Here is a 115,343-nt window from a genome sequence, read left to right as displayed (position 1 = left end):
CCATGGCTTTGACGTCCTCGCGGAGCCACTGGAGTCGTCCTTCGCGGAGGACACCGCCATCATCCTGCGCTCCCTTGCCGATGACGGCCGCGGCGCCGCCGGCGGGCATGTGGTGGCGCACTCCCAGGGGGCGATCGCGGCCATGATGGCCGCCGTCGAACGTCCGGACCTGGTCTTCTCATTGACGCTGGTGGAACCGGCCTGCCTCTCCCTGACAGCGGAACTCCCGGCCACTGCCGCCCACATCAGCCTCATGCAGCCCCTCTTCGACGTGCGCCACCAGCTCAGCGACGAAGACTTCCAGCGCGAATTCGTCCGGCGGGTCTTCGCCACCGACCTCCAGCAGCCCGCCACCACGGAAGAAAAAGGTCCGCCCGCAGGCTGCGGCTCCAGGCCCCGTCATGGGAGGCGCCGCTGCACATTGTTCCCGGGGTGCCCACGCTGGTGCTGACCGGTGGGTGGGAACCGCTCTACGAGGAAATCGCCGGGTACCTCCGGGAGACCGGTGCCCTGCACCGCGTTGCCGCGGGAGGACACCGGCCCCATGACTCCCCGGACGGGGACCGGGCCATCCGGCAGTTCATCAGCCAGGTCAGCCGGAGCCAGCCGGCCCGCGCGTCCTAGCTGTCAGCAGGCACCCGCAGTTCCGGCAGGTAGACCTTGCCGCCGGCGGCAAGGAATTCCTCGCTCTTCCCGCGCATCCCGGCCGCAGCATCGGCCAGTGCCGCCTGCGCCTCCGCGGAACCAAATTCGTCGCGGATGTCCTGGCTGATCCGCATGGAGCAAAACTTGGGCCCGCACATCGAACAGAAGTGCGCCGTCTTGGCAGGCTCAGCCGGCAGCGTCTCGTCGTGGAACGCCTCAGCCGTCACCGGGTCCAGGGACAGTGCGAACTGGTCCCGCCAGCGGAATTCGAACCGCGCCTTGGACAAGGCGTCGTCCCGTTCATGCGCCCCCGGGTGCCCCTTGGCCAGGTCCGCCGCGTGCGCGGCGATCTTGTAGGTGATCACGCCGGTCTTCACGTCGTCCTTGTTGGGCAGGCCCAGGTGTTCCTTCGGGGTGACGTAGCACAGCATCGCGGTGCCGTAACGGGCAATCTCGGTGGCACCAATCGCTGAGGTGATGTGGTCATAGCCCGGAGCAACATCTGTCACCAGCGGGCCCAGGGTGTAAAACGGGGCCCCCTTGCAGAGTTCCTGCTGCCGCTCGACGTTTTCCCGGACCAGGTGGAAGGGAACGTGGCCGGGCCCCTCCACCATGACCTGAACGTCGTACTCCCACGCGCGCTGGGTGAGCTCGGCGAGCGTGTCCAGTTCCGCGAACTGGGCGGCGTCGTTGGCGTCCGCCGTCGAACCGGGGCGCAAACCGTCGCCCAGGGAGAAGGCAACGTCGTACTTCGCGAAGATCCCGCACAGCTCATCGAAGTGCGTGTAGAGGAAGTTCTCCTGGTGGTGGGCCAGGCACCAGCCGGCCATGATGGAGCCGCCGCGGGACACAATGCCCGTCACCCGGTTGGCGGTCAGCGGGACATAGCGAAGCAGCACGCCGGCGTGGATGGTCATGTAGTCCACGCCCTGCTCGCATTGTTCAATGACGGTGTCCCGGAAGATTTCCCAGGTCAGCGCGTTGGCCTCGCCGTTGACTTTCTCCAGGGCCTGGTAGATCGGCACGGTGCCGATAGGGACGGGGGAGTTGCGGATGATCCACTCCCGCGTGGTGTGGATGTCGTCGCCGGTGGACAGGTCCATAACGGTGTCGGCGCCCCATTGCGTGGCCCACTGGAGCTTGTCCACCTCCTCCGCGATGGAACTCGTCACGGCCGAGTTTCCGATGTTGGCGTTGATCTTCACCAGGAAGGCCTTGCCGATGATCATCGGCTCGGACTCCGGATGGTTGATGTTGTTCGGAATGATGGCGCGGCCGGCGGCCAGTTCGCTCCGGACCAGTTCCACATCGCAGTTCTCGCGCAGCGCCACGAAGCGCATCTCCTGCGTGATGACGCCCTGCCGGGCATAGTGCATCTGGGTCACCGTCCGGCCGTCGACGGCGCGGCGGGGCACCGGCTGCGCGCCCTTCCACTCCGCGGAGGCGGCGCCGCGGCGGACGGCCGAGCGGCCGTCGTCGAGCAGGTTGCGTTCCCTGCCGCTGTAGGCCTCGGTGTCTCCGCGCGCCACGATCCACTCCGCGCGGAAGGGCTCCAGGCCGCGGACGGGGTCGCTTCCCGGCCCCGCCGTCCGGTAGGTCCGGAACGGTGCGTTCGGCTGGCCGTTGGGCGATGGCTCCAGGGCAATTTCCGTGACGGGTACCCGGATGCCGGACCCGGCGTCGTCGATATAGGCCAGCGAATGCGACGCCAGGGACCGGGTCACCTGGGACTGGTTCACCTGGGGCGTGGAGCCGGCTCCGGAATCCCCGGTGGACGGCAGGTGGGCAGGGTTCAACTGGGTGTTTTGCGTACTCAAGGGAATACTCACTTCCTTCGCCGGCATTACCCGGACAGGTTCAACGGTCGCAGGCTGCGTCAGCCCGATCTCAGCCCCTGCAAGGGCTCCCGTGTGGTCAGAGAAGAAGCTACCACAGGCCCCCGGAAGGGCGGTGTCACATTTGCGGGTGCTAGCCTGACCGGGCATCGAAAGGAAGCCCGATGGCAGACATCATCTACTTTCGCGGACCCGTCCTGGCCGCACCGGACCGGGTACGCCATGGACTCTGGTCGGTGGACGGCAAGCTCACGTTCAGCCGGCCCGCTGCCCCTCCGGCGCGGGAACTCGACGGCTGGGTGCTGCCGGGGTTCGTCGACGCCCACTGCCACATCGGCCTGGGTCCCGACGGCCCGGTGGAACCCGCCATTGCCCGGGAGCAGGCGCTGGCTGACCTCAACGCCGGAACCCTGCTGGTCCGCGACGCCGGCTCACCTGCCGATACCCGCTGGATGCAGGGCGGCCGGGACTTCCCGGTACTGATCCGTGCAGGACGGCATGTGGCCCGCACACGCCGCTACCTGCGCGGCTTCGCGGCGGAGGTCGAACCCGACGGGCTCGTGGAGGCCGTGCGGAAGCAAGCGCGCGACGGCGACGGCTGGGTCAAACTGGTGGGCGACTGGATCGACCGGAGCGCCGGCGACCTTGCGCCCTCCTTTCCTGCCGCCGTCGTGCGTGACGCTGTGCAGGCTGCCCATGATGAAGGTGCCCGGGTCACGGCACATTGCTTCGCCGAAGACACCCTGGACCAAATGCTGGACGCCGGCATTGACTGCATTGAGCACGCCACGGGGCTGCTGCCGCGCCACCTGCCCCGGTTCGTGGAGCAGGGCGTACCGATCGTGCCCACCCTCATCAACATCGCCACCTTTCCTGATATCGCGGAGCAGGCGGACGCAAAGTTTCCGCGCTACGCCGCCCACATGCGTGCCCTGTGGGAACGCAGGCTGGAACGGGTGGCGGAGGCCCATGCCGCCGGCGTCCGGATCTTTGCCGGCACGGACGCAGGCAGCGTGATCCGGCACGGCAGGATCGCAGATGAGATCCTCGCCCTGCACGGGGCCGGCCTGCCCATGCATGCGGCCCTGGATGCCGCCTGCTGGGCAGCGCGTGCGTGGCTGGGCGCTGACAACCTGGAGGAAGGCGCGCGGGCCGACGTCGTGGTGTGCCGGGACGACCCCCGGACCACCCCGGACACGATCACGGCGCTGGAGCACGTGGTGCTGGGCGGCCGCATCATCCGTTGAGTTATTTGGTTCCGCTACTTGGAATAAATTGAAGCTTCAAGTAATTTTAATATGTGACAGGCCGCCGAAGTGACGGCCTCCAACACAAGGAGCCTTCAAATGACCGACGCAGCCAGCAGCCAGGATCTTCTTCCTGCCGACCTCGCCATGGGCACGGTAATGCTCAAGGTGGGCGACATGAAGGTCATGACCGACTACTACCAGCGCGCACTGGGCCTGGAGGCGGTGGCGGAGCAGGACGGCGGGCTCTACCTGGGCAGGCTCGGCAGGCCGCTGGTCCACCTGGCGCCGGCCCCCGGGCTGCACCTTCCCGGCAGGGGAGAGGCCGGCCTGTTCCACACCGCCCTATTGTTCGAGGACCAGGCTTCCCTGGCGGCCACCATCGCCACGGCAGCCCAGTACGAACCCCGGTCCTTCACCGGCAGCGCCGACCACCTGGTGAGTGAGGCCTTCTACTTCACCGACCCCGAGGGCAACGGCATCGAGCTGTACTGGGACCGGCCGCGCAGCAACTGGTCCTGGAACGGGACGGACGTGGTGATGGACAGCCTGGCGCTTCCGCCGCAGCGCTACCTGGAGCAGCACCTCACTGAGGAATCCCTCGAAGGCCAGCGGCGGACGTCCGCAGGCGTGGGGCACGTCCACCTCCAGGTTGGCGACGTCCAGACCGCCAGGGACTTCTACGTGGGTACCCTGGGCTTCGAGAAGACGGCGGGCTGGCATGGGCAGGCCCTGTTCGTTTCCGCGGGCCGCTACCACCACCACATGGCCATGAACGTCTGGAACAGTCGCGGCGCCGGCCCCCGCAAGGACACCCTTGGGTTGGGCGAGGTGCTCATCGAGGTTTCCTCGGGTGACGACGTCGGGGCGCTGGCTGACCGCCTGAGGGTCGCCGGGGTGCCCGCCCACCACACCGGCGCGGAGCTCCGGTTCGAGGACCCGTGGCGCAACCGGCTCCGGGTGGCAGTCCGCTGACCGGTGCTCCTGCACGGGCCGTGCGCCAGTGCTGACGGGCCAGTGTTGGGGCTCGCGGGCTCCGGCCCGGCGCGTTTGCCGGCGGGCGCGCAGCAACTAGGCTGATTCCGTACGGCCGGGCTGCAACTCCCGGCACGCAGCTCCGCCAACGGAAGAAGGGCACCCGCCATGGGCTTCACCGAGATCTTCGTCGCCACCCATGACGCCGCGCTGAAACGCGCCGGCATCCTTGACCAGGGAAGCGGCTCCGCGGCGGACAGCGGGCCCGGGGGCCAGGCGGTGCGGATCCAGGGCATCAGCGACTTCGAAGTCGAACAGCTGGGCGATCTTGCCGGGACTGCCGTGCACGCCGGCGGGGCCGACTATGAGCTGACCATGGTGGACGTCGCCAGCGATTCGCTCCTTGCCGTGCCGCCGGCCATGGTCCGTGCGCTGGCCGACCTGCTCTCCTATGAAACCGAAGGCGAAGGCAATGTCCTTGACGACGTCGCCGAACAGTGGGCCGGCCAGGAGGATATGCCGTTCGACGCCGGCCAGGCCCGGAGCTACGTTCAGCAGGTGGCGGAGTTGGCCGCCTCGATCGACGATTCCGAGCGGACGGGACTGTACGTCTGGTCGGCCTGACCCCGTGATGCCGGTTTCGGCCGTCCTCCGCCTCCACAAGGGCCGGCCGCGGCGCCGGCGCGGTGGCCCAAGTCGAAATAACGCCGTTCATCTGGCACAATAAACAGGTACTCGATCTGCGTGGCCCCTCTCTCCGCGTCCGGATCCTGTCCTTCGAACCCGCAAGTACGGCCCGCCCCACGGGTGCAGAAAGCCGGGTTCACCCCTTTTCTGAAACAGGAGTGACCACAAAAGTGGCCGTAAAGATTCGCCTTAAGCGCTTCGGCAAGATGCGCGCCCCGTACTACCGCATCGTCGTTGCGGACTCACGCACCAAGCGTGACGGCCGCGCCATCGAGGAGATCGGCAAGTACCACCCCACCGAAGAGCCCTCGTTCATCGAGGTCAACTCCGAGCGTGCGCAGTACTGGCTCTCCGTCGGCGCCCAGCCGTCCGAGCAGGTCGCCGCGATCCTGAAGATCACCGGTGACTGGCAGAAGTTCAAGGGCCTGCCGGGCCAGGAAGGCACCCTCAAGACCAAGGTCGCGAAGGAAGCCTTTGTTGCCCCGGAGAAGGGCTCGGTCATCATCCCGGAAGCCATCACCAAGAAGGCATCCAAGTCTGACGCTGCCGAGGCCCCGGCCGACGCCGAAGCTGAGACCACCGAGGCTGAGTAGATTGCTGGCAGAAGCGCTGGAACACCTGGTCCGCGGAATCGTCGATTCCCCGGATGACGTCAAGGTCAGTTCGAAGAGCAACCGCCGCGGGGACACCCTCGAGGTGCGCGTTCACCAGGACGACCTTGGACGGGTGATTGGCCGCCAGGGCCGCACCGCCCGCGCATTGCGCACCGTGGTGGCAGCACTGGCCGGTGGCGAACCGGTGAGGGTCGACGTCGTCGATACCGACCGCCGCCGCTGAGCGCTCGGCAACATTCAGTTTTGCTCCGGCCCCTTCACCGCCAGGTGGAGGGGCCGGAGTGCTTTGACCAACATGGTGCTTCCACCGGAACCACCACAACCCGGAACAGAGGAACAGATGCAGCTTCAGGTGGCACGGATCGGCAAGCCGCACGGCATTCGCGGGGAAGTCACCGTCCAGGTGCTGACGGACGCTCCGGAGGACCGCTTTGTCCCGGGAACGGAATTCGTCGTTGAGGACGCCGCGGCAGGACGGCTGACCGTGCGGAGTGCGCGCTGGAACAAGGACATCCTGCTGCTCGGTTTTGAGGAGGTGGCGGACCGCAACCAGGCTGAAACCCTCCGCGGCGCCAAGCTGTTCATCGAAACCGAAGAACTGGACGGGGATGATGACGAGGGCTGGTACGAGCACGAGCTTGTCGGCCTGGAGGCCCGGGTAGGGGCGCAGGTTGTGGGCAAGGTGACCGCGCTGAACACCATGCCCGTGCAGGACCTTCTCATGGTCACCACCCCGGACGGCAAGGAAATCCTCATCCCGTTCGTGGAACAGATCGTGCCTGAGGTGAATATCGAGGAAGGCTTCATCCTCCTCACCCCGCCGGACGGACTCTTCGAACTCAACACCGACGAAGCCGCTGCCCCGGAACCGGAAAGCAGGGACTAGATGCGCATCGACGTCGTCAGCATCTTCCCTGAATACCTCGCCCCGCTTGAACTCTCGCTGATTGGCAAGGCCCGCCACGACGGCATCCTGGACCTGCACGTCCATGACCTGCGCAGCTTCACCACGGACAAGCACCGCACTGTCGACGACACCCCGTACGGCGGCGGCGCCGGAATGGTCATGAAGCCCGAACCCTGGGCCCAGGCACTCGCCGCCGTGGCGGAGGAGCGGCCGGATCCGCAGCGCAAGCCGGTCCTCATCGTCCCATCCCCGGCCGGCGAGCGGTTCACCCAGGCCCTCGCCTATGAACTGGCCGAGGAACAGCACCTGGCGTTTGCGTGCGGGCGGTATGAGGGCATCGATGAACGGGTCATCGAATGGGCGCAGGAACACTTCACGGTCCGGCCTGTCAGCCTGGGCGACTATGTGCTGAACGGCGGGGAAGTGGCCGTCCTGGCCATGGTGGAAGCCATTGGCCGCCTGCTGCCCGGTGTAGTGGGCAATCCCGAATCCCTGGTGGAGGAATCCCACTCGGACGGACTCCTGGAATATCCGGTCTACACCAAGCCTTCCATGTGGCGTGACCGCGAGGTGCCGCCGGTGCTCCTGAGCGGCAACCACGGCAGGATCGCCCAATGGCGGCGCCACGAGCAGTACCGCCGCACAGCGGCGCGGCGTCCGGACCTCCTGGAAGGGTTCGACGCCGGCAGCCTCCCGCGTGCCGACCGCACCGAATTGCACAACCTGGGGTATGACATCGTGGATGGCAGGCTGGTCCGCCGGCCGGAAGCGGCAGCCGCGCCGCAGGATTAGTGCCGGGCGAATTGGCGTAACCCTGCCGCTGTGGCAAAATTAACCCTTGTGTCTGCTGGGTCCGCACCTGCCACAGGGGGTAGCGCGGCCAACAGCCGGACAACCGGCCCCATCAACCCTTGAAGCGGCCGGACTATTTTACTTCGGCGGTGAGACCCGGCCTGCCTTCCGGCAGCCGGACTTGCCCGCCGTGACCCAAAGTGAATGACCTGTGGCGTTCACCAGGAGTGCAATCATGCATATTCTCGATTCCGTCGATGCAGCCTCGCTGCGCAACGATGTTCCCGAGTTCCGCGCCGGCGACACGCTCAAGGTGCACGTGAACATCATCGAAGGCAAGAACACCCGTGTCCAGGTCTTCCAGGGCTTCGTCCTGGGCCGCCAGGGCGACGGCGTGCGCGAAACCTTCACCGTTCGCAAGGTCTCCTTCGGTGTCGGCGTGGAGCGTACCTTCCCGGTGCACTCCCCGATCATCGAAAAGATCGAGGTTGTCACCAAGGGTGACGTCCGCCGCGCCAAGCTGTACTACATGCGTGCACTGCGTGGCAAGGCCGCGAAGATCAAGGAAAAGCGCGACTTCAGCTCCGCCAAGTAAGTAAGTTCTGCCCGGACTTACGGCCAGGCTGGAGCGCGGCCGTACCCGGCATGCGCCGGAGCAATGCACCAGCGCCAGGATACGGACCATGCACCAGACAAAACGCCAGCCCCGCAAAATGGGCTGGCGTTTTGTTTTACTGGCCCTGCTCCTCGCCGTGGCAATCAGCGGAGTGGTCCGGTCCCTGTGGCTTGACGTCTACTTCATCCCCTCGGATTCCATGGAGCCGCTCCTGCAGGGCGGGGACCGGATCCTGGTGTCACGCACGGACTTCCAGTCCGAACCCATCCGGCACGGGGACGTTGTCGTCTTCGATGGCCGTGGCAGCTTTGCACCGTTGAACAGCGGCAAGGGTCCGCTGCCGGACGCAGCCGCTGCCGCCATGCAGTGGCTCGGCCTGACCGGCAGCGACACAACCTACGTCAAACGGGTCATCGGCCTTCCCGGCGACACGGTGGCCTGCTGTGACGCCGGCGGCAAGGTCACCGTCAACGGCACACCCATGGATGAGCCCTACATTTTTTCCGGCGACGCGCCGAGCACGCAGAAGTTCAGCACCGCGGTTCCGGAGGGCAGGCTTTGGCTGATGGGGGACCACCGCTCGGTGTCCGCTGACTCCCGCAGCCTGCTCGGTGCTCCCGGCGGCGGACTGGTTCCGCTGGACAGGGTGATTGGCCGGCCGGTCCAGATCCTTTGGCCGCTTGATAGATTTGCTCCAGTAGCACGGCCGCCCGCAGCGGGGCCGACAACACAGAACGGACGGTAAATGCCCGAGAATCACGCGCGGAAACCTGAACCGCGCCATGACGGCGCATCAGAAACGCCCACCGTTCCAGTTCCCTCCGTACCCGGCGACACCCCGGAAACCGCCGCCCCCGTCCATCGGCGGCACAGGACGGCGTCGAAGGCAGCGGCCGCCAAGTCCGGCGGCAATCCCGTGCTCGGCTGGCTCAGGGAAATCGCCACGGTGGTGGTCATCGCCGTGGTGCTGTCCTTCCTTATCAAGACCTTCCTGTTCCGGGCATTCTTCATTCCCTCGGAATCCATGGTGAACACCCTCGACGTGGATGACCGGATCTTCGTGAACCTCCTGGTGCCGGAGCCCTTCGCGCTCAGCCGTGGCGACGTGGTGGTATTCCGTGACACCAAGGGCTGGCTGCCGCCGGCCCCGGCCAAGGCACAGGGACCGTTCACCTGGGTCCAGGACGGCCTGACGTTCGTCGGCCTCCTGCCCGACAACTCCGAACAGCACCTGGTCAAGCGTGTCATCGGGCTCCCGGGCGACCACGTTGTCTGCTGTGACGCCGGCGGTAAACTGACCATTAACGGGACCGCGATTGACGAGACCTACATCAATCCCGCGGAAGTCCCGCAGATCCGCAACTTTGACGTCACCGTACCGGAAGGCAAGGTGTGGGTGATGGGTGACAACCGGAACCACTCTGCCGATTCCCGTGCGCACATGGAGACTGACGGCGGATTCATCAATCTCAAGGACCTCGAAGGCAAGGCCGCGGTCATCGCCTGGCCGCTGAACAGGATCAAGACCCTGGACAACTACCCGGACGTGTTCCGCAGCGTCCCGGCGGCCCACTGACCGTGCCTTCAGCAGTGCAGGCGTCCCCAGCAGTGCAGACTACCCCGGCAGTGAAGGCGCGCTCCGGCTCAAAACCGGCAGCACGCGGAGCCAAGGCGCCCACGCTGCGGCACGAGCGTACCTTCAAGGCCCAGGGGGTGCGCCTGCTTGCCGGGGTGGATGAGGTTGGCCGGGGTGCCCTCGCCGGTCCTGTCAGCGTGGGAATCGCCGTCGTTGACCTGGAACGCCAGAAGCCGCTTGCAGGCGTGCGGGACAGCAAACTCCTGAGCCCTGCGGAACGGGAACGGCTGGATCCCCTGGTGCGCCGGTGGAGTATCGCATCGGCGGTGGGACACGCTTCCGCCGGCGAGATAGATTCACTCGGCATCATCGCTGCCCTTCGGCTGGCGGGAACCCGCGCGTGGAACAGCATCATCAGCGCCGGCATCATCCCGGAGGCTGTGCTGCTTGATGGAAGCCACAACTGGCTTTCCCCGGCAGGCCAGCTGTCCCTGTTCGACCAGCCCGTGCTGGAGGCCGCGTGTGAAGCCCCGGTCCATACCAAGGTCAAGGCGGACATGCAGTGCCTCAGCGTCGCGGCCGCAAGTGTTATTGCCAAGGTGGAACGGGACCGGATGATGCGGGAACTGCACACCGAATATCCCGATTACGGCTGGGACATCAACAAGGGATATGCCACGGCAGCCCATCGGAACGTCCTACGCGCCGCCGGGCCCACACCGTACCACAGGGTAAGCTGGCGGCTGCTTGGCGGGGAACTGCAGGACGCCGAGGTGCCCGACGGGGACGAGCCGTACGAAGACTGACCCCCGCCACCCGCGGCACCCGTGCCGGACATGGTGCAAGATGGAAGCATGAGTGCTGAGGATCTTGAGAACTATGAAACCGACATGGAGCTTCAGCTCTATCGTGAATACCGCGACGTGGTCGGCCTCTTCAGCTACGTTGTCGAGACCGAACGGCGCTTTTACCTGGCCAACCATGTGGACCTCCAGGCCCGCAGCGCCGATGGTGAGGTCTATTTCGACCTGACCCTCCAGGACGCCTGGGTATGGGATGTCTACCGCTCGGCACGGTTCGTCAAAAGCGTCAGGGTCCTGACCTTCAAGGACGTGAACGTGGAGGAACTGCCCCGCAACGAGGAACTGGCCCTGCCCAAGGATGTAGACCTGGGCAACTAGGGTCCCGCGGGACCCTGACTTCCCCTCCACACCGGCCCCTGTCCACATACGGCAGGGGCCTTCTGTCTTCCGCGGCCCTTCGCCTCCAGGCTGGTTGCGGAGGTACACATGAAATCCAAAGACCTGTTGGGCCGGCGGGGCGAAGACCTTGCCGTGGGCTATCTTGAAGCGCTGGGCATGCTGGTGGTGGAGCGCAACTGGCGGTGCGCCGGGGGCGAGATTGATATCGTCGCCCTCGACGGCGATGCGCTGGTGATCGCCGAAGTCAAAACCCGCCGTTCGCTCGACTACGGCCATCCGTTTGAAGCCGTCGGTCCGGAAAAGCTGGCCCGGCTGCACCGCCTCGCTGCTGCCTGGTGCCGTGACCGCGAACTGCGGATGCCGCTGCGCCGCGTGGACGTCATAGCCGTCGTGGACGACGGCGGCGGGGAACCCGTGGTCGAACACCTCAAGGGGGTGGGGTAATGTCCCTCGGGCGCACCTACTCCATCGCCCTCGTCGGGCTCAACGGCTACATGGTGGAAGTCGAGGCTGACATCGGCCAGACGCTCCCGGCCTTCGTCATTCTTGGGCTGCCGGACGCTTCCCTCAACGAAGCCAAGGAGCGCATCCGCTCAGCCGCGAAGAACGCCGGGATCCCGCTCAGCCGAAGGAAGATCACCGCAAACCTCATTCCTGCCTCACTGCCGAAACGAGGCTCCGGCTTCGATCTCGCCGTCACCATGGCCGTCCTCCGGGCAGCGAACGACATCAAGCCCACGGGGCGCACAGTCTTTATCGCCGAGCTGGGGCTCGACGGGAGGCTGCGGCCGGTGCGGGGAATCCTGCCGGCGGTCATGGCGTCGGTGCAGGCCGGGTATCCGGAGATCGTGGTGGCCCAGGCCAACCTCGCCGAGGCCTCCCTGGTCCCCGGAGCCAAGGTGCGCGGGTACCGCACGCTTGCCCGGCTTGCCCTCGACTTTGGGGCGGACCCCCAGGAACTTGCCCTGGACTTCGAACCGGACGAGGCCGATGACGCCGGTGACGGCCAGGCGCTTCCCGGCCCGTGTCCCGACATGGCAGACGTCTCCGGGCAGGGCGAAGCCCGCAGGGCTCTGGAAGTGGCGGCGGCGGGCGCCCATCATCTGCTCCTCACCGGGCCGCCAGGAGCCGGCAAGACCATGCTGGCGGAGCGGCTGCCGGGCCTCCTGCCGGACCTTGGCGACCACGAGTCCATGGAAGTCACGGCCATCCACTCGCTGTGCGGCCTGCCCGCATCCTCGGTACAGCTCCTGCGCCGGCCGCCGTTCGAGAACCCGCACCACTCAGCCACCGCTGCCGCCATCATCGGCGGCGGGACCGGCCTGCCCCGGCCGGGGGCAGCATCACGTGCCCACCGGGGCGTGCTTTTCCTGGATGAGGCACCGGAGTACGAGCGGCGTGTCCTGGACGCGCTGCGGCAGCCGCTGGAGAGCGGGGAGCTGGTTATCCACCGGTCAGCCGGAACAGCCGCCTATCCGGCCCGTTTCCAGCTGGTGCTCGCCGCCAACCCCTGCCCCTGCGGCAAGGCATCGGGCAAGGGGCTGGACTGCACCTGCACACCCGTGATGCGCCGCCGCTATCTGGCCAGGATGTCCGGGCCCCTGCTGGACCGGGTGGACATCCAACTGCAGGTGGAGCGCGTATCCCTGGCCGAGTTTGGCCAAGCGGGCGCGGAAGAGGGCACTGCATCAGTGGCAGGCCGGGTCCTGGACGCGCGTGCCCGGCAGGCGGAACGGTTACGGTGCTTCGGCCTGGAGACCAATTCCCAGGTGCCGGGGCGCATCCTCCGCGGTGAACTGCGTCTCCCCGCGGCCGCGACCCGGATCCTTGACCAGTCCCTGGAGCGGGGGTACTTACCGCCCGCGGGTATGACCGTGTCCTTCGGCTCGCGTGGACGCTGGCGGACCTGGGGCACCGCGATACGCCGGACCCGAACGACATCGGACAGGCCCTGGGCCTGCGGCAGGCTTCGGCGGCCGCGGCATGACACCCAGGGATGCCGAACGGCTGGCCCGGGCCGCCCTGTCACGGCTCATGGAGCCCCAGGACACCGCGGGCCTGGCCCTTGTCCAGATGGCAGGGGCAACGGACGCGCTGCGCATCGCTGCCGGTGAGGTGGCACCCGGGCCCGACCTGGAGCGCGGGATGACATCGCTGCTGGCTGACAGCGGGGCTGCCGGCAGTTGGGCCGGACTGGCAGCCGCGTTGAAGCGTTGGCGGCCACGGCTGCCCGACCTTGCGCCCGAACGCGACCTGGCCACTATGGCCCGGCTCGGCGGACGCCTCATCATTCCCGGTGATGAGCTGTGGCCGGCCCAACTTGCCGACTTGGGAATCCAGGAGCCCATCTGCCTTTGGTGGCGCGGGCAGGAACAACCGTTGCCGGGTGCGGACAAATCCATCGCCCTCGTGGGATCGCGGGACAGCACCAGCTATGGTGCGTCCGTGACAGGGGACATCGCTTACTCGCTGGCGCAGCGGGGTTTCACGGTGGTCTCCGGCGGAGCTTACGGTATCGACGCTCATGCCCACAGAGCCGCCCTCGCCGGCAGTTCCTCCGCCGTCCCCACCATCGCCGTCATGGCCGGGGGAGTGGACCGCTTCTATCCATCCGGTAATGACGACCTGCTGCGGGCCGTGGCAAACCAGGGTGCGGTGCTGGCCGAGGTACCACCGGGGTCGGCCCCTACCCGCTACCGCTTCCTCCAGAGGAACCGCCTCATTGCTGCCCTCTCCGCGGTGACAGTGGTGGTGGAGGCGCGCTGGCGGTCTGGGGCGCTTAATACCGCCCATCACGCAGAGACCCTGGGCCGAGCCGTCGGGGCCGTACCCGGATCCGTCCACAGTGCCAACTCCGCCGGTTGCCACCGACTCCTCCGGGACGGGGGAGCCGTCTGCGTCACCGACGCGGCTGAAGTGGCCGAACTCGCCTCACCGAGTGGAGCTGCCCTTCCCGATCAGCCCACCGCAGACGCTGCAGTGCAGGACGGGCTGACCCTGGAGGACCTGATCCTGCTGGACGCGCTTCCGCTCCGCTCCACTGCGTCCGTGGAAAAGCTCTCAGCCGTGGCCGGGCTTGGCCAGGACTCCGTCAGGGCAGGACTTGGGAGGCTGGGGCTGCTGGGACTCGCCGTATCGGAGCGGGGAGGCTGGAAACGCGGCAAGGCATGACCGTGTCCACCGGCGGTACCGGCCGGGCAACTGGGAAAGTAGAGGAGTGGACAATGAAGAACTGCCCGGGGAACTGGCCAAGGCACTGGACGCGTTCGCCGGGTACCTGTCAGGGGAGCGCGGGATGTCCGCCCATACCATGCGTGCGTACCTGGGCGACCTGCGCAGCCTCCTGGCCCATGCTGCATCGGAAGGCGTGGCAGGGCTGAAGGAGCTTGAACTGGGGACATTCCGCCGCTGGCTTGGCAGCCAAAGTTCGGCGGGCGCCTCGCGGGCGACGCTGGCACGCCGGTCTGCCACGGCACGGGCCTTCACCGCCTGGGCCGTACGGGAGGAACTCATCACCGCAGACCCGGCCCTGCGGCTGAAGGCACCCAAACGCGAGGGGTCCCTGCCGGGGGTCCTGCAGGCCTCCCAGCTCGCGCGCATACTGGAGGGCCTGGAAAGGGCGGCCGCGGAGGGCGAACCGCTGGCTGTACGCAACCGTGCGATCGTGGAGCTGCTTTACGCCACAGGTATCCGGGTAGGCGAACTCGCCGGACTGGACGTCGACGACCTTGACCCGGACCGCCGGACGCTGCGGGTTATCGGCAAGGGCAACAAGGAACGCACGGTTCCGTTTGGAGTCCCGGCCGCGGTGGCCGTGGACGACTGGCTCCGGCGCGGGCGCCCGGGACTGGTGAAGGACACCAGCGGGCCCGCCCTCTTCCTCGGTGCCCGCGGTGGACGGGTCGACCAGCGGCAGGTGCGCGCCCTGGTCAACGCCCTGTTTGAGGCGCTCGGTGATACCTCCGCGTCCGGGCCCCACGCCCTGCGCCACTCGGCGGCCACTCATCTGCTCGACGGCGGCGCGGACCTCCGGGCAGTGCAGGAGATTCTTGGCCACAGCAGCCTGGCCACCACCCAGATCTACACACACGTCTCGGTTGACCGGCTCCGGAAGAGTTACCAGCAGGCGCATCCCAGGGCCTGATCGCCGAGGTAATCGCACTGGCGTAATTCCATGGCGTACGGCACAATAAGAGTCACGTCCGGCAACTTTCAAGTGCGGCTTGAAGCTCAAACGGCTTCGGACCGCGCGGCAAGCCCGGACACAGCTTAATCTGATACATCTGAATACAGGCAGGGAACCATCGCCGCAGTGCAGGGCGCAGCAGTTCCATCCAGGCCGAGGTCGTTGGGGAAGACGTACCTAGAGCTATGGAGGATGGAATGTCTGTTGCAATGACCCGCGGTGTGCTGTTCGTTCACTCGGCCCCTACGGCGCTGTGCCCCCACGTTGAGTGGGCGGTCGGCGCCGTGGTGGACAAGCGGACGGACCTTGAGTGGACCCCGCAGCCTGCTGCGCCCGGAATGTTCCGGGCCGAACTGTCCTGGACCGGAACCCCCGGAACGGGATCGAAACTGGCGTCCTGCCTGCGCGGTTGGGCGCATCTCCGCTATGAGGTGACGGAGGAGCCCAGCCAGGGCGTGGATGGTGGCCGGTGGTCGCACACCCCCGAACTGGGGATCTTCCATGCCGTCACAGACGTCCACGGCAACATCATGGTGTCCGAGGACCGCATCCGGTACGCCTATGAGTCCGGAGCCGGCGACCCCGCCGCCGTCTACCACGAGCTGTCCCTCGCCCTCGGCGAGGCGTGGGACGAAGAACTTGAACCGTTCCGCCACGCTGCCGAAGGCGCTCCCGTCCGCTGGCTGCACCAGGTGGGCTGACCGCCGTCGTCCACTCTTACCGCGACGACACCACAACACCTCCATAGCGCAAAGGAGGCCCCGCCAAGCGGCGGGGCCTCCTTTGCCATCCGGGGCGACTTCCCCGGGCAGCGCCTAGATGCTGCGGATAGCCACGACGGCGTTGTGGCCGCCGAAGCCAAAGGAGTTGCTCAGTGCCACGATGTTCCCTGCAGGGAGGTCGCGGGCGGAGGTGACCACGTCGAGCGGGATCTCCGGATCCTGGTTTTCCAGGTTGATGGTCACCGGCGCCTTGCGGTCATGGACGGCCAGTACGGTGAGGACAGCCTCAACCGCCCCCGAAGCGCCCAGGAGGTGGCCCATCTGCGACTTGGTGGCAGAGACCGCCACGTCGTCCACGTGGCTGCCAAGGGCCGCACGCAGGGCCGTGTACTCGGGCTTGTCGCCGACAGGGGTGGAGGTGGCGTGGGCGTTGACGTGAACCACGTCCTCAGCCTGGATCCGGCCGTCGAACATGGCCGCCTTCAGAGCGCGGGTGGCGCCAAGCCCCTGGGGATCCGGGGCAGTGATGTGGTAGGCGTCAGCGGTGACGGACGTACCGGCGAGCTCGGCATAGATGCGGGCTCCGCGGGCCAGGGCGTGTTCCTCGGCCTCGAGGACCAGGGCGCCGGCACCTTCGCCCATGACGAAGCCGTCACGGCCGGTGTCGTACGGGCGTGAGGCGCCCTGGGGATCATCGTTCCGGCGGGACAGCGCCTGCATCGAGGCAAATGCTGCCAGGGGCATGGGGTGGATGGCTGCCTCGGCGCCGCCGCACATGACGACGTCGGCCTTGCCCGAGCGGATGAGCTCCAGGCCAAGGTGCATGGCCTCCGTGCCGGAGGCGCAGGCGGAGACGGGGGTGTGGGCGCCGGCGCGGGCACCGAGGTCCAGGCTCACGGCCGCGGCAACACCATTGGGCATGAGCATGGGCACCGTCATGGGCAGGACGCGGCGCGGGCCCTTTTCCTTCAGGGTGTCCCAGGCGTCCAGCAGCGTCCAGACGCCACCGATGCCGGTGGCAAAGGCAACAGCCAGCCGGTCCTGGTCGAATTCCGTGATGCCCGAATCGGCCCAGGCTTCCCGGGCAGCGATGACGCCGAACTGGGTGGACGGGTCCATCCGCTTGGCCTCGACGCGGCTGAGGACATCAAGGGCCGGCGTGCTGCACCGTGCGGCGAAGTGGACAGGGAGTTCGTACTTGGCTACCCAGTCGTCCTCCAGGGTGCGGGCACCGGAGACCCCCTTGAGGGCGTTGCTCCACATTGTGGGCACATCGCCGCCGATGGGCGTAGTGGCGCCCAGACCGGTAATGACTACTTTGCGTGTCATGGGATCACTCTTTCGTCGGTGGGGGTATCCGCCTGCGGCTGCCGCAGGGTCCCGCACAGTTTTGATGATCGGCCAGTCCCGGTCGGGGGTACTGTGCCGGATAAATGCGGCGGGCTGCCGGTCCGGTCAGTCCGGACCGGCAGCCCCGCCAAGCCGTAGGACGGCGAAAGCCCTTGGCTAGGCCTGTGCTCCGGCGATGAAGCTGACGGCGTCGCCAACAGTCTTGAGGTTCTTGACCTCTTCGTCCGGGATGCGGACGCCGAACTTTTCCTCGGCGTTGACCACGATGGTCATCATGGAAATGGAGTCGATGTCCAGGTCCTCGGTGAAGGACTTGTCCAACTCGACGGCCTCCGGGGCCAGGCCGGTTTCCTCGTTGACGATTTCAGCCAAGCCGGCCAGGATCTCTTCGTTGCTAGCCATTGGTGGCTCCTTTTCTTGTATTGCCGGCAGGGACTGCCGGAAACGGTCCGGGCCGCGGTTGCGACCCTTGGGCGTATCTAGGGAAGGACAACTACCTGTGCGCCGAAGACCAGCCCGGCACCGAAACCGATCTGCAGGGCCAGCCCGCCGCTCAGTCCGGGGTTCTCCTGCAGGAGCCGGTGCGTTGCCAGCGGGATCGAGGCAGCGGACGTGTTGCCGGCCTCGGCAATGTCCCGTGCCACTGTAACCGTCTCGGGCAGCTTCAGCTTCTTCACCATCTCGTCGATGATGCGCATGTTGGCCTGGTGGGGGATGAAGGCAACCAGGTCTTCAGCCTGGATGCCGGCAGCATCGAGTGCCTGCTGGGCCACCTTGGCCATTTCCCACACTGCCCAGCGGAACACCGTCTGGCCGTCCTGGCGGAGGGTGGGATAGAGCTCCTGGGCTTCCTCCAGGAGGGCGAGGTCGCCCGTGGAGTCGGACTGCCGGGCGGCGAGGCCGAGGTCGCGGACGTCAAGCAGGGAGCGGGTCATGCCAATGGCGTCCCACTTGCTGCCGTCTGAGCCCCATACCGAGGGGGCGATGCCCGGGGTGTCGGAGGGGCCGATCACGACGGCGCCGGCACCATCACCGAGCAGGAAGGAGATGGTGCGTTCCCGGTTGTCGATGACGTCGGAAAGCTTTTCGGCCCCCACCACCAGGACATACTTTGCGGTACCGGAGCGGACCAGGGCGTCGGCCTGGGCAATCCCGTAGCAGTAGCCGGCGCAAGCGGCGGAAATATCAAAGGCAGGTGCGGGCGTGGCGCCGATCCTGTCGGCCAGGCTGGCTGCGGCGGAAGGCGTCGCGTAGGGGTGTGTCACGGTGGAAACAATGACGGCCCCGAGCTCCGAGGCGTCAATACCGGCCTTCTCCATGGCTTCGCGGGCAGCGCCCTCTGCCATGTCGATCACGCTGACGTCGGCAGCCGCGCGGTGGCGGGTGACGATGCCGGTGCGCTGGCGGATCCACTCGTCCGAGGAATCAATCCACTGGCACACGTCCTCGTTGGTGACGATGACGTCCGGCCGGTAGGCCCCCAGGCCAAGGATGCGGCTGTGCTCGTGGATGGGAACCTGTTTCAGTGTGGGAACGCTCATGCGTTGCCCTCCAGTTCTGCAAAGAGCGCCAGGGCCGCGGAGAGGTCATCAGGAGTCTTCACCGCAACGGTCTTGACGCCGGGCATGCCGCGCTTGGCCAGTCCGGCCAGCGTGCCGGCAGGGGCGAGTTCGATCACGCCGGTCACACCGCGCTTGACCATGCTCTCCATGCAGAGGTCCCACCGGACCGGGCGGGACACCTGGGCAATCAGGCTTTCGACGGCGGCATCACCGTCCGTGACTTCACCGCCGTCGAAATTCGACAGCAGCGGCACCTTGGGCGCCACCGGGTTCAGCTGCGGCTTCAGTTTCTCAAGCGCGCTGACAGCGGGCGACATATGGCTGGTGTGGAAGGCGCCGGCCACCTTGAGCGGGATGACGCGGGCCTTGGCGGGCGGGTTCTCGGCCAGGGCCTTCAGCTGTTCAAAGGTTCCGGCCGCCACTGTCTGGCCTGCCCCGTTGACGTTGGCGGGGGCGGCGCCGGCCGCCTCGATGGCTGCCAGCACCTCGGCCGGGTCACCGCCTACGACGGCGCTCATGCCTGCGGGGGTGACGGCTGCCGCGGCGGCCATGCTGTTGGCACGTTCGCGGACGAAGGTCATGGCTTCCTGCTCCGTCAGCACTCCAGCCAGGGCGGAGGCGGTGATTTCACCCACGGAGTGGCCCGCGAGGATCACCGGAAGGGAGTTGAGTTCGACATCGAAGAGGGAGGCGGCGGTGACCAGCCCCGCGGCAACGATCAGGGGCTGCGCAACCGCAGTGTCCTTGATGGTTTCCTCGTCGGAGGTGGTCCCGTGGGCTATCAGGTCAATGCCTGCGATGTCACTCAGGGAGGCCAGCTGGCCTGCCACCGAGGGAAGTTCCAGCCAGGGGGCCAGAAAACCCGGGGTCTGTGAGCCCTGTCCAGGGCAGACTATTGCAAGCACGTAACCAGCTTTCCAAATTACTGTGTGATCCAGCGGTGTTTCACCGCACCAAGCTCACGGGGTCAGGTTGTAGGAAGTCTACAATGCCTCACGACTGGTTACGGGACGGTTGCCGCTCCGTGGCGGCCTTGGGCGGGGCCGACAGCCGGCCCACCACCAGCGCGGCCTGCAGGACGAACGCCTCCCGCGGCAGCAACGGATCCCAGCCTGTGACGTCGCAGACGCGCTTCAGCCGGTACCGAACAGTATTGGCGTGGACGAAGAGTTCCCGGGCTGTCGCCTCCAGCGAGTGGCCCAGTTCCAGGTACGTTCCCAGCGTTTCCACCAGGCCGTTGGACGCCGCCAGGAGGGGCCGGTAAATGTTCTTCACCAGCGAGCGGCGCGCCGCATCATCGCCGGAAATAACGCGTTCGGGCAGAAGGTCGTCCGCGGCTACCGGCCGCGGAGCGGAGGGCCAGGCGCGCGCGGCGGTCAGCCCCGCAAAGGCCGACTGCGCGGAACCGCTGGCTTCCAGCAGCGAGCTGGCCTCGGGCCCGTAAACCACGGGTCCGGGGGCGAACATGTCGCTGAGCTTCACATAGGCTGTTTCGCGGTCCTGCACGCCGCCAAGGATGAGGATCAGCCGGTCGCCCTGGATGCCCACCAGCGCGTCCTCGGCATAGCGCCCGGCCATCCGCCGCAATTCGCTGACGTAGCTGGCGCTGGGTTCGGAGGGCGAATTGCCCACCATCACGGTGAACCTCTCCTGCGCCTTCCAGCCAAGCGCTGCGATGCGTGAGCGCAGGGCGTCCGTGTTTTCGCCGCGGAGGATCGCATCCACGATCAGGGCTTCCAACCGGGTGTCCCAGGAGCCGCGGGATTCGGCAGCGCGGGCGTACACGTCGGCGGCGGCGAAGGCCACCTCCCGCGAATAGCGCAGGACTGCTTCGCGCAGGGACGGCTGGTCGGCTTCCGGCGCGATGACCGGAACCTGGTCCTCCACCACCTCCACCACGATCCTGATCAGCTGCAACGCCTTCTGCAGGCTGATCGACCGCGTGAGTTCCGTGGGGGCTGTCCCAAAGACATCCGTGAGGATCCACGACGGCGAGCTCGGCCGCTCGTACCAGGTCACGAAAGCGGCGATGCCGTTCTGTGCCACCATTCCCAGTGCCGACCGCTCATCCGCACTGAGCCGGCTGTACCAGGGGAGCGACTGCTCCAGCTTGCGCATGGTGCTGGTGGAGAGCTGGCCGACGTTGGCGCGGAGCTGCTTGAGGGTTTCGGACTTCTCCGGCGTGACCTTCGGCGGGGTCGGTTTCCGCATGGAGGACGGGCTGGCTGGTGCTGGCATTCTTTGAGCATACGGCCACCGTCGCGCAAGCTCCATTTGTGCGAAGGCTACAATCCGCCTTGTCACGGATCACAAGACGTCCGCCCTCGTCCGGTGCCGCACACTACAGACACGACGACGGCGGCCCCCACCTTGGTGAGTGGGGGCCGCCGTCGTCGTGATGCTGCTGGATACGCTGTCCAGCCGGAAGGCTAGGCTTCGCCTCCGGCATTGCCGGTGGTGCCGGCATTGACGTTGAGCAGCTTGTACTTCTCGATGGCCTTGACCGGGGCGTCAACATCCACCTCGCCACGGCGCGCCAGCATTTCAAGGGCACGCACCACGATGGAGTGGGTGTCGTTCTTGAAGTAGCGGCGGGCTGCTGCGCGGGTGTCGGAGAAGCCGAAGCCGTCGGCGCCGAGGGTGGCGAATTCGTTGGGGACGAACTGCCGGATCTGGTCGGGGACGGCTTTCATGTAGTCGGAGACGGCGACGATGGGGCCGGTGGCGCCTTCGAGTTGCTGGGTGACGAACGGGGTGCGGGCGGGTTGGCCGGGGTTGAGGAAGGCTTCTTCTTCGGCGGCGAGGCCGTCGCGGCGCAGTTCGTTCCAGGAGGTGACGGACCAGACGTCGGCGGAGACGTTCCAGTCGTCGGCCAGGACGCGCTGGGCTTCGATGGCCCAGGGCACGGAGACGCCGGAGGCGAGGATCTGGGTGCGGGGACCGTCGATCTTTGCCGGGGCGAGCAGGTAGATGCCCTTGATGACGCCTTCGATGTCGAGGTTTTCGGGTTCGGCGGGCTGGACGATGGGTTCGTTGTACACGGTGAGGTAGTACATGACGTTCTTGTCCGTTGAGTCCGGCCCGTACATGCGTTCGAGGCCGGAGCGGATGATGTGGCCGATTTCGTAGCCGTAGGCGGGGTCGTAGGTGAGCACGGCGGGGTTGGTGGAGGCGAGCAGGGGGAGTGGCCGTCGGCGTGCTGGAGGCCTTCGCCGGTGAGGGTGGTCCGGCCTGCGGTGGCGCCGATGATGAAGCCGCGGGTCATTTGGTCTGCTGCGGCCCAGAAGGCGTCGCCGGTGCGCTGGAAGCCGAACATGGAGTAGAACACGTAGACCGGGACCAGGGGCACGCCGTGGGTGGCGTAGGAGGTCCCGGCTGCGGTGAAGGCTGCCACGGCGCCGGCTTCGTTGATGCCGGGGTGGATCAGTTGCCCGGCGGGGGATTCCTTGTAGGCCAGGACCAGGTCGCGGTCCACGGAGAGGTAGTTCTGGCCCTTGGGGTTGTAGATCTTCGCGGTGGGGAAGAACGCATCCATGCCGAACGTGCGTGCTTCGTCGGGGATGATCGGGGCGATGTGCTTGCCGAAGTTCTTATCCCGCATCAGGTCCTTGAGGAGCCGGACGAAGGCCATGGTGGTGGCGGCCTGCTGCTTGCCCGAACCGCGCTTTGCCACCTCGTAGGACTTCGCGTCGGGCAGCACAATCTCGGCGTGGGTATTCCGGCGTTCCGGGACGGCTCCGCCCAGGGCAGCGCGGCGCTCCATCATGTACTTGATTTCCGGGGCGTCGTTACCGGGGTGGTAGTACGGCGGCCGGTACGAGTCCTTCTCGAGCTGTTCGTCACTGACGGGGATCCGCAGGTGGTCGCGGAACTTCTTTAGGTCATCCAGGGTCAGCTTCTTCATCTGGTGGGTCGCGTTGCGGCCCTCGAAGTGCGGTCCCAGGCCGTAGCCCTTGACGGTGTGGGCGAGGATGACGGTGGGTTTGCCCTTGAATTCGGTGGCGGCTTTGTAGGCTGCGTAGACCTTGCGGTAGTCGTGGCCGCCGCGTTTGAGGTTCCAGATCTGGTCGTCGGTGAGGTCCGCGACGAGGTCTTTGGTCTGCGGGGTTTTGCCGAAGAAGTGTTCGCGGACGAACCCGCCGGATTCGGCTTTGTAGGTCTGGTAGTCCCCGTCGACGGTTTCGTTCATGATTTTCACGAGCGAGCCGTCGGTGTCGCGGGTGAGCAGGTCATCCCATTCCCGGCCCCAGACGACCTTGATCACGTTCCAGCCCGCGCCGCGGAAGAACGCTTCGAGTTCCTGCATGATCTTGCCGTTGCCGCGCACCGGCCCGTCCAGGCGCTGGAGGTTGCAGTTGATCACGAAGTTCAGGTTGTCCAGGTTTTCGTTCGCCGCCAGCTGCAGCAGGCCGCGGGATTCGGGTTCGTCCATTTCGCCGTCGCCCAGGAACGCCCAGACCTGCTGGTCCGAGGTGTCTTTCAGGCCCCGGTTGTGCAGGTACCGGTTGTTCTGCGCCTGGTAGATCGCGTTCATCGGGCCGATGCCCATGGACACGGTGGGGAATTCCCAGAAGTGCGGCATCAGGCGCGGGTGCGGGTAGGAGGACAGGGCATGGCCCTCGCGGGACTTTTCCTGCCGGAACCCGTCCAGGTCCTCCTCGGAGAGGCGTCCTTCCATGAACGCCCGGGCGTACATGCCGGGGAGGCGTGGCCCTGGAAGAAGACCTGGTCCCCGCCGCCGGGGTGGTCCTTGCCGCGGAAGAAGTGGTTGAACCCGACCTCGTACAGGGTCGCGGCACCGGCGTAGGTGGAGATGTGCCCGCCGACGCCGATGTCGGGCCGCTGCGCCCGGTGGACCATGACCGCGGCGTTCCACCGCATGTAGGCCCGGTACCGGCGCTCGTACTCCTCGTTGCCCGGGAACTGGGCTTCCTGGTCCACCGGGATCGTGTTCACGTAATCGGTGGTGGTCACCATCGGCACCCCGACGCTCTGCGCGCCGGCGCGCTGCAGCAGGCTCCGCATGATGTATTGGGCACGCTCGGTGCCCTGTTCCCTGATCAACGCATCCAGGGACTCAACCCACTCGGCAGTCTCTTCCGGATCACGATCAGGCAGCTGGTTAGTCAACCCGCTGAGGATATGGGAGGTATCTTCTCCTGCAGCCACGTCCAACCTCTCTTTGCGCGCATGAATCGGCGCACTCAGGCCAGGCAGGGTGACTGCCCGGCGTACATACGCCGTGTGCGACGTATCGGTTACAACAGCCCGGGCATGTGTGCCGGGCAGCTTCCTAGCGCTCCTATGTCTGCACGGAGTCACAAGGTTGTCGTCCCGCAGCCATAGTTGTCACCAGCCACTCTAGCCCTGACCGCAACGCGATGCGTAGCCGCGGGTCAGGTGCTGCGGTTGTATTTCGTTCGTCATACTGGTTGTGTGACAAAAAGCCCTTGTGACGGGGATGCTGCAGCCGGATGTGACGCAGAATATGCGCAGTCCCGGGGGCGGCAGCTTGAAGCGCAGGCACAAAGGGTGTTGGCTTGGGGAGTAATGGAAATCACTATGCACACTGCATATATGAGGTATTGGAGGAACACGTGAGCGAGGCCGACGCCGCCACTTCGGTAAATGTGGCGGAAAAATTGGGTTTCAAGAACGGGGATCTGATTCAGGAGTTCGGTTACGACGACGATGTCGATTTCGACTTGCGTGACGATATTGAGGACCTCACCGGTTCCGAGTTGCTGGACGAGGACGACCACGAGGTGGCGGACGCCGTCATCCTGTGGTGGCGCGACGGCGACGGGGACCTGGTGGACAGCCTTATGGATTCCCTCACTACCCTGAGCGAAAACGGTGTTGTCTGGGTCCTCACCCCCAAGTCAGGCAGGGGCGGCTACGTCTCGCCAGCAGACATCCAGGAAGCCGCACCCACCGCCGGCCTGCACGTCACCACCTCAGCGGGAGTCTCGAAGGACTGGAGTGCAACCCGCCTTGTCAGCAGGAAGAACAAATGACGGCAGCGGTTGAGGCCGCTTCCGCAGCTGTTCCTGCACTGGGCGCGGAAGCGCCCGACTTCGAGCTTGCCAACCAGTACGGCGAGCCCGTGACGCTGTCATCCTTCCGGGGGCAGAACGTGGCCCTGGTCTTCTACCCGTTTGCATTCTCGGGGATCTGCACGGGTGAACTGTGCGAGATACGGGACAACCTGGCCACATTCGAGGATTCGAACGCGGTGGTCCTTGCAGTGTCCGTGGACAGCAAGTTCAGCCTCCGGGCCTATGCGGCGCAGGAAGGCTACAGCTTCGACCTCCTTGCCGACTTCTGGCCGCATGGGGCCGTGGCCAGTGCTTACGGTGTGTTCGACGACGTCAGTGGCATGGCCAAGCGCGCCACCTTCATCATCGACGCCGACGGCAGGATCCGTTACAGCGTTGTGAATCCCCGCGGACAGGCCCGGGACTTCGCCGAATACCGCGCGGCCCTGGCGGATCTGAATCAGGCCTGATCGACCATGGCGGAACATCGGCGGGGGACGGGCCTTACCGGCTTTGCCAGCATGCCGCCGGTAGCCCCTGCTCCGCTGTCAGGCGATGACCTCGAGGTGCTGGCCAGGATCCGCGACCTGCTTGCCGGTGCCCCGTTCGCCCTGCTGACGGGCGCGGGCCTGAGCACCGACTCCGGCATTCCGGACTACCGTGGCCCGGACTCGCCGCCGCGGCAGCCCATGACCTACCAGGAGTTTGTCCGGGACGCGGCCAACCGGCGCCGCTACTGGGCCCGGAACCACATCGGGTGGTCCCATATGCGGCACGCGGACCCGAACGTGGGCCACTATTCAGCAGCGGAGCTGGAACGCCGCGGTTACCTCACGGGCCTCATTACCCAGAACGTTGACCGCCTGCACCAGGACGCCGGCAGCTCCAACGTCGTCGATCTGCACGGCCGGTATGACCAGGTGATATGCCTCGACTGCGGGCGGACCTACACCCGGCGCCTCCTGGCCGGTGTTTTCGAGGAACTCAACCCCGGATTCCTGGAACGGGCAGCGGCGTCCGGGTTGGTGGAGATGGCGCCGGATGCTGACGCCACCGTGGAGGACCAGGCCCTCATCAGCAGCTTCGTGGTGCCGGTCTGTCCTGCCTGTGGCGGTACCCTGAAGCCGGACTTCGTCTACTTTGGGGAAAATGTGCCCAAGGACCGGGTGGAACGTTCGTACGCCATGGTGGACGGGGCAGCCGCGCTGGTGGTTGCCGGTTCTTCCCTGACGGTCATGAGCGGTCTTCGGTTTGTGCGGCATGCGGCCAAGGAATCCAAGCCGGTGGTGATCATCAACCGGGGCGCCACCCGTGGTGATGACAAGGCGACCATCAAGCTTGAAGCCGGCGTCAGCCAGGCGCTGGGCTACCTCGCGGCCGAACTCCCCGCCCTGTAGGGACACCTCAGGCGGTTCGGTGCGCGGATTCGCGTTTCCGGTCCCCTGTCGGGTAGAGTTTATGTTCGTTGGTTGCGGCAGTCCGGCCGGAAACCGCGTGATTTGGGTCTTTAGCTCAGCTGGTAGAGCGCCACGTTTACACCGTGGATGTCATCGGTTCGATCCCGGTAGGACCCACCAAACTACAAACCCGCTGTCCCCGCCTTACCGGCGGGCGGCGGGTTTTTGCTGCCCGCCCTCCTGCCGTCATTGTCGGACCCTTGCCATACGTTGCAGGAATGGAACATGTCATGGTGCACACAGACAGCAACGGAATACCGACGACGGTGCTGAGCCGGGGCAGGGAATGGGCGGTTGGTGCCGAGCCGGTCAGGTGGTTCGAGCGCATCAACTGGTGGGAAACCAGCCGGCGGATGCCGAAGGGCAACAGTGGTGTGGACGTCGAAGTCCTGCAGCTGCAGGTGCGGCTGGGCAACAACAGCAAGTCAGCGCTGACCACCATGTACCTCCAGCGCGATGGGATCGGCGGAGGCTGGAGGCTACGGGACACGGCAGCGGACGCAGCTTGACGATCAATGCCTGAATACGCAGGCATCACGCCGGCGTTGACTTTCCGGCATTGGAAAACCCTCCACCGCGGCTATTGGGGGATGCCGCGGTGGAGGGCTTGGGATGAATATACCGTGAACTGCTGGAAACAAAAAGTCATGCGCCGTTCGGCTGCTTCACGTTGGATCAGGGCCACGAAAACCGCCGTTCACAGGCCGTCATGGTGGTTGTTGTTCACATGAATGGACACTATGGCAGCGCCGGGCGGCGGGTTGGACGTGGAGGATTTGTGGGATCCCTAGGTTCACGGGAAGGTCCTTGAGGATCAGTCGCCCACCAGTGAGGTCCATAAAACCTGCCTCAACCCGGACAGCAGCGGAAACGTAATTCCAAGCACTATGGAGTTCATTATGCTGAATTGTGACTAGGATATTGAACAACTCTTTCCAGCACGACGATGTGAGGCAGATCATGGAGGACAAGCGGGCAGGCTTCGTGGGCCTGGGGCATATGGGTAATTTGATGGCTTCCAATGCCATCGCAGGGGGCTGGCAGGTCAGCGGCTGGAACCGGTCGCCTGAAGCGCTCACCCGGCTGCAGGACCTCGGCGGGTGTGCCGTTGAGCGGGTCGTGGAGATGCGGAACCTCCCCGCCATCGTGTTCATGCTGCCTGACCTGCCACACATAGAGGAAACAGCACATGACCTGCTGGAGAGCTGGAAGCAGAACCCGCCGGCACCGAATACCGTCCTGCTGGTCATGAGCAGCGTTTCGCCCACCGGCGTACAGGAATTCGGGCGGCGCGTCCGGGAGTTCAGTTCCGGCAACGCACGGGTCGTGGATGCACCCGTGAGCGGAGGCACCAAGGGTGCGGCGGACGGCACCCTCGCCATCATGGCAGGCGCGGACGACGAACAGTCCTTCCGCCGCGTTGAGCCCCTGCTGCGGACCATGGGTACCACAGTGCGCCACCTTGGCCCACTGGGCGCGGGCTCACTTGCCAAGGCCTGCAACCAGTTGGTGGTGGGGACCACGACGGCGGCGCTTGCCGAGGCTGCCGAACTTGCCGAACGCTCCGGGCTGGATCCGGCGGCACTGTTCGAGGTCCTGTCCGGCGGCTTGGCCGCGAGCAGGGTCCTGGAGATCGTGGGCCCGCGCCTGGTCAGCAAGGATTACACCCCCACCGGCCCGGCCAAATTCATGCACAAGGACCTTGGGTTTGTGCTGGATGCCGCCGAGGCGGCGGGCGTGGCAACCCCAATGGCAGCGGCCGGCATCGAGCTCTACGCGGAGCTAAGGCGCCAGGGCCACGGCGACCAGGACCTTGCCGTCGTGCGGCAGGTGGTCTCCAACCTCAGTCAAGGAGCCGCGGGAGCGGCGGAAGGAACAGTTGCACCATGAGTTCTTTGTTTGATTTGACCGGCCGGGTTGCCTTGGTGACGGGGTCCAGCCGGGGGATTGGCAACGCGTTGGCGCGGGCACTGGCCGACGCCGGGGCAACGGTGGTGTTGAACGGTATCAACGGGGAGCGGCTCAAGGATGCCGCGGCGGCGATGGCCGCCGACTACGCTCCGGGCCGGGTTCACAGTGTCGCTTTTGACGTGACGAGCGACGCCGGGGCGGCGCGCGGGGTGGCATGGGTGGAGGAGCATGTGGGGCCGTTGGAGATCCTGGTGAACAATGCAGGGATCCAGCACCGTGTGCCGATGCTGGATTTGGACGTGAAGGATTGGGAACGGGTGATTTCCACGGACCTGACCAGCGCGTTCCTGGTGGGCCGGGAAGCAGCGCGGTACATGATCCCGCGGGGGCGGGGAAGATCATCAACATCTGCTCGGTACAGACGGACCTGGCCCGCCCCACGATCGCGCCGTACATTGCGGCGAAGGGCGGGCTGCGGAACCTGACCCGGGCGATGACGGCGGAGTGGGCCGGGTCCGGGTTGCAGATCAACGGGATCGCGCCGGGCTATATCCATACGGAGATGACGCAGAACCTGGTGGATGATGAGCAGTTCAACTCCTGGATCCTGGGCCGGACCCCGGCCAACCGGTGGGGGACCGTGCAGGACCTGGCCGGGCCGGCCGTGTGGCTGGCCTCGGACGGGTCTGATTTCGTGAACGGGCAGACTATTTTTATCGATGGCGGAATGACGGTGGTGGTCTGATGGCACTGGAAACAGCACTCCCCGTGTCCGGCCCGGCCGTGGTGGCGCACGCCGCCAACGATCTGCGGATCGACGAGCTGGCCCTTACCGCTCCGGCCGCGGATGAGGCGGTGGTCGAGGTGGCGTTCGGCGGGATTTGCGGGTCGGACCTGCACTACTGGCTGCACGGCGCGGCCGGGGAGTCGATCCTGAGGGCGCCGCTGGTGCTGGGCCATGAGATTTCCGGGACGGTGGTCCGGGCCGCGGCTGACGGGACCGGCCCGGCCGCGGGCACTGCGGTGGCGGTCCATCCGGCCACCCCGGGCCCGGGTGCCGCACGTTACCCGGCGGACCGGCCCAACCTGTCCCCGGGCTGCACCTACCTGGGCAGTGCCGCGCGGTTCCCGCACACGGACGGGGCGTTCAGCCGGTACGTGAACCTCCCCACCCGGATGCTCCGGCCCCTGCCCAACGGTGTTGGCCTGCGGACCGCCGCGTTGATCGAGCCGGCCGCCGTGGCCTGGCACGCCGTCTCCCGGGCCGGGGACGTGGCCGGCAAATCGGCGCTCGTGATCGGGTCCGGGCCCATTGGGGCCCTCGCCGTCGCCGTCCTGAAACGCGCCGGCGCGGCCCGGATCACCGCCGTCGACGTGCACCCCACACCACTGGAAATCGCCCAAGCCGTGGGAGCGGACCAGGTGATCACCGCCGGCGATGCGGAGGCGATCGCCGCCGTGGAGGCCGACGTCGTGATTGAATCCTCCGGCAACCACCACGGCCTGGCCTCCGCCATCCAGGGCGCGGCCCGCGGCGGCACCGTGGTGATGGTGGGCCTGCTGCCCACCGGGCCGCAGCCGGTACTGATCTCCCTGGCCATCACCCGCGAACTCGACCTCAAAGGCTCCTTCCGGTTCAACGACGAGATCGATAACGTCATCGCCGCCCTCACCGACAGGACCCTGCACATCGAGCCCGTCATCACCCACGAATACCCCGTGGACAACGCACTGGAAGCCTTCACCATGGCCCGCAACTCCGCCGAATCCGGAAAAGTCCTCCTCAGCTTCGGCCCCCGGAGCGAAGCTACTGTCGAACGGGGATAAACACCCGTGGCTGTTCCGTCCAGGTGTCGGCCATTTGGGACATGGTGCGCCGCATGATCCGGTCAGAGGCTTCGCGCGCGGACGCGGCATCGCCCCTGGCAATCGCTTGCGCCACATCCTCGTGCCACTGGAGGGCGGCCTGGTGCGGGTGGTCGGGCATCAGGCCATGAACGGTGCGGCCTGTCAGGGTCTCGGCCACCTGGCCCATGAGGTTGGCGAACATCTCGTTGCCCGAGCCGGAGAGCAGCAGGGAGTGGAACCGGATGTCCAGTTCCAGGAAGCGTGCAACTTCGCCGTTGTTGCCGGCCTCCCGCATTGCACGGGCAACGTCCACGAGCTCCATCCGCAGCGGTGCAGGGGCATTCTGTGCCGCCAGTTCGGCGGCCGCGGGTTCCACCGCGGCGCGCAGTTCGGCGAGGGAGCGGAGCTGCGCGCCGCGTGCGTCGCTTGCCAGCCGCCACCGGATCACCTGGGGATCGAAAGGATTCCAACGGCTTGCCGGCAGCACACGGATGCCCACCCGCTTGGTGGTTTCCACCAGCCCCAGCGACTGCAGGACCCGCACCGCTTCCCGGATCACCGAGCGGGACACTTTCAGTTCATCCTCCAACTGCTCCGCCAGCATGACGTGGCCCGCCGGGAGATCCCCCGAGATAATCCGGGTGCCCAGGTTGTCGATGGCACGGTGGTGGAGGCTGCTGGTCATGCTGCTAAGCCTAGTTGCTGGCCGACGCCCGGTTGTGCGTGCGCCCGCTGCCGCGGTGGTTCGCAGGGTGGCCAACCTGAACCGGCACCGAAACAATGGTTCCATTACGCAGCTGTTACTTTCGCGTCACAGCGAGAATATATATGCTTTATTCCGACCCCCTGATCTGCCCCGGTGTCTTCCCGCCTGCGGAAGCCGGCAACCGGGGCAAACAATGAATTGGAGTTATTGATGTCTGCAGCACACATCGGTGTCACCGGCCTCGCCGTCATGGGCGCCAACCTGGCCCGCAACCTGGCCCGCAACGGGTTCACGGTTGCCCTGCACAACAGGTCGGTGGAGAAGACCGACGCGCTGCTGGAGAAGCACGGCTCCGAAGGCGACTTCGTCCGGACCGAGACCCTCCAGGAACTTGTTGATTCCCTGGAAAAGCCCCGCCGGGTGCTCATCATGGTCAAGGCCGGCAAGCCGGTCGATTCCGTCATTGAGCAGCTGGAGCCGCTCCTGGAGCCGGGCGACATCATCATCGACGCCGGCAACTCCCACTACGAGGACACCCGCCGCCGGGAAGCCGCACTGGCCAAGAAGGACCTGCACTTCGTGGGCGTCGGTGTGTCCGGCGGCGAAGAGGGTGCACTGAACGGCCCGTCCATCATGCCCGGCGGTTCCAAGGAGTCCTACAAGGCCCTCGGCCCGCTGCTGGAGAAGATTTCCGCGAAGGTCGACGGCGAGCCCTGCTGCGCCTGGATCGGCACCGACGGCGCCGGCCACTTCGTCAAGATGGTCCACAACGGCATCGAATACGCCGACATGCAGGTTATCGGCGAGGCCTTCGACCTGCTCCGCTCCGGTGCCGGCATCGAGCCCGCCGAACAGGCCAAGATCTTCACCGAATGGAACAAGGGGGAGCTTTCATCCTTCCTGATCGAGATTTCCGCCGAGGTCCTGGGCCACGTGGACGCCAAGACCGGCAAGCCGTTCGTTGACGTCGTCGTCGACGCCGCCGGCCAGAAGGGTACGGGCCGCTGGACCGTCATTTCCGCCCTGGAACTCGGCTCGCCGGTGTCCGGCATCGCCGAATCCGTCTTCGCCCGCGCCCTCTCCTCCCAGGCCGGGCAGCGCAGGCTGGGCCAGGAACTGCTGGCAGGCAACGAGGCCGACGTCGAGATCCCGGAAAGCTTCGTTGAGGACGTCCGCCAGGCGCTCTACGCCTCCAAGCTGGTCTCCTACGCCCAGGGCCTGGACATGCTGACCTCGGCCGCCAAGGAATACGGCTGGGAACTGAAGCTGGACGAGATCGCCTCCCTGTGGCGCGCCGGCTGCATCATCCGCGCCGAGCTCCTCAAGGACATCACCAAGGCCTACGCCGCGGACCAGAAGCCGGCCAACCTGCTGTTCGCCCCGGCATTCACCAAGGCCATTGCAGACGCCCTGCCGGCGTGGCGCCGCGTTGTTGCCACCGCCGTCCAGCTCGGCATCCCGGTGCCGGTGTTCTCCTCATCGCTGGCGTACTACGACGGCCTGCGCCGCAAGCGCGTAGCCGCCGCCCTGATCCAGGGCCAGCGCGACCTCTTCGGTGCACACACCTACGGCCGCATCGACACCGAGGGAACCTTCCACACCCTCTGGGGCGAGGACAAGTCCGAAGTTGAAGCGGTGGACACCCACTAGCAGCTGCCGCCGCATGACAAAGGCGGGCAGTTTCCCGGTTCTCCGGGAAACTGCCCGCCTTTTGCTGTGCCTGGTACTTCTAGATCCGGTACTCGATGTCGTATTCGGCCGGATCGACGGCGGGCTTGGTTTCCCGCTGCGCGTCCCGGTGCCTCCATTTGGCCGGAACACCGGTAACGATCGATTCCGGCGGCGCATCCTTCACCACCACGGCGTTGGCGCCGACGGCACTGTCCCGGCCGATGGTGATGGGCCCCAGGATTTTGGCTCCGGCACCGATGGTGACCCGGTCACCGATGGTGGGGTGGCGTTTGATCCGGGCAAGTGAGCGCCCACCGAGCGTGACGCCGTGATAGATCATCACGTCCTCGCCGATCTCGGCTGTCTCGCCAATGACCACACCCATGCCATGGTCAATGAAGAAACGACGTCCGATCGTGGCACCCGGATGGATCTCAATACCGGTCCAGGACCGGCCCAGCTGGGACAGCAGGCGCGCCGGGAAGCGAAGCGACGGGTTCTGCCACATGCGGTGCGTCAGCCGGTGGATCCAGATGGCGTGCAGGCCGGAATAGGCGAAAAAGTTCTCAAAGAACCTCGAGCCGCCGGGTCGTGGGACCGGGCGGCGTCGAGGTCTTCCTTCAGTCTTGCGAAAAAGCCCACAAAGTTCTTTCTACAGGAAACGGGCGGACGGCGGGCTGATCAGCCGCGGATGTCGTCATAGAGCACGGTGGAGATGTAACGCTCACCGAAGTCGCAAACGACCGCCACGATCAGCTTGCCGGCATTTTCCGGACGCTTGGCCAGTTCCAGCGCGGCCCAGACGATGGCGCCGGAGGAGATGCCGCCCAGGATGCCTTCCTTGATGCCCAGTTCGCGCGCAACGCGGACCGAGTCCTCCAGGTTCGCGTCAATAACCTCGTCGTAGACGTTGGTGTCCAGCAGCTCCGGGATGAAGTTGGCGCCCAGTCCCTGGATCTTGTGCGGGCCGGGGGCGCCGCCGTTCAGGATGGGGGAGTCCTTGGGTTCCACCGCCACGATCTGTACGCCGGGCTTGCGTTCCTTCAGGACCTGCCCGACGCCGGTGATGGTTCCACCGGTGCCAACGCCGGCCACGAAGATGTCCACGCCTCCGTCGGTGTCTTCCCAGACTTCCTCGGCGGTGGTCCTGCGGTGGATCTCCGGGTTGGCTTCGTTGGCGAACTGCTGGGCCCAAATGGAGTTCTCGGTGTTGGCCACGATTTCCTGGGCCTTTTCCACGGCTCCGCGCATGCCCTCGGATCCCGGGGTCAGGACGATCTCGGCACCGAAGGCGCGCAGCATGACCCGGCGCTCGGTGGACATGGTCTCAGGCATGGTGAGGATGACCTTGTACCCGCGGGCGGCACCCACCATGGCGAGGGCGATGCCCGTGTTGCCGGAGGTGCCTTCGACGATGGTGCCGCCGGGCTTGAGGGCGCCCGATTTTTCCGCGGCGTCGATGATGGCAACGCCGATGCGGTCCTTGACGCTGTTGGCCGGGTTGTAGAACTCCAGCTTCACGGCAACGGTGGCGTCCAGCCCCTCGCTGAGCCGGTTCAGCCGGACCAGTGGGGTCCCGCCCACCAGTTGCGTCACATCGTCATAGATCCGTGCCATGTACATACGCCTATCTCTAAGGGGTGAATACTGAGGTCAGCCTAACGAGGCCGCGCAACGGAGGCTAAGCGTTAAGCCATGCAGAGTAATATTTCCGGGCCTTGGCCAGCTTGGGGTTGATGATCACCTGGCAATACCCCTGCTCCGGGTGTTTGGCGTAGTAATCCTGATGGAATTCCTCCGCCACGTGGAACCGCGGCAGGCGGCTGACCTCGGTGACAATGGGATGCGGCCACAGCGCCTGGTTGCGTTCGATGGCTTCCTCGAACAGGATCTTCTCCTCCGTGGTCTCGTAGAACATCGAGGAACGGTACTGGGTGCCCACGTCGTATCCCTGCCGGTTCAGCGTGGTGGGGTCATGAAGGGCGAAGAACATGTCAAGGACAACTTCCGCGGGGATAACCTCCTCGTCGAAGGTCACCGCCACCACCTCCGCGTGGCCAGTGGTTCCACTGCAGACCGAGTAGTAGTCCGGATGGGGATCGTGCCCGCCGGTGTAGCCGGACACCACCGAGGTGACACCCCGTGTCTTCTGGTAGACGGCGTCAAGGCACCAGAAGCAACCTCCGCCAAGAACAAAAGTTTTCATGACCTCTTCAATGGTTGACGGCCCGGGATCATTCCCCTGCCGGCCCCGCGCCATGCCGCAAACTGCGGCGGCCGCAAGCCGATGGGGTAAAACTAAGACTATGGAACCTGTGGACACCGACGTTACCGGCCAGGCAGATCACGACGGCGAAGCCTCCTCCGACACGCCGGCTCCGGCCGGTTCCGCGGACGCTCCCACTTTGGCCGAACTGCTCCTGGCAGTTGAGGAACTGTGGCCGGAGTCCCTGGCGGAAAACTGGGACGAGGTAGGGCTCGTGGCAGGCCACCCGTCCGCCGCCGTCACCAAGGTGATGTTTGCGGTTGATCCCACGCTGGAGGTCATCGAGGAAGCCGTTGAGTGGGGAGCCGAACTGCTCATCACCCACCACCCCCTCCTGCTGAAGGGCGTCACGTCGGTCGCCGCCACGTCGGCGAAGGGCCGGGCAGTCCACCGGCTCATCGAGTCGGGAACGGCACTGCTGACCGTGCACACCAACGGCGACTCCGCCGTCGGAGGCGTTTCCGATGTCCTGGCTGACGCCCTGGGGCTCCAGGACGTCGCCCCGCTCACGGTGGCAGCCAACGGGCTCCCGGAGGAAGGCATTGGCCGCGTGGGCGACCTGGCGGATGCCATGAGCCTGGGCGACTTCGCGGCCCGGGTGTTTGGAATTCTTCCGTCAGTGGCCGGGGGAGTGCGGGTCTCCGGCGACAAGGACGGACTGGTGCGGCGCATCGCGGTGTGCGGCGGTGCCGGCGATTCGCTGTTCAATGAGGTGCGCGCCAGCAACGCCGACGTCTACGTCACCGCGGACCTTCGCCACCACCCGGCATCCGAGGCGCGCGAAGCCGCCCTCAACGGACGGCCGTACCTGGTGGACGTGTCGCACTTCGCCAGTGAATGGCTTTGGCTGCCTGCGGCCGCGGCCGCCCTGGGCAACGTCCTGGCTGACCAGGGACACGAGGTGGAGATCCAGGTCAGCACCACCAACAGCGACCCCTGGGACTTCATCCTCACGCCGGGCTAGGCAGCAGCCCGGGATGCGTCGAGGCAGGGAAACGGGGCCACGCGCTAGAGTCTAGGAAGCGCCGGTTCGGTGCCCGGCTACGGCCGGAAGGGATTTATCGGAGGTAACAGTGGCCAAGGCAGCACCGGCGGAACAGTTGAAGTTGCTTGAACTGCAGGGGCTGGACGCCCGGTTGAAGGGCCTCACCAACCGCCGGCGCACGCTGGAAAACGATCCCCGCATCAAGGACCTCGAAGCCGCGCTCTCTGTTGCCAACGGTGAATTGGGAGCAGCCAAGGTGGCCGTGCACGATGCCGAGGCCGCGCTTAAGCGGGCGGAAGCCGACGTCGAACAGGTTGCTTCACGGATCGAACGCGACGAGGCCAGGCTCAACAGCGGCACCGGCCTTTCCAAGGACCTGGTTGCACTGCAAAAAGACATCGCCTCGCTCAACAAGCGGCGCTCTGACCTTGAGGACGTGGAGCTGGAGGTCATGGAGCGGCTGGACAGCCTGCGGGAACGGCAGGCGGCGCAGCAGCAGATTGTCGACGACATCCAGGGCTCCTTTGCCACCATCAGGGCCGAGCTTGACGCGGCCCTCGCGGAGGTGGAAACGGAAGCGGCAGGCCTTCGCGCGCAGCGCGCCGCATTCGCTGCAGGCCTGGAGGCGGGCATGCTGGCGGTTTATGAAAAGACGCTTGCCAAGCGCGGAGTGGGCGCGGCCCGGCTGTTCCACGGCACCTCCGAAGCCTCCGGCATGAAGCTCAGCCCCGGCGACCTCGCGGAGATCAAGGCTTCGGCCGCGGACGACATCGTGTTCTGCCCGGACTCCGGCGCCATCCTGGTCCGCTCGGACGAGTGGTCCTGACCGGGCGGATCAGCCCGGCAGGATGATGTTCAGGGCGTGCGGCCTGCGGGCCGTGCCCGGCACCAGTTCTGCGTCCCACTTCTCGCGGGCAGCCTTCAAAAGGTCCGACGGCGCCGCCGGGGCTTTACCGCGGCGTACCAGCAGGTGCCGCGCCAGTTCCCCCGGGTGTGCTTGGCGAAGTGGCTCACCACTTTGCGGACTCCATCTGTTTCGGTGAAGACGTTGACCGCCACGGTCTGCTCCGGCGGCGGTGCCCAGGCGGCTGCATAGGTGCTGGACCGGCAGTCCACCACCAGGTGCCCCCGGGCGGCGCTGCCCAGGGTTTCGCCAAGCTGCGTCTTCCAGAACGGGGCCAGCCTGCCGACGTCGGGCAGTGCCGTGCCCATGGAGAGCCGGTAGGCGGGGACGCTGTCGCCGAAGCGAAGGGCACCCCACAGGGCCGAGATCACCAGGACGGACGCGTCCGCCTTGCGCCGCTGGGCCGGTGTCAGGCTCCGATAGCCAAGGGCGTCGTACAGGACGCCGGAATAGATGCTGTGTGCGGGCGCTGCCGGCTCGGCGCCCAGGCGAGTATTGCGTTCCACGTCCTCACGCAGTGATGCGCCCACGCCCAGCAGGGCGAGGGCGTCCTGGTGGGCACTGACGGTTCCCAGCGCTTCGAGGACCTTGGCGCGGTAGGGGTTCAATTCCGGAAAGCCGAGCGTGGACCAGTCGACGGCGGGTCCCCGGAGCGCGGGTGTCTTGCCTTCGGAAGGGGGAAGCAGAATCAGCACCGTCCGATCCTACCGGCGCAAAAGCGGGTGGCGGCGCCGGTAGACTGGACGGCGGATGGGACAGCCAGGCGGCCGCGCGTCACGCAAGTGGCTCGAGGAACGTCCGGGCTCCGCAGGGCAGGGTGGTGGGTAACGCCCACTCGGGGTAACCCGCAGGCCAGTGCCACAGAAAACAGACCGCCTGCATTGCCGGCTTTGGCCGGGAAGGGCAGGTAAGGGTGAAACGGTGGTGTAAGAGACCACCAGCTTCCCGGGTGACCGGGAAGGCTAGGTAAACCCCACCCGGAGCAAGGCCAGACAGGACACGTTCGAGGGCTGCCCGCCCGAGTGTCCGGGTAGGCCGCTGGAGGGTGCCGGCAACGGTACTCGTAGATGGATGGCCGTCGCTCCCTTTCCGGTAACGGCAGGGGAGAACAGAACCCGGCGTACCGGCTGTCCCATCCACATTCCGCGTTTGACCTAGGGCGATGCGTTGGGGATGCTGGACCGTGCCCGTTATTCCTGATCCCCGTCCCGCCGCCCGGGCCGGCGTCCCCGGCATCCGTTCCCAGGTCATTGCGCTTGGCGGGTTCCTGGCGCTGTCCGCCGCGGCGTGGGTCATCGCTTCGGTTCCCATCATCCTGAATTCCAACGGGTGGTACGCCGGTTCGGTGAAGGCGCCGTGGATGCCGCCGCCGTGGATGTTCCGGAGCACCTGGATGGCGCTGTACACCGGCGTGGCGGCAGCCGCGTGGCTGGTCTGGCGCAAGGGCGGCCTGACCGGGAGCACCCGTGCAGGCTACATTGTCCAGCTGCTGCTCAACGCGGCGTGGCCGGCGGCCTTTTTGCCCTGTACCCAATGCTCGGAGCTGCCGCCCTCTGGGCTGCGTTCGGGGTTATCTGCGCACTCGCCGGAACCTTGGTATTCCTGATCCTGCGCTTCGGGCCGGTGGACGCCGCCGCCGGCCTCCTGGTGCTGCCGTACTTTTCCTGGCTTGTCTTTTCCGCCAGCCTGAACCTCTACTCAGCCGTCCACAACTGAGTCCGGCAACACCACGGCTGCGGGGCATCCCGGCCATGTGAGTGATTTCACGCAGCGCAAGCGTGTTCCCGGCGGCGGGCCAAATTAGAATGGATCCCGGACGCAGGAGTTCTACCGCCGAAAGTTGCGTTCGCAACCGGCGGTTTTTCTTTGCACGCGATCCAGGCGCCTGGGGGCCATCCCTGCAGGCGCGGGTGCCCCTGGACATCATCAGGTGGCCTACATCTGTGTACGAGGACGTACACGGCTGAACCGAGGAAGGTATTTCTGTGAGCCAGACGTCTGATTCTTGTCTTGATACGTGGATGGGCCGGGAGGCCCTCGCCGAGGCCATGATCCCGGTGATCGGCAGGCTGTACCGCGAAAACAACGTGGTCACCAGCATCCACGGCCGGAGCCTGATCAACAAGTCCACCATGAACATCCTCAAGGCGCACCGCTTTGCACGCCGGATGAGCAAGGACGAACTGCTCCTCGAGGACACCGCGCCCCTGCTGAACACGCTGGCCGGACTGGAGCTGGGCGCTGCCGCGATCGACATCGCCCGCCTGAACCAGAAGTTCAAGGAAGAAGGCAACGGCGCCACCCTGGAGGAGTTCCTCCGCGCTGAGCTCGCCGAAATCGTTGGCAAGCGGGGCGGCGATGACCGCACCAGCACCGACGTCGTGCTCTACGGCTTTGGCCGCATCGGCCGGCTCCTGGCCCGCCTCCTCATCGAAAAGGCCGGTGGCGGCCACGGACTGCGCCTGCGCGCCATCGTGGTGCGCCGCGGCTCCGACAACGACCTCTCCAAGCGCGCCAGCCTGCTGCGCCGCGACTCCGTCCACGGGTCCTTCGAGGGCACCATCCGGATCGACGAGGACGCCAACACCATCACCGCCAACGGCGTGCAGATCCAGGTCATCTACTCCAACGACCCCGCCACCATCGATTACACCGCCTACGGCATCAAGGATGCCCTGGTGGTGGATAACACCGGCCGCTGGCGCGACGCCGAGGGACTTTCCCAGCACCTGCAGAGCAAGGGCGTGGCGCGGGTCCTCCTGACCGCACCGGGCAAGGGAGAGCTGAAGAACATCGTCCACGGCATCAACCACCGGGACATCACAGACTCGGACCGGATCGTCTCCGCGGCGTCCTGCACCACCAACGCCATCACCCCCGTGCTGAAGGCCATCAACGACAAGTTCGGCGTGGTGCACGGGCACGTGGAAACCGTCCACTCCTTCACCAACGACCAGAACCTGATCGACAACTTCCACAAGGGCGACCGCCGCGGCCGCTCTGCAGCCCTGAACATGGTCATCACCGAAACCGGCGCCGCCAAGGCAGTGGCCAAAGCCCTGCCCGAACTGCTCGGAAAGCTGACGGGCAGCTCCATCCGCGTCCCCACCCCGGACGTATCGCTGGCCATCCTGAACCTCAGCCTGGAAAACGGCACCACCAAGGACGAGGTCAACAACTACCTCCGTGAAATGTCGCTGCACTCGGACCTCCGCAAGCAGATCGACTACATCGACTCACCCGAGGTTGTCTCCACCGACTTTGTCGGCTCCCGCCGCGCCGGCATTGTTGATGGACTCGCTACGGTCTCCACGGACAAGAACCTGGTCCTCTACGTCTGGTACGACAACGAATTTGGCTACAGCTGCCAGGTGGTGCGCGTTATGGAGGAAATGGCCGGCGTGAACCCGCCGTCGTTCCCCGCCAAGGAAAGCGCCGCCGCCCTGGCCGCCATCGCGGTCTGACCCTGTCCGCCACGTCCAGCGAATTCCCGGCTGGTTCTCTGGAATCAGCCGGGAAAGGGGACCACACTGGTGGCATGGACAACGAATCGACTCTTCAGCACGACACCACCCTCGAACACGCCCTGGACGTGGCCAAGGCGAACCACAAGGAAGCCGTACGGCTGCTTGAACGCGCCCGCGCCGCACACGCGGCCGGGGATGTCAGCCAAGACCGCGTGCGCCAGCTCGAGGGACTGCTGGCCATTGCCGAGGAAGACCTTCGAAGGGTCACCAGGGAGCAGTAGCCCAAAGGCGGCCGCGCCGGCCGTGTGAGCCATCACTCGTCCTCAACAGTGTGGATATCACCGGCTTGGGGTGCCCTTTGTCCTAGGCTCTTGGGGTGCCTGACTTTCCCCTTCCGGCGTCGACGCCTTGACCGTCCACTGGGCTGCCTACCGCCGCGCACGCCGCCGTTCCCGGCAGGCCTGGGCGCTGCTGGCAACGGCCGCAGTATGCATTGTCGCTGCCCTGTCGTGGTTCTTCACCGCAGGACAGTTTGCAGCCGCAGGGCCGGCGCCGGAGGGCCCGACCGAGGCGCCGGTCTTCGATGCCGCGTGGATGAAACCGGTGCAGGAACCAAACCCTGTACCGGCGGGCAGTGCCCTCTCTGCACTCGACGGCCTCGCCGTGAAGGGCCGGGCACCGAACACCGGCTACAGCCGCGAGGCCTTCGGCCCGGCGTGGCTGGATGTCGACAGGAACGGCTGCGATACCCGCAATGACATCCTGCGACGGGACCTTGCCGGCGTGGTGTTCGCCGAAGGCTCCACCTGCAAGGTAACGGCCGGTCACTTCCGGGAACCCTATACAGGCCAGGACGTGGACTTCCAGCGCGGTTCAGACAGCAGCCGGGCTGTCCAGATCGACCATGTGGTGGCGCTCGGGGATGCCTGGCAGAAGGGGGCCCAGGGCCTGGCGCCCAAGGAACGCCAGAGCCTGGCCAACGACCCCCTGAACCTGATTGCCGCGGACGGCGCTGCCAACCAGCAGAAGAGCGCAGCGGACGCCGCCACGTGGCTGCCGAAGAACACCGCACTGCGCTGCCATTACGTGGCCCGCCAGATCTCTGTGAAGGCCGCCTACGGCCTGTGGGTGACGGCTGCCGAGAAGGACGGCATGAAGCGTGTCCTCGGCTCCTGCCCCCGGCAGGAAACCATCACTGCCCGCTGACGGGGACCTGCCCGGAAGGGATGAGTGGCCGAACTTGTCAGTGGCCGAACGGATCCGGGTCCACGCCGGGCATCCACGTCAACCCCGGCACGCCCCACCCGTTTTTCTTCGCCTGCTTCCTGGCTTTGCGGGAATAGCGGTCAATCAGCCGGTTGACATACAGCTTTCCGTCCAGGTGGTCGTATTCGTGCTGGATTACCCGGGCGAACCAGCCCGTTGCCTCAAACTTCACCGGGTTTCCAAAGCCGTCGAACCCCTCCACCCGGGCCCATTCGGCCCGCTTGAGCGGATACTGCTCACCGGGGAAGGAAAGGCAGCCCTCCTCCTCCTCGTCGGGGTCGGGCGCCGCGCCGGAGACCTTGGACAGTGTCAGCACGGGATTCACCAGTACACCGCTTGGGGGAGCGCCATCGTCGTTGGCGTACTTGTAAACGAAGATTCTCTTGCCCACGCCGATCTGCGGGGCGGCGAGGCCCACGCCATGCGCGGCTTCGTTGGTTTCGAACATGTCGGCAATGAGGGTGCGCAGTTCGTCGTCGAAAACCTCCACCTCGGCCGCGCGCCGGTGCAGGACAGGCTCGCCCCAGATGGTGATTGGCAGAACGGTCATATCAGTTGTCCCTCGGCTTTCGCGGTGTCCCCGGTTTTCCTGCGCGTACCCCCGGTGGGGCACAACAAGGAGGCCGCACCGGATATCCGGTGCGGCCTCCCAAGTTGACGGCTGCATGTGCCGCCCCGTGAGGGTGAGCGACGGGGTTGAACCCGCGACCTCCTGGACCACAACCAGGCGCTCTGCCAACTGAGCTACGCCCACCATGTGCTTCAAGTGAAATCCGCCTTAGCGGCTCCCTGGAAACGCAACTCAAATAGCTTACCTGTTCGGAAGGAGTGCTTTGTCCACTTTTAGCGATTTTCGCCAAATTTCACCGAAACGTGGCGCAGATTACTCCCCGGACTGCCCGGCGGACCCGCCGGTGGTGATCCCCTGGGCGATCTTCTGGGCGGTGGCGCTGTCAGGTCCGGGCGCGGGGACGAAAACGGCTTCGCGGTAGTACCGCAGTTCATCGATCGAATCCTTGATGTCCCCGAGTGCGCGGTGTCCACCCTTTTTGGCCGGTGACTGGAAGTAGGCACGCGCGTACCAGCGGCGCGACAACTCCTTGATGGTGCTGACGTCGATGACCCGGTAGTGGAGATGTTCCACCACGGCGGGCATGTCCCGCGACAGGAACACGCGGTCCGTGCCCACCGAGTTGCCGCCCAGCGGCGCCTTGCGTGGATCCGGAACCCAGGCGGAGATGTACTCCATTACCGCGGCCTCGGCTTCTGCCATCGTCTTGCCGTGCGGAAGTTCCGCCAGCAGCCCCGACTTGGTGTGCATGTCCCGGACGAAGTCGGACATCTGTGCAACCGCGGCGTCGTCGGGTTTGATGACCACGTCAACGCCGTCACCCAGGATGTTCAGTTCCGAATCGGTGACCAGGGCTGCCACCTCGATGAGGGCGTCGTTCTTGATGTCCAGACCGGTCATTTCGCAGTCGATCCAGACGATTCGTTCGTTAGATATAGGCACCGGACCAGCCTACCGTTACACTCCCGGACCCCCTGCCGATGCTAGGATTTCGGGTACGCGGCGGGTCGCCCTTCCGCCCTGAACCATGTCCTGGCCGGCCCGTGCGGCGCGCCGGGCAAACCGCGGAAACGCAAGAAGATTGGACAATCCTGAGATGACGGCGCCTGTGCCCGCAACGGGGGAGATGGCGGCGGCCGGCAGTGCTGGAACGGGCAGTGCCGAGGTGGACAATCCGCGCTCGCCACTGCTTGTCGGTTTCCTGGGGTCCGTGTTCATGCTGTTCGGATCCTTCGGCGTGGGCTGGCTGGCCCCGGTATCGGAACTGCGCCGCATGCCCCTGTTTATCTGGATGCGCACTGAAGCCCCCGGCGTGGCCCTGTCCATCGTCCTGGTGGCGGTGGGGGGCATGCTGCTGGTGCGCGCCTGGCTGCGCCTTGGCCAGAAGGTCCGGGTGTGGGGACCGCAGGCGCGGCGGGCCACCCTGGCCGCGCTTGCGGCGTGGGGGCTTCCCATGATGTTCAGCGTGCCGCTCTTCAGCCGTGACGTCTACGCCTATATCGGGCAGGGGCGGCTGATGGTGGAGGGCTTCAACCCCTACGAAAACGGCATCTCCGCCCTGTCCAACTACTTCCAGCTCGGCGCGGACAAGATGTGGACCGAAGCCCCGGTTCCCTACGGCCAGCTGTTCCTGTGGATTGAACAATTTGTCGTCTGGGCTACCAACGTCCAGCCGGAGGCCTGCGTCATGCTGTTCCGGCTGGTGGCGGTGGCCGGCGTGGTCCTGTGCGTCATCTACGTGCCCCGGCTCGCGGAACTTCACGGCGTCAACCCGCACCGTGCCCTCTGGCTGACCGTGGCGAACCCGCTTTTCCTGACCAACTTCATCGCCAGCGTGCACAACGACTCCCTGATGATCGGGCTGGCCCTGGCGGGGCTGTACTACTCCGCCACCCGCCGGGAAATCCTCGGCATTGTGATCGTGACCCTGTCCATCGCCGTCAAGCCCATCACCATCGTCTTCCTGCCGTTCATCGGCCTCCTCTGGGCAGGGAAGAATGCTGGCTGGCTGCGGAAGGCTGCCTTCTGGGCGTTGACGGCCGGCATCAGCCTCGCGCTCCTGGCCGCGATGAGCCTGGTCAACGGATTCGGCTTCGGCTGGATCAACGGGCTGTCCGCTCCCGGCAGCATCTCCATCTGGTATGCCCCGGTGGGGCTGATCGGCATGGTGGTGGGATCGCTGGCCAACGCGTTCGGCCTGGACGGGTCGGTGCCGGCGGGCTGGGTGTTCGACGCCGGGAAGCTGCTTGCCGTGGGCATCGTCGCCTGGCAGATCCTCAAGGGGGACTACGACCGGCTGATGCGCCGGCTGGCCCTCGGTTTCGCCGCCGTGGTGCTGCTGGCCCCCATCATCCAGTCCTGGTATGTCGTCTGGCTGATCCCGCTCTTCGCCGTGACCGGGATCCGCAACGACTGGCAGGTCAAGGCCCTGTACTTCGTGGTGTCGTTCTTCATGATCTACGCCATTTCGGACCAGCTGGACGTCTTCCCCTACCTGCAGACCCAGGATCTGGGCTTCGCCCTTGCCCTGGCACGGATCGCCGCGGCGCTGACGGCTCTCCTGTTCGCCCTGTACCTGATCTTCTGGGACCCCGGCACCCGCAGGCTGTTCCGCAAAACGCACGAGCCCGTCGTCGAACGTCCCGTGATCTAGCCGTACGCCCATCTGCCAGGCGCACTACTGCGGCGCCGGTACGGCGGCGATCCCGCGCAGGGCCTCCCTGCGTGACAACGCGCTCATGGCGGGTCCCTGCCGGGCGACGAAGGCTTCCACCCACTCCGGCGCCGTCTTGCCATATTCGCGCAGGGCCCAGCCGATCGCCTTCCGGATGAAGAACTCCCGGTCCGCCAGGTTCGGCTCAATGACGGCCGCCAGCAACGCGGTGTCAGTGTCCTTCTTCGCACGCAGTTGCGACGTGATGGAGGCCCTGCGGATCCAAAGCTCGGGGTCGTGGCTCCACAGCCTCAGGGTTGCCGACACCGGGGCCCGGTGCGCCTGCAGCAGCCCGCAGATCCGGCCGGACACGCCATCCGCGAAATCCCACCAGGCGCCGGTGCGGATGATCTCCTCGTAGACGGGCAGCATGTCCAGGTCCCGGGCCACCAGCCGGTGCCCGGTCAGGTCTATGGCCGCATACCGTTCCTCCCGGAAGGTGGAGGTGCGCCAGAGCTCCAGTACCGTGGCGCGCAGTTGCCCGGCAGAGGCGGGCGGAAAGTCAGCCGCAGCCCGGGCCGCGATCCGCCGCACGTCCGGAACCCGGACGCCCAGCGAGGGAATCGCTGACCTCATGTAGGCCTGGGCGCCGGTGGCACGCTCCGGGTTGGCGAGTTCCCGGAGCGCGCCTTTGACGGCGGCGATGAGCTCCTGGTCGGCGGCGGTGTCCATGGGGCCAACTTTAGCCACCCGCCAAGGGCCGGGGTGGGGTACGCTGGTGAGCGCTAACACAATCAGAACCTGGGGGAATCCATGCCCGGCACCGAGATCCACCTCGCCCACGGACCCTACTCCGCCGTCGTCACCCGGCGCGGCGGGGCGCTCCGCGAACTGCGCCACGGGAACCGGGACCTGGTGGTGGGCTTCGGGCCCGAAGGCCCCGTGCCTGACTACCGCGGCGTCATCTGCGCGCCCTGGCCCAACCGGCTGGCCGACGGCACCTACACCTATGCCGGGAAACCGTACACGGCCGCCGTCAACGAACCCGAACGCGGCGCCGCGCTGCACGGCCTGGCCATCCATCAGGCGTGGAAGGTGCTGGAGGCGGCCGCGGACCGGGCGGTCCTGGGCTGCCGCATCCCGTCAGGCCCGGAGTACCCGGCCGACCTGGACCTCAGCGTCACCTACTCGCTTTCCGCTGACGGGCTCCACAGCACCGTCCTGGCCGTCAATGCCGGCCCCGTTGCTGCGCCCTACGGGGTGTGCCCACATCCCTACCTGGTGGCCGGGCCCTCCCCGCTGGATGACTGGTCGCTGGAACTTCCGGCCGCTGCCTACCTGGAGGTCACGCCGGACCGGCTGCTTCCCGTGGGGATGCGGGAGGTGGGCGCAGGTGCCTTTGACTTCCGCTCGCCCCGCCGGCTGGGAGAGGTGAAGATCGACCACGCCTTCACGGACATCTCCCGGGACGCCGCCGGCCTGGCACGCGTCCGGGTGCTGGATCGGTCGGGGACCGGCGTGGAACTGGAATGGGGGGCGGAGTGGCCCTGGGTCCAGGTGCATACGGGGGACAAGCCTGCCGGCCCGGACCGGCTCGGCCTGGCCGTTGAGCCCATGACGTGCCCTCCGGATGCCCTGCATTCCGGCACGGACCTGGTGCACCTGCAGCCCGGCGCATCACATTCCGCGGACTGGACCATCCGGGCGCTGCCCTAGCAGGCCGCCCTTCCGGCCACCGGCAGGGCCGGTCTCAGTTTCCTGCTGCCGTGCCGGCCGGGGAGCCGGCCCATCCGGCGCGCTGCAGCCACGCCGCGCACAGGGACGTCCATTGCCCGGGCCCTGGTTCGCCGGCCGCGAGTCCCAGCCCGTGCCGTCCTTCAGGGAAAACATGCAGTTCCGCCGGAACGCCGGCAGCAATCAGTGCCCTGGCATAGTTCAGGCTGTTGCTGACCGGGACGGCCTCGTCGTCGGCGGTGTGCCAAATGAATGCCGGCGGTGTGCGGGGCGTGACGTTCAGCTCCGCCGAGAGTGCCGTGAGGAGGGCCGACGGCGGTGCGTCGCCAAGGAGGTTGGCCACCGAGCCCTGGTGGGCTTCGTGGGTCAGGGACGCCACGGGGTAGCACAGCACCGAAAGATCCGGCACCGCCGCGGGATTGTCGAGGTCCGGCTTCCCCGTGGCAGCCGCCGTGCACAAGGTGGCGGCCAGGTGCCCGCCCGCGGAGAATCCCAGGACGCCGACGCGCTCCGCGTCCACGGGGAGCCCGTGCTCCCCGTTCCGGATGTGGAGCATGGCTTCCTTGGCGTCTTCCAGCGGGGCCGGGTGCCGGTCCGGGGCCACCCGGTAGCGGAGGACGAAGGCGTGGATCCCCAGTGCGGCAAGCCATTCTGCCACCGGCTCGGCTTCGTGGTCTGCCTGGCGGGCATAGCCCCCGCCCGGCAGGACCAGGATGGCAGGACGCGGGCCCGCGGCGCCGGAACGGGCGGCCACCGCGGTAAGTCCCCGCGGTGCCATCAGGCTGCCGCTTCCGTGCTGCGCCGCAGGGTTACCTCTCCGGTGATGCCGCCGGGAGCGGCCTCCACCTCGCCGCCGTCGCCGTCGGCCGGATTCCGGCCAGTGGCCCTGGTGGCAAGGCGCCCGATGTCTTCCAGGGGCAGCCGGACAGTGGACAGGGCGGGGCGGAAGTCGCGGAGGGTTTCAATGTCGTCAAAGCCGGCGATGGCTGCGTCGCGGGGGATCCGCAGCCCCTCGGACCGCAGGGCTGCTGCGGCGCCGATGGCCATGACGTCATTGACCGCAAAAATACACAGCCTGGGTGCGGCCCCGTCCCCGGACTGGGCTGCTTTGATCCTGGCGGCCAGTTGAAGTCCTGCCTCATATCCACCGGACCGGTTGAAGGCCGTGCGGAGCACCTCTGCCGGCCGCCGCCCGGCGCGCTCCAACCCTTCCTGGAAGCCGCGGACACGGTCGTCGGACGTCAGGAGGCCCTCAGGGCCGCCGATGATCACGAAGTCGCCGTCCCAGCCTTCCGCAAGCCCGGCGGCGAGCTGCCCGGCCAGCTCCTGGTTGGGGACTTTCACCACGTGGTACCCCTCCGGAGCGGTTGCACCCACGACGGGATGTCCCACCACGGCAACCCGGCCGCCGTTGCGGCAGTAGCGGTCAAGTTCGGCAGCCAGTTCGGCGTTGCCCTCCCGGTCCTCTTCCCGGCAGGAACGGGAACCGGCGATCACAATGGAGTCCGCGCGCCGCGCCGCGAAGGCGGCCACTGCTTCCTTCTCTTCGGCCGGGCCGCCTCCGGTGGTGGCGAGCAGCACCATTTTGCGTTGTTCCCGGGCGGCTTCCTGCACGCCCCTGGCGATGGCCGCGAAATAGGGGTCGGCAATGTCATGCACAATCAGGCCGATCAGGCCGGAGCTGGATTTCGCCAGGCCCTGCGCCTGGGCGTTGGGGATATAGCCCAGCGATTCAGCTGCCTGCCGGACGCGGTCGGCAATGTCCTTGCCCGGTTTACGGGCCGAGCCATTCAGCACGCGGGAAGCGGTGGCGGGCGAGACGCCGGCCAGGCGGGCCACCTCGGTAAGGGTACTTGCAGCCACTGCATCTCCTGGTGGTCGGTACGGGCTCAAAGGCTAAGCACATTATGACAGTTCAAACTACTTCCGGAAAGCGCTTGCCAACGGAAAGCGCGCCGTGCATTATTGAAGCAGCGGGAACGCGCTTTCCCAGGCATCTTCAGTACATTGCTCACTCACCGTGGAGGACACATGGGCTACGAAACCAAAACGATCCGCATCGCCATGAACGGCATTACCGGCCGGATGGGCTACCGCCAGCACCTGCTGCGCTCCATCCTGCCCATCCGCGATGCCGGCGGCTTCACCCTCGAGGACGGAACCAGGGTCCAGGTTGAACCCATCCTGGTGGGCCGCAACGAGGCCAAGATCCGCGAGCTGGCGGAAAAGCACAAGGTCTCCGAATGGTCCACCGACCTGGACGCCGTGATCAGCGACCCCACTGTCGACGTCGTGTTCGACGCCTCGATGACCAGCCTCCGCGCCGCCACCCTGAAGAAGGCCATGCTGGCCGGCAAGCACATCTTCACGGAGAAGCCCACGGCGGAAACGCTGGAGGAGGCCATTGAACTGGCGCGCGTCGGCAAGGAAGCCGGCGTCACTGCCGGTGTTGTCCACGACAAGCTGTACCTGCCCGGCCTGGTCAAGCTCCGCCGCCTGGTGGATGAAGGCTTCTTCGGCCGCATCCTTTCCATCCGCGGCGAGTTCGGTTACTGGGTCTTCGAAGGCGACATCCAGTCAGCCCAGCGTCCGTCCTGGAACTACCGCAAGGAGGACGGCGGTGGCATGACCACGGACATGTTCTGCCACTGGAACTACGTCCTCGAGGGCATCATCGGCAAGGTCAAGAGCGTCAACGCCAAGACGGCCACCCACATCCCCACCCGCTGGGACGAGGCCGGCAAGGAATACAAGGCCACCGCCGACGACGCCTCCTACGGCATCTTCGAACTCGAGACTCCGGCCGGAGACGAAGTCATCGGCCAGATCAACTCCTCCTGGGCAGTGCGCGTGTACCGCGACGAACTGGTGGAATTCCAGGTGGACGGCACGCACGGTTCCGCCGTCGCCGGCCTGAATAAGTGTGTCGCCCAGCAGCGCGCACACCCCCAAGCCCGTATGGAACCCGGACCTGCCCGTCACCGAATCCTTCCGGGACCAGTGGCAGGAAGTTCCCGCCAACGCCGACCTGGACAACGGCTTCAAACTGCAGTGGGAAGAGTTCCTCCGCGACGTCGTGGCCGGCCGCGAGCACCGCTTCGGCCTGCTGTCCGCCGCCCGCGGCGTCCAGCTCGCCGAACTTGGCCTGCAGTCCAGCGGCGAACGCCGCACCATCGATATCCCGGAGATCACCCTCTAATGACGTCCCTCATCCTTCCCTCCGAAGACGGCGGAACCAGGGAGTACCGCCTTCAGGGCGGCGCCGCCTGGGCCCGGCCCACTGCGCCCCTGACTGCACGGCGCGCCTATGCGGCCGCCCATGTCATCCCCGAGGTGCTGGCGGACAATACGCCCGGTGCCCCCGCCCGCCTGGACTGGGACGCCACCATGGCGTACCGCCACGAACTGTGGTCCTACGGTCTGGGCGTCGCCGATGCCATGGACACAGCCCAGCGCGGCATGGGCCTGGACTGGGCAGCGACGCAGCAGCTCATCAAGCGCACGGGAGTGGAAGCCGCATCCGTGGTTTCCGCCAACAACCCGGCCACCGCCGGCAAGTCCGTCCGTGACCTCGTCTCCTGCGGCGCCGGAACCGACCAGCTGGACACCGCTGCACTGCCCACCGGCGAAGCAGGCATCCAGGCGGTGCTCGAGGCCTACCGCGAGCAGATTGCCGTGGTTGCCGAGGCCGGACCCAAGGTCATCCTGATGGCCTCCCGGGCCCTGGCCAGGGTCGCCGGCGGCCCGGAGGACTACCTGCGGGTGTACTCCACCCTGCTGCAGGAAGTGGACCAGCCGGTCATCCTGCACTGGCTGGGCACCATGTTCGATCCCGCGCTCGCCGGCTACTGGGGCTCGGACGACGTCGCAACCGCCACCGAAACCTTCCTGGGCCTCATCAGGGACCACGCGGACAAGGTGGACGGCGTCAAGGTCTCGCTGCTGGATGCCGGCCACGAAATTGCCCTGCGGGCGGCACTGCCCGAGGGTGTCCGCCTCTACACCGGGGACGACTTCAACTACCCCGAACTGATCGACGGCGACGGCAGCCACCACTCGGACGCCCTGCTGGGCATCTTCGCGGCGATCTATCCCGCCGCCTCGGTGGCCCTGCAGAACTATGACGCCGGCAACCCGGCGAAGGCGCGGGAGATCCTGGACTCCACCCGCGAACTGGGCAAGCACATCTTCAGCGCCCCCACGTTCTACTACAAGACCGGCATCGCGTTCATGTCCTGGCTCAACGGCAAGCAGCCCGGCTTCCAGATGGTGGGCGGCCTGCACTCCGGCCGCTCCGTATGCCACCTGGCCAGGACCTTCGAACTCGCCGACCAGGCCGGCCTGCTCAGGGACCCGGCGCTGGCAGCCTTTCGGATGTCGGACTACCTGCGGATCAACGGGGTGGGAGTATGAGCGACTTCTCCCGCCTCTCCATCAACAGTGCCACCACCAAGAAGTGGACGCTCGCCCAGGTCGTCGAGGGCTGCGTCAACGCCGGGATCCCCGCCATCGGACCGTGGCGGGACCGGGTGGAGGAGGCCGGCCTGGACAAGGCCGCCCGCCTGATCAAGGACGCCGGGCTGCGTGTCTCCTCGCTGTGCCGCGGCGGATTCCTCACCGCCCCCGATCCAGAGGGCCAGGCGGCCGCGCTCGCGGACAACAAGGCAGCCATCCTGGAAGCCGTGGCACTGGACACCAGGGAGCTCTTCCTGGTGGTCGGCGGCCTGGCCCCGGGGGAGAAGGACGTGGTGGCAGCCCGCCAGCGCGTCGCCGACCGGCTCGCCGACCTGGTTCCGTTTGCGCAGGAAAACGGCGTACGCCTGGTCCTGGAACCGCTGCACCCGATGTATGCGGCTGACCGCGCGCTCATCTCCACCCTGGGCCAGGCGCTGGACCTCGCAGCGCCCTTCGACGCCTCAACGGTGGGGGTCGCCGTCGATACCTTCCACGTCTGGTGGGACCCGGAACTGAAGGCGCAGATCGAGCGGGCCGGCCGGGAGAGCCGCATCGCCTCCTACCAGGTGTGCGACTTCAACATGCCCATCGCCGCCGATCCGCTGCTGTCCCGCGGCTACATGGGCGACGGCGTGGTGGACTTTGCCACCATCGGCACCTGGGTGCGGGATGCCGGGTACACCGGCGACATCGAAGTGGAAATCTTCAATCAGGAGATCTGGGACACGGACGGCAATACCGTCCTGGCCTCAGTAAAGGAGCGCTACGCGGAGCTCGTCCTCCCGTACGCCTGACCTGACCCAAGACCGCGGGCTCCTGCCACGTTCCCAACATGACTGGCAGGAGCCTGCGCCCCACATGGAAAGGACCCGGACCGGCGGTGGATGCCCACCGCGGGTCCGGGTCCCTTTGTTTCTTTGTTACCTGTTGCTGCCCTGGGTATACAGCGAGGCGAACCGCCGGTACCGGGCCAGCACGCCGCCGTCGTCCTTCCCCGGTGGAAGGTTGACGGCGCCAGCAGCCCATGCAGGGAAACGTCCGGTGAGGGCCGCCGCTGCCTGGCGTGCCGCGCCGTCGGCAACATACTCACCCGGCTCCGGCACTGTGACGGGTGTTCCCAGCAGGGCCGCTGCGACTTCCTGCACGGCGGTGGATTGGGCGCCCCCGCCCACCAGGAGGATCCGGCGGGCAGACACGCCCTGGGCCTGCAGCGCCGCCAGGCCGTCGGCCAGGGAGCAGACCACGCCTTCGACGGCGGCGCGCGCCAGGTTGGCCGGGGTGTAGTTGGCACGGGTGATGCCGTGCAGGGTACCCGTGGCGTCCGGCAGGTTGGGTGTCCGTTCCCCGTCAAGGTAGGGCACCAGGGTGAGCCCTCCGGCGCCGGAACCGGCAGACAGGGCCAGCCGGTTGAACTCCGGCAGGTCCACGCCCAGCAGCGCCGCCGTGGCATCAAAGACCCGGGTGGCGTTCAAGGTGCAGACCAGCGGCAGGTAGTGCCCGGCAGCGTCGGCAAACCCCGCCACCAGTCCGGACGGATCTGCCGCCGGTGTTTCCGAGACGGCGAAAACGGTGCCGGATGTGCCCAGGGACATCACGACGTCGCCCAACCCCGCCCCTGCGCCAAGCGCGGCGGCCGCGTTGTCCCCGGCACCCGCTGCCAGGACGCTGCCTGCGGGAGTCCGCCCGGCCGCCTCCAACGGGCCAAGAACCCTGGGGACGGCAGGAACGTGGCCGAGCGCCGCGGACAGGACGTCCGGAAGGTAGTTGTCCTCCGCCGTCGAGTAGTACCCCGTGCCTGATGCGTCGGAGCGGTCTGTGGCCAAGGCGGCAAGCCCTTCGGCGCCGCTGCCCGGGCCGAAGCCGGCGAGCCGCCACGTCAGCCAGTCGTGCGGAAGGCAGACAGCGGCCACCTTTGCCGCATTCTCCGGTTCGTTTTCCGCCAGCCAGTGCAGCTTGGTCACCGTGAGGGAAGCAACGGGGACAGTTCCGGTGGTGCGGGCCCAATACTCGGCGCCGGCGGCGGGATCGCCGCCGCCGGCATCCTTGATGAGCTCCACGGCCGCGCCGGCGCTGCGGGTGTCGTTCCACAGCAGCGCCGGGCGGATGACGGCACCGTCGCTGTCCAGGCAGACCATGCCGTGCTGCTGCCCGCCCACCGAGACGGCGCTGACGTCATCCAGCCCGCCGGCGTCGGCCGCCGCCTTTTGAAGGGCAGTCCACCAATGGTCCGGATGAACCTCGCTGCCGGCAGGGTGCGTGGCCCGGCCCTGGCGGACGAGTGCTCCGGTATCCGCGTCGCGGATCACCACCTTGCAGGACTGGGTGGAGCTGTCGATGCCTGCGACGAGCACCATGGCCTAGTGGGCGCCGAGGAGGTGTTCGATGGCGAGCTGGTTGAGGCGCACGAAGGCAAAGGAGCGTTCGGCTGCCTTGTCGGCGTCGAAGTCCTGGAATGCTGCGGCGTCGGCCAGCAGGTCGGCGGTGGTTTCGCCGGCCTTGAGGGTGGGTTCGCCGAGTTCGAAGACGCCGGAGGTCTTGAGGGCTTCCTGTACCTGCGGGTCGGCGCGGAAGGCCAGGGCGCGTTCCTTCAGCAGCAGGTACATGGACATGTTGGCCTTGGCCGACTCCCACACGCCGTCGTAGCCATCGGTGCGGGAGGGCTTGTAGTCGAAGTGCCGGGGGCCGTCATAGGTAGGGCCGCCGCCGGGGAAGCCGTTCTCGAGCAGGTCCACGGTGAAGAAGGCGCTGGTCAGGTCCCCGTGTCCGAAGACGAGGTCCTGGTCGTACTTGATGCCGCGCTGGCCGTTGAGGTCGATGTGGAAGAGCTTGCCGGCCCACAGGGCCTGGGCGATGCCGTGGGTGAAGTTCAGTCCGGCCATTTGCTCGTGGCCGGTTTCGGGGTTCAGGCCCACGATGTCGCCGTGCTCGAGCTGGGCGATGAAGGCCAGGCCGTGGCCCACGGTGGGCAGGAAGATGTCGCCGCGGGGTTCGTTGGGCTTGGGCTCGAGCGCGATCCGCAGGTTGTAGCCCTTGTCCTTGATGTAGCCGGCGGCGGTGTCCACGCCTTCCTTCATCCGGTCCAGGGCGGCGGCCAGGTCCTTGGAGCCGTCGTATTCGCTGCCTTCCCGGCCGCCCCACATGACAAAGGTTTCGGCGCCGAGTTCGGCGGCGAGGTCGATGTTGCGCAGGACCTTGGAGAGGGCGAAGCGGCGGATCGAGCGGTCATTCGAGGTGAAGCCGCCGTCCTTGAAGACAGGGTGGCTGAACAGGTTGGTGGTCACCATGGGAACTTTCAGCCCGGTCTCGGACAGGGCCGCGCGGAAGTTCTTCAGGATCAGGTCCCGCTCCGAGGCGGAGGCATCAAACGGGACAAGGTCGTTGTCGTGGAACGTGATGCCGTACGCGCCCAGTTCTGCCAGGCGGTGCACGGCCTCCACCGGGTCCAGCGCGGCACGGGTGGCGACGCCGAACGGATCGGCGCCGGTCCAGCCGACGGTCCAGAGACCAAAAGTGAATTTGTCGGCGGGGGTGGGCGTAAGAGTCATGATGCGTCCTTGCGATCGGGCTCCGCGGAGGTGCGAAGCTTTAGTTTATTACCTGAACTATATGAGCCGTCGTAGGGTTGGGTCAAGAGTCCCGGCTGGAAAACAGCCGGAAAATCTGTCGGAACTTGGACGGGGAGGTTTGTGATGGTGATGCCGGCGCCTGCAGTGGCGGGACCCGGAGGCGCTGCCCCCGGAAGCGTGGCGGATGTCCGGCGCAGCAACCTGGCACTGGTCCTTGGCGCAATCGCCGAGTTTCCGCCAGGCGTCCATCCCAGCCGCGCCCAGCTGGCCGGAGCCACCGGACTGACCAAGGCATCAGTGTCCAGCCTGGTGCTGGACCTCCTTGACGCAGGGATCGTCCGCGAAATCGGCCTCAACCCGCAGGGGCGGGGCCGTCCCGGCGTGGGTCTGGAACTCAGCCCCAGCCGGGCGGTCATGGGGATGGAAATCAACGTCGACTACATCTCCGCGGCAGTGGTGGACCTCGCCGGAACCGTCCTCGTCCGGGAGGAAGAGGAACGCGACAACCGCAACAGCCCGGACGGGCCGGTGCTGTCCGCGCTCGCAGCCCTGGCCGCCCGGGTCAGGAGCACGGCGGGGGAGCACGGCGTCGAGGTCCTGGGTGGCGGACTTGCCGTGCCCGGGCTCGTTGACCCGGCCCTGGCGCGGGTGCTCACCGCTCCGAACCTGGGCTGGGTCAATGCGGACCTGGACCTGGAGGCGCTGCTGCCCGAAGCTCCCCTTGGGGTGGCGCTGTTCAATGAAGCCAACGCCGCAGCCCTCGCCGAACTGCGGCACCGGCCGGACGGGGCGTCGGACTTCCTCTTCGTCTCCGGCGAGGTGGGCGTCGGTGGCGGGATAGTCATCGGATCAGAGCTATTCACCGGTCCGCACGGCCACGCGGGCGAGGTGGGGCACATTGTGGTTGACCCCGACGGCGGGCATTGTTCATGCGGCGGGACCGGCTGCCTGGAGACCGTTGCCGGCCAGGACGCCATTTTTGCCGCGGCCGGCCTGGCCCTGGACCGGGGTTCCCGCTCCGCGGACATGTCCGCCCTGCTGCAGGCGCTGCGGGCCGGGGAGCCCCGGGCTGTTTCCGCCGTCGAACGTGCGGGACGCTGCCTGGGGATAGCACTCGCCTCGACGGCGCGGGTGGTCAACATCGAATCTGTGGTCCTTGGGGGCCACTTCGCGGTCCTCGAACCATGGCTGCGTGCCCCGTTGCTGGCGAGCCTGGACAAATATGCGCCAGGGAAATATGCATCCAGCCAGGTGACGATGTCCGCCGTTGGCGAGTCGGGCGCCCTTTTGGGGGCAGCCGGAAGCGTGATCCGCTCCCTGATGGAAGCGCCGCACCGGCTGCACGCGTAGCGCCACGCACAACGCCCCGGTCCGAAGACCGGGGCGCCATCCACTGCGGTGCCCCAGGAGGGAATCGAACCCCCGACCGGCGGATTAGAAGGCCGCTGCTCTATCCCCTGAGCTACTGAGGCGTTGGCTTCCGGCCTGCAGGCCGGCGCCTCAAAAAGTTTACATTGCCCGGCTGCCGGCGGTGTCATCCAGCCGCCACTCATCCTCCACACCGGCCTTTCCCCCGGACGTTGTCCACATAGGCAAACCCGTCCCTCCTGCCCGACGTGGTCCGGCGCGATGCTGGTCATGCCTGCTAAAGGCGCCACCATCCAGACAGGACGTAGACATGAGCGAAACCATCACCATCCGGGGCTTCGTGGCCACCGAGATAACCAGTTCCACCACGCCAGGGGGAGTGGCAACAGCTTCCTTCCGCATCGGTTCCACCACCCGCCGCTTCGACCGCGAATCCAGGACCTGGGGCGACGGGCACACCAACTGGTTCACCGTGCAGGGCTACCGCCAGCTGGCGGGAACCCTGGGGTGCAGCATCAGGAAGGGCCAGCCGGTCATCGTGGTGGGCAAACTGAAGATCCGCACGTGGGAAAAGGACGGGCGGGTGTACCACTCCGCCATCATTGACGCCGATGCCGTGGGGCACGACCTCTCCTTTGGGTCGGCAAACTTTATCCGCACCGCTTCCAGGCCGGCGCTCTCCCTCGTGGAGCAGCCGCCGGCCCCCGATGACGTCCCCGGGCTGGACCAGGACCCGGACGAGCCGGAGGACCGCGAAGATGAACACCCCGGGGATCCCGGCCACCCCGCCGTCGTCATTGAGGACAGCGACGGCGGTCTCGCCTCCCTTGACCTGGAAACGGGGGAACTCGCCGAAGTCTAGGAACCACGTATCAGGTATCAGCGTTGCCCATCCAGTCCCGGGCGGACGGAATGGCGGCACCCCCCGGCCGCCCTCCGTCCGCCCGCCAACACCCGTCCGCCCGCCAACATCCCACATCCGCAGGCCCTTGACGGACACTGCGTCCCAGGGGAGCTCTGGTGCACTGCCCGTTTTCCGGGCCGGGCCGTCCCATCACCCATGGCAGAATGACACCATGCGTCCCATCCCCCGTAAACGGCAGTACAACCGCGCCGGCGCAGCCCTGGCATGTGCAGTGCTGGCCTGCCTCCTGTCCGGGTGCACCGCTGCTCCGTCCGGAACCGGACCTGCAGCCGGTGGCAGCGGCAACCAGCCCTCACCGGCGGCCCCGGCTGCCGGTCCCGGTGCGGACGGACAACCGGTCCAGGCCAAGGACTCCGCGACGCCGGGCAGTAATGCCGGCGGGGAACCGCTGGCCAACACGTCCGGCGGCGCGGTTTCGGCCGCAGCTGCCGCCGCCACCGAAACGGTGAAACGGACGGTTACGGATACCCTGACCAAACTGGCCACGGGAACGCCGAAACCTGCCACTGCCCAGGTCAGCGACGCCCTGACCGGGGCCGGCATCGCGCCGGCCGCGCTTCAGGTCTCGCAAAGCCGCACACCCACCGGGCTGGAGGCGGACGCCATCGAAGCCGCCGTGCTGCAGGGCAAGGACTGCGTCATCGGGCAGGTTCGCGAAGGTGCGGTGACCGTCACAGTCCTTCCGGTACTTGCCAGCGGCAAATGCTTCGTGGGCTCCTGATCCGGCTGAGCTGTCCGCCGCAAATGTGAGATCTGCCCGCCAACCCACTAGATTTGAGACCATGGCGGAATTTATCTACACAATGACCAAGGCCCGCAAGGCCGTTGGCGAAAAACTCATTCTTGATGACGTAAGCATGTCCTTCTTCCCGGGCGCCAAGATTGGTGTTGTGGGCCCAAACGGTGCCGGTAAGTCCACCATCCTCAAAATCATGGCCGGGCTGGACACGCCCTCCAACGGCGAGGCCAGGCTCAGCCCCGGCTACAGCGTGGGCATCCTGCTCCAGGAACCGCCGCTTAACGAAGAAAAGACTGTCCTGGGCAACGTCCAGGAAGGCGTTGGCGAGATCTACGGCAAGATCCAGCGCTTCAACGAAATCTCCGAGGAAATGGCCAGCCCCGATGCTGACTATGACACCCTCCTCGAAGAGATGGGCAAGCTGCAGGAGGCCATCGACGCCGCCGACGCCTGGGACCTCGATTCCCAGCTGGAACAGGCCATGGACGCCCTCCGGTGCCCGCCGGCCGATGCCGATGTCACCAACCTTTCCGGCGGTGAGCGGCGCCGCGTGGCACTCTGCAAGCTCCTCCTGCAGAAGCCCGACCTGCTGCTCCTCGACGAACCCACCAACCACCTGGACGCCGAAAGCGTGCTTTGGCTCGAGCAGCACCTCTCCAGCTACCCCGGCGCCGTCCTCGCCGTCACCCACGACCGGTACTTCCTGGACCACGTGGCGGAATGGATCGCGGAAGTGGACCGCGGCCACCTCTACCCGTACGAAGGCAACTACTCCACCTACCTGGAGAAGAAGCGCGCCCGCCTCGAGATCCAGGGCAAGAAGGACGCCAAGCAGGCCAAGCGCCTCTCCGAGGAACTCGAGTGGGTCCGGTCCAACGCCAAGGGCCGCCAGACCAAGTCCAAAGCCCGCCTGGCCCGTTACGAGGAAATGGCCGCCGAGGCCGACCGCACCCGCAAGCTTGACTTCGAGGAAATCCAGATCCCGCCGGGACCCCGCCTGGGTGGCCTGGTCCTGGAGGCCAGGAACCTCCAGAAGGGCTTCGATGAGCGTGTCCTGATCGATGGGCTGTCCTTCACCCTGCCCCGCAACGGCATCGTGGGGGTCATCGGCCCCAACGGTGTGGGCAAGTCCACCCTCTTCAAGACCATCGTCGGCCTGGAACCGCTGGACGGCGGCGAGCTCAAGATCGGTGACTCGGTCAAGATTTCCTACGCTGACCAGAGCCGCGGCGGCATCGACCCCAACAAGACCCTGTGGGAGGTTGTCTCCGACGGACTCGACTTCATCCAGGTGGGCAATGTTGAGATGCCGTCCCGTGCCTATGTGGCCGCTTTCGGTTTCAAGGGCCCGGACCAGCAGAAGAAGGCAGGTGTCCTGTCAGGTGGTGAGCGGAACCGCCTGAACCTGGCACTGACCCTGAAGCAGGGTGGAAACCTGCTGCTCCTCGACGAGCCCACCAACGACCTCGATGTCGAAACCCTCAGCAGCCTGGAAAACGCGCTGCTCGAGTTCCCCGGCTGCGCCGTGGTGGTCTCGCACGACCGCTGGTTCCTGGACCGCGTGGCCACGCACATCCTTGCCTACGAAGGTGACGACGAGAACCCCTCCAAGTGGTACTGGTTCGAGGGCAACTTCGAATCCTACGAGGAGAACAAGGTCCAGCGGCTGGGCCCCGACGCGGCCAAGCCGCACCGCGTCACCCACCGGCGCCTGACCCGCGACTGACCTGCCGGGCCCAAGGGCTCGTCAACAGGACGCCTGCGGGCCCGTTTGCAGGAAAACGGAAGGCCGGCACCCGGGCTGAATTGCTCCCCGGATGCCGGCCTTTCCCATGCCCGGCGCACCAGCGCCGGATCGCAGACGTGTGCGGATCCTACGTGTGCGACGCCTCGGCGGGAACGCGCACCATGCCCTCCTGCGCCACGGAAGCCACGTGCTGGCCGTCCCGGTTGAAGATTTTGCCGGTGGCCAGGCCGCGTGCGCCCTGCGCGCTGGGGGACTCCTGGACGTAGAGCAGCCATTCATCCACGCGCGCCGGGCGGTGCCACCACATCGCGTGGTCAAGGCTGGCAACATTCATGCCCGGGGTGATCCAGCTGAGGCCGTGCCGCCGAAGGATGGATTCGAGCAGGGTGTAGTCGCTGGCGTAGGCCAGGGCGGCGCGGTGCAGGTTGGAGTTGTCGGGCATCGGCCCGAACGTCTTCATCCAGACCGCGTTGCGGGCCTCCCGCGGGCCGGTCGCGGTAACGTACAGCGGCGGATCGACGTGCCGGATGTCGAAAGGCCGCTCATACGCCCAGTGCCGGGCCACAGGATGGTCGAACTTGCCCAGCAGGTCCGCCGTGCTGGGCAGCGATTCGGGGTCCGGGATGCCCGCCGGCATCGCCGACGCGTGCTCGATCCCTTCGTCCTCACCCTGGAAAGAGGCAATCATGGACAGGATGGGAACACCGTCCTGGTAGGCGTGGACGCGCCGGGCGGAAAACGACCGGCCGTCACGCAGCCGCTGCACACCAAAGGTAATGGGCTTGTTGGCGTCACCGGGCCGCAGGAAGTAGCCGTGCATGGAATGCACAAACCGTTCAGGATCCACCGTTCGAATGGACGCCACGAGTGACTGCGCCAGCACCTGTCCGCCGAACACCCTGTGGTGTGGCTGCCGCTGTGAGGGCCCCAGGAAGATGTCCTCGTCCGTCCGGGCGCCCTCAAGTTCACCGAGGTCCAGCAGTTCGATCAGTGATGAGGTGGGGTCTCCGCTTGGCGGGGCCAGGAGTCCGGCTTCGGCTTCAGTCATGGTCCGACTCTAGACGGCGCCCGGGGAGCCACTCAACCGGAGCGCAGCCGGTAGTGTTTAGGTGTGTCTGAACTTCTCACCTCGTCCTTCCGTTTCGCCGATCCCCGGGATCTCGCCGACCTGAAGACGTTTGCCACCAGGGCCAAAGCCATCGATGACGGCGCCATCCGGCTGCAGGCAGCCGGTTCCGTCCTGGCCGCGTACGTGTGCGTCCTGCGGCCCAGGCTCCTGGGCGAAGCCACCCCCACCATCCTGGGCCTGCGGACCATGGCGCTCGCCGAACCGTCCGGAACAGATGTCACTGTTGCCCTGTCCGCCGTCCTGGACCGGCTGGCACGCGCAGGGGAGGACGACGTCGAATTGCCGGTTCCGCCCAGCACCGTCACCGAATCCTGGACAGGAGTGGGCGCCCCAAGGGGCGGATGGGAGCTGCTGGGCGCTGTCAGCGACGCCGGCCTGAAGGCGGCGGCCGAAGCAGGCATGGCGGAGGTGGCGGGCATCGTGCCGGACAAACCGGGTGCCCTGATTGTCAACAACGCCCGGGCGGCTGTCTGGGGACGGGAACTGGACGCGTCGGGCCTGCCCGCCGGAGCGGCCTTCGCAGCGTTCGCCCTGGGCTTCCTCGCCGACGGCGACCAGAAGCTCTACCGCGCCGGCCGCTGGTTCCGGCTGACCGGTCCGCGCGGCCATGTGCTGGCGCGGACCGGCAGCGGCCTGCTGTAGCTGAAGGCGGCCCGGGCCCCTTCCAGGTTCCGGTCGGCAGGCGTCAGGCCTCGGAAGCGCTGTTCACCATGGACAGCGCCGCCCGCTCCATGTACTCCCACAGCGTGCCTTCGTAGAGCGGCGGCAGTTCCAGGGCGTCTACGGCGGTGCGCATGTGGAACAACCACCGGTCCTTCGCCTCGTGGGTCACCTTGAACGGCATGTGCCGCATGCGCAGGCGCGGGTGGCCGCGCTCCTCGCCATACGTTGTGGGCCCGCCCCAGTACTGCTCAAGGAACATCAGGAACCGGCGTTTTGCCGGGGCAAGGTCCTCCTCGGGGTACATGGGCCGCAGCAGCGGATCGGTGGCAACGCCGTCGTAAAAGACATCGATGAGCTTAACGAAGGTCTCGTGGCCGCCCACCGCATCGTAAAAGCTGTCTGTGTAGGCCGGCTTGCTGAAGGGATCGTTCTGCATCAACTGGGGCCGCTGCTGCCGGTCGGGTCCTGCTTTGGCAGGTTGGGGCTCAACAGGGCGCGGTTCAATCGGAAGCGACATGCTATTCCCCGGCTTTCTGGTCAGTCTTCTTCGTCTCAACATGGGCCGACCCCTGGTCGGTGGTCCCGTCGTCGGACTCGTGCAGCGGAACGTACCGTCCCTGCGAGCGGTTGCCCACGCGGAGGATCTCACCGTTGCGCAGGTACCAAATGGCGCCGTCGTCGGAGCGGACGCGGGTGATCCGCAGACCCATGGACTCCACTACGCCCACCACTTCGCTGGTTTCGATGACGTCACCGATTCCGTACTGGTCTTCAATGGTAATGAAAATCCCGGCCAGGAAGTCGCGGATCAGCTGCTGGGCGCCGAAGCCGATGGCCACACCCAGGATACCCACGCTGGTGAGCAGCGGGGCGATGTTGATGTCCAGGTTCTGCAGGACGTACATGCCGGTGATGACCACCACCAGCACGCCCACAATGCTGTTCAGCAGCGAGCCGATGGTTTCCGCGCGCTGCACGCGCCGTTCGTGGTCCAGGGCCCGGAAGGCCGGGGCCGCCCACCTAAACGTGGGCTTCTTGAAAAAGTTGCTTCCCGCCGCCACCCGTTTGGTGATGCGCGAAATGACGAACGTGGCCACGAGCCAGACGGCGACGCCGATGCCCAGGCTGATGACGATGCCCGGGACGCTCACGCCATCGGGCTGTGTTGTGGCGTTGGGAAGGATGGACAACATGCTGACCATGGGTGGAAGTAGCTCCTTGGGATATTGCTTGGTTCTCTTTCAACACTAGCCCCCGTAGCGTGGGGCCATGCGCATTCTCATCCTCGGCGGAACCGCCTTCCTCTCCAGGGAAATCGCCGGGCAGGCGGTTGCCGCGGGGCATGACGTGACGTGCCTGGCGCGGGGAATATCGGGTGAGCCGCCGCCGGGCGCCCACTGGGTCAGGGCGGACCGCGCGACGGGACCGGCTGCATATTCGGGCCTGGTGGGCGACTGGGATGCCGTGATCGAGGTGGCCCGGGACCCCGGGCCCGCCCGGCAGGCTCTCGCCGGCCTTGCCGGCAGGGCCGGGCACTGGACCTTTGTTTCCAGCTGCTCGGCCTACGCCGGCCATTCCGTCCCGGGAGCGGCGGAAGACGCGGCGCTGCTGCCGGCGCTGCCGCCGGGGGTGCAGTCCACGCCGGAAACCTACGGCGAGTCAAAGGTGGCCATCGAAGAAGCGACCCTGGAGGCCGCTGCCGGCAAGGCCCACCTGTGCCGGGCAGGCCTGCTCAGCGGCCCCGGCGACCCCACCGACCGCTACGGCTATTGGCCCGCCCGCATTGCCAGGAACTCCGGACCTGTGCTGGTTCCGGACATCGGGGAGAACCCCACGCAGGTCATGGATGTCCGGGACCTTGCGGCCTGGATCCTGCTCGCCGCGGGGAAGGGGATCAGCGGAACCTTGAACGCCCTTGGTGACCAGGTGCCGTTTGCGGAACTCATCAGCGCCTGCCACGAAGCGTCCGCCTCCAGCAGCACCACGATTACCGCCGGCGGGGAGTGGCTGGTGGACCAGGGCGTGAACTACTGGTCCGGGCCGGACTCCCTTCCGCTCTGGCTTCCGCCCGGCCACGACGGCTTCATGGCCCGCAGCAACCAGGCTGCCAGGGCCGCGGGAATGGTCCTGCGGCCCTGGCAGGAAACGCTGGCCGCCACGTTGGCCGATGAACGCCTCCGCGGACTGGACCGGCAGCGGAAAGCAGGCCTCTCACCGGCAACGGAACAGCGCCTGGTGGCGATGCTCCAGGGCGAAAGCCGGGCCTGACGCGGATCCGGCAGGGCCTAACCCGCCACCGTCACCGGCTGGTGCTCCACCGGAAAATTCACGCTGCGGGCAATGAAGCAGAGCCGGTTCGCCTCGTGGTGGAGGCCGGCCGCCAGTTCGGCCTGTCCGGCGTCGGCCACCGTCACGCGCGGGTGCAGGACCACCCGCTCGAACTGCCCGCTGCCGTCCCTGTTGAGCCGCATCAGCCCGGTGGCCTCGTCCCGGTAGTCCGTGACCACCACCCCGTTCTTCACCGCCACGTGCAGGTAGGACAGCATGTGGCACTGCGCCAGCGCGGCCAGCAGGAGCTGCTCGGGGTTGTAGCGCCCGCGGTCCCCATGGAACGTCGGATCCGCCGAGCCTTTGAGGACCGGCAGGCCGGGGATGAGCACGTCGTGGTCCCGTGAGTAGCCCCGGTAGGACGAGGTGCCGTCCCCCGGTTGCCGGTCCACTGGACTGCCAGTGAATACCGGTGTTCATCAAGACTCACTGGGGACTGCCGTCCGGAAGCACGTCGGCGGCGCGGGCACGCAGGGCGCGGGCAACGCCGTCGCGGTTCTCCAGCATCATCCGCCGCAGCGCGGCGCTTTCCGCCGGCAGCGACGCCAGGAATGCGTCCGTCCGGTCAATGGTGGCCTGCGTGGTCAGCAGCGCCGGGTAGAGGCCGACGACGATCTGCTGGGCGAGTGCGTGGGTCCGGGTGGCCACGATGCCCGGCACAGCCGCGAAGTACTTTTCGGCGTACGGTTCCAGCAGCGAACGGTCCAGCACGCGCATGAAGCCCGTTACGGCCGATCCCTGCAGCGCATTGGACAGCTCCCCCTTGACCACGATCGATTCCCAGGCCGCGGCCTTCGCCTCCGGGGTGGGGATGGCGGCCTTGGCCAGGGCCGCAGCATTCTGTCCGCTGGAGGTGTTGTCCCGCTCCAGCTCGGCGTCGATGCCTTCCTGTCCCATCCGGCCTCCGGCCACCAGGGACTCCACGAGCTCCCAGCGCAGGTCCTGGTCCACCGCCAGCCCGTCCAGGACAACCGACCCGTCCAGGAGGCCGGCCACCCGGTCCAGCTGGGACGCACTGCGGGCCAGGAGGGCAAAGGACTTGATGAACTGCAGCTGCGCATCGGAGCCGCCCGGGACGTCCGAGGCCAGGTCCCACAGCCGGTCCACCGCCGCAACCGCTGTGGCTTCGCGGTGTTCCTCGGCCACATAGAAATTGAGGGTGGTGGCCAGCTGGCGGAGCTGGACCAGGATCACGGAGGAGTCCGTTTCCGCCGCGACGTTGGACAGGATCAGCTCCACGTACTTCCGGGCCGGCGTTTCGCCGTCACGGGCAGCGTCCCATGCAGAATTCCAGACCAGGGTCCGGGGCAGGCTGCCGCCAAAATCCTTGAGGTGGGCGGTGGCGGTGGCCAGCGACTTGGGATCCAGCCGTACCTTGGCATACGCCAGGTCGTCGTCATTGATAAGGATCAGGTCCGGCTGGTCCATGCCGGCCACTCCCGGCACCTCTGTGCGGTCACCGTCCACATCCAGCTCTTCGCGGTGCACCCGCTCGAGCTTTCCGGCGCTGTCCAGGTTGTAGAAGCCCACGGCCAGGCGGTGCGGGCGGATAGTGGGCCATTCCGGGACCGCGGACTGCAGGATGGCGAAGGAACGCAGCTTCCCGTCGGCATCCACGTCCAGCTCCGGGCTCAGTGTGTTGACGCCTGCGGTCTCCAGCCACTGCCGGCCCCAGTCATCCAGGTCGCGGCCGCTGGCCTTTTCGAGCTCCACCAGCAGGTCGCGGAGTTCAGTGTTCTGCCAGGAGTGCTTGGCGAAATACTCCCGGACACCGGCCATGAACTGGTCGGGGCCAACCCAGGCCACCAGCTGCCGCAGCACCGAGGCGCCCTTGGCATAGGTGATGCCGTCGAAGTTGACCTCCACGTCCTGGAGGTCGTTGATCTCGGCGAAGATCGGATGCGTGGTGGGCAGCTGGTCCTGGCGGTAGGCCCACGACTTCTCCACGGAAGCGAACGTGGTCCAGGCGCTGGTGAAGGACGTGGCCTCCACCGCCGCCAGGTGCGACATGTACTCCGCGAAGGACTCGTTGAGCCACAGGTCGTTCCACCAGCGCATGGTCACCAGGTCACCGAACCACATGTGGGCGAGTTCATGGAGGACCGTGATGGCGCGCCGCTCGATCTGGGCCCCGGTGACCTTGCTGCGGAAGACGTAGCCTTCCAGGATGGTCACGGCACCGGCATTCTCCATGGCACCGGCGTTGAACTCCGGAACGAACAGCTGGTCGTATTTCTCGAACGGGTACGGGCAGCCGAACTGCGCCTCAAAGAACCCGAAGCCCTGCCGCGTCAGTTCGAAGATGTTGTCCGCATCCAGGTACTGCATCAGCGACTTCCGGGCGAAGACACCAAGGGGGATGATGCGGCCGTCCGAGCTGGTGACCTCGCTGCGGACGGACTGGTAAGGGCCCGCGATCAGGGCCGTGACGTAGGAGGACAGGCGCGGCGTGGGCGCGAACGCCCATACGGACCTGGCCGTGCCGTCTTCCGCGGGAGGCGCCACCACGGGGTGGGGGTGGGGGAGTTGGAGACAACGTCCCAGTGGGACGGGGCCGTGACGGTGAAGGCGAAGGTTGCCTTCAGGTCCGGCTGTTCGAAGACGGCGAACATCCTGCGCGAGTCCGGAACCTCGAACTGCGTGTACAGGTAGACCTCGCTGTCCACCGGGTCCACGAACCGGTGCAGGCCCTCACCCGTGTTCATGTACGGCAGGTCGGCCACGACGGTCAGTTCGTTGTGCTCCTGCAGGTCCGGCAGCTGGATCCGGACGCCGTCGGACACGGTGGCGGGGTCAAGGCTGCGGCCGTTCAGGGTCACGCTGTGCACGGTGCGGGTGACCGCATCAATGAAGCTGGACGATCCCGGCGACGCCGTGAACTTCACGGTGGTGGTGCTGCCGAAGACCTCTCCGCCGCGCGTCAGGTCCAGGCTGACATCGTAGGACTCGACGGTGATCAGTTCGGCGCGCTCACGGGCTTCGGCGCGCGTCAGGTTCATGCCTGGCAAAGGAGGTCCTCCAGAGAAGTTTTCGGCTGCCGGCCGGTGGTCCCGGGTCCGGCACTGTGTTGCATTCTTCCATCCTTGGGATCCTTGGCAAGTTGCGCAGCTCACAGCGGCCGGCCGTTGCCGCCTGGGCGGTTGGCCGGGCGGCCGCAGGGGTAGCGTTAATTGCATGGGAAAGCTGCTGGATTCGGTGGATACCAAGGCACTCAGGTTCGCCGTGGGGTTCCCGGTCGTCCTGGCCGCTGCCTTCGCCTACTGCGCGTCGCTGCTGCGCCCGGACCTTCCGGAGCCGGTCGCCGTCCGGTGGACGGACGACGGCGGTGCCGCCTTTGCGCCTTTCGGCGCCTACGTGGGCGTGGGCGCGGCGATCATCGTCATCGCCGGATGGCTGGTCCTGCTGCAGGCGGTGCCCCTCAGCAGGCCGGTGATGATGCGCAGGATCATGATGGGGGCCGGGCTGTTCCTCAGCCTCTTCATCACCTCCGCCCTGGCCGCGGGGCTCATCGGCCAAACCGGGCTGGCCGACGCCCGGCAGTCGCGGGTGGACATGACCGTCCTTGCCCTCGGCAGCGGTGCGGCAGTGTCGCTCGGCGTCGCCATGGCCATGGTGTACAAAGCCGACCGGCAATGGTCGCCCGATGACGACCGTGCGCTGCAGGCCGCCATCACCAGGGAACTGGACCCCGACCTTGCCCTGGACACCGTCCGGCTCTGGGTCCACGCCAGGAGTTCGGTCTTTGTCATGATCGCCATCGCCTCCCTGTTCCCGGCAGCCCTTATCGCCGTGGTGGTGCCGTGGCTGGGCATCCTGCTCGTTGTCCTGGCCCTCGTGGGCGCCGCGTTCCTCTTTGCCCGCATCCGGGCGGACCGGCGCGGGCTGAAGGTCCTGCTGGCCGGGGTGGTGCCGGTCATGAATGTGCCGGCCGGCGCCATCTCCGATGCCAGCGCCGAGGACGTCAAAGCCGCCGACTATGGCGGGTGGGGCTACCGGCACCACGGCGGAACCGCAGCCATGCTGGTCAGCAGCGGGCCCGCCGTCGTCGTGAGCAAGACTGACGGCCAGCGCCTGGCCGTCAGCGGCGGAAGCCAGGCCTCCGCGGCGCGGCTGGCCGAAGTCCTCACCCGCGTGGCCGCGAGGGCCCGGCGCGGCGGAGGGCCGCCGGCCGGGGGCCAGCACCCGGAGGGCGGGCAGTCCTAGTATCCTTATCGGTGTCATTCCGGCCTCCACCGGCGACCCGCCAGCCCCACAACCGAACGGACTTTGCACGTGACCACTTCCCCTGCCTACCCGCGGGTCCACATCGCCACCGACCACGCAGGCATGGAGCTCAGCGCCCACCTGGTGTCCCACCTGACCGGCAAGGGATACGAGGTGGTGGACCACGGGCCCCAGGTCTACGACGCCCAGGACGACTACCCGTCCTTCTGCATCAACGCTGCCCTTGCCGTCGTTGCCGACCAGCAGGCAGGCGTCCACGCCCTTGGCATCGTGCTGGGCGGCTCCGGCAACGGCGAGCAGATCGCCGCCAACAAGGTCAAGGGCATCCGCGCGGCCCTCGCATGGAACCTCTCCACCGCCACCCTGGCCCGCGAGCACAACAACGCCAACGTGGTTGCCCTGGGCGGGCGGCAGCATACGTTCGAAGAAGCCACCGCGCTGGTCGAGGCGTTCCTGTCCGAGCCGTTCAGCAATGATGAGCGCCACGTCCGCAGGATCGAAAAAATCGCGGTCTACGAGGCAACAGGCGAGGTCATCGAGTAGTGCCCGAGGGCCATTCCGTCCGCAGGCTCGCCCGGCAGTTCGGCGATGTCTTCGCCGGTGAGGCACTGGCTGTTTCCAGTCCCCAGGGCAGGTTCAGCGGGGGTGCGGCGCTGCTGGACGGGCATACCCTGCTTGCCGCCGAGGCGCACGGCAAACACCTGTTCCTGCACTTCGACAACGCCCTGGTCCTGCACGTCCACCTTGGACTGTACGGGGCCTGGAGCTTCGGCGGGGACCGCACCTTCGCCGGCGCCTCCAGCATTGGTGCCCCCGGCGCGTCGGGGAGCGGGAGGCCTTCGGTGACGGGGACGACGACGCCGGCGCGCCTTACGCCGGTCCGCCGGCGCCCGTCGGGGCCGTGCGGGTGCGGCTCGCCGGGAGCCATGGCTGGGCGGACCTTCGGGGTGCCACCACCTGCGAAACCATCACCGGGGCGGAAGTCCGCGCCGTGCTGGCACGGCTGGGACCTGACCCACTGCGGAACCTCCGGGGCGATGCCGGGCGCTTTGCTGCCAACGTCCAGGCGCGGACGACGCCCCTGGCTGCCCTGCTCATGGACCAGAAGGTGATTGCCGGCGTCGGGAACGTCTACCGGGCGGAAGTCCTGTTCCGCCGCCGCCTGGACCCCTGGCTGCCCGGCACTGCCCTGCCGGACAACGATGCCCGCAAGCTGTGGCGCGACATCGTGGCCGTCATGGGCGACGGCGTGACGGACGGGCGGATCATCACCACGCCGCCGAAGTACTGGGCGCTTGACGGCACCACCGCCGCCAAAGCCGCCGCGGCCGGCGCGCCGGTGCCGCCCAGGAGCGCCCACTTTCCCGGCAGCGACGATGCCCACTTCGTCTACAAGCGGCACGGCCTGCCCTGCCGCGTCTGCCGCACCATCGTGCTCATCGCCGACCTGGCCGGGCGGAACCTCTACTGGTGCCCTTACTGCCAGCAACCGGGGGAGTAGGAAGGCGAAACACGAAGAAGGCCCCTCCGGAGAGGGGCCTTCTTCGTGTTGTGGAGGGGACGACGGGAATCGAACCCGCGTAATCAGTTTGGAAGACTGAGGCTTTACCATTAAGCTACGTCCCCGAAGGAAGATCCGTTTTTCGCGGAAACTCCGGGCTGGCTGTTCAAGCCGGATACAACTAAACCTAATCCATGGCCTACGTGTCAAATGTGCAATCGCGACGCGTATCACCGTAGACTTGCCTGTGCACTTACGGGGTGTAGCTCAGCTTGGCTAGAGCGCCTGCTTTGGGAGCAGGAAGTCGCAGGTTCAAATCCTGTCACCCCGACTCTGCGGCCAGGACCGTCAGGCCTGGACATCCATTGCGTTTGCAGAAACCCATCCCACAACCCAGGAGTACTTAGACCGTGAAGAGCGCTGTCGAGAACCTCACCCCCACGCGGGTCAAGCTCAATGTTGAGGTCCCCTTTGAGGAACTGAAGCCCAGCATCGACTCGGCCTACAAGACCGTTGCGTCCCAGATCCAGGTTCCCGGGTTCCGCAAGGGCAAGGTTCCTGCCAAGCTCATCGACCAGCGCGTCGGCCGCGGCTACGTCCTGGAGACGGCCATCAACGACGGCCTCAACGGCTGGTACCAGGCTGCCGTGCAGGAGTCCGGCATCCGCCCCCTGAGCCGTCCCGAGGTGGAAATCACCGAGGTGCCCGATCCCTCCGCGACCGACGGCGGCCTGAAGTTTGCCGCTGAGGTTGACGTCCGCCCCGAGATCGAACTCCCGGACTACTCCGGCATCGAGGTCCAGGTTGCGGCTGCGGAATCCTCCGAAGCTGATGTGGACAAGGCGCTGGACGAACTGCGCGGCCGCTTCGGCACCCTGAAGTCCGTGGACCGCCCGGCTGCCGACGGTGACTTCCTCACCATCGACATCACCGCCACGATCGACGGCGAGGAAGTCGACTCCGCCGCCGGCCTGTCCTACCAGGTGGGCGCCGGCACCATGCTTGAGGGCATGGACGAGGCCGTGACCGGCCTCAGCGCTGACGAGGACGCCATCTTCGACACCACCCTGGTGGGCGGCGACCACGCCGGCGAAGCCGCCCAGGTCAAGGTTGTGGTGAAGGCCGTCAAGGAACGCGAACTGCCGGAAGCGAACGACGACTTCGCCCAGCTCGCCTCCGAATTCGACACCCTTGCCGAACTCCGCGAAGACCTGGCCAAGCAGGCTGCCGACTCCAAGATCGTTGAGCAGGGCGTAGAAGCCCGCGACAAGGTCCTGGACAAGCTCGTCGAAATGGTCGAGGTTCCTGTTCCTGACTCGGTGGTCGAGGAGCAGCTCGAAGCCCACTTCCAGGAGGGCAACGGCCACGGCGAAGGCGAGCATGACACCGAGGAGCACCGCGAAGAGGTCCGCGCCAACACGGCCCGCGCCTTCCAGAACGAGATCATCCTTGACGCCATCGCGGAAAAGGAAGAAGTCAACGTCAGCCAGAACGAGCTGATCGACTACATCGTCACCACCGCCAGCCAGTACGGCATGGATCCCAACCAGTTCGCCCAGATCATCGACCAGAGCGGCCAGGTCCCCATGATGGTCTCCGAGGTCCGCCGCCGCAAGGCACTGGCTGTCGTCCTTGGCCAGGCCACCGTGACCGACACCGAGGGCAACACCGTTGACCTCAGCGACTTCGTCCGCCCCGGCGGCGAGGAAGCCCCCGCTGCAGAAGCAGCCGGCGCTGACGCAACCGAAGCCGCCGAGGCGGAGGTTGTCGACGCCGAGGACGCCACGGCAGACGCCAAGGCCTAGTCCTTAACAACCCGCAGCAACGGCCCCTGGATCCTTCCGATCCGGGGGCCGTTCGCGTTGGACCCGAAACCCCGCAGCGCCGGTTCGGCGATCGTGCGCCGTCAGCGAACAGCCGTCAGTGCGCGAACAAAACGCCGGGGAAACCGGTTAGTGTCCAAGTAGTGATTTTCAGTGATGTCACCGTCACCAGTGAGAGGTAAGTAAACATGTCACAGCACTCAGAGGCCCCCCGGATGGCGACCGTCGATCCTGCAGCCCAGGACAACTACATTTACAACCGCCTTCTCAAGGAGCGGATCATCTGGCTGGGCTCGGAGGTGCGTGATGACAACGCCAACGCGATCTGCTCGCAGCTGCTCCTGCTCTCGGCCGAGAACCCGGAAAAGGACATCTACCTCTACATCAACTCGCCCGGCGGCTCCGTCACCGCAGGCATGGCCATCTACGACACCATGCAGTTCATCCCCAATGACGTCGTGACCGTCGCCACCGGCCTGGCCGCGTCCATGGGACAGTTCCTGCTCTCCTCGGGCACCAAGGGCAAGCGGTACGCCACGCCCAACGCCCGCGTCCTGATGCACCAGCCCTCCGGCGGCATCGGCGGCACGGCCTCGGACATCAAGATCCAGGCCGAGCTCATCCTGCACATGAAGAAGGTCATGGCGGAACTGACGGCCGAGCAGACCGGCCAGACCGTTGAGACCATCCTCAAGGACAACGACCGTGACAAGTGGTTCACGGCTAAAGAGGCCCTCGAGTACGGTTTCTTCGACAAGATCGCCGCGCACGCCGGTTCGGTATCCGGCGGCGGCGGAACGTCCAACGGGTCCTCCGGCGAATCAGCCTCCCAGAACTAACCGGCAACCAGAACACTTCGATCAGGAGCAAAAACAATGAACTACAACTTCGGGTGGTCCGCCGGCAATCTTCCGTCCAGCCGCTACGTCCTGCCGCAGTTCGAGGAGCGCACGCCCTACGGCTTCAAGCGCCAGGACCCCTACACCAAGCTGTTCGAGGACCGCATCATCTTCCTCGGCGTGCAGGTTGACGACGCCTCCGCCGACGACATCATGGCCCAGCTGCTGGTCCTTGAGTCCACCGACCCGGACCGCGACATCACCCTCTACATCAACTCCCCGGGCGGTTCGTTCACGGCCATGACGGCCATCTACGACACCATGCAGTACATCCGTCCCGAGATCCAGACGGTCTGCCTGGGCCAGGCCGCCAGCGCGGCTGCTGTCCTGCTGGCTGCCGGTACCCCCGGCAAGCGGCTGGCACTGCCCAACGCCCGCGTCCTGATCCACCAGCCGGCCCTGTCCGGCGGCCAGGGCGGCCAGGCTTCCGACCTGGAGATCCAGGCGGCCGAGGTCATGCGCATGCGCTCCTGGCTCGAAGACACGCTGGCCCACCACTCCGGCCGCACGTCGGAGCAGGTCAACAACGACATCGAGCGCGACAAGATCCTCACCGCCGAAGAGGCGCAGGCATACGGCCTGATCGACCAGGTGCTTGACTCACGCAAGATCAAGCCCCAGGCAATCACGAGGTAGCAGTACGGAAAGCCGGTGCGGCCCAGCTTCATTTGGCCGCACCGGCCTTTTCTTTCCACCCTTGGGGGCGAATGTGACCTAGAGTGGATGTTGTCACAAACCGGCCCCCGCGGGCCGGCCGAAGATTTCAGCAACGGTGCAGGGCTGCCTGGCAGCAGGATACTAAGGGGTTCACATATGGCTCGGATTGGCGAGAGCACGGATCTGCTGAAGTGCTCTTTCTGCGGAAAGAGCCAGAAGCAGGTGCGCAAGCTCATTGCCGGGCCCGGTGTCTACATCTGTGATGAGTGCATCGAGTTGTGCAACGAAATCATCGAAGAGGAGCTCGCGGAGGTGGCAGACCTCGGCAGCTTTGAACTGCCCAAGCCGCGCGAAATCTTCGACTTCCTGCAGGAATACGTCATCGGCCAGGAGCCCGCAAAGCGTTCCCTCGCCGTCGCGGTCTACAACCACTACAAACGCATCCAGGCGGGCCACGCGCCCAAGTCCGGAAGCCTGGGGGACGGCGGGCATCACGACGACGTCGAAATCGCCAAGTCGAACATCCTCCTCATCGGCCCCACCGGCTGCGGCAAGACCTACCTGGCCCAGACCCTCGCCCGGCGCCTGAACGTCCCGTTCGCCGTCGCGGACGCCACTGCCCTGACCGAGGCCGGCTATGTGGGCGAAGACGTGGAGAACATCCTCCTCAAACTCATCCAGGCCGCAGACTATGACGTCAAGAAGGCCGAACAGGGCATCATCTACATCGACGAGATCGACAAAATCTCCCGCAAGAGCGAAAACCCATCCATCACCCGTGACGTATCCGGTGAGGGCGTGCAGCAGGCCCTGCTGAAGATCCTGGAAGGCACCGTTGCCTCTGTCCCGCCCCAGGGCGGACGGAAGCACCCGCACCAGGAGTTCATCCAGATCGACACCACCAATGTCCTGTTCATCGTGGCCGGCGCCTTCGCCGGCCTGGAGGAGATTATCGGTTCCCGCTCCGGCCGCAAGGGCATCGGCTTCGGCGCCCCACTGAACGACGCCAGCAAGAAGGTGGACTCCTACGGCGAAGTCATGCCGGAGGACCTGCTGAAGTTCGGCCTGATCCCGGAGTTCATTGGCCGCCTTCCGGTGATCACCACGGTGTCCAACCTTGACCGTGACGCCCTGATCCAGATCCTGTCCACCCCCAAGAACGCCCTGGTGAAGCAGTACCAGAAGATGTTCCAGATCGACGGCGTGGAGCTGGTGTTTGACGAGCCCGCCCTGGAAGCCATCGCCGACCAGGCACTGGAGCGTGGCACCGGTGCACGCGGTCTTCGCGCCATCCTGGAGGAAGTCCTGCTTCCCGTGATGTTCGATCTCCCGAGCCGCGAGGACGTCGCCAGCGTGGTGATCACCGAGGACGTGGTCCTGCGCGGGGCCGAACCCACCATGATTCCGCACGTGGCCAAGCGCCGTAAGTCTGCCTGACCGAGAGGACCCTGTGACTGTACCTGCCAAGAACAAAGCCGACTTCTGGTTCGACCCCCTCTGCCCGTTCGCATGGGTCACCAGCCGCTGGCTCGGCGAGGTGGAGGCCGTCCGGGACATCGAGACCGAATGGCACGTCATGAGCCTCGCCGTCCTGAATGAGGGACGCGACCTGGAGCCCGCTTACCGGGAGTCCATGGACAACGCCTGGGGCATGGTGCGCGTGATCATTGCGGCCCGCGAAGGGCACGGCCCGCAGGTCATCAAGCCGCTTTACGACGCCATGGGCACGCTGATCCACAACCAGGGGGAAAAGGACCGCGCACAGGTCATCACCAAAGCCCTCGCCGAGTGTGGCCTGCCCGCCTCCCTGGCCGATGCCGCCACCACCGACGCCTATGACCGGCAGCTCCGGGCCAGCCACGAAGAAGGCATCTCACTCGTGGGCCAGGACGTGGGAACGCCCGTGGTCGCTTTCAACGGAACGGCGTTCTTCGGACCGGTCCTGACCCGCATCCCCCGCGGCGAAGAAGCTGGCAGGATCTGGGACGCCACCACCACCATCGCCGCCTATCCGCATTTCTTCGAGCTCAAGCGCAGCCGCACGGAGAGCCCGGAATTCAACTAGGCGCCGGGCCGCCTGCCATTGGCTGGCCGCGCCAAGGGCCCCGCAGAAACTACCAGCGTGTAGTTCCTGCGGGGCCCTTGTGCATGCCTTGGGGCAGGAGAACAATGGTTCTTACCCACTTCGAAAGAGGCGGGACGCAGGAACCAAAGATCCAGTGATATGTAATTTGACGCAGCCATCGGCAAAGTTGAGTGCAAGCTACCAGTGACGGTGTAGTAAGACCTGGAGTTTCGGAGGATCCTGCCAGACCATCGAAATAACGTCACAAGATGGCCGAAAAGTCGAAGCCCCACCAACGGCAAAACGCTGATGGGGCTTCCCCTTTGCCCGGAAACGGGCCCGTTCGGATGAGACCGGCTGTCAGGCCTTGGCGGGTTCGTCGCTAGCGGCGAGGGCAACGTCCGTGACGGCAAGGTCTCCGTCGCCCGCCACCAACGTGATCTGCCGGGCGTTGGACGCCGCCTTCAGGTCGGCCAGGCCAGCCTGCAGTTGCGCCGTCAGTGCCTCCGGAGCGGTGATCGTCGCGGAGAGGACCTCGGTGCGCTGCTTGACCTTTGCCTCGGACTTGGCCTTGCGGACACCGCTGAGGGCCACGCCCACGGTTGCCAGCATGGTGGTGTCTCCGCCGGGGATCTCCAGCGCGGCCGGCCACGCCGCCCGGTGCACCGATCCGTTGCGCCACCAGCTCCAGACTTCCTCGGTGGCGAAGGGCAGGAACGGGGCGAAGAGGCGCAGCAGGGTGTCCAGGGTGGTGGCCAGGGCTGCCAGCACGGATGCCTGCTCGGCTTCGCCTGCCGCTCCATAGGCGCGGTCCTTGATCAGCTCCACGTAGTCATCCGTGAACTGCCAGAAGAATGTCTCCGTGAGCTGCAGGGCGCGGGCGTAGTCGTAGTTGTCGAACGCTTTGGTGGACTGGGTGACGACGTCGGCCAGTTGGGCCAGCAGGGCACGGTCCAGGGGGTTCGAAAGGACGGAGAGATCGCCGGCCAGCACGGAGTTCTCGGTGGCACCGAGGTTCAGCACAAACTTGGAGGCATTGAGGAGCTTGATGGCCAGGCGGCGGCCGATCTTCATCTGGGCAATCTCATAGGCGGTGTCGGCGCCAAGGCGTGCGGAGGCAGCCCAGTAGCGGACCGCGTCCGAGCCGTACTCGTTCAGCACGTCGGTGGGGACCACCACGTTGCCTTTGGACTTGGACATCTTCTTGCGGTCCGGGTCCAGGATCCAGCCGGAGATGGCAGCGTGCTTCCACGGCGCGCAGTTCTGGAGGGCATCGGCGCGGACCACCGACGAGAAGAGCCAGGTCCGGATGATGTCGTGGCCCTGGGGGCGGAGGTCGAACGGGTAGACCTTGGCAAACAGGTCCTCGTCGCGGCTCCAGCCGCCAACGATCTGCGGGGTCAGCGAGGAGGTGGCCCACGTGTCCAGGACGTCGGCATCGCCCGTGAAGCCGTTGGGCTGGTCGCGCTGCGCCTCGTCGAAGCCGGGGGCGGCGTCAGCCGCGGGGTCAACGGGCAGCAGTTCGTCGGAGGGCAGGATGGGGTTGTCGTACTCCGGGTTGCCCTGGGCGTCGAGCGGGTACCAGACGGGGATGGGCACGCCGAAGAACCGCTGGCGGGAGACCAGCCAGTCACCGTTCAGGCCGGCGATCCAGTTCTCGTAGCGGGAGCGCATGAAGGACGGGTGGAAGTCGATCTCCTTGCCGCGGCCGATCAGGCGTTCGCGGCGGTCCTCGTCGCGGCCGCCATTGCGGATGTACCACTGGCGGGACGTGACCACTTCCAGGGGTTTGTCGCCCTTCTCGAAGAAGTTGACCGGGTGGGTGATCTTCTTGGGCTCACCGTCCAGCAGGTCCGCTTCCTTGAGCAGTTCCACCACGGCTTCCTTGGCGGAGAAGGCCGTCTTGCCGGCGATCGCGGCGTACGCTTCCCTGCCGGCCTCACTGGTGATCCAGTCGGGGGTCTCGGCAATGATGCGGCCGTCGCGGCCCATGATGGCGCGAGTGGGCAGCTGCAGTTCCCGCCACCACGTGACGTCGGTCAGGTCACCGAAGGTGCAGACCATGGCGATGCCGGAGCCCTTGTCCGCTTTGGCCAGCGGGTGGGCCTTGACCTCGAGTTCAACGTCGAACAGCGGGGACTTCACGGTCTTGCCGAACAGCGGCTGGTACCGCTCGTCGTCGGGGTTTGCCACCAGCGCGGCACAGGCAGCCAGCAGTTCCGGACGCGTGGTCTCGATGAAGACCTTGTCGCCGTCTTCGGTGAAGAAGGGGTACCGGTAGTAGGCGCCCGGAACCTCACGGTCCTCCAGTTCGGCCTGCGCAACCGCCGTGCGGAAGGTGACGTCCCACAGTGTGGGTGCTTCGGCCATGTACGCGTCGCCCGCGGCCAGGTTGGCAAGGAAGGCGCGCTGGGACACGGCGCGGGAGGTGTCGTCGATGGTGCGGTACGTCAGGTCCCAGTCGACGGACAGGCCCAGGGTCTGGAACAGGTTTTCGAAGACCTTCTCGTCCTCGACAGCCAGTTCCTCGCACAGTTCGATGAAGTTCTGGCGTGAGACGACGTCGAAATCGCGCTGGTTCTTGGCAGGCTGGGCGGGCGGCCGGTAGTCGGCGTTGTAGGGGATGGCGGGATCGCAGCGGACACCGTAGTAGTTCTGGACACGGCGCTCCGTGGGGAGGCCGTTGTCATCCCAGCCCATGGGGTAGAAGACGTTCCTGCCGGTCATGCGCATGTAGCGCGCCTGCACGTCGGTCTGGGTGAAGGAGAACATGTGGCCCACATGCAGGGATCCCGACGCCGTGGGCGGGGAGTGTCGATCGAGTAGACCTGCTCCCGGGTGGTGTCGCGGTTGAACTTGTAGGTTCCCTCGGCCAGCCAGCGCTGGGTGAGCGCTGCTTCGAGGCCTTCGAGGGCCGGCTTGTCCGGAACGTTGATGGGGGCGGTGGTGGGCGTGTCTGTACCCTGCGTGTCTTCAGCCATTGGGCAATTCTTTCATGCCCGCTTCCATCCCACCCAACCGGTCCCGCCCGGCCGCATGCGAAGGCGGGTAGCATGCGGCGTATGGTCCAACAGCGGGGCACCTTCGGCATCAAGCGCATCTACGATCCACCGGCGGACGACGACGGCTGCCGGGTGCTGGTGGACCGTCTCTGGCCGCGCGGGATGTCAAGGGACAACGCGGCCATCGATGTGTGGCTCAAGGACGTGGCCCCGTCCACCGGGCTGCGCAAGGACTTCAACCACCGCCCCGGACGGTTCGCGGAGTTCAGCGAACGCTACCGGGTGGAACTGGATTCCAATCCGGCGGTGGAGACGCTGCTGGAACTGGCCGCCGGCCACCCAAGGATCACCCTGCTCTACGCTGCCCGCAACACGGAGGCAAACCACGCCCTTGTCCTGCTTGATTACCTCCGGGGACGTCCTGCCGGCTGATCCCGTTAGGGTGGTGCCATGACGAAGGACATGCAGAAAAAAGCGGCACTGGTGACCGGAGCAAGCAGCGGAATCGGGGAGGCCACTGTGCGCGCGCTGCGCGCCGACGGGTGGACGGTCTTCGCCGTGGCACGCCGCGCCGAACGCCTGGCCGCCCTGGAAAGCGGGACAGGCGCCGTGGCGATTCCTGCTGACATTGCAGAGGACGACGACGTGTCCCGGCTCCTCGCGCAGGTCACCGACTCGGGCGGCATCGATACGCTCATCAACATTGCCGGCGGCGCCCGCGGCGCCGACAGGGTAGGAGATGCCAGCACGGAGGACTGGGAGTGGATGTACCGGGTCAACGTCCTGGGCACCATGAAGCTCACCCGCGCCTTCCTGCCCATGCTGCGCGCCAACGGCGAAGGTACCGTGCTGAACCTCACCTCCACTGCGGGACTGGACGCGTACGAGGGCGGCGGCGGCTATAACGCCGCGAAGTTCGCCCAGCACGCCATGACCAACGCGCTCCGGCTTGAAGAGGTGGAGAACAACGTCCGCGTCATCGAGGTGGCGCCGGGCCTGGTGCAGACCGAGGAATTCGCGCTCAACCGCCTGGGGGACGCGCAGGCGGCGGACAAGGTCTACCGGGGGTTGAGAAGCCGCTGACCGCAGAGGACGTGGCCGACGTGGTCCGCTATGCCGTCACGGTTCCGCACCACGTCAACCTGGACCAGATCGTCATCCGGCCGGTGGCGCAGGCAGCCACCCACAAGCTGGTCAGGAAGGGCTGAGCCGGGCGGGGTCTGCCCATCCCGTGGCTGGACCGGTCAGGAACACTAGGAGACCCCGACGGTCAGGGTGGCTGCCACGGCGGCATGGTCCGTCCCGCCAACCCGGTGGACCGAGTAATCCGATGCTCTGATGTCCGGGCTGGTCACCAGATGGTCCAGGGCAATCCCCGGCAGCCGGAAGCCGCGCATGGGCCACGTGGGCACCAGCCTGCTGCCCACGGCGGCAGCCACGTCCACCAGGGGCAGGTTGCCGCCCGTTCCGGCCAACAGGTCCCGGAATTCCCGGTGGTCGTAGGTCGCGTTGAAGTCTCCCGCCAGCAGCAGGGGACCGGATCCGTCGGCAGCCCTGGCCACGGCAGCCAGGTCGCTGCGCCATTGACTGAGGCCTTTTCCCACTGGCGCCAGGGCGTGGACTGCCACCACACGCAGGCCGGCACCGCTGCCGAGGTCAAGGCGTGCCACGGGCATGGCGAACCGCGTGTCCGGGAGGACGCCGGTGGCTGTCAGGTTGTAGGAGGAGTAGATGGCGGAGCCTGCGGCGCGGTCACGGGCCTGGGCAACCCGGTGGGGGAGCAGGTCGTCGAGTCCGGCCGCCATCAGCTTTCGCGCCATTTCGGGTGTGTACTCCTCAACCGCCAACAGGTCTACATGCAAATCACGGACCAGGGCCACGATGCTGCCGGCATCAGCCCCGCCCAGTTCCGTGTTGATGCTCATGGCAACCAGGGAGACCGACGTGCCGGAAGCCCCGGCCGGTGCCCCGGCGGTTGCCCCGGCGGCCGGTGCGCGGATATCGAGCGGGAAAAGCCAGAACACCTGGCAGGCCGCCAGTGCCGTGGCCAGGACCTGCTGCCACCGGCTCCGTCCAGCGAAGGCCATGAGCAGCGCTGCGGCGGCGGGAACGGCGAGCCAGGGCGTGAATGCCACCAGCTGGACACCGAGTACCGGCCAGTCGGCAGGCACCGCGCGGACGGCGGAGACCGCCGCCACCGGCAGGGCAGCAGGGATGAACAGCCACCTGCACGCCGTGGCCGTACGCCTCCATCCCGCGGGGCGCCCGGAAGCCGTCATGACGCGAGTCTAGGCAATGCACGGTGACGGCGGCAGCCCCGGACGGAGAAGATCGCCCGGAAATGGCCCGGCCCGCCCCGAACGGCACACCCCGGCGGAACGGCACTGCCCGCCGGAACCGCGTTGCGCCCGGAATGGCACTGGATGCCGCGGCGATAGTATACTCTGCAGTGGCTATGACCCGGCAATCACCGGTGAGCTTCCGGAAGAACACGCAGGCCGCGCCCCGCAAGGCGGGCCCGCGTCAGTAGAACCGGACGGGTAAGCCCGTCACAGCAGTAATGAAGCGGCCGGGGCGGCGGGTGTTCCTTTGGGAACCACGCGGCGCCGGTAAGTGAGGTGGTACCGCGGTGGGCGTGCAGTCTTCGGGACGGCACGGCAGCCGTCCTCGCATCCTGAACGGAACCTCCGGCCGTGCCGGGGGCTCACCACGCTCAACCCAGGATGTCGAACATGACGTTTTACCCCAAGGCCTCAGCCTCCAGCACCTCCTCCAAAGGCAGCGCCGGCGTTTCCGCCTCCGTGAAGTTCCCGGAGATCGAAGAGCGCATCCTGAAGTACTGGGACCAGGACGGCACCTTCCAGGCCAGCATTGACCAGCGCAGCGCCGACGTCCCCGGCGGGGAGCCGGGCAGCAACGAATTCGTGTTCTACGACGGCCCGCCGTTCGCCAACGGCCTGCCCCACTACGGCCACCTCCTCACCGGCTACGCCAAGGACCTGGTTGGCCGCTACCAGACCCAGCGCGGCAAGCGCGTGGAACGCCGTTTCGGTTGGGACACCCACGGCCTGCCCGCCGAGCTGGAGGCCATGAAACAGCTGGGGATGACGGACAAGACCCAGATCGAGGCCATGGGCATCGACAAGTTCAACGACGCCTGCCGCGCGTCCGTCATGAAGTACGCCGATGAGTGGCGCAGCTACGTCACCCGGCAGGCCCGGTGGGTGGACTTCGACAACGACTATAAGACACTCAATGTCGAGTACATGGAGTCGGTCCTCTGGGCGTTCAAGCAGCTGCATGACAAGGGCCTGACGTACAACGGCTACCGGGTGCTGCCGTACTGTTGGAAAGACGAAACCCCGCTGTCCAACCATGAGCTGCGCATGGACGACGACGTCTACAAGAACCGCCAGGACCAGACCGTCACCGTCACCTTCCCCATCCTTGCGGGGAATTCGGAACTGTCCAAGGAACTTGCCGGCGTGCAGGCGCTCGCCTGGACCACCACCCCCTGGACGCTGCCCACCAACGCCGCGCTCGCCGTCGGGCCTTCCATCACGTACGCCGTGCTGCCCGCCGGTCCCAACGGCATCAAGGCCGCCTCGGCCGACGCCCCGGTCACGGGCAGCTTCCTGCTCGCGGCGGACCTCCTGGGCGCCTACGCCAAGGACCTCGGCTACGACAGCTTCGAGGACGCGGAAGCCGCCGTGGTGTCCACCCACTCCGGCGCCGAACTGGAAGGCCTGGCATACCAGCGGCTCTGGGACGATTTTGCCGACAACGAAAAGTACGGCATGGAGAACGCCTGGCGGTTCGTAGTGGCTGACTACGTCACCACCACCGACGGAACCGGCGTGGTGCACCAGGCGCCCGCCTACGGTGAAGACGACCAGAAAGTCTGCGAGGAGGCCGGCATTCCCGTGGTGCTCTCCGTGGACGAGGGTGCCAAATTCCTGCCGTTGTTCAAGCACGGCGACCTCCACGACATCGCGGGCCTGCAGGTCTTCGAGGCCAACAAGCCCATCACCCAAGTGCTCCGCGCCCAGGGCAGGCTGGTCCGGCAGGCCAGCTACGAGCACAGCTACCCGCACTGCTGGCGCTGCCGCAACCCGCTGATCTACCGTGCGGTGTCCTCCTGGTATGTGGAGGTCACCAAGTTCAAGGACCGGATGTCCGAACTGAACCAGGAGATCAACTGGATCCCGGGGAACGTCAAGGATGGCCAGTTCGGCAAATGGTTGGAGAACGCCCGCGACTGGTCCATCAGCCGGAACCGCTTCTGGGGCAGCCCCATCCCCGTGTGGCAGTCAACGGATCCCGAATACCCGCGCACCGACGTCTACGGTTCCCTGGCCGAGATCGAGGCGGACTTCGGCCGGCTGCCCCTGAACAAGGACGGCGAGGTGGACCTCCACCGGCCGTTCATCGACGAGCTCACCAGGCCCAACCCGGACGATCCCCGCACCCCCGAAGAGGGCCAGTCCGTGATGCGCCGCGTCGAGGACGTCCTGGACGTCTGGTTCGACTCCGGCTCCATGCCCTACGGACAGGTGCACTACCCGTTCGAAAACGAAGCCTGGTTCAACACGCACAACCCCGCGGATTTCATCGTGGAGTACATCGGCCAGACCCGCGGCTGGTTCTATATGCTGCACATCCTGTCCACCGCACTGTTTGACCGGCCGGCGTTCCGCAACGTCATCAGCCATGGCATTGTGCTTGGATCCGACGGCCAGAAAATGTCCAAGAGCCTGCGCAACTACCCGGACGTCTCCGAGGTCCTGGACCGCGACGGGTCCGACGCCATGCGCTGGTTCCTCATGTCCAGCCCCATCCTCCGGGGCGGCAACCTGATCGTCACCGAGCAGGGCATCCGGGACGGCGTCCGCCAGGTGATCCTGCCGCTCTGGAACGTGTACAGCTTCTTCACCCTGTACACGAACGCCGCGAACGGTGGCGCCGGTTACGATGCCAAACTGCGCTACGAGGGCTACCGGGACACCCTGGACCAGTACCTGCTGGCCAACACGGGCGACCTCGTCCGCAGCATGACGGCACAGCTGGACACCTACGACATCTCCGGCGCCTGCGACTCGCTGCGCAGCTACCTGGACATGCTCACCAACTGGTACGTCCGCCGCAGCCGCCAGCGGTTCTTCGACGAGGACCAGGACGCCTTCGATGCGCTGTTCACTGCCCTGGAGACCGTCACCCGTGCCGCCGCGTCGCTGCTGCCGCTGGTTTCCGAGGAAATCTGGCGCGGCCTGACCGGCGGCCGGTCCGTGCACCTGGCCGACTGGCCGGACGCGGACCTCTTCCCCGCCAATCCCTCCCTGGTGGAAACCATGGACCGGATCCAGCAGATCTGCTCCACCGGTTCCTCGCTCCGCAAGGCAGCCAACCTGCGTGTCCGCCTGCCGCTGCAGGAGCTGACGGTTGTGGCACCCGGAGCGGACGCCCTGCAGGGTTTCGCCGCCGTCGTCGCCGATGAACTGAACCTCCGTTCCGTTCGCCTGCTGGACGCCGCCACCGCCTCCCCGGAGGAGTTCGGGATCCAGCAGAAGCTGGTGGTCAACGCCCGCGCTGCCGGGCCGCGCCTGGGCAAGAACGTCCAGGTTGCCATCAAGGGGTCCAAGTCAGGGGACTGGTCGGTGGACGACGCCGGTGTGGTCACCGCCGGCGGGCTGCAGCTGGAACCCCAGGAGTACACGCTTGAGACAGTGGTTGCCGGGTCCGGCGGTGCTGCCGCGGCTGTGGCCGTGCTGCCCGGCGGCGGCTTCGTCGTGCTGAACACGGAAGTCACGCCGGAGCTTGAAGCCGAAGGGCTGGCACGCGACATGGTGCGGGCAATCCAGCAGGCCCGCAAGGACGCCGGGCTCAACGTGAGCGACCGCATCCGTACCACCGTCACCGCTCCCGGGAACGTCGTTGATGCCCTGCTGGCCAACGCCGAACTGGTCAAGGGCGAGACACTGACGGTGGACCTGGTGGCAGAGCCGGGCACCGTGTCCGAACCCGCCGTTGCGGTTGAAAAAGTGGAGGCCTAGGACATGAGCGACGAATTTTCCGTGGAAAGCGTTTACGCCGAACTGCTGGGACGGGCGCCGGAAAACAAGATGGAGCCGCGGCTGGCTCCGCTGTTCCGTGCGATGGACGTGCTGGGCGAGCCCAACAAGGCGTTCCCGATCATCCATGTGACCGGAACCAACGGCAAGACGTCCACATCCAGGATGATCGAGTCCGTGCTCCGCGCCCACGGCCTGAGCACCGGACGCTACACCAGCCCGCACCTGTCCAAGGTCACCGAGCGGATCAGCATCGACGGCCATCCGGTATCCGACGAGACGTTTGTCAGGATCTGGGACGAAATCAGGCCCTACCTGCAGATTGTGGACTCGGAACTCGAAGCCGAGGGGGAGCCGAGACTGACGTACTTCGAGTGCCTCACCATCCTGGGCTTCGCCATCTTCGCTGACCAGCCGGTCAACGTGGCCATCATCGAGGTGGGTTTGGGCGGCATTACCGATGCCACCAACGTCGGCGACGGCCAGGTCTCGGTGGTGACGCCGATTTCGCTGGACCATACCGACCTCCTGGGCGACACCACGGAGGACATCGCCCGCGAAAAGGCCGGCATCATCAAGCCCGGCGGCTACCTCATCAGCGCGGCCCAGCCCCTCGATGCGGCCCAGGTGCTGCTGGAGAAGGCCAAGGCGGTGGGCGTACCGTTCCGCTTCGAGGGCGTTGAGTTCGGTGTCGAGTCACGGACGGTGGCTGTTGGCGGGCAGGTGTTGACTATCCAGGGCATCGCCGGCCGCTACCCGGACCTCATGCTGCCACTGCACGGCGCCCACCAAGCACAGAACGCTGCCGTCGCGGTGGCCGCCTTGGAGGCGTTCTTCGGCGGTGAAAAGGAACTCGACCTCGACGTGCTGCAGGAAGGCTTCGCGGCCGTCACGTCCCCCGGCCGCCTTGAGGTGGTGCGGACCGCACCCACCATCATCGTGGACGCCGCCCACAACCCCGACGGCATCAAGGCCTCCGCCGCCGCCCTGCGGGAAGCATTCACCTTCACCAGGCTGGTTCCGGTGGTGGGCGTGCTCAAGGAGAAGGACGCGGAGGAGATCCTGCGCGAAATCAGGGAGTCGCTGGGCGACATGGCAGTGGAGTACTGCTTCACCCAGTCCAACTCTCCCCGGGCGGTTCCGGCCGCCGAGCTGGCGGAGCTGGCGATCGACCTGGGATTTGGCGAGGACAACGTCCACATCGCCGAAAAGCTGGACGACGCACTCGAATGGGCCGTGGAACGGGCCGAAGCCAATGACGACCTTTCCGGCGGCGTGCTGGTCACCGGCTCCATCACCCTGGTGGCAGAGGCGCGGATCCTGCTCGGAAAAACGGAGGCGTAAGCGTGGCCAGATTGACCAAGGCCCAGCGCGAGTGGCGTCCCGGCATGCCCAAGAAGCGCCGCTCCACCAAGGTGATGTTCGCTTCCACGGTGCTGCTCCTGGAAGCGTTCGTCATGTTCTTCGCCACCCTGGTGGTGTTTGGCCTGCGCCGCGGGGAGTTTCCGCCGGCACTGATCCTCGGCGTGGGGATCGCACTCAGCGTGGTCATGATCTTCGCCTGCGCGGTCCTCAACAGGCCCTGGGGCATCGGCCTGGGCTGGATCCTGCAGCTGGTCCTGATCCTCACAGGCATCTTCGAGCCGGCCATGTTCCTGGTGGGTGGGCTTTTCGCCGCGGCCTGGTGGTACGGAATCCGCACCGGCATCCGGCTGGACCGCGAGGCTGCGCAGCGGGCACGCGAACAGGCCGAATGGGAAGCCGCCCACCCGGACGGGGCCGGTCCCGCCCAGCCCCAGTCCCCGTAAACCAGTCCCCGTAAGCCAGTCCCCGTAGACTTATCCCGAAACCCCACGAACGCATTGGAGCAGTTGTGACTACAGAGCGCACCCTCGTCCTGATCAAGCCCGACGGCGTCGCCCGTAACCTGACCGGCGCCATCCTGGCCCGCATTGAAGCCAAGGGCTACAGCCTTGTTGAGCTGAAAAAGGTCGACGCCACCCGTGAGCTGCTGGAGCAGCATTACGAGGAGCACGTAGGCAAGCCGTTCTACGAGCCGCTGGTGGAGTTCATGCTCAGCGGACCCGTGGTGGCGGCCATCTTCGAAGGCCACCGCGTCATTGAAGGGTTCCGGTCACTGGCCGGCACCACGGACCCCACGACCGCGGCCCCGGGCACCATTCGCGGCGACTTCGGCCGGGACTGGGGCCTGAAGGTCCAGCAGAACCTGGTGCACGGCTCCGACTCAACCGACTCCGCCGAGCGCGAGATCAAGATCTGGTTCCAGGGCTGACAGTCCAAGGACAGCAAAAGGCCCCTGGTTCTTCGGAACCAGGGGCCTTTTGCCGTCCGCAGCTCAGAAGCCTGACGTGCCCGCAAAGACCTGGATGAACGCGAAGAAGATGGTGGCGACGACGGCCACGTACAGCAGTGCCGTGATGATCCAGCCGGAATCACCCAGCACGCGGGCCGCCCCCGCGGGCATTGGGATCACTCCGGCCGTGATGTTCCTGATGGTGGTCCACACAAAGAGCGGAATCATGGCCGCCCAGACGATCATGCAGAACGGGCACAGGATGTGGATCGAATACAGGGCCTGGGACCACAGCCACACCACGAAGGCGAAGCCGAGCGTGACGCCCACCTGAAGCCCCATCCAGTACCACCGCGCGAACGCGGCACCGGACAGCAACGCCATGCCCACGGTTATGGTGACGGCGAACGCGACGATACCGATGAACATGTTGGGGAAACCGAACAGCGAACTCTGCCACGTCTGCATGACCTGGCCGCAGGAGATCCAGGGGTTCACGTCGCAGACGGTGGTGTGGTTGGGGTCCTTGAGGACTTCGAGCTTTTCCAGGACCAGGGTTCCGGAGGCAAGCCAGCCCACGATTCCGGTGATGACCAGCAGCCAGCCGAAGGGCCGGTTCCGGGCCATCCGCGGAACGCCTGCGGCCGCAGTGGCCTGCGGATCCGTGGCCCTTTCCGTTTCATGGGCGCTGACGGGGGAGATGCTGGGCATGGGTGTGGCGTCCTTTTCGTCCGGTGCTCCTGAGCCTGATTGTAACGCCGGCGGCTGGTGCCGCCACACAGGAATGGGAACGGAAGTGCCTGCCTCCGCGGCGATCCGGCGCGGGTATGAGAGAATGAACGTGGCTGGAAGCCGATCCACATTCGGACTCCGGTCCGGTGGTATGTTCCCAAGACCGCCAATGATGGGCAGGGCAGGCTTCGGATTCTTCCGGCACTCCCGCCACTCCATTGGGCGGCACCTGGTTGTGGCACGCAGAACAACGGGTTTTCAGAACATCCACCGGCTCCCACGGGCTGCCGCACCCCAATGACGGTGCGAACCTGGGAGTATCCACGTGACTTCTGTCAACGCCTGCGGGTTTTGACAATATGTGCCCCAATGGGTGCCGGATGTGGCGGTACGTCAGGGGCAGGAGTGTTGCCACATATGGACAATGATCAGGAACTGGCCGTTAACGATGATGCACCGGCTGCCGAGGCTGCTGCTGCACCCAAGAGGGCTGTACGTACCCGCCGGAAAACGGCTCCCAAGACCGAAGAAGCCGTGACGGATGCAGCGGCCACGGCGCCGGAGGCAGCCGCCCCTGAAGTAAGCGGCGACTCGCCGTCGGCGGAAGCCGCCGCGGCGACCAAGGCCCCGGCCCGCCGCACCCGCGCCCGCAGGAAAGCGGACGCCCCCGAACCCCTGCCCGCCTTCGCTGATGACGCAGAGGCAACCGCTGCCGCCGGCACTGCGCCTGTTGATGCTGCGTCCGTTGATGCCCCGGCACCGGCCGTGGCCGGTGAAGACGCTGCCGCAGCACCTGCTGCCACGGCGGACGCCGAAACCAAACCTGTTCGCCGCCGTCGGGTAGCCACCCGCAAGGCCGCGTCCCCGGCTGCCCCGCCCGCGGCGGAAGCCGCGGCAGCGGACGCCGTCGCTGCAGAACCAGCAATCCCGGAAGCCCCGGCACAGGCACCGGCCCGGGAGGAAGCTGCCGCCCAGGAAGCAGCTCCTGCGCAGGAGCAGCCCCAGGAACCCGTCGCGGCCGCCGAGGCTGCCGGAGCCCCCGGGCCTGCCCGGGAAACCCCCGCTGTGGCCAAGGAAGAGCACGCTGCGGTCAAGGAACAGACCGCCCCCGCCGCGGCCGCCAGCCCCTTTGGTTCCCTCTTCCTGGAGCCTGCATCGCCCACATCCGTGCTCTTCCAGGCCCCGGACCTCAGCACCGTGGTCCGTCCCGCAGCACCCGCCGTCGAGGAACCTGAAGAGGAAGAAACCGACGACGGCGACGATTCCTCCAGCCGCCGCCGGCGCCGCAGCCGCGGCCGCAGGGGCCGCAGCCGCGTCGGCGACAAGGCGGACGAGGACATCGAGGGTGGCAGCGCCGAGGCTGACGCCGAGGACGAGGCCGACGAGGACAGCGCCACACAAGCCGAGGACGGCGTGACGTCCCGCCGCCGCCGTCGCCGCCGCCGCGGTGACCAGGACCTGGAGCTGACCGGCGGGGAAGGCGACGACCCGCCCAACACGGTGACGAGGGTCCGTGCCCCGCGCGCGGTCAGTGAAGCGCCGGTCAACAACCGGGTCACCAGCGTCAAGGGCTCCACCCGCCTTGAGGCCAAGAAGCAGCGCCGCCGCGAATCCCGCGACACCGGCCGCCGCCGCACCGTCATCACCGAGGCCGAGTTCCTGGCCCGCCGCGAATCCGTGGACCGGCAGATGATCGTACGCCAGCGCGACGACAGAATCCAGATCGCCGTCCTTGAAGACGGTGTCCTGGCCGAGCATTTCGTATCCAAGACCCAGCAGGACTCGCTCATCGGCAACGTCTACCTGGGCAAGGTCCAGAACGTGCTGCCGTCAATGGAAGCTGCGTTCGTGGACATCGGGCGTGGCCGCAACGCCGTGCTGTACGCCGGTGAGGTCAACTGGGAAGCCGTCAACCTCGAAGGCAAGCAGCGCCGCATCGAGAACGCGCTCAAATCCGGCGACACCGTCCTGGTCCAGGTGACCAAGGATCCCGTCGGCCACAAGGGCGCCCGGCTGACCAGCCAGATCTCCCTTCCCGGCCGCTACCTGGTCTACGTGCCCGGCGGCTCCATGACCGGCATCTCCCGCAAGCTGCCCGACGTCGAACGCAACCGCCTCAAGCGCATCCTCAAGGACCGCCTGCCCGAGCACGCCGGCGTCATCGTCCGGACCGCCGCGGAAGGTGCCTCGGAAGAGGAACTGACGCACGACATCAACCGCCTGCGCGCCCAGTGGGAAGGCATCGAAAGCCAGTCCCAGTCCACCAAGATCCTGGCCCCGGAGCTGCTGTACGGCGAACCGGACCTGACCATCAAGGTGGTCCGGGACGTCTTCAACGAGGACTTCTCCAAACTGATCGTCTCCGGTGAGGAGGCCTGGGACACCATCGAGGCCTACGTCACGTACGTGGCGCCGGACCTGGTGGGCCGCCTCGAGAAGTGGACCAAGGACCAGGACATCTTCTCCGCCTGGCGCATCGACGAGCAGATCCACAAGGCCCTTGAGCGGAAGGTGTTCCTGCCCTCCGGCGGCTCCCTGGTCATCGACCGCACCGAGGCCATGACCGTGGTGGACGTCAACACCGGCAAGTTCACCGGCAGCGGCGGCAACCTCGAGGAAACCGTCACCAAGAACAACCTGGAAGCTGCCGAGGAAGTGGTGCGCCAGCTGCGGCTGCGCGACATCGGCGGCATCATCGTGATCGACTTCATCGACATGGTGCTCGAATCCAACCGCGACCTGGTCCTGCGCCGCCTGGTGGAATGCCTGGGCCGCGACCGGACCAAGCACCAGGTTGCCGAGGTCACGTCGCTGGGCCTGGTCCAGATGACCCGCAAGCGCATGGGGACGGGCCTGCTGGAAGTCTTCGGCGAGCAGTGTGAGGCCTGCGCCGGCCGGGGCGTAGTGACGCACGACGATCCCGTGGAGCACCGCCGCGCCAACATTGTGGCGGCCGAGCACCACGTCCAGCGCGCCGACAGCCGCCCCGAAGCCCGCGGGGAAGCCCACCGCCCCGAAGGGCAGCGGGCCGATGGCGGCCAGCCCGGAGTCCGTCCCGAGCGCAAACGGCGGCGGGGACGCGGCGGCCAGCAGCCCGAGGCTGCCCCGGCGCCTGCTGTCCACGTCCACACCGTCCTTCCGGACCCCACAGACGCAGAGCGGCACGCAAAGGCAGAGGCCACCCGGCTTGCCCTGGCGAACATCGCGGCTGCCGCCCATGCGGCCCACCTGCATGACGATGAGGTGGCAGCCACCCGGCAGGCACCGTCCGCCGAGCCTGCGCAGGCCCCTATTGAAGAGAAGCACGACGCCGATGGCCCGGCACGCCCCGCAGCTGTCCTGACCTTCGGCGGCGAGGAAGTCCCGCTTCCCTTCGTGGAGCACGCTGAGGACCAGCATCCCAGGCCCGCCCTCACGCTGGACCGGCTCGCGGAAGCCTTTGCCCACCTCGGCCAGCCGGCTTCCCCCGTGGAGAACGCGCCCGCCAAGGCCGCAGACACGGTGAAGCCGGCCGAACAGTCAGCGCCCAAACAGTCGGTGCCCGAACAGCAGCCCGGCGGGGGAGCGGAGGCGCGTGCCGCCGTGGAAGCTCCGGCGGAAAAGGACTACTCCGACCACACGCTGGAGCAGTCCCGGCAACGCAGGCCGCGGCGCCACCGCGCTGCCAGCCGTGCCCAGGGTGCCGCAAATGAAACCGTTGTCCAGCACCACGAGAACGTCCAGGCGACAGGCGCGGGGCACTCGCACGCAGCCAAGGCCCCGGACACCGCCAAAGCACAGCCCGCTGCGGCGGAGCCCGGCAAGCCGGCAGGGGAACCGATCATCCTCGGCGTCGGCGTCCCCGCCTCGGAGCTCTAAGCCAGGGCGCAGCCAACGCGCCACCCAGGAAGTCCCCGTCGTGCGGACTGTTCCCCCATGAATCCAGGGGGAACAGTCCACGGGCGGGGACTTCCTGCATGCGCGGGTGCTGTCACCTTTCCGCCGGGTACGCCCCAGCGGCTACTCTGGAACCCGACACGGGGTGCCGCGCAGAAGGCCGGCTGAGATCCACACCCGTTGAACCTGTCCGGCTAGTACCGGCGAAGGGATGTCTGTTGTCTTCGACCCTCTCCATGCCCCTGCCCACAGCGTCCGGCGTGGCCCCCGCGCTGCCTGGGGGCCGCGATGTCCCGCGCGTCCTCTCCATTGCAGGCTCCGACCCGTCCGGCGGGGCCGGGATCCAGGCGGACCTCAAAAGCATTGCCGCCCATGGCGGATACGGCATGGCCGCGATCACGGCACTCACGGCGCAAAACACCCGGGGCGTGCAGTCCGTCCACGTCCCGCCGGCCGGCTTCCTGGCCCAGCAGCTGGACGCGGTCAGTGACGACATCAGCATCGACGCCGTCAAGATCGGCATGCTGGGCGACGAGTCGGTGATCCGCACTGTCCGCCAGTGGCTCGGAAAGGCCCGTCCCGCCGTCGTGGTCCTGGACCCCGTCATGGTGGCCACCAGCGGCGACAGGCTGCTGAAAGAATCCGCCGAAGCCGCGCTCCGGGAACTGCTGCCCCTTGCCCACCTCATCACCCCCAACCTTCCCGAGCTCGCGCTGCTGCTGGGCACGGAGCCGGCGAAGGACTGGGACACCGCGCTGGACCAGGGCAGGCGCCTGGCGGAAGCCACCGGAGCCACCGTGCTGGTCAAGGGTGGCCACCTTTCAGGCCTCGACTGCCCGGATGCGCTGGTCAACACTTCGGGCCTCCTGGGGCCGGACGTGGTGGAAGTGCAGGGGAAGCGGGTTTCCACGCGGAACAGCCACGGGACGGGCTGTTCCCTGTCCTCTGCCATGGCAACAGTCCAGGCCCGTTTGGGCAATTGGGAGGCATCACTGCGAACGGTCAAGCCCTGGCTGGCCGGCGCACTTGAGAACTCCGGCCAATTGGAGGTGGGCCAGGGGAACGGCCCCGTACACCACTTCCACCACGTGCGGCCGGTCCTGGAGGAGGGCGGCTTCGCGGCCCGGTTGTGGTCGGAAGCCCAACAGGACCTGGCGGACATCTACGCACTGGACTTCATCCACGGCCTGGCGTCCGGAGACCTTCCGGAGAAGGACTTTGCCTACTACCTGGCGCAGGATGCCCTCTACCTGAACGGCTACTCCAGGGTGCTGGCACGGGCCAGCGCGCTGGCCCCCTCGGAGGCCGAGCAGCTTTTCTGGGCCGGATCCGCGCAGCAGTGCCTTGAGGTGGAATCGGAACTCCACCGCTCGTGGCTCAGCACCCGCCCGGCCCCGAAGGGCCTGGGCCCCGTCACCAAGTCATACGTGGACCACCTCACGGCAGCGTCGGCGTCGGGCAGCTATGCCGTCCTCGCCGCCGCCGTGCTTCCCTGCTTCTGGCTCTACGCCGAAGTCGGCGGGAAGCTCCACGCCCGGTTCCTGGCCTCGGGCGAACCGGACGGCCATGCCTACGCGGCCTGGCTCCGGACGTACGCCGACGAGGGCTTCGCCGAAGCAACCCGCAAAGCCATCGCCATCGTGGATGCAGCCGGACGGACCGCGCCGGACCATGAGAGGGCGGCGATGGTGACGGCGTTCAAGCAGTCCTGCCGCCTGGAAGTGGAGTTCTTCGACGCGCCGAGGCTGCATTCCTGACCCCCGCGGGCCGGGCCCGGCTATGATGGTGGAGCACGGTTGCGGCGGTTCCTGCCGGGCTGTGGTTACTACCACAGCCGGCCCGCCTGAACCAGCCTCATTTGCGGCCGAAGATGGATTTAGCGTATTCTTGATCTTCGGTGCTTACGCCAACACTTGGGTTACGACCCCACGGCGTTGAGGCACAGCGAGAAACCAAGCTTTTAGCAAGTCGGTTCCGCACGCAAATTTTGTAATAAACGTCGAGAGAAGTGAGTTCCCAAGTGGTGTACGCGATTGTCCGCGCAGGCGGCCGCCAAGAGAAGGTTTCCGTTGGAGACTTCGTTACCCTGAACCGCGTCGCCGGTGGAGCCGGCAGCACCATTGAGCTGCCCGCACTGCTCCTGGTTGATGGTGACAAGGTCACCTCCGCCGCCGCTGACCTGGCCAAGGTAACTGTTACGGCTGAAATCCTCCAGGACCTGCGTGGTCCTAAGATTGTCATCCAGAAGTTCAAGAACAAGACCGGCTACAAGAAGCGCCAGGGTCACCGCCAGGAACTGACCAAGGTCAAGATCACCGGCATCAAGTAACCACCGGTTACTGTTCAGGCATTTCAACAGATTCCCCAGAATTTAGAGGCAGGCATTTCAGATGGCACATAAAAAGGGCGCGAGCTCCACTCGCAACGGTCGCGATTCCAACGCTCAGTACCTCGGCGTCAAGCGCTTCGGCGGCCAGGTTGTTTCGGCCGGCGAGATCATCGTCCGCCAGCGTGGCACCCACTTCCACCCGGGCGCCGGCGTTGGCCGTGGCGGCGACGACACCCTGTTCGCCCTGACCCCGGGCGCCGTTGAATTCGGCACCCGCCGCGGTCGTCGCGTAGTCAACATCGTTGCTGCTGCAGCTGCAGAGTAACAACAAGTTCTGAAACGGTGGAGCGGGCCTGAGGGTCCGCTCCACTGTTCTTTAACCGCATTACAATCGATGTGGCGTCCCCTGGGCCGCCAGGTAAACAGTTTCTGAGGAGATCCACGTGGCCAGCTTTGTAGACCGGGTAGTACTGCACGTATCCGGCGGTACCGGCGGCCATGGGTGCGTCTCCGTCCACCGCGAGAAGTTCAAGCCGCTGGGCGGACCCGACGGCGGCAACGGGGGCAACGGCGGCGACGTGATCCTCCGCGTCGACCACCAGACCACCACGCTTCTTGACTACCACCACGCACCGCACCGGCACGCCAGCAACGGCGGCCCCGGCATGGGTGACTGGCGCGGCGGCAAAAACGGTGAAACCCTCATCCTGCCCGTCCCGGACGGCACCGTGGTGAAGTCCAAGGACGGCACCGTCCTGGCTGACCTCGTCGGCGAGGGCACCGAGTACGTGGCCGCCGCAGGCGGCATTGGCGGACTCGGCAACGCCGCCCTGTCCTCGCAAAAGCGCCGCGCCCCCGGCTTTGCGCTGCTGGGCATCGAAGGCGAGTCCCGCGACATCGTCCTGGAACTGAAGTCCATCGCCGACATCGCGCTGGTGGGTTTCCCGTCGGCCGGCAAGTCCAGCCTCATCGCGGCGATGTCCGCGGCCCGGCCCAAGATCGCTGACTACCCGTTCACCACGCTGGTTCCCAACCTCGGCGTCGTGCAGGCCGGAGACGTGCGGTTCACCATCGCCGACGTACCCGGGCTCATCGAAGGTGCCAGCGAGGGACGCGGCCTGGGCCACCACTTCCTGCGGCACGTGGAGCGCTGCGCAGCCCTGGTGCACGTGCTGGACTGCGGCACGCTGGAATCGGAGCGCGACCCGTTGTCGGACCTCGCCATCATCGAGGGCGAGCTGGAGAAGTACGCCGTCGACATGAGCTACGCAGGCCAGGACGGCGAAGTGGTACCCCTGAACCACCGCCCCCGGCTGGTGGCCCTGAACAAGGTAGACCTGCCCGACGGCAAGGACATGGCCGAATTCGTGCGTCCGGAACTCGAATCCCGCGGCTACCGCGTGTTCGAGGTGTCCGCCACCAGCCATGAGGGCCTGCGCCAGCTGGGCTTCGCCATGGCGGAGATCGTCAAGGCGGCCCGCGACGCCGTCGCTGCGGCACCGCCCAAGGTCCAGCCCGCCGTACTGCGTCCCCGCGCCGTCAACGAGGCCGGCTTCAAGATCCGGCGCGAGGAAAAGAACCTGGAGCCGCTGTTCCGCGTCCTCGGCGAAAAGCCCGAACGCTGGGTCAAGCAGACCGACTTCACCAACGAGGAAGCCATCGGCTACCTTGCGGACCGGCTCGCCAAGCTCGGCGTGGAGACTGAACTGTTCAAGCAGGGCGCCAAGCCGGGCGACACCGTGGTCATCGGCGGGGACGACGGTGTCGTCTTCGACTGGGAGCCCACCATGATGGCAGGGGCCGAGCTCCTGGCGTCACCGCGCGGCACCGATGTGCGGTTCGCAGACATTGGGGATCGGCCCACCCGCAGCCAGAAGCGCGATGAGCAGCAGGAGCGCCGTGACGCCAAGGCCGCCGCCCGGGCCGAGCTCGAGGCGGAACGGAAAGCCGGTATCTGGACCGAATCCGTCAGTGGCCGCCGCGCTGCCCACCCTGTGAAGGAGAGCGGACTGGAAGCGGACGATGACCTCTAGGGGCATGACCGCGGAACCCGCCGGGCGGACGGCGGACAGGAGCGCACTGGCAGGCGCCCGCCGGATCGTCGTGAAGGTGGGCTCCTCGTCTCTGACCAGCATCAAGGGCGGCATCTCGGAGGAATCCCTGACCGCCCTGGCGGACGCACTCGCGGCCAAGCGCAACGCGGGCGCCGAGATCATCCTGGTCTCCTCCGGCGCCATCGCGGCCGGACTGGCCCCGCTGGGACTGGCCAAGCGCCCCCGCGACCTCGCCACCCAGCAGGCCGCCGCCAGCGTGGGCCAGGGGCTGCTGATGGCCCGGTACACCCAGGCCTTCGGCGCGCACGGCGTCACCGTCAGCCAGGTCCTGCTCACGGCCGAGGACCTGATGCGCCGCAGCCAGCACACCAACGCCCTCCGCGCCATGGACCGGCTGCTGAACCTCGGTGTGGTCCCCGTGGTCAACGAGAACGACACCGTGGCCACCCACGAAATTCGCTTCGGCGACAACGACCGGCTCGCCGCCCTGGTGGCGCACCTGGTGCGCGCCGACGCACTGGTGCTGCTGTCCGACGTCGACTCCCTCTATGACGGGCCGCCCGCCCAGGGTGCCAAGCGCATCCCCCTGGTCACGGGCGCGCACGACCTCGAGGGCGTTTCCATCGGCAAAGCGGGCAAGGCCGGTGTGGGAACCGGCGGGATGATGACAAAGGTGGAAGCTGCCAGCATGGCGGCAGGTTCGGGCATTCACGCCCTGGTGACCTCCACGTCCAACGCCGCCGCAGCCCTGAATGGCGAGGACGTGGGCACGTGGTTTTCCGTCAACGGTTCCCGCAAGCCCGTCCGGCTCCTGTGGCTGGCGCACGTTGCCTCGGTGCAGGGCCGCCTGGTCCTGGACGAGGGGGCGGTGCGTGCCGTGCGGCACCACCGCACCTCCCTGCTGCCGGCGGGGATTTCCGCGGTGCAGGGCGACTTTGAAGCGGGCGACGCCGTGGAGCTGGCAGGAACCGACGGCATCGTTGTGGCCCGCGGCCTGGTGAACTACTCGTCGGAGGAGCTGCCCCGCATGCTGGGGCGTTCCACCCGGGAGCTGGGCGAGGCACTGGGCAGCGGCTATGACCGCGAAGTTGTTCATGTTGATGACCTGGTGCTGGTCTGAGCCCAGGGCTCGCCTAAACTTGGAGCATGACTGAAGCCCTGATCCACACTGCTGAAAATTCCGGAACCACTGCTGCGCAGGCGCAGCCGGGTGCCGTGGCAGAACAGGGATCAGCTGCTGCGCCTCTATCCGCTGCGGAGGTTGAAGCGGCTGTCCACGCCCTCGCGGACCGGTCCCGCCACGCTGCCCGCCGGATGGCCACTGCCAACCGTGCCTGGAAGGACCGCGCCCTCCGGGCTGTCGGAGCCGCCCTGCAGGAGAACGTGCCGGCCATCCTCACCGCCAACGCCATGGATGTGGAAAAAGGCAAGGCCAACGGCACCTCCGCCGCGCTCCTGGACCGGCTCACCCTCACCGAGGCCCGCGTGGCAGGGCTGGTGGCCGCCCTCGAGAACCTGGCCAACCTCCCGGATCCCGTGGGCAATGTGGTGCGCGGCCAGACCCTTCCCAACGGGCTCCGCCTCCGCCAGGTCAACGTGCCCATGGGCGTCGTGGCGGCCATCTACGAGGCACGGCCCAACGTCACCGTGGACATCGCGGGGCTGGCCCTCAAGAGCGGCAACGCCGTCATCCTGCGCGGCGGCAGCGCTGCCGAGGCCACCAACCAGGTCCTGGTCCGGGTGCTGCGCGAAGCCCTCGAATCTGTGGGCCTTCCGGCCGACGCCGTGCAGACCGTGGACCAGTACGGCCGCGCCGGTGCCAACGTCCTGATGAAGGCCCGCGGCAGGGTGGACGTGCTGATTCCCCGCGGCGGCCGCGACCTGATCCAGACCGTGGTGACCAACTCCGCCGTGCCCGTCATCGAAACGGGGAGGGGAACGTCCACATCTTCCTCGACGAGTCCGCCGACGAAAACATGGCCGTGGAGATCCTGCTCAACGCCAAGACCCAGCGGCCCAGTGTCTGCAATACGGTCGAGACCCTGCTGGTGCATTCGCGCTCAACCGTCCTGCCCGCCGTGGCCGCCGCCCTGCGTGGCGCCGGTGTCCGCCTGCACGTGGACGGGCGCATCAGCGCCGCGCTGCCCGGGATCGAGACCCAGCCGGCCACGGATGTGGACTGGGGAACCGAGTACATGGACCTTGACCTGGCCGTGGCCATGGTGGACAGCCTCGATGAGGCCGTGCAACATATCCGCACCTGGTCCACCGGGCACACCGAAGCGATCCTCACCAACAGCCTTGCCAACGCTGAACGGTTCATCGCCGAGGTGGATTCGGCGGCGGTGATCGTGAACGCTTCCACGCGGTTTACCGACGGCGGGGAACTTGGCCTCGGTGCCGAGGTGGGCATTTCCACCCAGAAGCTGCACGCCCGCGGGCCCATGGGCCTGACCGAGCTCACCACCACCAAGTGGATCGTCCAGGGCGAAGGCCAGGTCCGCGCATAGCAACGCGGTAACATAGACCAGAACCCGGAAAGCAGCGGAAGGTTCCGCTGCCCGTAAATCCTTGAACATAGGGGAGAAAATGCTGCTCCAGCAGATTGCCACGTCCGTCGCCGCCGCAGGTGAATCAGGCCATGAGGAGCTTGCGCCGCTGTGGGCCGAACCGTGGGTCTTTGGCGTTTCCATGTTCGGCATCCTGGTGGTCCTGATGTTCATTGCCTGGTCCTACACCAACCTGGGCAACCGCCACGCCGCCACGGACGAGCACGCCGATCCGCACCGCCAGCACCCCAATAAGCACGATCGCGGGCAGGGCCACTAAGATTTCCCACAACCTGCACCGCAATGGTGCCCGGGGGCGGCTGCGGCTTGGCGTGATGGGCGGGACATTCGATCCCATCCACCACGGCCACCTTGTCGCGGCCAGCGAAGTCGCGGCGGAGTTCGACCTCGACGAGGTGGTCTTCGTCCCCACCGGGCAGCCATGGCAAAAGTCCCATAAACAGGTCAGCGAGCCCGAACACCGCTACCTGATGACCGTCATCGCCACGGCATCCAATCCGCGCTTCACCGTCAGCCGTGTCGACGTTGACCGTCCGGGTCCCACCTACACCATCGACACCCTCCGCGACCTCCGGGCCCAGCGCCCCGATGCCGACCTTTTCTTCATCACCGGCGCGGACGCCCTGGCGCAGATTTTGTCCTGGAAGGACATTGACGAGCTGTGGTCGCTGGCCCACTTCGTGGGCGTGACACGTCCCGGGCACGTCCTGGACGGGATGGGCCGCGACGACGTCAGCCTCCTGGAAGTTCCGGCCATGGCCATTTCGTCAACGGACTGCCGGGCCCGTGTGGCAGCGAACAACCCGGTCTGGTACCTGGTCCCCGACGGGGTGGTCCAATACATCGCCAAGTACGGCCTGTATTCGGACCCGCCGCCTGCAAGCGCGGATGAAATAACTTCCGAAGCACGCGAACCAGCCAGTACTGAATGAGTTCTCAATGAGTCAGGAACAGCCCCCAATCCGCAGCCGCCGGGAACTCCGGAAGGCCAGGGACGCCCAACAGGCCACCCCGCCCGCCACCGGGCAGCGCCCGCCTGCCGCGAACCGGCCGGCCGACGGCGCACCCGCACCGGCGGGACAGGATGCGACGGCCCGCTCCCGCTCCGCAGTAACAACTCCGCCGGCCCCCGCCGACACGCCTGCCGACCGGACGCCTGAAGACCAGACGCCCACCCAGCGTTCGTCCCAGATCCGCGCCCGCGACCGGGCCGCGCTTCGCACCATCAAGGAACTTGAGGAAAAGGAAGGCCAGCTTGCTGCCGGGGGACCGCCCACCCGGCGCCAGCTGCGGTTGCAGCAACTCAAAGAGCAGGCACTGACGGCCGCCAATCCGATTGTGCCACCAGCCGCTGCGCCCGCCCCCACCGCGTCGTCAGGAGCGGACACTGCTGCCCCGGCCCCTGCAGCGAACACCGGCGCGCCGGTAAAAACTGGTGCCCCGGCGAAACCAGGGCCCGCAGCCGCCGCTGAACGTCCTGCACCGGCTCCAGGAGGCGCCCCGGAGGGGATGACGGTGGAACAGGCACTGGAAGCGCGGGCGCTGATCGCCGCGCAGGCCAGGAACCAGATCGCCAAAATGGAGCACATCGCGTCTGTGGATCCGGAGGCCGTCGATCCGGAGATCCTGGCCGAACAGATCGCCCTGGCGGAGCGGGCCGCGGTCCTGAACCGCAGGGCAATGGCCCGGCAGAAGCTCGCCGAACAGGCGGGGAATCCTCCCGCCCCGGCCAGGGAAGCCGCCGCCAAAGACAAGCCCGGCCCGTCCACCGCCAACAACCTGGCGATGGTGACGCCGCTCGAGTTCGTCCAGGTGCCCGGCGTCGAACGTCCGGTGATGAAGCCGCCGGCAACCTCGCATGTCCCGGTCACCACCAGGCCCGGCACCAAAGTTCCGGGAAAACGCAAACCTGCCAACCGCCCCAAGGCGCCAGCGCCCGAATCCGCCACCGGCCGGTCCCAGGTCATAGCCCGTGCCGAGGCAGCGGCCAAAGCCGCCAGCCGTCCCAAACGGGTATCGCTCCCGGACAACCTGACGGAGAACCCCTCAGAGGATCTCTTCGAGGATCTTCCCCGCGTCCCTGCCCGCGCCGCCCATGGCCTTGACCCCCTGGACGCCGCAACGGCCGGCCTGACAAGGGCGCGGCGGAACCGCATCCTTCAGTTCTGCATCCTCGCGTTCGGGATCCTGGCCCTCATTGCCGGCATCATCCTGATCGTCAGCGGCATGTCCCGCTGACCGCACCGGCATCAACTTTTCACCAAACAAGGAGTCCCGTGACTGCAACAGAATCGTCCATTGCAATAGCCCGTACGGCCGCCAAGGCTGCCGCCGACAAGATTGCGCAGGACATCGTCGCCATGGACGTGAGTGAACGCCTGGCCCTGGCCGACGTCTTCCTCATCGCCTCGGCACCCAGCGAACGCCAGGTCAACGCCATCGTTGACGGCATCGAGGAAGAACTTGCCAAACAGGACCTGCGGCCGGTGCGCCGCGAGGGCCGTTCCGGCGGCCGGTGGGTCCTGCTGGACTACGCCGACGTCGTCATCCACGTCCAGCATGAGGAGGACCGGGTGTTCTACGCACTGGAGCGGCTCTGGAAGGATTGCCCCGTGGTGGACCTGCAGCTCGGGGACGACGTATCCGCCAAAGCCGGCGCAATAGCCGACAGCGAGTAGGCCGCGCCCGCGCCGTGAACGGGTGCGGAGAGTGAATATTCCCGATTTGGAATTTTCGGAATTGCTGTTCTAAGATATTTGAGTTGCTTCGGGGGAGACCCCGGAGATAGCTCCTTGGAGCAGCAACGATCCGGGGCTGTGGCGCAGCTGGTAGCGCACCTGCATGGCATGCAGGGGGTCAGGGGTTCGAGTCCCCTCAGCTCCACCGGCGGGTCCGCCGGAACCATCCTGGTTCCGGCGGACTTTTCGTTTCCAGCCGTTCCCGCGCAGCTTACGAGGGCTGAATGCCTGCAGGACTGCGCGGCGGAGGAGCGCGGTTCCGGGGCCGTTGACCGCCGATTGGCGTCCAGCGGAAAAGTGCATTACTCTGGTCAGGTTGCTCCGGCGAATTCGACCGGAAGGAACAAGAGTAAGGGGCTGTGGCGCAGCTGGTAGCGCACCTGCATGGCATGCAGGGGGTCAGGGGTTCGAGTCCCCTCAGCTCCACCGATACACGGAAAAGGGAACCATCACATTTGTGCTGGTTCCCTTTTTCGTCGTTGTTGGGGGCCTGGTCCTTTTCTCTCCGGATGGGGACCTGCAGCCGGTGGAAAAACCCTTCCCGCGCAGGTCAAAGCGGGGTACAACTGAGGTTGAGGGCACATCGTCCCGCCGCCCGGCCGCTTTCACCCAAGAGCGGGGACGCGGGACAGGCTGACGAGGAGGTCACAGATGTCCCACGCAGATGGTTCCGGCTACAACGGCGATGCTGTTCCAGAGGAATCGCGCCTGACACGCGATACCGCGATCCGGGGCCTGCGAGGCCCGCTCCATACATCGGTGCCGGCATCATCCTGGCCGCCGCAATCCTCTTCCCCCTCATGCCGCAGCTCTACTCCTTCGATGCGCCCAGGCTGGCCGGGCTGCCGTTCTTTTACTGGTACCAGCTGCTCTGGGTGCCCATTTCGGCCATCCTGACCGGCACGGCCTATTGGCTGGTAACCAAGGAAGACCGACGACGGCGGGCTGAGGCACGTCCAGGCGGCCCGCCACGGGCAGGCACAGCCTCCGCCGATGCCGGGTTGGGAGGGGACCGGCCATGAACGGGCGCGAGATCAACTGGATTGCCTTGATCATTGTTGTGCTGCTGTTCGTCGTTGTTGCCGTCATGGGCTTCCTGGCCGCCAAATGGCGCCGCAGCGGAGAGGTGGAAGGACTGCACAGCCTGGACGAGTGGGGCCTGGGCGGCCGCGGATTCGGCACCTGGATCACTTGGTTCCTGCTGGGCGGGGACCTCTACACCGCCTACACCTTCGTGGCAGTGCCCGCAGCGATGTGGGCCACGGGCGCCGTCAGCGGCTTCTTTGCCGTGCCCTACACCATCGTCCTCTATCCGATCATCTTCATCATCATGAGCCGTTTGTGGTCGGTGTCCCACCGCCATGGCTACGTCACCTCAGCGGACTTCGTGGGCGGCCGCTACGGCAGCCGCTGGCTTTCGCTGGCCGTCGCCGTCACGGGCATCGTGGCCACCATGCCCTACATCGCGCTGCAGCTGGTAGGCATCAAGGCCGTCCTCACGGTCCTTGGCCTGGGCAGCTCAGGCAATGTGCTCCTGACCGACCTGCCGCTGATCCTGGCCTTCGTGGTCCTGGCCGCGTACACCTACACATCGGGACTCCGCGCGCCGGCGATGATTGCCGTCGTCAAGGACCTCCTGATCTACCTTGCGGTGATCGTGGCCGTCATCTACCTGCCCATCAAGTTCGGCGGCTGGGACACCATCTTCAGTTCGGCACAGGCCAAACTGGGCACGGTGAACCAGGCCACCGGAAAGCCCGCAGGGGTCTTCATTCCGGGTGCTGCCAACTACTCCGCCTACTGGTCACTGGCACTGGGTTCGGCCATGGCGCTCTTCATGTATCCCCACTCCGTGACGGCGGTGCTGGCATCCAAGGCCCGCAATACCATCCGCCGCAACGCCGCCATCCTGCCCCTGTACTCGCTGATGCTTGGTTTCCTGGCCCTGCTGGGTTTCGTGGCCATCAAGGCGGGCACCAAGCCCATCGACCTGGACGGATCGGTCAATCCGCAGTTGGTGGTACCGCAGCTGTTCCTTGACCATTTCCCGGCCTGGTTTGCGGGGGTGGCCCTGGCTGCCATCGCCATCGGGGCGCTTGTCCCCGCGGCGATCATGTCCATTGCGGCGGCAAACATGTTCACCCGAAACATCTACCGCGACTTCATCCGGCCTGACGTCGATGCCAGGACAGAGGCGAAGGTTTCCAAGATCGTCTCGCTGGTGGTGAAGGTGGGCGCGCTGGTCTTCGTGATCGCCATGGACCAGTCCGCGGCCATCAACATGCAGCTGCTGGGCGGCATTTGGATCCTGCAGACCTTCCCGGCCGTGGTGGCCGGCCTGTACACCCGGTGGTTCGACCGCTGGGCGCTGCTTGTCGGCTGGGCGGTGGGCATCATCTTCGGAACAATCTCCGCATACAACGTGGTCAATCCGGCGACCAAGGCCCATTTTGGCGGCTCTTTGGCCCCCATCCCCGGGACGGACTTCACCGTTTACATCGCGGTGTCCGCGTTCGCGCTGAACCTGATTGTCGCCGCCGTCCTGACCCTGGTGCTGCGGGCCCTGAAGGTCCGCACGGGGAGGACCTCACCCGGCCCACGGATTACGCCGCCGACGAGACAGACCCGAAGGTGGTCCAGATCGAGAAAATCCAGCCTTTCACCCGGCCAGGCGGACCTCCGCCGGTGGCCTGAAGGAAGCCCGGGTCCTCCCCGGGATTAGGCCGCCCTCCTGCCGGGTTACGTCCCGGCAGGAGGGCGCTGTACGTGGAGTGTTGGCGGGAGTAAAACGGCTCACATCCAGGCGGTGCGCCGCAGCGGCGGTTCCTCTCCACCCGGGCGGCGCACCAGCACCTGGTTGACTCCGGTCAGCCCGGTTTCGAAGCCAATGGCGCTGCTGGCCATGTAGAGCCGCCACACCCGGGCGCGTCCCGCACCGGCCAGCTTCACCGCCTCGTCCCAGTTTTCCTCAAGCCGGCTTACCCATGCCCGGAGCGTGAGCGCGTAGTGCCGGCGGAGGGCCTCCACGTCGAGGACTTCGAACCGCGCCGTTTCCAGGGCGGCCACCATTTCGCCGAGGCTGATCATCTCCCCGTCGGGGAACACGTACCGGGGAATGAATGAGTCCGGGTCCGGGCTGGTGGGGCCGGCGTTCCAGGAGATGGCGTGGTTCAGCAGCCGCCCGCCGGGCCGGAGCAACCCGTAGAGGGCTGAGGCGTAGGCGGGGGTCTGGGCGCGCCCGACGTGTTCGGACATGCCGATGGAACTGATGGCGTCGAATGGCCCGTCGCTGACATCCCGGTAATCCTGGACCCGGATGTCCACTTTGTCCGTCAGGCCGGCGTCCGCTGCACGCTTGCGGGCCAGGGCGGCCTGTTCCCTGGAGAGCGTCACGCCCACTACGCTGACGCCGTACCTGGACGCAGCGTGGAGGGCGAAGCTGCCCCAGCCGCAGCCCACATCCAGCACCCGCATCCCCGGTTGAAGCCCCAGCTTGCGGCAGACCAGGTCCAGCTTGGCCTCCTGAGCGGCGTCCAGCCCCGCGTCAGGGCCACCCCCGGGGGCTTCGGCGCCGCCGGGGTGGCCCATACCGCGCAGGAATAGACCAGCGACGGTCCCAGCACCAGGGCGTAGAAGTCGTTGCCGACGTCGTAATGATGCGAGATGGCGGCCGAATCCCGGCGGCGGGAATGCATCCTGCCCTTTTTGGCAATGCGCGCCTCCTCCGGTGGCGGGGCAGGGTTGGGCCCGATGGCGCCGAGCCGGACCGCGGTGCGCAACAGCCGCCAGAGCTCGCCTGCGGTCAGCGGGCGGAACGGCCCGGGCTCGGCGAACTTGCCGGCCGAGCTCAATGCCGTGAACGCCGCGAAGATGTCCCCCGGGGTGTCGATTTCACCTGCCACGTAGGCGCGGCTCAGCCCCAGCTGTCCCGGCGACCACAGAATGCGGCGCAGGGCCTTTCGGGACCTGAACTCCAGGACGGGTGCGTCCACGGGTCCCGCTTCCGAGCCGTCCCACGCGCGCAGGCGCAACGGGATCTGCCCGGTCCCCAGCACCACCCCCAGGGCCTTCTCCAGCCGGGCAGCGTGCCCGGTGCTTCCGTTTCCTGTCCGTTCGGCTGCTCCAGTTTCCATGCGCCTACCCTAAGGCCGCGTTGGCTTCCGCGACTATCATGGGCAGGTGAGTCCTGACCCAACCGACGTGGTGGTCATCGGGGCGGGCCAAGCCGGCCTCTCGGCTGCCTACCACCTGCAGCGCCGGGGAATTGATTATGCCGTGCTGGACGCCGAGGAAGGGCCGGGCGGTGCATGGCGGCACCGCTGGAGGAGCCTGCGCATGGCCACGGTCAACGGAATCAGCGATCTGCCGGGCATCGCCAAACCGGAGATGGATCCGGCGGAACCGAGCTCGGAATTCCTGACCCGGTACTTCGGAAGCTACGAGGCTGAGCTGGGTCTGTCCGTTCTCCGGCCCGTCAAGGTACGGGCCGTCAGGCGCGAAGATGATGACCCGGCTGGGCACTTGCGGGTCGAAACCACACGCGGGGACTGGACGGCCAGGGCCATCATCAACGCCACCGGTACGTGGACCCGCCCGTTCTGGCCCATTTACCCGGGCCAGTCCTCGTTCCGCGGCAGGCAACTGCACGTCGCCGAATACGTCTCCGCGGAGGAGTTCCGCGGCAAACATGTGGTGGTGGTGGGTGGCGGCATTTCCGCCGTCGGGCTGCTGGAAGAAATTTCCCGCGTCACCACCACCAGCTGGTTCACCCGAAGGGAACCGGTGTGGCGCGACGCGCCGTTCGATGCCACAGCGGGCCACGAGGCCGTGGCGCTCGTGGAGGACCGTGTCCGCCAGGGACTTCCGCCGCAAAGCGTCGTGTCCGTGACGGGCCTCATCTGGACACCAGCACTCCGCGCGGCCAGGGGAAGGGGCGCCCTCGACCGGGAGCCGATGTTCACGTCCATCGAACCGGACGGCGTCCGCCGCGCCGACGGAAGCCTCCGCAAGGCCGACGTCATCCTGTGGGCCACCGGCTTCAGGGCGGAACTGGAACACCTCGCCCCGCTTCACCTGCGCGGGCCCGGCGGCGGAATCGCCATGGACGGAACCCGGGTGGCGGCCGAGCCGCGCGTCCACCTGGTAGGTTACGGGCCGTCGTCGTCCACCATTGGTGCCAACCGTGCGGGCCGCGCGGCAGTGACCGGGATCCTGAAGCTGCCTGGAATGGCGACGGCGGCGAAAACGGTAACGTGGGGGTGATGCCCCGGGACGCGGGGCGAACGAAGGCAACAGAAGGCGGCAGGACACCGGTGGCAGCAAACACCCTGGCGGACATTTTCAACGTCCTGCGCCGGCGGCCCGATGTCGAAGCCCCCAACCTGCAGGCCTGGGATGCCACGGACCGGCTGCTGCTGGAGACTGCAGTGCAGCTGGGGCGGGCCGGCGGTACCGTGGCGGTGATCAATGACCGCTACGGGGCCCTGACGCTCGGCGCCTCGGCAGTGCTTGCCCCGGCGGCGCTGCGCGTGCACCAGGACCTGATCACAGGGGAAAGGGCACTGCGGCTCAACGCGGCCGAACTGGGGGACGGGCCCGGGGCGGAGTTTGTCCAGCTGCCCCTGGGGCACCAGCTGCTGGCGGGAGCAGACACCATCCTCCTGCAGCTCCCCAAGACCCTCGCGGAACTGGAAGAAATCGCTGCCGCCGTGGCCCTGCATGCCGCACCGGACGTCCGGCTGCTGGCAGGAGGCCGGGTGAAGCACATGTCGCTGGGCATGAACGCCGTCCTTGAACGGTACTTCGTTTCGGTGCAGCCGCAGCTCGCACGGCAAAAGTCCCGGGTCCTCCTTGCCGCGGGCCCCAAACCCTCCACCGCGGCGCCCCGCTTCCCGGTGGTGGAGCACCTTGCCGGCGTGGACCTGGACGTGGCAGCCCACGGCGCAGTCTTTGCCGGCCCCAGGCTGGACATCGGCACGCGTTTCCTCCTGGCATTCCTGCCCCGGATGAAACCGGCACGGCACGCCGTCGACCTCGGCTGCGGCACCGGAATCCTTGCCGCGATGTACGCGCGGCAGTTCCCGGCAGCCGCCGTGACAGCCACGGACCAGTCCGCGGCCGCAGTGCAGTCCGCCCTTGCCACCGCCCGCGCAAACGGCCTGGCAGACCGCATCAGCGTTCTGCAGGACGATGCGCTGAGCACCTTCCCGGACGCCGCCGTGGACACCGTGCTGCTCAACCCACCCTTCCACGTCGGTGCGGGCGTCCACGCCGGTGCCGGCCTCAAGATGATCCAGGCAGCCGGGCGGGTGCTGGCTCCCGGCGGCGAGCTGTGGACGGTCTTCAACCGGCACCTCGCCTACCTGCCGGCGTTGGAACGGTACGTGGGGCCCACCGTGGTGGAGGGGCGGAACCCCAAGTTCACCGTCACCCGAAGCACCCGCCGCCCCCTCTGACTGGAACGCGCCCGGCCACCGGGAGTCCACCGCCGGGAACCGCGGATCCTGCCGCGCCGCGCCGCCGCCCGCGCATATGGGCGGGGGACCACCCTTAACGTACGATTCAAAGCATCACCATCACGAGGTAGCCGAAGACGTTTAGGGGACACAGTGTCTGAGATCCGCCAATCCTCTCCGAGACGCGGAACCAACTTGCCCAGGATGGGGGATTTCAACCTCACCGTCATCCTTGACGCAATCCGCAGGACGTCCGGTGGCCTGAGCCGCGTTGAACTGGCCCAGATCGTGGGCCTGTCCCCGCAGACCATTTCGAACATCTCGCGCCGCCTGCTGGACCAGAACCTGATTGTCGAGGCCGGCAAGGAGGGTACCGGCCCGGGCAAGCCGCGCACCATCCTCCGCCTCAATCCCGGCGGCATGTACGCCCTTGGTGTCCACCTGGACCCCGCAGTCACCACGTTCGTGGTGCTGGACCTGGTGGGATCTGTTGTCCGGCACTCGCGGATCAAAACCCCTGGCGGAAACGATCCCTCCGCCGTGATCAGCACCATCGCTGCGGAAATCGACCAGCTCGTCGCCGATTCCGGCGTGGACCGCAGCCGCATCGCCGGCCTGGGCGTGGCTGCGCCCGGCCCCATCGACCTGGACAACGGCACGGTCGTGGATCCACCACTGCTGCCCGGCTGGGACAGGGTGGAGCTGCGCGAAGCGCTGGCCGGGGCCACCGGTTACTCGGTACTCGTTGACAAGGACGTCACCAGCGCCGCCGTGGCGGAGACATGGGCAGGCGGGCCCAGCGGCGCCGGCAGCTTCGTCTTCATGTATATGGGCACAGGCATCGGCTGCGGCATCGTCCTGAACGACGAAGTGGTCCGCGGCACGTCCGGCAACGCCGGGGAGATAGGACACATCATCGTCGATCCCGACGGCCCACCCTGCGACTGCGGCCTGCGCGGCTGCGTGAAATCCTCCTGCATCCCGCAGGTCCTGGTGGCGGAGGCGGAAGCAGCGGGCATCCTGGACGGATCCCGCGCGGGTAACAGCGGCGCCGAAGTCCAGCAAAGCTTCGCCCGGCTGTGCGCACTCGCCGACGGCGGGGACGAACGCGCCGCTGCCATCCTGGACAAATCCGCCGTCCTGGTGGCCCGGGCGGTCTCCGTTGTCACCAACACCCTCGACGTGGAACGCGTCGTTTTCGGCGGCCCCTTCTGGAGCGGACTGGCGGAGCGCTACCTGGAGCTGATTCCGCCACTCCTGGATGCCAACAGCGACGTCAGGCTGATCCACCCCATCGAGGTTGTTGGCACGGGCGTCGGGGAGGACGTGGGAGCCATCGGCGCCGCCTCGCTGGTCCTGGAACATACCCTCGCGCCCCGGGCCCAACGGCTCCTGCTGGAAAGCTGAGGAACAGCATGCTTCGCCGGACATCGAAAACCGTCTCCCTGCTGGCCGCCGTGGTCCTTGCCCTTGCGGCCTGCACTCCCGGAAACCCAGCCGAGGGAAACAAGACCATCAAGGTGGCCTACCAGAAAACGGATTCGTTCAAGACCCTGGACACCATGTTCCAGGATGCGAAAAAGAGTTCGAAGCCGCACACCAGGGCGTCACCATCGAACTGCAGCCCATCCAGGCGAACGACGACGACTACGGCACAAAGCTGGCCCTGGCCCTTCGCTCGCCTGCCACTGCTCCGGACGTCTTCTACGAAGACACCTTCAAGGTCCGCTCCGACGTGGACGCCGGGTACCTCCTGAAGCTGGACAGCCGGCTGGCCGGATGGGGTGACTGGGACAAGTTCAGCGACGGCGCCAAGGAGGCCGGGAAAGCGGACGACGGCGGCACGTACGCGGTGCCGCTGGGCACCGACACCAGGGCCATCTGGTACAACAAAAAGGTCTTTGCGGCCGCCGGCATTGGGTTGCCGTGGCGCCCGTCCAGCTGGCAGGACATCCTGGACACCGCAAGGAAGATCAAGGCATCCAACCCGGACGTCATCCCCTTCAACATGTATGCCGGCAAGGGCACAGGTGAAGGGACCGTGATGCAGGGCTTCTATGAGCTCCTCTATGGAACCGGGGCAAGCCTCTATGACACGGATTCGAAAAAGTGGGTCGTTGGGTCTGCCGGCTTCAAGGACTCGCTGACCTTCCTCAAGACCCTTTACGGCGAGAACCTCGCAGTGGCCCCGGCCGAGGCGCTGGACCCGAACATCTGGAAGAAGGTGTTCGGTGAATGGTTCCCGAAAGCAAAGCTCGGGGCAACCGTGGAAGGCTCCTACGCGCCGTCGTTCTGGCAGGCCGGCGGAAGCTACGCGTGGCCGGGCTACGAACAGGACATGGGCGTGGCCCCGTTCCCGACGCAGAACGGCGGCGCCCCCGGCGCGGTCAGCATGTCCGGCGGGTGGACCCTTGCCGTCGGGGCGGAAACCAAGCAGCCCGACCTTGCCTTCAACTTCCTCACCACGGCACTCAATGCCAAGAACTCGCTGGCCTTCACGGTGGCCAGCTCACAGATCGCCGTCCGGACCGACGTGGCCGCCGACCCCGCCTACCAGTCCGCCAACCCGTTCGTGAAGGACGTGTCCGGCCTGGTGGCCGTCACCAAATTCCGGCCTGCCACCTCCGACTATCCGCGGATTTCCGCTGCCGTCCAGGAAGCCACCGAGGCCGTGATCACCGGCAGCAGGAGCCCTGAACAGGCAGCGGCCGACTATGACACAGCCGTGGCCGGCATCGTGGGCGGCGACAAGACCGTCCGGAAGTAGCGTTGGCGGCCCACCACCGGACACGGCAGCTGCTCCGCTACCTGCCCGTCCTGCCTGCCGTCCTGCTGCTGCTCGTCTTCCTGGCCGGCCCGGTACTGTGGGCCTTCCACGCCTCGCTCACCAACGCCGGACTGACCGGCCGCAACGCAAGGAACCCCCAATGGGTGGGGCTGGAGAACTACCAGCGGCTGCTGGAGGACCCCGTCTTCCCGCTCTCGCTGGCGCTGACGGTCCTGTTTGTCGCAGGCTCGGCAGTCCTGGGCCAGAATGTGCTGGGACTGGCCCTCGCCGTCCTCATGCGCCGCGCACGTCCGATCGTCTCGGCAACTGTTGGCACCGCCGTCGTTGCCGCCTGGGTCCTGCCGGAAATCGTGGCCGCGTTCGCCGCCTATGCCTTCTTCAGCCGCGACGGCACGCTTAACCAATTGCTGGGCCGCTTCGGTGCGGGGGAAACCGACTGGCTCTACACCGTGCCCATGGCCGCCGTGATCCTGGCAAACGTGTGGCGCGGGACCGCCTTTTCCATGCTGGTGTACCGGGCAGCGCTCAACGGCGTCCCGGCAGAGCTGACCGAGGCCGCGCACATGGACGGGGCCGGTGCCTGGCAGCGGCTGGCGTTCATCACGCTGCCGGTGATCCGCGGCAGCATCGCCACCAACCTGATGCTGGTTACCCTGCAGACCCTGGCTGTCTTCACCCTGATTTGGGTCATGACTGCGGGCGGACCGGCCAACGGCAGCACCACGCTGCCTGTCCTGGCCTACCAGGAAGCCTTCAAATTCGGTGACATCGGCTACGGCACCGCCGTAGCGTCCGTCCTCATCCTGATCGGCGCCGTCTTTGGCGCAGCCTATCTCCGCCTCCTCAGTGAGCAGAAGCCGTGACTGCACCGAAATGGGCGGGACGGCGGCTCCCGCAGCAACAGCCCGGCCAGCCCAGCCCCAGCCGTCCACGCCGAGTGCAGCCCAGGCGCGGCCGTACCCGGGGCAACGCGTGGGCGGACGCGGTCCTGGTGCTGATTGGCGCCTGCTTCCTGCTGCCGTTGTTGTGGCTGGTGTTCGGTTCCGTGGATCCGGCCGCCGGACACGGCACCAGGGTTCCGCAGCAGCCCGGCCTGGACAATTTTGCTGCCGTCCTGACCCCCGAACTGCTGTTTCGTCCGCTGTGGAACAGCCTGCTGCTGTCCGCGGGGACCGGAACGGTTACCCTGGCGGCGGCCGTGCTTGCGGCGTACCCGCTCTCCCGCTACCAGTCCAGGTTCAACAAGCCGTTCCTGTACGGCATCCTGTTTGGCACCTGCCTTCCCGTTACCGCCATCATGGTGCCGGTCTACGGACTGTTCGTGCAGCTGCACCTGCTGGATTCCCTGCCCGCCACGGTGCTTTTCCTGGCCGCCACCAGCCTGCCGATGGCGATCTGGATGACCAGGAACTTCATGGACGCCGTGCCTCTGGCCCTGGAGGAGGCGGCCTGGGTGGACGGCGCCTCCAGGCTGGCCGCCCTGCGATCGATCGTGCTTCCGCTCATGCGCCCGGGCCTGGGGGTGGTGTTCATCTTTGTGTTCATCCAGGCTTGGGGGAACTTCTTTGTTCCGTTCGTACTCCTGCTGTCCGAGGGCCGGCAGCCGGCGGCAGTGTCGATCTTCAGCTTCTTCGGCCAGCACGGGGCAGTGGCCTACGGCCAGCTGGCCGCATTCTCGATCCTCTATTCGGTCCCGGTCCTGGCCCTCTACGTCTTCGTGGCACGCGGATCCGGCAACTCGCTGGCCCTTGCGGGCGCAGTCAGGGGTTAGTCGATGTCCTCAAAGACCACGCCGAACGGCAGGGTGTCGTCGAGGTGGGCCTGGTGCCCGGTGGAGCCCGGGTTGTACACCACCCGGACACCGTGCAGCTTTTCCGCCGCAGACTGCATCAGGACAGGCCGGACCGTATCGATGAACATCTGGCTCTTGTCGGCGAGGTATTCCTTGTAGGTGGCTGGAAGCTCGATCATGGCAAAAGGATAGACCTGCAGACCCCGCATGGGGAGGGGTGCCCATTGCCGGGTTCCGGGCGCCGGGCTTGGATAGGATGGCGGGCGGGACACGGCCTTCCGGACCGCGCGCCCATCACCGTCTTCAGGGGAGATCCAGTGCTTTCGACCAGCGTGCCCGCAAGAATCCAGCCTGCGGAGCTGGCCAGGGCGCAGCGGGTGGCCGCCGGCGTCGCACGCAGTTTCGATGCCAAGGTGGTGGGCCAGTCCCGGCTGCGGGAATCGCTGCTGGTGGGCCTGCTGACCGGCGGCCACATCCTGCTTGAGAGCGTACCGGGACTGGCCAAAACCACTGCGGCCCAAACGCTGGCCGAAGCCGTCAGCGCCGAATTCCGCCGGATCCAGTGCACCCCGGACCTGCTGCCCAGCGACATTGTGGGAACCCAGATCTACGACGCCGCCAAGGGAACGTTCCGCACCCAGCTGGGGCCGGTCCACGCCAACATCGTCCTGCTCGATGAAATCAACCGGTCCAGCGCCAAAACCCAAAGCGCCATGCTGGAGGCGATGCAGGAACGCCAGACGTCCATCGGCGGCCAGGACTACCGCCTCCCGTCGCCGTTCCTGGTCCTGGCAACGCAGAACCCCATCGAGCACGAGGGTACATACCAGCTGCCCGAGGCCCAGATGGACCGCTTCATGCTCAAGGACGTCCTGGACTACCCCAGTCCTGCGGAAGAGGCGCAGATCATCGCCCGGATCGACGCCGGCGTCTTCACGCGGGAACAGAAACCGGCGGCGGCCGCTTCCCTTGATGCCATCCTGGAGATCCAGGAACTGACCAGGCGCATCTACATTGACCCGGCGGTGATCAACTACATTGTGGGCCTGGTGTACGTGACACGGAACGCGGCCCAGTACATTGACGCCCGGCTCGCCGGGTTCATCGAGTTCGGCGCCAGCCCCCGTGCGAGCATCGCCTTCAGCCAGGCCGCCCGCGCCGTGGCACTGCTGAACGGCCGCGACCACGTCATTCCCGAGGACGTCAAGGCGCTGGCCCATCGGGTGCTGCGGCACCGCCTGATCCTGAACTTTGACGCGGTGGCCCAACAGGTTCCGGTGGAATCGGTAATCGACGCGGTCGTCGCCGCTGTCCAGACTCCCTGAACCCCTATGGCCGGCCTCCTCCAGCGGGTGAAATCGAAGATGGCCATCTTCGCCCACCGCAAAGCCCGCGGCATGCTCGACGGCGAATACGGTTCGGTGTTCAAGGGCCGCAGCCTGGACTTCGATGACCTGCGCGGCTATGTGCCCGGGGACGAAGTGCGCGACATTGACTGGAAGGCCACCGCGCGCCACGGCTCACCCCTGATCAGGCGCTACGCCGCCGTCCGCCGGCAGACTGTCCTCCTGGTCACCGATACCGGGCGCAACATGGCGGCGGAGGCCCGGTCAGGGGAGGCGAAGAAGGACATTGCCGTGCTCGCCCTGGGGGTCCTTGGCTACCTGGCCCACCGGCACGGGGACCTGGTGGGGCTCGTCTGCGGTGATTCAACGGCCACGCGTTCCCTGCCCGCAAAGGGCGGCGAGGCCCACCTGGAGCGGCTGCTGGGGCACGTGGACTCCCACACGAGCCTCGACGCGGCGGCCAGCCGGATCCAGGAACAGCTCGAGTACACGGCGCGCACCATCAAGGGACGCCACCTGCTGTTCGTCGTCGCGGACGAGATTGCCGCAGACGATGCCATGGCCCAACTCCTCCGCAGGCTGCGCGCCCAGCATGAGATCCTCTGGCTGACCGTCAGGGACGCAGACCTGGCACCATATCCCCTGACCGGTCAGGTTCCAAGCGCGGAGGTGGACTACTGCAGCGTGGCCGATTCCGCCCTGCTGCCATGGCAGCCTGCTGCGTCCGCCGCGGTGAAGGCCGCTTACACCAGGGCCACCGCAGAGCGCGACGCGGCGCGCAGGGCCATGCTCCGGGCCGCGGGGATTACTGAGGGGGAGGTGGCAGGCAGCGGAGACGTCATCACGGGTCTCTTCGCCCTGCTGGAGAGGCACCGGCGTGCAGGCTGATCCCGGATTCTATGGCCCGCTGCAGTACAGCCCCGCCTGGCTGTGGTGCGGCGCAGCGCTCCTGGCACTGGTTTCCGGGTGGTACGCCTACGTGTTTGCCTCCACCCGCAAGGCGGAACGCTCAGCGCGGCGCAGCTCCAAGCCCGGCAGGTCCGCCCTGACCGACCTGCCGGCCCTCAAAGCCGCCTACCTTCAGCGCATCAACGAGGTGGACGAGGCAGCGGCGGCCGGGCATCTCGAGGCACGCGGAGCGCACCAGCAGCTCAGCCTGCTGCTGCGCGGGTTCGTCCGCGATGCAACCGGAGTGGACGCCACCAGGATGACGCACCACGATTTGGCGCGCCACCCGCTCCCGGCGGCGGCCGACGTCGTCCAAGCTCTGTACCCCGCTGAATTCGGCCCCGGTCCGCTGCCGTCCGTGAGCGTGTCCGCAGCAAAAGCATCGGCGGCGGTGCGCTCGTGGAGCTGATGTTCTGGTGGCTGCTGCCGGTTGCGGCCGCTGCCGCAGGAGCGGCGGTATGGGCTGCCTTGCGCAGCAACCGGTTGTCCAACGGACGACGGCGGCCGGTTGCCCACGCCGACAGGCTGACCGCGCTGCCCGAATACCAGGCAGCCCTTCGCCGGCACCGGCGGTGGCTGGTCCTGGCCGGTGCCGCCTGCGCCGTGCTGCTGGTTTCCACTGCGGTTGCGGCGGCCCGCCCCTTGACGTGTCCACCCTCCGTCCGGAGCAGCACAACCGCGACATCATGCTCTGCCTGGACACCTCCGGATCGATGAGCAGTGCCGACGCGGCAGTGGCGGACGTCTTTGCCGGCCTGGCACGGGAGTTCGACGGTGAACGGATCGGCCTGACCATCTTTGACAGCACCGCCATCCAGGTCTTTCCACTGACCGACGACTACCACTACGCCCAGGAGCAGCTCCACCTCGCGAGGGACGCGTTCGACGGCAAGCAGGGCAGCTCCGGATTCTTCGACGGCACATGGAGCGGCAGGGGTTCGTCACTGATAGGCGACGGCCTGGCATCGTGCATCAACAGCTTTCCCGGCTCCGACGCTGCGGGAAGCAACGCTCCCCGGCGCTCGCGGTCGGTGGTGCTGGCCACGGACAACTTGCTCTCCGGTGAACCGATCATGACCCTGGACCAGGCGGCGCGGCTGGCCAAGGACCGATCGGTGCACGTCCACGCGCTGAACCCGGGGGACCTGGACTATGGCAGCGGGACCGGCCAGCCCGGTGCCCAGCTCCGGGCGGCAGCGGAGTCCACGGGCGGCTCGTATTACGCCCTGGACAGCCCTGCTGCCGTGGCCGGAATAGTCACCGCCGTGGAGAGAACTGAAACGGCGGCCATCCAGGGCGCGCCGCGTGCTGTGTTCTCGGAGGTACCTGGCCTGCCGCTGGCTGCTGGGCTGTTGTCCGCCCTGGCCCTGTGCGCAGTCCTGTGGCGGCTGCAGCGGGGCCGCCGCGGCAGCAGGGGTGGCTGCGGCGGGGCGCCGTGGTGCTGCTGGTCATGGCAGCCGCCCTGCGGCCCGGCCTGCCCGGCGGATCGGTCCAGGCTGCCGCCGCCGACCTCAACGTGTTCTTCGTGGTGGACACCACCACCAGCATGGTGGCCGAGGACTACGGCAACGGCAGCCCGCGGCTGGAAGGCGTCCGGAAGGACATCATGGCCATCGCCGGGCAGTTGCCCGGCGCCCGCTTTTCAGTCATCACGTTCGACACCACCGCCCACGTCCGCATGCCCCTCAGCACGGATACGCTGGCACTCGAGACCATCACGGATGTCCTGGAACCCCAGGTGACTGCGTACGCCAAAGGCAGCAGCATCACCGCGGCGAGGCAGGTGCTCGCAGAGAAATTGGCCGCCGCCAGGGACGGCCATCCGGGCCGGCCCCGGCTGGTGTATTAC

96 protein-coding genes, 7 tRNA genes, 1 other RNA gene, 16 pseudogenes and 2 riboswitches (2 of these 122 cut by a window edge) are annotated in these 115,343 nt (G+C 66.8%); of the genes and pseudogenes, 88 read left to right on the top strand and 32 right to left on the bottom strand.

The annotated features are described in order from the left end of the window. Positions 1–624, top strand: a pseudogene (locus OUO20_RS08705) (alpha/beta fold hydrolase); it begins 110 nt to the left of the window's first position. On the opposite strand, the gene thiC reads toward OUO20_RS08705, so the two are convergent. Next, on the bottom strand, positions 621–2,462 hold the full coding sequence (gene thiC, locus OUO20_RS08700) for a phosphomethylpyrimidine synthase ThiC (protein ID WP_442781118.1): 1,842 nt from the start codon (positions 2,460–2,462) through the stop codon (positions 621–623). The pseudogene OUO20_RS08705 and the gene thiC overlap by 4 nt on opposite strands. Next, positions 2,458–2,565: riboswitch (TPP riboswitch) on the bottom strand. Its footprint overlaps the gene before it by 5 nt. A gap of 79 nt (positions 2,566–2,644) precedes the next feature. Here thiC and OUO20_RS08695 point away from each other — a divergent pair. From OUO20_RS08695 to OUO20_RS08615, 17 genes and pseudogenes are all read left to right on the top strand, one after another. Continuing rightward, a complete protein-coding gene (locus tag OUO20_RS08695; protein ID WP_134163882.1) occupies positions 2,645–3,727 on the top strand; it encodes an amidohydrolase family protein in 1,083 nt (360 codons plus the stop codon). 99 nt (positions 3,728–3,826) lie between these two features. Further along, a complete protein-coding gene (locus OUO20_RS08690) occupies positions 3,827–4,702 on the top strand; it encodes a VOC family protein (protein WP_134163883.1) in 876 nt (291 codons plus the stop codon). A gap of 168 nt (positions 4,703–4,870) precedes the next feature. Beyond that, positions 4,871–5,326 (top strand): hypothetical protein, encoded by a 456-nt coding sequence (locus OUO20_RS08685; RefSeq protein WP_056387866.1) that lies wholly within the window; start codon positions 4,871–4,873, stop codon positions 5,324–5,326. Positions 5,327–5,559: 233 nt separating this feature from the next. Further along, positions 5,560–5,982, top strand: coding sequence for a 30S ribosomal protein S16 (gene rpsP / locus OUO20_RS08680; RefSeq protein ID WP_018768286.1), 423 nt, complete (start codon positions 5,560–5,562; stop codon positions 5,980–5,982). 1 nt (position 5,983) lies between these two features. Next, positions 5,984–6,226: an RNA-binding protein gene (locus OUO20_RS08675; RefSeq protein WP_013601399.1), complete on the top strand. Its 243-nt coding sequence runs from the start codon at positions 5,984–5,986 to the stop codon at positions 6,224–6,226. Between the two features lie 117 nt (positions 6,227–6,343). Then, on the top strand, positions 6,344–6,889 hold the full coding sequence (gene rimM / locus OUO20_RS08670) for a ribosome maturation factor RimM (RefSeq protein WP_208324221.1): 546 nt from the start codon (positions 6,344–6,346) through the stop codon (positions 6,887–6,889). Beyond that, on the top strand, positions 6,890–7,702 hold the full coding sequence (gene trmD / locus OUO20_RS08665) for a tRNA (guanosine(37)-N1)-methyltransferase TrmD (protein ID WP_018768284.1): 813 nt from the start codon (positions 6,890–6,892) through the stop codon (positions 7,700–7,702). A 235-nt stretch (positions 7,703–7,937) separates the two neighbouring features. Beyond that, positions 7,938–8,297, top strand: a complete 360-nt coding sequence (gene rplS, locus OUO20_RS08660; protein ID WP_018768283.1) for a 50S ribosomal protein L19 — start codon at positions 7,938–7,940, stop codon at positions 8,295–8,297. Between the two features lie 88 nt (positions 8,298–8,385). Further along, positions 8,386–9,063 carry a signal peptidase I gene (gene lepB / locus OUO20_RS08655; protein WP_018768282.1) on the top strand — a complete coding sequence of 226 codons (678 nt, stop codon included), beginning with the start codon at positions 8,386–8,388 and terminating at the stop codon, positions 9,061–9,063. After that, positions 9,064–9,894, top strand: a complete 831-nt coding sequence (gene lepB / locus OUO20_RS08650; protein ID WP_056387858.1) for a signal peptidase I — start codon at positions 9,064–9,066, stop codon at positions 9,892–9,894. A gap of 50 nt (positions 9,895–9,944) precedes the next feature. After that, the gene (locus OUO20_RS08645; protein WP_056388162.1) at positions 9,945–10,700 is read left to right on the top strand and encodes a ribonuclease HII; all 756 of its coding nucleotides are present in this window, start codon (positions 9,945–9,947) and stop codon (positions 10,698–10,700) included. Between the two features lie 48 nt (positions 10,701–10,748). After that, positions 10,749–11,075: a DUF2469 domain-containing protein gene (locus tag OUO20_RS08640; RefSeq protein WP_056335405.1), complete on the top strand. Its 327-nt coding sequence runs from the start codon at positions 10,749–10,751 to the stop codon at positions 11,073–11,075. Between the two features lie 108 nt (positions 11,076–11,183). Further along, positions 11,184–11,540: a YraN family protein gene (locus tag OUO20_RS08635; protein ID WP_018768278.1), complete on the top strand. Its 357-nt coding sequence runs from the start codon at positions 11,184–11,186 to the stop codon at positions 11,538–11,540. Beyond that, positions 11,540–13,083, top strand: a pseudogene (locus OUO20_RS08630) (YifB family Mg chelatase-like AAA ATPase). The gene OUO20_RS08635 and the pseudogene OUO20_RS08630 overlap by 1 nt, the downstream one beginning before the upstream one ends. Continuing rightward, complete coding sequence (gene dprA, locus OUO20_RS08625) at positions 13,080–14,267, top strand: DNA-processing protein DprA (RefSeq protein ID WP_018768276.1); 1,188 nt, start codon at positions 13,080–13,082, stop codon at positions 14,265–14,267. Before OUO20_RS08630 ends, dprA begins: the two are co-directional and overlap by 4 nt. Before the next feature lie 46 nt (positions 14,268–14,313). Then, the gene (locus OUO20_RS08620; RefSeq protein WP_018768275.1) at positions 14,314–15,240 is read left to right on the top strand and encodes a tyrosine recombinase XerC; all 927 of its coding nucleotides are present in this window, start codon (positions 14,314–14,316) and stop codon (positions 15,238–15,240) included. 239 nt (positions 15,241–15,479) lie between these two features. After that, a complete protein-coding gene (locus OUO20_RS08615; protein WP_026265612.1) occupies positions 15,480–15,983 on the top strand; it encodes a DUF3145 domain-containing protein in 504 nt (167 codons plus the stop codon). A gap of 114 nt (positions 15,984–16,097) precedes the next feature. Here OUO20_RS08615 and OUO20_RS08610 read toward each other — a convergent pair whose 3' ends face one another. The 6 genes and pseudogenes from OUO20_RS08610 to aceE all read right to left on the bottom strand — a co-directional run bounded on the left by OUO20_RS08610 (position 16,098) and on the right by aceE (position 24,085). Continuing rightward, positions 16,098–17,333, bottom strand: a complete 1,236-nt coding sequence (locus OUO20_RS08610) for a beta-ketoacyl-[acyl-carrier-protein] synthase family protein (protein ID WP_018768273.1) — start codon at positions 17,331–17,333, stop codon at positions 16,098–16,100. Positions 17,334–17,510: 177 nt separating this feature from the next. Next, entirely contained in the window at positions 17,511–17,756 is a 246-nt protein-coding gene (locus OUO20_RS08605) for an acyl carrier protein (protein WP_009359314.1), read from the bottom strand. Between the two features lie 77 nt (positions 17,757–17,833). Next, entirely contained in the window at positions 17,834–18,895 is a 1,062-nt protein-coding gene (locus tag OUO20_RS08600) for a beta-ketoacyl-ACP synthase III (RefSeq protein WP_056387340.1), read from the bottom strand. Continuing rightward, positions 18,892–19,821 carry an ACP S-malonyltransferase gene (locus tag OUO20_RS08595; protein WP_268003244.1) on the bottom strand — a complete coding sequence of 310 codons (930 nt, stop codon included), beginning with the start codon at positions 19,819–19,821 and terminating at the stop codon, positions 18,892–18,894. The genes OUO20_RS08600 and OUO20_RS08595 overlap by 4 nt, the downstream gene beginning before the upstream one ends. Before the next feature lie 88 nt (positions 19,822–19,909). Beyond that, positions 19,910–21,154, bottom strand: coding sequence for a PucR family transcriptional regulator (locus OUO20_RS08590; protein WP_326498081.1), 1,245 nt, complete (start codon positions 21,152–21,154; stop codon positions 19,910–19,912). 191 nt (positions 21,155–21,345) lie between these two features. Then, positions 21,346–24,085 (bottom strand): annotated as a pseudogene (aceE, locus tag OUO20_RS08585) (pyruvate dehydrogenase (acetyl-transferring), homodimeric type). A 428-nt stretch (positions 24,086–24,513) separates the two neighbouring features. Here aceE and OUO20_RS08580 point away from each other — a divergent pair. The 8 genes and pseudogenes from OUO20_RS08580 to OUO20_RS08545 all read left to right on the top strand — a co-directional run bounded on the left by OUO20_RS08580 (position 24,514) and on the right by OUO20_RS08545 (position 30,149). After that, on the top strand, positions 24,514–24,933 hold the full coding sequence (locus tag OUO20_RS08580; RefSeq protein WP_268003243.1) for a DUF3052 domain-containing protein: 420 nt from the start codon (positions 24,514–24,516) through the stop codon (positions 24,931–24,933). Next, complete coding sequence (locus OUO20_RS08575) at positions 24,930–25,424, top strand: peroxiredoxin (RefSeq protein ID WP_268003242.1); 495 nt, start codon at positions 24,930–24,932, stop codon at positions 25,422–25,424. Before OUO20_RS08580 ends, OUO20_RS08575 begins: the two co-directional genes overlap by 4 nt. Positions 25,425–25,430: 6 nt before the next feature. Further along, positions 25,431–26,351, top strand: coding sequence for an NAD-dependent protein deacetylase (locus OUO20_RS08570; protein ID WP_268003241.1), 921 nt, complete (start codon positions 25,431–25,433; stop codon positions 26,349–26,351). 104 nt (positions 26,352–26,455) lie between these two features. Then, a tRNA-Val gene (locus tag OUO20_RS08565) sits at positions 26,456–26,531 on the top strand. A gap of 110 nt (positions 26,532–26,641) precedes the next feature. Beyond that, positions 26,642–26,920, top strand: coding sequence for a hypothetical protein (locus tag OUO20_RS08560; RefSeq protein WP_082581725.1), 279 nt, complete (start codon positions 26,642–26,644; stop codon positions 26,918–26,920). Between the two features lie 451 nt (positions 26,921–27,371). Beyond that, entirely contained in the window at positions 27,372–28,301 is a 930-nt protein-coding gene (locus tag OUO20_RS08555; protein ID WP_043424978.1) for an NAD(P)-dependent oxidoreductase, read from the top strand. Next, positions 28,298–29,067, top strand: a pseudogene (locus OUO20_RS08550) (SDR family oxidoreductase). Before OUO20_RS08555 ends, OUO20_RS08550 begins: the two are co-directional and overlap by 4 nt. Next, entirely contained in the window at positions 29,067–30,149 is a 1,083-nt protein-coding gene (locus tag OUO20_RS08545; RefSeq protein WP_268003240.1) for an L-idonate 5-dehydrogenase, read from the top strand. Before OUO20_RS08550 ends, OUO20_RS08545 begins: the two are co-directional and overlap by 1 nt. Here the strand turns inward: OUO20_RS08545 and OUO20_RS08540 are convergent. After that, complete coding sequence (locus OUO20_RS08540) at positions 30,130–30,855, bottom strand: FadR/GntR family transcriptional regulator (protein WP_018769516.1); 726 nt, start codon at positions 30,853–30,855, stop codon at positions 30,130–30,132. The genes OUO20_RS08545 and OUO20_RS08540 overlap by 20 nt on opposite strands. A gap of 231 nt (positions 30,856–31,086) precedes the next feature. Between OUO20_RS08540 and gndA the strand changes: the two genes are divergently transcribed. Then, the gene (gene gndA / locus OUO20_RS08535; RefSeq protein ID WP_018769515.1) at positions 31,087–32,526 is read left to right on the top strand and encodes an NADP-dependent phosphogluconate dehydrogenase; all 1,440 of its coding nucleotides are present in this window, start codon (positions 31,087–31,089) and stop codon (positions 32,524–32,526) included. Between the two features lie 79 nt (positions 32,527–32,605). On the opposite strand, the pseudogene epsC reads toward gndA, so the two are convergent. The 3 genes and pseudogenes from epsC to msrA all read right to left on the bottom strand — a co-directional run bounded on the left by epsC (position 32,606) and on the right by msrA (position 34,753). Next, positions 32,606–33,189: pseudogene (gene epsC, locus OUO20_RS08530) on the bottom strand (serine O-acetyltransferase EpsC). 39 nt (positions 33,190–33,228) lie between these two features. Then, positions 33,229–34,164 carry a cysteine synthase A gene (cysK, locus tag OUO20_RS08525; protein WP_026265806.1) on the bottom strand — a complete coding sequence of 312 codons (936 nt, stop codon included), beginning with the start codon at positions 34,162–34,164 and terminating at the stop codon, positions 33,229–33,231. Positions 34,165–34,228: 64 nt separating this feature from the next. After that, positions 34,229–34,753, bottom strand: coding sequence for a peptide-methionine (S)-S-oxide reductase MsrA (gene msrA, locus OUO20_RS08520; protein ID WP_018769512.1), 525 nt, complete (start codon positions 34,751–34,753; stop codon positions 34,229–34,231). Between the two features lie 100 nt (positions 34,754–34,853). Between msrA and OUO20_RS08515 the strand changes: the two genes are divergently transcribed. Beyond that, positions 34,854–35,777 carry a Nif3-like dinuclear metal center hexameric protein gene (locus OUO20_RS08515; protein WP_200831090.1) on the top strand — a complete coding sequence of 308 codons (924 nt, stop codon included), beginning with the start codon at positions 34,854–34,856 and terminating at the stop codon, positions 35,775–35,777. A 109-nt stretch (positions 35,778–35,886) separates the two neighbouring features. Continuing rightward, a complete protein-coding gene (locus tag OUO20_RS08510; RefSeq protein ID WP_056390741.1) occupies positions 35,887–36,624 on the top strand; it encodes a zinc ribbon domain-containing protein in 738 nt (245 codons plus the stop codon). Between the two features lie 9 nt (positions 36,625–36,633). Here the strand turns inward: OUO20_RS08510 and OUO20_RS08505 are convergent. Then, positions 36,634–37,397, bottom strand: a pseudogene (locus tag OUO20_RS08505) (YaaA family protein). A 56-nt stretch (positions 37,398–37,453) separates the two neighbouring features. On the opposite strand from OUO20_RS08505, the gene rnpB reads away from it, so the two are divergent. From rnpB to OUO20_RS08475, 6 genes are all read left to right on the top strand, one after another. After that, positions 37,454–37,841: RNase P RNA component class A (gene rnpB / locus OUO20_RS08500), an RNA gene on the top strand. A 44-nt stretch (positions 37,842–37,885) separates the two neighbouring features. Continuing rightward, the gene (locus OUO20_RS08495; protein WP_268003239.1) at positions 37,886–38,308 is read left to right on the top strand and encodes a TspO/MBR family protein; all 423 of its coding nucleotides are present in this window, start codon (positions 37,886–37,888) and stop codon (positions 38,306–38,308) included. Beyond that, positions 38,296–38,418, top strand: coding sequence for a tryptophan-rich sensory protein (locus OUO20_RS08490; RefSeq protein ID WP_268003238.1), 123 nt, complete (start codon positions 38,296–38,298; stop codon positions 38,416–38,418). Before OUO20_RS08495 ends, OUO20_RS08490 begins: the two co-directional genes overlap by 13 nt. A gap of 269 nt (positions 38,419–38,687) precedes the next feature. Then, positions 38,688–40,166 carry a glyceraldehyde-3-phosphate dehydrogenase gene (locus OUO20_RS08485; RefSeq protein WP_081620199.1) on the top strand — a complete coding sequence of 493 codons (1,479 nt, stop codon included), beginning with the start codon at positions 38,688–38,690 and terminating at the stop codon, positions 40,164–40,166. Between the two features lie 74 nt (positions 40,167–40,240). After that, the gene (locus tag OUO20_RS08480) at positions 40,241–40,450 is read left to right on the top strand and encodes a hypothetical protein (protein WP_018769506.1); all 210 of its coding nucleotides are present in this window, start codon (positions 40,241–40,243) and stop codon (positions 40,448–40,450) included. A 127-nt stretch (positions 40,451–40,577) separates the two neighbouring features. After that, the gene (locus OUO20_RS08475; RefSeq protein WP_134164638.1) at positions 40,578–41,375 is read left to right on the top strand and encodes an HNH endonuclease family protein; all 798 of its coding nucleotides are present in this window, start codon (positions 40,578–40,580) and stop codon (positions 41,373–41,375) included. Positions 41,376–41,412: 37 nt separating this feature from the next. Here the strand turns inward: OUO20_RS08475 and def are convergent, their stop codons facing one another. The 3 genes from def to orn all read right to left on the bottom strand — a co-directional run bounded on the left by def (position 41,413) and on the right by orn (position 42,948). Beyond that, positions 41,413–41,985: a peptide deformylase gene (def, locus tag OUO20_RS08470; RefSeq protein ID WP_018769504.1), complete on the bottom strand. Its 573-nt coding sequence runs from the start codon at positions 41,983–41,985 to the stop codon at positions 41,413–41,415. A 132-nt stretch (positions 41,986–42,117) separates the two neighbouring features. Continuing rightward, positions 42,118–42,189, bottom strand: a tRNA-His gene (locus OUO20_RS08465). Positions 42,190–42,318: 129 nt separating this feature from the next. Beyond that, on the bottom strand, positions 42,319–42,948 hold the full coding sequence (gene orn, locus OUO20_RS08460) for an oligoribonuclease (RefSeq protein WP_081620198.1): 630 nt from the start codon (positions 42,946–42,948) through the stop codon (positions 42,319–42,321). Between the two features lie 154 nt (positions 42,949–43,102). Between orn and mptB the strand changes: the two genes are divergently transcribed. Then, entirely contained in the window at positions 43,103–44,659 is a 1,557-nt protein-coding gene (gene mptB / locus OUO20_RS08455; RefSeq protein ID WP_018769502.1) for a polyprenol phosphomannose-dependent alpha 1,6 mannosyltransferase MptB, read from the top strand. Positions 44,660–44,683: 24 nt separating this feature from the next. Here mptB and OUO20_RS08450 read toward each other — a convergent pair whose 3' ends face one another. After that, on the bottom strand, positions 44,684–45,391 hold the full coding sequence (locus OUO20_RS08450; RefSeq protein ID WP_018769501.1) for a DNA alkylation repair protein: 708 nt from the start codon (positions 45,389–45,391) through the stop codon (positions 44,684–44,686). An 81-nt stretch (positions 45,392–45,472) separates the two neighbouring features. On the opposite strand from OUO20_RS08450, the gene OUO20_RS08445 reads away from it, so the two are divergent. After that, entirely contained in the window at positions 45,473–46,375 is a 903-nt protein-coding gene (locus OUO20_RS08445; protein WP_268003237.1) for an aldose 1-epimerase family protein, read from the top strand. Between the two features lie 34 nt (positions 46,376–46,409). Here OUO20_RS08445 and OUO20_RS08440 read toward each other — a convergent pair whose 3' ends face one another. Both OUO20_RS08440 and OUO20_RS08435 read right to left on the bottom strand, forming a co-directional pair. Further along, complete coding sequence (locus OUO20_RS08440) at positions 46,410–47,171, bottom strand: alpha/beta hydrolase (RefSeq protein WP_268003236.1); 762 nt, start codon at positions 47,169–47,171, stop codon at positions 46,410–46,412. Next, entirely contained in the window at positions 47,171–48,256 is a 1,086-nt protein-coding gene (locus tag OUO20_RS08435) for a LacI family DNA-binding transcriptional regulator (protein ID WP_018769498.1), read from the bottom strand. The genes OUO20_RS08440 and OUO20_RS08435 overlap by 1 nt, the downstream gene beginning before the upstream one ends. A 168-nt stretch (positions 48,257–48,424) precedes the next feature. Here OUO20_RS08435 and OUO20_RS08430 point away from each other — a divergent pair. The 3 genes and pseudogenes from OUO20_RS08430 (at position 48,425) to OUO20_RS08420 (ending at position 51,642) form a co-directional block, all read left to right on the top strand. After that, a pseudogene (locus OUO20_RS08430) lies at positions 48,425–49,592 on the top strand (Gfo/Idh/MocA family protein). Then, entirely contained in the window at positions 49,592–50,806 is a 1,215-nt protein-coding gene (locus tag OUO20_RS08425) for a dihydrodipicolinate synthase family protein (protein WP_018769496.1), read from the top strand. The pseudogene OUO20_RS08430 and the gene OUO20_RS08425 overlap by 1 nt, the downstream one beginning before the upstream one ends. Beyond that, positions 50,803–51,642: a sugar phosphate isomerase/epimerase family protein gene (locus OUO20_RS08420; RefSeq protein ID WP_018769495.1), complete on the top strand. Its 840-nt coding sequence runs from the start codon at positions 50,803–50,805 to the stop codon at positions 51,640–51,642. Before OUO20_RS08425 ends, OUO20_RS08420 begins: the two co-directional genes overlap by 4 nt. A gap of 126 nt (positions 51,643–51,768) precedes the next feature. Here the strand turns inward: OUO20_RS08420 and xylB are convergent, their stop codons facing one another. Together xylB and xylA are read right to left on the bottom strand one after the other, a co-directional pair. Then, entirely contained in the window at positions 51,769–53,202 is a 1,434-nt protein-coding gene (xylB, locus tag OUO20_RS08415) for a xylulokinase (protein WP_018769494.1), read from the bottom strand. A 3-nt stretch (positions 53,203–53,205) separates the two neighbouring features. Then, entirely contained in the window at positions 53,206–54,393 is a 1,188-nt protein-coding gene (gene xylA, locus OUO20_RS08410; RefSeq protein ID WP_018769493.1) for a xylose isomerase, read from the bottom strand. A 144-nt stretch (positions 54,394–54,537) separates the two neighbouring features. Here xylA and OUO20_RS08405 point away from each other — a divergent pair, with 144 nt between their 5' ends. Continuing rightward, entirely contained in the window at positions 54,538–55,764 is a 1,227-nt protein-coding gene (locus OUO20_RS08405) for an ROK family protein (protein ID WP_018769492.1), read from the top strand. Between the two features lie 49 nt (positions 55,765–55,813). Here OUO20_RS08405 and OUO20_RS08400 read toward each other — a convergent pair. Next, positions 55,814–55,886 (bottom strand) — tRNA-Arg (locus OUO20_RS08400). A gap of 206 nt (positions 55,887–56,092) precedes the next feature. On the opposite strand from OUO20_RS08400, the gene OUO20_RS08395 reads away from it, so the two are divergent. The 3 genes from OUO20_RS08395 (at position 56,093) to ettA (ending at position 59,172) form a co-directional block, all read left to right on the top strand. After that, a complete protein-coding gene (locus OUO20_RS08395; protein ID WP_056390711.1) occupies positions 56,093–56,644 on the top strand; it encodes a single-stranded DNA-binding protein in 552 nt (183 codons plus the stop codon). A 214-nt stretch (positions 56,645–56,858) separates the two neighbouring features. Next, a complete protein-coding gene (locus tag OUO20_RS08390) occupies positions 56,859–57,428 on the top strand; it encodes a DUF6993 domain-containing protein (protein ID WP_018769490.1) in 570 nt (189 codons plus the stop codon). 61 nt (positions 57,429–57,489) lie between these two features. Continuing rightward, the gene (gene ettA, locus OUO20_RS08385; protein ID WP_018769489.1) at positions 57,490–59,172 is read left to right on the top strand and encodes an energy-dependent translational throttle protein EttA; all 1,683 of its coding nucleotides are present in this window, start codon (positions 57,490–57,492) and stop codon (positions 59,170–59,172) included. A gap of 148 nt (positions 59,173–59,320) precedes the next feature. Here ettA and OUO20_RS08380 read toward each other — a convergent pair whose 3' ends face one another. After that, a complete protein-coding gene (locus OUO20_RS08380) occupies positions 59,321–60,241 on the bottom strand; it encodes an acyl-CoA thioesterase (RefSeq protein WP_056390708.1) in 921 nt (306 codons plus the stop codon). A 63-nt stretch (positions 60,242–60,304) separates the two neighbouring features. Here OUO20_RS08380 and OUO20_RS08375 point away from each other — a divergent pair, with 63 nt between their 5' ends. After that, a complete protein-coding gene (locus OUO20_RS08375; RefSeq protein ID WP_018769487.1) occupies positions 60,305–60,964 on the top strand; it encodes a hypothetical protein in 660 nt (219 codons plus the stop codon). Positions 60,965–61,007: 43 nt separating this feature from the next. Here the strand turns inward: OUO20_RS08375 and OUO20_RS08370 are convergent, their stop codons facing one another. Beyond that, positions 61,008–61,502 carry a globin gene (locus tag OUO20_RS08370; protein WP_056390703.1) on the bottom strand — a complete coding sequence of 165 codons (495 nt, stop codon included), beginning with the start codon at positions 61,500–61,502 and terminating at the stop codon, positions 61,008–61,010. A 1-nt stretch (position 61,503) separates the two neighbouring features. Then, entirely contained in the window at positions 61,504–62,187 is a 684-nt protein-coding gene (locus OUO20_RS08365) for a mechanosensitive ion channel family protein (protein ID WP_018769485.1), read from the bottom strand. 67 nt (positions 62,188–62,254) lie between these two features. On the opposite strand from OUO20_RS08365, the gene OUO20_RS08360 reads away from it, so the two are divergent. Continuing rightward, positions 62,255–63,253 (top strand): NAD-dependent epimerase/dehydratase family protein, encoded by a 999-nt coding sequence (locus OUO20_RS08360; RefSeq protein WP_018769484.1) that lies wholly within the window; start codon positions 62,255–62,257, stop codon positions 63,251–63,253. Between the two features lie 17 nt (positions 63,254–63,270). Here the strand turns inward: OUO20_RS08360 and OUO20_RS08355 are convergent. Next, a pseudogene (locus tag OUO20_RS08355) lies at positions 63,271–63,743 on the bottom strand (OsmC family protein). Further along, positions 63,740–66,312, bottom strand: a pseudogene (pepN, locus tag OUO20_RS08350) (aminopeptidase N). The pseudogenes OUO20_RS08355 and pepN overlap by 4 nt, the downstream one beginning before the upstream one ends. 175 nt (positions 66,313–66,487) lie before the next feature. Here pepN and OUO20_RS08345 point away from each other — a divergent pair. From OUO20_RS08345 to OUO20_RS08335, 3 genes and pseudogenes are all read left to right on the top strand, one after another. Beyond that, positions 66,488–67,516 carry a hypothetical protein gene (locus OUO20_RS08345; protein ID WP_018769481.1) on the top strand — a complete coding sequence of 343 codons (1,029 nt, stop codon included), beginning with the start codon at positions 66,488–66,490 and terminating at the stop codon, positions 67,514–67,516. A gap of 69 nt (positions 67,517–67,585) precedes the next feature. Further along, positions 67,586–68,080: a ribose-5-phosphate isomerase gene (locus OUO20_RS08340; protein ID WP_018769480.1), complete on the top strand. Its 495-nt coding sequence runs from the start codon at positions 67,586–67,588 to the stop codon at positions 68,078–68,080. Then, positions 68,080–69,038 (top strand): annotated as a pseudogene (locus OUO20_RS08335) (Fpg/Nei family DNA glycosylase). The gene OUO20_RS08340 and the pseudogene OUO20_RS08335 overlap by 1 nt, the downstream one beginning before the upstream one ends. 51 nt (positions 69,039–69,089) lie before the next feature. On the opposite strand, the gene OUO20_RS08330 reads toward OUO20_RS08335, so the two are convergent. Beyond that, positions 69,090–69,163 (bottom strand) — tRNA-Gly (locus OUO20_RS08330). A gap of 131 nt (positions 69,164–69,294) precedes the next feature. Here OUO20_RS08330 and OUO20_RS08325 point away from each other — a divergent pair. The 6 genes from OUO20_RS08325 (at position 69,295) to OUO20_RS08300 (ending at position 74,482) form a co-directional block, all read left to right on the top strand. After that, a tRNA-Pro gene (locus tag OUO20_RS08325) sits at positions 69,295–69,369 on the top strand. A 79-nt stretch (positions 69,370–69,448) separates the two neighbouring features. Continuing rightward, positions 69,449–70,843: a trigger factor gene (gene tig, locus OUO20_RS08320; protein ID WP_134164653.1), complete on the top strand. Its 1,395-nt coding sequence runs from the start codon at positions 69,449–69,451 to the stop codon at positions 70,841–70,843. A gap of 233 nt (positions 70,844–71,076) precedes the next feature. After that, complete coding sequence (locus OUO20_RS08315) at positions 71,077–71,700, top strand: ATP-dependent Clp protease proteolytic subunit (protein ID WP_056390687.1); 624 nt, start codon at positions 71,077–71,079, stop codon at positions 71,698–71,700. 36 nt (positions 71,701–71,736) lie between these two features. Further along, entirely contained in the window at positions 71,737–72,396 is a 660-nt protein-coding gene (locus OUO20_RS08310; protein WP_018769476.1) for an ATP-dependent Clp protease proteolytic subunit, read from the top strand. Between the two features lie 177 nt (positions 72,397–72,573). Continuing rightward, complete coding sequence (clpX, locus tag OUO20_RS08305) at positions 72,574–73,854, top strand: ATP-dependent Clp protease ATP-binding subunit ClpX (protein ID WP_018769475.1); 1,281 nt, start codon at positions 72,574–72,576, stop codon at positions 73,852–73,854. A gap of 13 nt (positions 73,855–73,867) precedes the next feature. After that, positions 73,868–74,482, top strand: coding sequence for a mycothiol-dependent nitroreductase Rv2466c family protein (locus tag OUO20_RS08300; RefSeq protein WP_200953161.1), 615 nt, complete (start codon positions 73,868–73,870; stop codon positions 74,480–74,482). Between the two features lie 360 nt (positions 74,483–74,842). On the opposite strand, the pseudogene valS reads toward OUO20_RS08300, so the two are convergent. Next, positions 74,843–77,463 (bottom strand): annotated as a pseudogene (valS, locus tag OUO20_RS08295) (valine--tRNA ligase). Between the two features lie 72 nt (positions 77,464–77,535). On the opposite strand from valS, the gene OUO20_RS08290 reads away from it, so the two are divergent. Then, positions 77,536–77,916 carry a DUF488 domain-containing protein gene (locus OUO20_RS08290; RefSeq protein WP_134164655.1) on the top strand — a complete coding sequence of 127 codons (381 nt, stop codon included), beginning with the start codon at positions 77,536–77,538 and terminating at the stop codon, positions 77,914–77,916. 18 nt (positions 77,917–77,934) lie between these two features. Further along, positions 77,935–78,692: pseudogene (locus OUO20_RS08285) on the top strand (SDR family oxidoreductase). Positions 78,693–78,737: 45 nt separating this feature from the next. Here the strand turns inward: OUO20_RS08285 and OUO20_RS08280 are convergent. Next, positions 78,738–79,763, bottom strand: coding sequence for an endonuclease/exonuclease/phosphatase family protein (locus OUO20_RS08280; RefSeq protein WP_134164656.1), 1,026 nt, complete (start codon positions 79,761–79,763; stop codon positions 78,738–78,740). Between the two features lie 453 nt (positions 79,764–80,216). Between OUO20_RS08280 and ileS the strand changes: the two genes are divergently transcribed. The 4 genes from ileS (at position 80,217) to ndk (ending at position 85,845) form a co-directional block, all read left to right on the top strand. Beyond that, positions 80,217–83,534, top strand: coding sequence for an isoleucine--tRNA ligase (ileS, locus tag OUO20_RS08275; RefSeq protein WP_134164657.1), 3,318 nt, complete (start codon positions 80,217–80,219; stop codon positions 83,532–83,534). Positions 83,535–83,537: 3 nt separating this feature from the next. Continuing rightward, positions 83,538–84,896, top strand: coding sequence for a bifunctional folylpolyglutamate synthase/dihydrofolate synthase (locus OUO20_RS08270; protein WP_056390666.1), 1,359 nt, complete (start codon positions 83,538–83,540; stop codon positions 84,894–84,896). A 2-nt stretch (positions 84,897–84,898) separates the two neighbouring features. After that, on the top strand, positions 84,899–85,360 hold the full coding sequence (locus OUO20_RS08265) for a DUF4233 domain-containing protein (RefSeq protein ID WP_026265799.1): 462 nt from the start codon (positions 84,899–84,901) through the stop codon (positions 85,358–85,360). 65 nt (positions 85,361–85,425) lie between these two features. After that, positions 85,426–85,845 (top strand): nucleoside-diphosphate kinase, encoded by a 420-nt coding sequence (ndk, locus tag OUO20_RS08260; RefSeq protein ID WP_018769466.1) that lies wholly within the window; start codon positions 85,426–85,428, stop codon positions 85,843–85,845. A gap of 63 nt (positions 85,846–85,908) precedes the next feature. On the opposite strand, the gene OUO20_RS08255 is transcribed toward ndk, so the two are convergent. After that, entirely contained in the window at positions 85,909–86,577 is a 669-nt protein-coding gene (locus OUO20_RS08255) for a vitamin K epoxide reductase family protein (RefSeq protein ID WP_056390664.1), read from the bottom strand. Positions 86,578–87,015: 438 nt separating this feature from the next. On the opposite strand from OUO20_RS08255, the gene OUO20_RS08250 reads away from it, so the two are divergent. The 15 genes and pseudogenes from OUO20_RS08250 (at position 87,016) to mctP (ending at position 102,887) form a co-directional block, all read left to right on the top strand. Continuing rightward, a complete protein-coding gene (locus OUO20_RS08250) occupies positions 87,016–90,456 on the top strand; it encodes a ribonuclease E/G (RefSeq protein ID WP_268003234.1) in 3,441 nt (1,146 codons plus the stop codon). Positions 90,457–90,605: 149 nt separating this feature from the next. After that, positions 90,606–90,703: riboswitch (TPP riboswitch) on the top strand. Between the two features lie 7 nt (positions 90,704–90,710). After that, complete coding sequence (gene thiD, locus OUO20_RS08245; RefSeq protein WP_056390658.1) at positions 90,711–92,231, top strand: bifunctional hydroxymethylpyrimidine kinase/phosphomethylpyrimidine kinase; 1,521 nt, start codon at positions 90,711–90,713, stop codon at positions 92,229–92,231. 263 nt (positions 92,232–92,494) lie between these two features. Next, on the top strand, positions 92,495–92,803 hold the full coding sequence (rplU, locus tag OUO20_RS08240; protein WP_003803420.1) for a 50S ribosomal protein L21: 309 nt from the start codon (positions 92,495–92,497) through the stop codon (positions 92,801–92,803). A 61-nt stretch (positions 92,804–92,864) separates the two neighbouring features. Continuing rightward, positions 92,865–93,128 carry a 50S ribosomal protein L27 gene (gene rpmA, locus OUO20_RS08235; protein WP_009372867.1) on the top strand — a complete coding sequence of 88 codons (264 nt, stop codon included), beginning with the start codon at positions 92,865–92,867 and terminating at the stop codon, positions 93,126–93,128. Positions 93,129–93,246: 118 nt separating this feature from the next. Next, positions 93,247–94,836: a GTPase ObgE gene (gene obgE, locus OUO20_RS08230; protein WP_018769462.1), complete on the top strand. Its 1,590-nt coding sequence runs from the start codon at positions 93,247–93,249 to the stop codon at positions 94,834–94,836. 4 nt (positions 94,837–94,840) lie between these two features. After that, positions 94,841–95,977: a glutamate 5-kinase gene (gene proB, locus OUO20_RS08225; RefSeq protein ID WP_018769461.1), complete on the top strand. Its 1,137-nt coding sequence runs from the start codon at positions 94,841–94,843 to the stop codon at positions 95,975–95,977. 26 nt (positions 95,978–96,003) lie between these two features. Further along, a pseudogene (locus OUO20_RS08220) lies at positions 96,004–97,367 on the top strand (glutamate-5-semialdehyde dehydrogenase). Positions 97,368–97,446: 79 nt separating this feature from the next. Next, entirely contained in the window at positions 97,447–97,686 is a 240-nt protein-coding gene (locus OUO20_RS08215; protein ID WP_018769459.1) for a hypothetical protein, read from the top strand. Between the two features lies 1 nt (position 97,687). Further along, positions 97,688–98,359 carry a nicotinate-nucleotide adenylyltransferase gene (gene nadD / locus OUO20_RS08210; protein ID WP_377204418.1) on the top strand — a complete coding sequence of 224 codons (672 nt, stop codon included), beginning with the start codon at positions 97,688–97,690 and terminating at the stop codon, positions 98,357–98,359. A 7-nt stretch (positions 98,360–98,366) separates the two neighbouring features. Next, the gene (locus OUO20_RS08205) at positions 98,367–99,665 is read left to right on the top strand and encodes a hypothetical protein (protein WP_268003233.1); all 1,299 of its coding nucleotides are present in this window, start codon (positions 98,367–98,369) and stop codon (positions 99,663–99,665) included. Between the two features lie 38 nt (positions 99,666–99,703). Next, a complete protein-coding gene (gene rsfS, locus OUO20_RS08200; RefSeq protein ID WP_268003232.1) occupies positions 99,704–100,105 on the top strand; it encodes a ribosome silencing factor in 402 nt (133 codons plus the stop codon). A 132-nt stretch (positions 100,106–100,237) separates the two neighbouring features. After that, positions 100,238–100,310: transfer RNA gene (locus tag OUO20_RS08195), tRNA-Ala, on the top strand. A gap of 208 nt (positions 100,311–100,518) precedes the next feature. Continuing rightward, a tRNA-Ala gene (locus OUO20_RS08190) sits at positions 100,519–100,591 on the top strand. Between the two features lie 374 nt (positions 100,592–100,965). Then, positions 100,966–101,187, top strand: a complete 222-nt coding sequence (locus OUO20_RS08185; RefSeq protein ID WP_268003231.1) for a DUF3311 domain-containing protein — start codon at positions 100,966–100,968, stop codon at positions 101,185–101,187. After that, positions 101,184–102,887, top strand: a complete 1,704-nt coding sequence (mctP, locus tag OUO20_RS08180; protein WP_268003230.1) for a monocarboxylate uptake permease MctP — start codon at positions 101,184–101,186, stop codon at positions 102,885–102,887. The genes OUO20_RS08185 and mctP overlap by 4 nt, the downstream gene beginning before the upstream one ends. 71 nt (positions 102,888–102,958) lie before the next feature. Here the strand turns inward: mctP and OUO20_RS21680 are convergent. Next, a pseudogene (locus OUO20_RS21680) lies at positions 102,959–104,298 on the bottom strand (class I SAM-dependent methyltransferase). Between the two features lie 46 nt (positions 104,299–104,344). Between OUO20_RS21680 and OUO20_RS08165 the strand changes: the two are divergent. The 6 genes and pseudogenes from OUO20_RS08165 to OUO20_RS08140 all read left to right on the top strand — a co-directional run bounded on the left by OUO20_RS08165 (position 104,345) and on the right by OUO20_RS08140 (position 111,179). Further along, positions 104,345–105,427: an FAD-dependent oxidoreductase gene (locus OUO20_RS08165; RefSeq protein WP_268003228.1), complete on the top strand. Its 1,083-nt coding sequence runs from the start codon at positions 104,345–104,347 to the stop codon at positions 105,425–105,427. Positions 105,428–105,477: 50 nt separating this feature from the next. Then, a complete protein-coding gene (locus tag OUO20_RS08160) occupies positions 105,478–106,620 on the top strand; it encodes a class I SAM-dependent methyltransferase (protein ID WP_268003227.1) in 1,143 nt (380 codons plus the stop codon). Positions 106,621–106,824: 204 nt separating this feature from the next. After that, positions 106,825–108,027 (top strand): ROK family transcriptional regulator, encoded by a 1,203-nt coding sequence (locus tag OUO20_RS08155; protein ID WP_134164661.1) that lies wholly within the window; start codon positions 106,825–106,827, stop codon positions 108,025–108,027. Positions 108,028–108,035: 8 nt separating this feature from the next. Beyond that, positions 108,036–109,387, top strand: a pseudogene (locus tag OUO20_RS08150) (extracellular solute-binding protein). A 2-nt stretch (positions 109,388–109,389) separates the two neighbouring features. Continuing rightward, positions 109,390–110,271, top strand: coding sequence for a carbohydrate ABC transporter permease (locus OUO20_RS08145; protein ID WP_018769448.1), 882 nt, complete (start codon positions 109,390–109,392; stop codon positions 110,269–110,271). A 74-nt stretch (positions 110,272–110,345) separates the two neighbouring features. Next, on the top strand, positions 110,346–111,179 hold the full coding sequence (locus OUO20_RS08140; protein WP_018769447.1) for a carbohydrate ABC transporter permease: 834 nt from the start codon (positions 110,346–110,348) through the stop codon (positions 111,177–111,179). Here OUO20_RS08140 and OUO20_RS08135 read toward each other — a convergent pair. Next, positions 111,176–111,409 carry a hypothetical protein gene (locus OUO20_RS08135; protein ID WP_018769446.1) on the bottom strand — a complete coding sequence of 78 codons (234 nt, stop codon included), beginning with the start codon at positions 111,407–111,409 and terminating at the stop codon, positions 111,176–111,178. The two genes, OUO20_RS08140 and OUO20_RS08135, sit on opposite strands and share 4 nt — an antisense overlap. Before the next feature lie 108 nt (positions 111,410–111,517). Here OUO20_RS08135 and OUO20_RS08130 point away from each other — a divergent pair, with 108 nt between their 5' ends. From OUO20_RS08130 to OUO20_RS08110, 6 genes and pseudogenes are all read left to right on the top strand, one after another. After that, on the top strand, positions 111,518–112,525 hold the full coding sequence (locus tag OUO20_RS08130; RefSeq protein ID WP_268003226.1) for an AAA family ATPase: 1,008 nt from the start codon (positions 111,518–111,520) through the stop codon (positions 112,523–112,525). A gap of 6 nt (positions 112,526–112,531) precedes the next feature. Further along, positions 112,532–113,434 carry a DUF58 domain-containing protein gene (locus OUO20_RS08125; RefSeq protein ID WP_268003225.1) on the top strand — a complete coding sequence of 301 codons (903 nt, stop codon included), beginning with the start codon at positions 112,532–112,534 and terminating at the stop codon, positions 113,432–113,434. After that, complete coding sequence (locus OUO20_RS08120) at positions 113,424–113,903, top strand: hypothetical protein (RefSeq protein ID WP_268003224.1); 480 nt, start codon at positions 113,424–113,426, stop codon at positions 113,901–113,903. The genes OUO20_RS08125 and OUO20_RS08120 overlap by 11 nt, the downstream gene beginning before the upstream one ends. Then, positions 113,894–114,211 carry a hypothetical protein gene (locus tag OUO20_RS21475; protein WP_326498080.1) on the top strand — a complete coding sequence of 106 codons (318 nt, stop codon included), beginning with the start codon at positions 113,894–113,896 and terminating at the stop codon, positions 114,209–114,211. Before OUO20_RS08120 ends, OUO20_RS21475 begins: the two co-directional genes overlap by 10 nt. Next, positions 114,181–114,315 (top strand): annotated as a pseudogene (locus tag OUO20_RS21675) (vWA domain-containing protein); the annotation flags it as partial. The gene OUO20_RS21475 and the pseudogene OUO20_RS21675, both read left to right, overlap by 31 nt. Positions 114,316–114,863: 548 nt before the next feature. Next, positions 114,864–115,343, top strand: the 5' portion of a protein-coding gene (locus OUO20_RS08110) for a vWA domain-containing protein (RefSeq protein ID WP_268003222.1). Its footprint extends 528 nt past the window's final position; only the first 480 of its 1,008 coding nucleotides appear in the window; it begins with the start codon at positions 114,864–114,866; its stop codon lies beyond the right edge, outside the window.

Origin of the sequence: Arthrobacter sp. FX8 (genome assembly GCF_026723805.1) — a bacterium.
Lineage (GTDB): Bacteria > Actinomycetota > Actinomycetes > Actinomycetales > Micrococcaceae > Arthrobacter.
Note: the sequence above shows the minus strand (reverse complement) of the source record. Positions and strands in the feature narration are given on the sequence as shown.

Coding starts and splice junctions, on each gene's coding strand:
- OUO20_RS08690 (WP_134163883.1), top strand. CDS start 3,827: ATGACCGACGCAGCCAGCAGCCAGGATCTTCTTCCTGCCGACCTCGCC.
- OUO20_RS08270 (WP_056390666.1), top strand. CDS start 83,538: ATGAGCGACGAATTTTCCGTGGAAAGCGTTTACGCCGAACTGCTGGGA.
- trmD (WP_018768284.1), top strand. CDS start 6,890: ATGCGCATCGACGTCGTCAGCATCTTCCCTGAATACCTCGCCCCGCTT.
- OUO20_RS08345 (WP_018769481.1), top strand. CDS start 66,488: ATGGGAAAGCTGCTGGATTCGGTGGATACCAAGGCACTCAGGTTCGCC.
- OUO20_RS08390 (WP_018769490.1), top strand. CDS start 56,859: ATGCGTCCCATCCCCCGTAAACGGCAGTACAACCGCGCCGGCGCAGCC.
- cysK (WP_026265806.1), bottom strand. CDS start 34,164: ATGGCACGGATCTATGACGATGTGACGCAACTGGTGGGCGGGACCCCA.
- OUO20_RS08560 (WP_082581725.1), top strand. CDS start 26,642: ATGGTGCACACAGACAGCAACGGAATACCGACGACGGTGCTGAGCCGG.
- OUO20_RS08215 (WP_018769459.1), top strand. CDS start 97,447: ATGCTGCTCCAGCAGATTGCCACGTCCGTCGCCGCCGCAGGTGAATCA.
- OUO20_RS08640 (WP_056335405.1), top strand. CDS start 10,749: ATGAGTGCTGAGGATCTTGAGAACTATGAAACCGACATGGAGCTTCAG.
- OUO20_RS08250 (WP_268003234.1), top strand. CDS start 87,016: ATGGACAATGATCAGGAACTGGCCGTTAACGATGATGCACCGGCTGCC.
- OUO20_RS08205 (WP_268003233.1), top strand. CDS start 98,367: ATGAGTCAGGAACAGCCCCCAATCCGCAGCCGCCGGGAACTCCGGAAG.
- OUO20_RS08290 (WP_134164655.1), top strand. CDS start 77,536: ATGCGGCGTATGGTCCAACAGCGGGGCACCTTCGGCATCAAGCGCATC.
- OUO20_RS08135 (WP_018769446.1), bottom strand. CDS start 111,409: ATGCGGGGTCTGCAGGTCTATCCTTTTGCCATGATCGAGCTTCCAGCC.
- rpmA (WP_009372867.1), top strand. CDS start 92,865: ATGGCACATAAAAAGGGCGCGAGCTCCACTCGCAACGGTCGCGATTCC.
- OUO20_RS08635 (WP_018768278.1), top strand. CDS start 11,184: ATGAAATCCAAAGACCTGTTGGGCCGGCGGGGCGAAGACCTTGCCGTG.
- lepB (WP_056387858.1), top strand. CDS start 9,064: ATGCCCGAGAATCACGCGCGGAAACCTGAACCGCGCCATGACGGCGCA.
- mctP (WP_268003230.1), top strand. CDS start 101,184: ATGAACGGGCGCGAGATCAACTGGATTGCCTTGATCATTGTTGTGCTG.
- OUO20_RS08450 (WP_018769501.1), bottom strand. CDS start 45,391: ATGGACACCGCCGCCGACCAGGAGCTCATCGCCGCCGTCAAAGGCGCG.
- OUO20_RS08515 (WP_200831090.1), top strand. CDS start 34,854: ATGGAACCTGTGGACACCGACGTTACCGGCCAGGCAGATCACGACGGC.
- def (WP_018769504.1), bottom strand. CDS start 41,985: ATGACCGTTCTGCCAATCACCATCTGGGGCGAGCCTGTCCTGCACCGG.
- ileS (WP_134164657.1), top strand. CDS start 80,217: ATGACGTTTTACCCCAAGGCCTCAGCCTCCAGCACCTCCTCCAAAGGC.
- OUO20_RS08605 (WP_009359314.1), bottom strand. CDS start 17,756: ATGGCTAGCAACGAAGAGATCCTGGCCGGCTTGGCTGAAATCGTCAAC.
- OUO20_RS08420 (WP_018769495.1), top strand. CDS start 50,803: ATGAGCGACTTCTCCCGCCTCTCCATCAACAGTGCCACCACCAAGAAG.
- OUO20_RS08575 (WP_268003242.1), top strand. CDS start 24,930: ATGACGGCAGCGGTTGAGGCCGCTTCCGCAGCTGTTCCTGCACTGGGC.
- OUO20_RS08310 (WP_018769476.1), top strand. CDS start 71,737: ATGAACTACAACTTCGGGTGGTCCGCCGGCAATCTTCCGTCCAGCCGC.
- OUO20_RS08155 (WP_134164661.1), top strand. CDS start 106,825: ATGGGGGATTTCAACCTCACCGTCATCCTTGACGCAATCCGCAGGACG.
- OUO20_RS08315 (WP_056390687.1), top strand. CDS start 71,077: ATGGCGACCGTCGATCCTGCAGCCCAGGACAACTACATTTACAACCGC.
- msrA (WP_018769512.1), bottom strand. CDS start 34,753: ATGAAAACTTTTGTTCTTGGCGGAGGTTGCTTCTGGTGCCTTGACGCC.
- ettA (WP_018769489.1), top strand. CDS start 57,490: ATGGCGGAATTTATCTACACAATGACCAAGGCCCGCAAGGCCGTTGGC.
- OUO20_RS08445 (WP_268003237.1), top strand. CDS start 45,473: ATGCCCGGCACCGAGATCCACCTCGCCCACGGACCCTACTCCGCCGTC.
- OUO20_RS08425 (WP_018769496.1), top strand. CDS start 49,592: ATGACGTCCCTCATCCTTCCCTCCGAAGACGGCGGAACCAGGGAGTAC.
- OUO20_RS08380 (WP_056390708.1), bottom strand. CDS start 60,241: ATGACTGAAGCCGAAGCCGGACTCCTGGCCCCGCCAAGCGGAGACCCC.
- OUO20_RS08590 (WP_326498081.1), bottom strand. CDS start 21,154: ATGCCAGCACCAGCCAGCCCGTCCTCCATGCGGAAACCGACCCCGCCG.
- OUO20_RS08540 (WP_018769516.1), bottom strand. CDS start 30,855: ATGACCAGCAGCCTCCACCACCGTGCCATCGACAACCTGGGCACCCGG.
- OUO20_RS08280 (WP_134164656.1), bottom strand. CDS start 79,763: ATGACGGCTTCCGGGCGCCCCGCGGGATGGAGGCGTACGGCCACGGCG.
- mptB (WP_018769502.1), top strand. CDS start 43,103: ATGACGGCGCCTGTGCCCGCAACGGGGGAGATGGCGGCGGCCGGCAGT.
- xylA (WP_018769493.1), bottom strand. CDS start 54,393: ATGACTCTTACGCCCACCCCCGCCGACAAATTCACTTTTGGTCTCTGG.
- gndA (WP_018769515.1), top strand. CDS start 31,087: ATGTCTGCAGCACACATCGGTGTCACCGGCCTCGCCGTCATGGGCGCC.
- rimM (WP_208324221.1), top strand. CDS start 6,344: ATGCAGCTTCAGGTGGCACGGATCGGCAAGCCGCACGGCATTCGCGGG.
- thiD (WP_056390658.1), top strand. CDS start 90,711: ATGCCCCTGCCCACAGCGTCCGGCGTGGCCCCCGCGCTGCCTGGGGGC.
- OUO20_RS08370 (WP_056390703.1), bottom strand. CDS start 61,502: ATGTCGCTTCCGATTGAACCGCGCCCTGTTGAGCCCCAACCTGCCAAA.
- OUO20_RS08395 (WP_056390711.1), top strand. CDS start 56,093: ATGAGCGAAACCATCACCATCCGGGGCTTCGTGGCCACCGAGATAACC.
- OUO20_RS08360 (WP_018769484.1), top strand. CDS start 62,255: ATGCGCATTCTCATCCTCGGCGGAACCGCCTTCCTCTCCAGGGAAATC.
- lepB (WP_018768282.1), top strand. CDS start 8,386: ATGCACCAGACAAAACGCCAGCCCCGCAAAATGGGCTGGCGTTTTGTT.
- OUO20_RS08685 (WP_056387866.1), top strand. CDS start 4,871: ATGGGCTTCACCGAGATCTTCGTCGCCACCCATGACGCCGCGCTGAAA.
- OUO20_RS08615 (WP_026265612.1), top strand. CDS start 15,480: ATGTCTGTTGCAATGACCCGCGGTGTGCTGTTCGTTCACTCGGCCCCT.
- clpX (WP_018769475.1), top strand. CDS start 72,574: ATGGCTCGGATTGGCGAGAGCACGGATCTGCTGAAGTGCTCTTTCTGC.
- OUO20_RS08610 (WP_018768273.1), bottom strand. CDS start 17,333: ATGACACGCAAAGTAGTCATTACCGGTCTGGGCGCCACTACGCCCATC.
- OUO20_RS08600 (WP_056387340.1), bottom strand. CDS start 18,895: ATGAGCGTTCCCACACTGAAACAGGTTCCCATCCACGAGCACAGCCGC.
- rplS (WP_018768283.1), top strand. CDS start 7,938: ATGCATATTCTCGATTCCGTCGATGCAGCCTCGCTGCGCAACGATGTT.
- OUO20_RS08695 (WP_134163882.1), top strand. CDS start 2,645: ATGGCAGACATCATCTACTTTCGCGGACCCGTCCTGGCCGCACCGGAC.
- OUO20_RS08545 (WP_268003240.1), top strand. CDS start 29,067: ATGGCACTGGAAACAGCACTCCCCGTGTCCGGCCCGGCCGTGGTGGCG.
- OUO20_RS08365 (WP_018769485.1), bottom strand. CDS start 62,187: ATGGTCAGCATGTTGTCCATCCTTCCCAACGCCACAACACAGCCCGAT.
- OUO20_RS08125 (WP_268003225.1), top strand. CDS start 112,532: ATGGCCGGCCTCCTCCAGCGGGTGAAATCGAAGATGGCCATCTTCGCC.
- OUO20_RS08405 (WP_018769492.1), top strand. CDS start 54,538: ATGGTGATGCCGGCGCCTGCAGTGGCGGGACCCGGAGGCGCTGCCCCC.
- OUO20_RS08555 (WP_043424978.1), top strand. CDS start 27,372: ATGGAGGACAAGCGGGCAGGCTTCGTGGGCCTGGGGCATATGGGTAAT.
- xylB (WP_018769494.1), bottom strand. CDS start 53,202: ATGGTGCTCGTCGCAGGCATCGACAGCTCCACCCAGTCCTGCAAGGTG.
- OUO20_RS08570 (WP_268003241.1), top strand. CDS start 25,431: ATGGCGGAACATCGGCGGGGGACGGGCCTTACCGGCTTTGCCAGCATG.
- proB (WP_018769461.1), top strand. CDS start 94,841: ATGACCGCGGAACCCGCCGGGCGGACGGCGGACAGGAGCGCACTGGCA.
- dprA (WP_018768276.1), top strand. CDS start 13,080: ATGACACCCAGGGATGCCGAACGGCTGGCCCGGGCCGCCCTGTCACGG.
- OUO20_RS08440 (WP_268003236.1), bottom strand. CDS start 47,171: ATGGCACCGCGGGGACTTACCGCGGTGGCCGCCCGTTCCGGCGCCGCG.
- OUO20_RS08480 (WP_018769506.1), top strand. CDS start 40,241: ATGGACAACGAATCGACTCTTCAGCACGACACCACCCTCGAACACGCC.
- OUO20_RS08185 (WP_268003231.1), top strand. CDS start 100,966: ATGCCGCAGCTCTACTCCTTCGATGCGCCCAGGCTGGCCGGGCTGCCG.
- OUO20_RS08255 (WP_056390664.1), bottom strand. CDS start 86,577: ATGCCCAGCATCTCCCCCGTCAGCGCCCATGAAACGGAAAGGGCCACG.